A 115,343-nucleotide genomic window follows, 5' to 3' on the forward strand; every position below is an offset into this window, starting at 1 on the left:
CCGGCGGTGTCCTGCCGTGGGTGCTGTCCGCCGCGGACGGGGACGCGTTGCGCGCGCACGCCGCCCAGCTCGCAGACCTGCCCGACGTGTCGGACGCGGACGTGGCCTGGACCCTGGCCTCCTCCCGGGCCGGGCTGCCGCACCGCGCGGTCGTCCTCGGGGCCACGCGCGAGGAGTTCACCGCAGGGCTGCGCGCGCTCGCTGCGGGGGACACCGGCGCCGGGCTCGTCGTCGGTGACGGCACCACGGCCGGGGAGACGGTGTTCGCGTTCTCCGGCCAGGGCGCGCAGCGCGCGGGCATGGGGGTGGTGCTGGCCGCCCGGTTCCCGGTGTTCGCGGACGCGCTCGCGCAGGTCTGCGCCGAGTTCGCCATCCCGGTCGCGGACGCGATGCGCACCGGCGTCGACCTGGCGCAGACCGAGTTCACGCAGGCGGCGCTGTTCGCCCACGAAGTCGCGCTGGTGCGGCTGCTGGAGTCCTGGGGAGTGCGGCCGGACGTGCTGATCGGGCACTCCATCGGGGAGGTCGCCGCCGCGCACGTCGCCGGGGTGTGGTCGCTGGCCGACGCCTGCGCGTTGGTCGCCGCGCGCGGCCGGGTGCTGCAAGCCCTGCCCGAGGGCGGGGCGATGGTGTCGGTCGAGGCCACTGAGGACGAGGTCGTCCCGCTGCTCACCCCCGGTGCCGCCCTCGCGGCGGTGAACGGGCCCCGCGCGGTGGTCGTGTCCGGGGTGCTGGCGGAGGTGGAGGCCGTCGCCGCCGCGTTCGCGGGCAGGCGCACCAAGCGGCTCGACGTTAGCCACGCCTTCCACTCGCCGCTTGTCGAGCCCGCGCTGGCGGAGTTCCGCGCGGTCGCGGAGGGGCTGACCTACCACCGGCCGCGCCTGCCGGTGCTGTCCACGCTCACCGGGCGCCTGGCCACCGCGGAGCTGACCGACCCGAACCACTGGGTCCGCCACCTGCGCGAGCCCGTCCGGTTCGCCGACGGTGTGCGGGCACTGCTGGAGCGCGGTGTGGCGCGGGTGGTGGAGATCGGCCCGGACGCCGTGCTGGCCCAGTCCGTGCACGCCTGCGCGGGCGACCGCCCGCTGCTGGTCACCGCGGCCCAGCGCCGGTCCCGACCCGAGGTCGACGCCCTGCTGGAGGCGACCGCCCGCCTGCACGCCCACGGCGCCGACGTCGACTGGACCGCCGTCGTCAGCGCGGACGGCACGCGCCCGCGGCCAGCCCACCTGCCCACCTACCCCTTCCAGCGCAGCCGGTACTGGCTGGACACGCCGACCGGCGGCCCGCGCACCGATTCGCTGTTCGCCGTGGACTGGGAGCCGGTGGCGCCCGGCACCCCCGAGACCGCGCAGGACATCGGCGTCCTGCGCCCCTCGGGTGACCTCGCCACCACCCTCGCCCGGCTCCAGGACGCCCTCGCGGGCGCGGGCAGGCTGGCCGTCCTCGTCGACGGCGCCGAGTCCGACCCTGCCCAGGCCGCCGTGGTCGGGTTGGTGCGCAGCGCGCAGAACGAGCACCCCGGACGGCTGCTGCTGGTCGACGGGCCGCTGTCTGTCGACCATCTCCCCGCCGCCTTCGCCACCGGTGAGACGCACCTGTCCGTTGTGGATGGTCGTTGGCTCGCCCCGCGACTGGTGCCCTCCTCGGGGAGCGATGCGTCCGCTGACCCGCCGTGGGAGCAGGGCGGAACGGTGCTGATCACCGGCGGGACCGGTGCCGTGGGCGGGCACGTGGCCCGCCACCTCGCAGGCACCCACGGCGTCGCGCGCGTGCTGCTGCTGAGCCGCCGCGGCCCGGACAGCCCGGACGCTTCCCGGCTTGTCGCTGAGTTGGCCGAACTGGGGTGCGCCGCGCAGGTCGTCGCGTGCGACGCGGGGGATCGGGACGCCCTCGCCGCCGTGCTGGCCACCATCCCCGCCGAACACCCGCTCACCGGTGTCGTGCACGCCGCGGGCGTGCTCCGCGACGGCCTGATCACCACCATGACCCCGGACGCCCTCGCCGCTGTCGTCACGGCCAAGGCCGACGCGGCCCGGCACCTCGACGAGCTGACCCGCGACCTGCCGGTGAGCAGGTTCGTGCTCTGCTCGGCGTTCAGCGGCCTGGTCGGTGGGCCCGGCCAGGCCAACTACGCCGCCGCCAACGCCGCGGTCGACGCGGTCGCCGCCCGCCGCCGCGCGGCGGGCCTGCCCGCGGTGTCGCTGGCGTGGGGGCTGTGGGAGTCCGGCATGGCGGACGAGCTGGGCGCGGCCGACCGGCGCAGGCTCGCCGGGTTCGGGGTCGTGGCCATGCCCGCCGCGCAGTGCCTGCGCCTGTTCGACCGCTGCCACGGCTCCGAGCGCGCCCTGCTCGTCCCCGCCGCCCTCGCCCTCACCGGCGACGACCTGCGCCCGCACCCGCTGCTGCGCCGCCTCGCCCCCGCCACCCCGCCCACCGCACAGGCCCCACGGCCCGCGCGGGTGCCGCTCAGCGAGCAGGTCGCCGGGATGGGCGAGGACGAGCGACGCGCCCACCTGCTCGCCGTGGTGCGCACCGAAGCCGCCGCTGTCCTCGGGCACCGCTCGCCCGGCGACGTCGCCCCCCGCACCGGGTTCGCCGAGCAGGGCTTCGACTCGCTGACCGGGGTGGAGTTCCGCAACCGGCTCGACGCCCTGGTCGGCACCCCGCTGACCGCCACGCTGATCTACGACCACCCGACCCCGGAGGCGGTCGCCGACCACCTCGCCACCACGACCGACCCCGGCAGCGGCGCCGGGCCGAGCATCGATGACCTCGAACAGCGGTTGGACGCCCTGGTGCCCTCCGGGGCCGACCGCGACGCGCTCGCCGCCCGGCTGCGCGGCCTGCTCGACCGGTTGGGCCGCGCCGAGCAGGCCGACCCCGCCCCGGCCGAGGCCGAGGAGGCGGTGGGGGAGCTGCTGGCCGAGGCCAGCGACGACGAGATCTTCGCGTTCATCGACAACGAGCTCGGCACGTCCTAGGCCACGACCCCCACCCACCCCGTCCCCACCGGCAGGTGCGCCGCGAACCCCAGGGAAGGACACCCGTGTCGGAAGAGAAGCTGCGGCACTACCTCAAGCGCGTCACCGCCGACCTGCACACCGCCCGCGCCCGCGTGCGGGAGCTGGAGGCGCGCGGCGCCGAGCCGGTCGCCGTGGTCGGCATGTCCTGCCGCTTCCCCGGTGGCGCGACCTCCCCGGAGCGGCTGTGGGACCTGGTCGCGCGCGGCGGCGACGCGGTGACCGCCTTCCCGGCCGACCGCGGCTGGGACACCGCCGAGCTGCTGGGCCTGGGCGCGGCCCCGGTGGGCGGGTTCCTGCCCGACGCCACCGACTTCGACGCCGGGTTCTTCGGCATCTCCCCGCGCGAGGCCCTGGCCGTGGACCCGCAGCAGCGCCTCGCCCTGGAGTGCTCGTGGGAGGCGCTGGAGCGGGCCGGGGTCAACCCCGCCGACCTGCGCGGCAGCGACACCGCGGTGTTCATGGGCACCAACGGGCAGGACTACCCGCAGCTCGTCACGTCCTCCGCCGACGCCGAGGACGTGGTCGGGCACGTGGCCACCGGCAGCGCCGCGAGCGTCCTGTCCGGGCGGGTGTCCTACGCGCTCGGGTTCGAGGGCCCCTCGGTCACCGTCGACACCGCCTGCTCGTCGTCGCTGGTGGCCCTGCACTGGGCGGTGCAGGCCCTGCGCCGGGGGGAGTGCTCGCTGGCGCTGGCGGGCGGGGTCACGGTGATGGCGACGACGGGGGTGTTCACCGAGTTCGCCCACCAGGGCGCGCTGGCCGCCGACGGCCGGTGCAAGGCGTTCTCCGACGACGCCGACGGCACCGGGTGGGGCGAGGGCGCGGGCGTCCTGGTGCTGGAGCGGCTGTCCGACGCCGAACGCCTCGGGCACCGGGTGCTCGCGGTGGTGCGCGGGTCGGCGGTGAACTCCGATGGCGCCAGCAGCAGCCTCACCGCCCCCAACGGGCCGTCGCAGCAGCGGGTCATCCTGCGCGCGCTGGCCGATGCCGGGCTGGGCACCTCCGATGTGGACCTCGTCGAGGCGCACGGCACGGGCACGCGCTTGGGCGACCCGATCGAGGCGCAGGCGTTGCTGGCCACATACGGGCAGAACCGGGCTGAGCCGCTGTGGTTGGGGTCGGTGAAGTCGAACATCGGCCACACGCAGGCCGCGGCGGGTGTCGCCGGGGTGATCAAGGTCGTGGAGGCGATGCGCCACGGGGTGCTGCCCGCGACCCTGCACGTCGGCAAGCCCTCCAGTGAGGTGGACTGGGAGTCCGGCGCGGTGGAGGTCTTGGACGAGGCTCGGGCGTGGGCGGTGGACCGGCCGAGGCGGGCCGGGGTGTCGTCGTTCGGGATCAGCGGCACCAACGCCCACGTCATCCTCGAACAGGGCCCCGACGCCCACCCCGCCGAACCCACCGCGGACACCACCGTCCCCTGGGTGTTCTCGGCCCGCGAGCCCGCGGCGCTCGCCGCCCAAGCCGAACAGCTCGCCCAGACCCCCGGGTCGGCCATCGACATCGGCTGGTCGCTCGCCTCGACCCGCGCCCACTTCGAGGAACGCGCCGTCGTCGTCGGCCAGGACCGCGACGAGGTGCTGGCAGGTCTGGCGGCACCGATGGTGCGCGGGCGCGCGTCGGGCGAAGGCAGGGTCGCGGTCGTCTTCTCCGGCCAGGGCGCCCAGCGCGCGGGCATGGGGGAGCGGCTGTACCAGCGGTTCCCCGTGTTCGCCCGCGCGCTCGACGAGGTGTGCGCGCACTTCGACCTGCCGGTGCGCCACGCCATGACCACCGGCGACGGCCTCGACCGCACCGACCTCACCCAGGCCGCGCTGTTCGCCCACGAGGTGGCCGCCTACCGGCTGCTCCAGTCGTGGGGCCTGCGCCCCACCGCCGTGATGGGGCACTCGATCGGTGAGGTCGTCGCCGCGCACGTGGCGGGCGTGTGGTCGCTGGCGGACGCCTGCACCCTCGTGGCCGCGCGCGGCAAGCTCATGGCGGCCCTGCCCGCGGGCGGGGCGATGGTGGCCGTGGAGGCCACCGAGGACGAGGTCACCCCGCTGCTGACCCCGGGCGTGTCGGTGGCAGCGGTCAACGGGCCGCGCTCGATCGTGCTCTCCGGTGTCGAGGCGGAGGTGCTGGCCGTCGCGGGGCGCCTCACCGGCAGGCGCTCCACCCGGCTCCCGGTCAGCCACGCCTTCCACTCGCCGCTGGTCGACCCCGTGCTGCCGGGGTTCCGCGAGGTCGTCGCCGGGCTGGCGTTCCGGCCGCCGCGACTGCCGGTGCTGTCCAACCTGACCGGTCGACCCGTGACGACGGAACTGGCCGACCCCGACTACTGGGTGCGCCACGTCCGCGCGGCCGTGCGCTTCGCCGACGGGGTGCGCGCGCTGGCCGCGCGCGGGGCCGACGCCGTGCTGGAGATCGGGCCGAAGGCCGTGCTGGCCGGTGCCGTCCGGGAGATCACCGGCCTGCCGGTCGCGGCCGTGGCGCGGCGGGACGTGCCCGAGGACAAGGCCCTGCTGTCCGGCGTCGGCGCGCTGTGGGTCGAGGGCGTGGAGGTCGACTGGCCCGCGGTGTTCGGCGGTCTCTCACCGCAGCGGGTCGACCTGCCCACCTACCCGTTCCAGCGCAGTCGCTACTGGCCCGCGACGGCGGCGGGCACCGGCGATGAGCTGCGGTACGAGGTCGCCTGGGCGCCGGTGGCGATCGCCGCGGGCCCGCTGTCGGGGACGTGGGCGGTCCTGGCGGGCTCTGGTGTGGACACCTCCGCCTGCGTCGAGGCCCTGGCCGCACGCGGTGCGCACGCGGTCGCCTGTGGACCCAACGACCTTGGCTCGGTGCAGCCAGCAGGCGTGGTCGTGCTGGCGGGGGAGGCCGCCGATCCTGTCAAGGACATGTGGACGGTCGCGGACCTGGCTCGCCGCGCGATCGAGTCCGGTGCCCGGGTGTGGGTCGTGACCACTGGTGGCGCCGCGGTGGCCGACGAGCCGGTGTCGCCCACCGCCGCGGGCGTGTGGGGCCTGGGGCGGGTCATCGGGCTGGAGCACCCGGGTTCCTGGGGCGGGCTCGTCGACGTCGCCGAGGGTGCCTGGGACCGCGTGGCCGAGGTGGTCGCGGCGGGGGAGGAGCGCGAGGTCGCCGTCCGCGTCGACGGGGTGTTCGCGCGCCGGGTCGTCCCGCAGGTGCTCGACGGCCCGGCGTCCGCGCCGGACGTGGCGGGCGGCACGGCGCTCATCACCGGCGGCACCGGCGCGCTGGGCCTGCGGGCCGCCCGGTGGCTCGCGGAGCGCGGTGTCGCGAGGGTCGTCCTGGTCGGGCGGACGGGTGCGCGGACGCCCGAGGTGGACGCCCTGGCCGAGGCTCACCCTCGACTAGAGGTTGAGACCCGGGCCTGCGACGTGTCCGACGCGGCTGCCGTGCGGGCGCTCGTCGCCGGGTGCGGGCCGCTGCGCGCGGTGGTGCACGCGGCGGGGGTCGTGGCCGACGTGCCCTTCGCCGAGCTGGGCGAAGAGGCGTTCGACCTGGCGGTGCGGGCCAAGGTGCGCGGTGCCGCGGCCCTGCACGAGGCCACCCTCGACCAGACCCTCGACCTCTACTTGACGTTCTCCTCCATCTCCGCGACCTGGGGTGCGGGCGGTCAAGCCGCCTACGCCGCCGCGAACGCCTTCCTCGACGGCCTCGTCGCCCGGCGCCGGGCGGCCGGGCTGCCCGGCACGTCGGTCGCGTGGGGCCCGTGGGGCGGTGGCGGCATGGTCGCCGCCGAGGGGTCCGCGCAGACCCTCGCCGAGCGCGGGCTGCGGTTGCTGCGCCCGGAGACCGCCATCGCCGCCCTGTCGCGCTCGGTGGACCACGGCCGCGCCCACTCCGTCGTGGCCGATGTCGACTGGGAGCGCCTGGCCGGTGTCTTCGACGCCGTGGGCGCCTCCGGCCTCTTCACCGAGGTGCGCCCGATGACCACCCGCGACACCACCGGCGTGGCCCAGCCCGCGAGCGGGTTGGCCGCCCTCCCGCCCGAGCAGCGCCCGGTGGCCGTCGAGGCCATGGTGCGCGAGCAGGTCGCCGCCGTCTTGGGCCACGCCGGGCCGGGGTCGATCGTCGTCGACCGGCCCTTCCGCGACCTGGGCTTCGACTCGCTGACCGCCGTGGAGTTCCGCGACCGGTTCCGCGCCGCGTCCGGGCTCCCCCTCGGCGCCACCGCCGTCTACGACCACCCGACCCCGCAGCGGCTCGTCGAGCACGTGCTCGACCTGCTCGCCCCCGCCGAGCGCACCGCCGCCGCGGTCACCGCGGCCACCGACGAGCCCATCGCCATCGTCGGCACGGCGTGCAGGCTGCCCGGCGGCATCACCGGCCCGGACCAGCTGTGGGCGCTGGTCGAGGCGGGCGGCGAGGTCGCGGGCCCGTTCCCCACCGACCGCGGCTGGGACCCCGGGCTCACCGGCTCCGGCGGGTTCCTCGACGACGCCGCCGGGTTCGACGCGGCCTTCTTCGGCATCAGCCCCCGCGAGGCCCTGGCCATGGACCCGCAGCAGCGGTTGGTGCTGGAGTGCGCGTGGGAGGCGCTGGAGCGGGCGGGCATCGACCCCACCGGGCTGCGCGGGACCGACTCCGGGGTGTTCCTGGGGCTCAGCCACATCGACTACGGCCCGCGCCTGCACGAGCCCGCCGAGAACACCGAGGGCTACCTGCTGACCGGTTCCGCGCAGGGCGTGGCGTCCGGGCGCGTGGCCTACGTGCTCGGGCTGGAGGGCCCCGCGGTGTCACTGGACACCGCGTGCTCGTCGTCGCTGGTGGCGCTGCACTGGGCGGCGCAGTCCCTGCGCCGCGGCGAGTGCGGGCTGGCCCTGGTCGGCGGCGTGGCCGTCATGTCCACCCCGGGGGCGTTCAGCGAGTTCGAGCGGCAGGGCGGGCTGGCCGCCGACGGCCGCTGCAAGGCCTTCGCCGACGAGGCCGACGGCACCGGCTGGTCCGAGGGCGTCGGCGTGCTGGCGGTCGAGCGGCTCTCCGACGCCCGGCGGCTCGGGCACCCCGTGCTGGCCGTCGTGCGCGGCAGCGCCATCAACTCCGACGGGGCCTCCAACGGGCTCACCGCCCCCAACGGCCCGGCCCAGCAGCGGGTCATCCGCCGCGCCCTGGCCGACGCCGGGCTGCGCCCCGGGGACGTCGACCTGGTGGAGGCGCACGGCACCGGGACCGCGCTCGGTGACCCCATCGAGGCGCAGGCCGTGCTGGCCACCTACGGCCGCGACCGGGACGGCGCCGCGCCGCTGCGGCTGGGCTCGCTCAAGTCGAACCTGGGCCACGCGCAGGCCGCCGCGGGCGTGGTCGGCGTGATCAAGGTGGTCGAGGCGATGCGGCACGGGGTGCTGCCGCGGACCCTGCACGCGGCGAACCCGTCGTCGCACGTGGACTGGTCGGCGGGCGAGGTCGACCTGCTCACCGAGGCCGTCGCGTGGGACACCGGGCGCCCGCGCCGCGCCGGCGTGTCCGCGTTCGGGCTCAGCGGCACCAACGCCCACGTCATCCTCGAACAGGCACCCGAGCCCGCCCCCGAGCCCGAGCCGGGACCGGTCCGCGACGCCGTGGTGCCGTGGGTGCTCTCGGCCCGCGGCGCGGGCGCGCTCGACGAGCAGGCCGCCCGCCTCATGGGGGTCGGTGGCTCGGCGGTGGACGTCGGCTGGTCGCTGGCCACCGGCCGCGCTGTGCTGGACGAGCGCGCCATCGTCGTCGGCGCCCACCACGCCGAGCTGAAGGCCGGGCTGGGCGACCTCGTCGTGCGGGGGCGTGCCGAGGGCGCGGGCCGGGTCGGCGTCGTGTTCTCCGGGCAAGGCGCCCAGCGGCCGGGCATGGGGTTGGCGCTGGCCGCCCGGTTCCCCGTGTTCGCCGAGGCGCTGGCGCAGGTCTGCGGGCACTTCGGCATCCCCGTGGCCGACGCCATGGCCACCGGCGAGGGCCTGGACCACACCGAGATGACCCAGGCGGCGCTGTTCGCCTACGAGGTCGCGCTGTTCCGGCTCATCGAGTCCTGGGGAGTGCGCCCGGCCGTGGTGATGGGGCACTCCATCGGGGAGGTCGCCGCCGCGCACGTGGCGGGCGTGCTGTCCCTGGCGGACGCCTGCGCCCTGGTCGCGGCGCGCGGCAGGCTCATGGGGGCGCTGCCCGCGGGCGGGGTGATGGTGTCGATCACCGCGACCGAGGACGAGGTGGCGCCGCTGCTGACCCGGGGCGTGGCCATCGCGGCGGTGAACGGGCCGCGCTCGGTCGTGGTGTCCGGCGAGCAGTCCGCCGTGGACGCCGTGGTCGGGCACTTCCCCGGGCGCAGGGTCAAGCGGCTCACCGTCAGCCACGCCTTCCACTCGCCGCTGATGGACCCCGTGCTCGACGACTTCCGCCGCGTGGCGGAGACCCTGGACTACCGGCTCCCGGCGATCCCCGTGGTGTCCAACCTGACCGGGGCCCACGCAACCCACGAGCTGACCGACCCGGGCTACTGGGTGCGGCACGTGCGCGGCACGGTTCGGTTCGCCGACGGTGTCGCCGCCGTGGCGGGCGAGGTCGACGCCGTCCTGGAGATCGGGCCGCGCGGGGTCCTGTCCGCCGCGGTGCGCGAGGTCGTGGACGCCACCCGGGCCCCCGAGGACGCGGCCGTCGTCGTCGCACCGCTGTCGCGCGACGCGCTCAGCGAGGACCGGGCGCTGCTGCTCGGCCTCGGGCGCGCCTGGGTGTCCGGGGTGGCGGTGGACTGGGGCGCGGTGTTCGCCGGGTTGGGGGCTCGCCGCACCGACCTGCCCACCTACGCCTTCCAGCACGAGCGGTTCTGGCTCAACCCGGGCCCGGCCGCCGCCCCCGCCGAGGCCGACGGCGAGTTCTGGGACGCGGTGCACCGCCTGGACTCCCGCTCGCTCGCGCAGGAGTTGGGCGTCGACGCCGCTGCCCTGGCGGCGGTGCTCCCGGCCCTGTCGACGTGGCGGCGCCGCGGGGAGGACCACGCGTCGCTGGACCGGCTGCGCTATCGGGCGGAGTGGGTGCCGATCGCACCCCCGCCCGCCGCGGCGGCAGGCAGCCGGTGGCTGGTCGTGGTGGACGACGACAGCCAGTGGCTCGGCTCCCGCGTCACCGCGACCATGGCCGCGCGCGGCATGCGGCACCAGGTGCTCGCGCACAACGGCGGCGACCGGGCCGCGCTGGCGAGCGCGCTGCGGGCGACCGGCGGTGGGTTCGACGGCGTCCTGTCCCTGCTCGGCACCGGCGACGCGCACGACCGCGGACCCGACACCGGGCTGCTCACCGCCGGGCTGACCCTGTTCCAGGCGCTCGGCGACGCCGGTGTGCGCGCGCCCCTGTGGTGCGCCACCCGCGACGCGGTGGGTCCCGAGGACGGCCCCGGCGACCCCGGGCGTTCGGCGCTGTGGGGCCTGGGCCGCTGCGCCGCGCTGGAGGAACCGCGACGGTGGGGCGGGATGGTCGACCTGCCCACGACCCCCGCCGGGTACCACTTGGACCGCCTCTGCGACGTCATCTCCGCGCCCGCCGCCGACGACCAGGTCGTCCTGCGCGCCCACACCACCTATGGCAGGCGGCTCACGGCGGCACCGGCCCGCCCCGCCCCCGCGTGGCGCCCGCGGGGCACCGTCCTGGTGTCCGGCGGCACCGGCGCGGTGGGCGAGCACGTCGCCCGCTGGCTCGCCGGGCGGGGGGCCGAGCACCTGCTGCTGCTCAACCGCACCGGCACCGCGCCCGCCTGGGTCGACGAGCTGGGCGCGGAGGTCACCGTCGCGGCGTGCGATGTGGCCGACGAGACGCGGCTGCGGGAGGTGCTCGCCGCGATCCCCGAGGACCGGCCGCTGCGGGCGGTGTTCCACGCCGCGGGCGTCCTCGACGACGGCGTGCTGGCCGCGATGACGCCGCGCCAGCTCACCACCGCCATGGCGCCCAAGGCGCTGGGGGCGTGGAACCTGCACCGGCTCACCAGCGGGCTCGACCGGTTCGTGGTGTTCTCCTCGGTCGCGGCGACGTGGGGCAACGCCGGGCAGGCCAACTACGCCGCCGCGAACGCCTACCTCGACGGGCTCGTCCGCCACCGCCACGCCCTCGGGCTGCCGGGCAGCAGCGTCGCCTGGGGCCCGTGGGGAGAGGGCGGCATGGCCAACGACGCCGCTGTCGCGCAGCGCATGGCCCGCGCGGGCATGGCCGCGCTGCACCCCCGGCAGGCGCTCGGCGTGCTGGAGCAGGTCGTGGCCTCGGGGGAGCCCGCGCTCACCGCCATCGACGTGGAGTGGGAGCGCTTCGCCGCGCAGCAGACCGCGACCCGGCCCACCCGGTTGTTCGAGCGCTTGGTCGAGGCGGCCCCCCAGGGGGAGAGCGCCTCGCAGCGGGAACTGGGCGCGCTCAAGCCCGCCGAGCTGCGCCGGGTGCTGCTGCACCGGGTGCGGGAAACCGCCGCCGCGGTGCTCGGGCACGGGTCGTCCGGGGTCGTGGCGCCCCGGCAGCGGTTCGCCGACCTCGGCTTCGACTCGCTGACGGCCGTGGAGCTGCGCAACGGGCTCACCGCCGAGACCGGGCTGGAGCTGCCCGCGACGCTGGTGTTCGACTTCCCGACCCCGGTCGACCTCGCCGCCGAGCTGGAGCGGCTGCTGGCCGAGGCGCGCGCGGCCGAGGACGGCCACGGCGGGGACGAGGCAGCTGGCGGGGGCGAGGGGGCGGACGAGGACGGGCTGCGGCTGGACGGCCCGTCGCTGGAGGACGAGTTCGAGTCGATGAGCGCCGACGAGCTGATCCACCTGGCGCTCGGGGACGACCGATGAGGGGGACAGGCGCGATGGACGACTCCGGCAAGCTCGTCGAGGCACTGCGTTCGGCGCTGCGGGAGAACGAGCGGCTGCGCAAGCGAGCGGCCGGGGCGCGGGCGGCGACCCCGCCCGCCGACGAGGCCGTGGCCATCGTCGGCACCGGCTGCCGCTTCGGCGGGGGCATCGCCTCCGCCGAGCAGCTGTGGGACCTCGTGGCCGCCGAGCGCGACGCGGTGGCCGCCCCGCCCGACGACCGGGGCTGGCCCGCGGGCGTGGCCCGGCCGGGGGCGTACCTGGACCGGGCGGGCGGCTTCGACGCCGGGTTCTTCGGCATCTCCCCGCGCGAGGCCACCGCGATGGACCCGCAGCAGCGCCTGGCCCTGGAGTGCTCGTGGGAGGCGCTGGAGCAGGCGGGCATCGACCCGCTGTCGCTGCGCGGGTCGGACACCGCCGTCTACTTCGGGTCCAGCCTGCACGACTACGCCCAGCGGGTGCGCGGCAACCCCGACCTGGCGGGCCTGCTGGCCACCGGCAACGCCGCCGCCGTGCTGTCCGGCCGCATCTCCTACACCCTCGGGCTGGAGGGCCCGGCCGCGACGGTCGACACCGCTTGCTCGTCGTCGCTGGTCGCCCTGCACCTGGCGGTGCGCGCCCTGCGCCGCGGTGAGTGCGCGCTGGCGCTGGTCGGCGGCGCGACGATCATGGCGACCACGGACATGTTCGACGAGTTCGGCAAGCAGGGCGGGCTGGCGGGCGACGGGCGCTGCAAGGCGTTCGGCGCGGGCGCGGACGGCACCGGGTGGGGCGAGGGCGTGGGGGTGCTGCTCGTCGAGCGGCTGTCCGACGCCCAGCGCCTCGGGCACGAGGTGCTGGCCGTCGTGCGCGGCACCGCGGTCAACCAGGACGGGGCGTCCAACGGCCTGACCGCCCCCAACGGCCCGGCGCAGCAGCGGGTGGTGCAGCGCGCCCTCGCCGACGCGGGGCTCACCCCCGGCGAGGTCGACCTGGTGGAGGCGCACGGCACGGGGACGGTGCTCGGTGACCCGATCGAGGCCCAGGCGCTGCTGGCGACCTACGGCCGCGACCGGGCGGGCGAGCCGCTGTGGCTGGGGTCGGTGAAGTCCAACCTCGGGCACACCCAGGCCGCGGCGGGCATCGCCGGGGTGCTGAAGGTGGTGGGGGCGATGCGCCACGGCGTGCTGCCCCGCACCCTGCACGCCGACGAGCCCTCCCCCCACGTCGACTGGTCGCGCGGTGGTGTCCGGGTGCTCACCCGCGCCCAGCCGTGGCCCGCTGACCGGCCGCGCCGCGCGGGCGTGTCCTCCTTCGGCGTCAGTGGCACCAACGCCCACGTGGTCCTGGAGCAGGCGCCCGCCACCGAGCCGGTGGCGCCGTCGGCGGACACCGGCGCCGTGGTGCCGTGGGTGATCTCGGCGCGCGGGCAGGGCGGTGTGCCGCGGCAGGCGCGCAGGCTCGCCACCGTCTCCGGCAGCCCCGCCGACATCGGCTTCTCCCTCGCCACCACCCGGGCGGCGCTGCCCGAGCGGGCCGTGCTGATCGGGAGCGACCCGGCGTCGCTGCTGGACGACCTCGACGACGCCGTCACCGGCACGGCGGGCGACCGCGCCGGCGTGGTGTTCGTCTTCCCCGGGCAGGGCTCGCAGTGGCTCGGGATGGGGCGCGAGCTGTGGGCGGCCAACCCCGTGTTCGCCGCCGCGATGGACGAGTGCGCCGACGTGCTCGACCGGCTGGTGGACTGGTCGCTGCGGGAGGTGGTGCTGGCCGAGCCGGGCACCCCGGAGGCCGCCCTGCTGGACCGGGTCGACGTGGTGCAGCCCGCGCTGTGCGCGGTGATGGTGTGCCTGGCCCGGCTGTGGGCGTCGTTCGGCGTCCGGCCGGACGTGGTGGTGGGGCACTCGCAGGGGGAGGTCGCCGCCGCGTGCGTCGCGGGCATCCTCTCGCTGGAGGAGGCGCTGCGGGTGGTCGTCACCCGCTCGCGGCTGCTCACCCGCCTGGCCGGGTCCGGCGGGATGCTGTCCGTGCAGGCCCCGGTGGCGGCGCTGGCCCCCGTGCTGGGGGAGGTGTCGGTCGCCGCGGTGAACGGGCCCGGCGCGACCATCCTGTCCGGCGCCACCGGCCCGCTGACCGCCGCCGCGGCGTGGTGCGAGGGCGAGGGGCTGCGCGCCCGGTGGGTCCCGGTGGACTACGCCTCGCACTCCCCGCAGGTCGAGCAGGTCCGCGACGACCTGGTGGCCGCGCTGGCCGGGCTCACGCCCAAGTCCGGCGACGTCACCTTCCGCTCCACCGTCACCGGGGGCGTCCTCGACGGCGAACGCCTCGACGCCGACTACTGGTACCGCAACCTGCGCGAGCCCGTGGGCTTCGGCGGCGCCGTCGCGGACCTGGTGGCCGAGGGGCACGACTGCTTCGTCGAGGTCAGCCCGCACCCGGTGCTGACCATGGCGATCACCGGCACCGCCGAGCAGGCCGTGGTCGGGGACACCCTGCGCCGCGACGACGGCGGCGTCGACCGGTTCCTGCGCTCGGCGGCAGCGCTGTGGGTGCGCGGCGTCGAGGTCGACTGGTCGGCCGCGTTCCCCACCGGGCGCCGCGTCCCGCTGCCCACCTACGCCTTCGACCACCGCGACTACTGGGCCGTCCCCGTGCGCGCGCACCACGCCACGCCCGGGGCCGACTGGCGCTACCGGGTGGGGTGGAAGCCCGTCGAGGTCGAACCCGCCCCCAGCACGCCCGCCCACCGCTGCGTCGTCGTCCCCGAGGACGCAGACTCGTGGGCGCTGGACGTCGTCGCCGCGCTGCGCGCCGACGGCGAGATCACCGAGGTCCGCGTGGGCCCGGCGACCGACCGGGTTTCCCTCGCGGCCGCGCTCCCGGGCGACGTGGACGCGGTGGTGTCGCTGCTCGCCGCCGCACCGGGCTGGGCGGGCCCCGGCGTGCCGCGGTCCTGGGCGGCCACGACGACCCTGGCGCAGGCGCTGCACGACAGGGGCATGGATAGTCCACTGTGGTGCGTCACCCGCGGCGCGGTGAAGGTCGCCCCCGAGGACGTGCCGGACCCCGGGCAGGCCGGGTTGTGGGGGTTGTGCCGGGTCATCGGGTTGGAGCACCCGCGTTCCTGGGGCGGGCTGGTCGACCTGGCGGACGACCCGGCGCCGCTGCTGTGGGCGCTGCGCTCGGCGACCGAGGACGAACTGGCCGCCCGGGGCACCCGCGTGCACTCGCGCAGGCTCGTGCGCGCCCCGGAGGCCGCCCCCGCCGCCGAGCGGCCCACCGGCACGGGAGCCGTCCTCGTCACCGGCGGCACCGGGGGCATCGGGCTCCGGCTCGCCCGCTGGCTGGTCGAGCGCGGCGAGCGGGAGGTCGTCCTCGTCGGCCGCACCGCCACCCGATCTGAGCAGGCGGCGGCGCTGGCGGCCGAGGTGGACGCCCGCGTCGAGGTCGTCGACTGCGACGTCACCGACGCCGACGCCGTGGCCGCGCTCCGCACCACCCTCACCGGGCGCGGGCTGGCCGTGCGGTCGGTCTTCCACGCGGCGGGCGTCGTCGAGCGGGGCGCGGTCGTCGGGACCGACACCGCGGACTGGGGCCGGGTGTGCGCGGCCAAGGTGGACGGAGCGCGGATCGTCGATGAGGTGTTCGCCCCCGCCGAGTTCGTCGCCTTCACCTCGAACGCGGGGGTGTGGGGGAGCGCCGGGCAAGCCGCCTACGCCGCCGCGAACGCCTGGGTCGACGGCTTCGCCCACGCCCGGCGCGCCCGCGGCCTGCACGCCCTCGCCGTCGCCTGGGGCGCGTGGGCGGAGGTCGGCATGGCCACCGGCGCCGCGGCCGACGAGCTGGCCAGGGTGGGCGTGCGCCCGATGGACCCGGCCGCCGCGCTGGCGGTGCTGGGCGGGGCGCTCGACGCCGACGAGACGACCCTGGCCGTGGCCGACGTGGACTGGGCGCTGTTCGCCGCGACCTACACCGCGGCCCGGCCCCGACCGCTGCTCGACGAGCTGCCCGAGGCCGCCGCGCCGGTCCCGGCGGGCGTGGTGGGCGCGGACGGCTCGGCGGCGGACCTGGTGCGGGAACTGGGCACCCTAACCCGGGCGGAACGGGGAGAACACCTACTCAGACTGGTGACAACCCAAGCCGCGGCCGTCCTAGGTTACCGGAAGGGCGAGGTCCCGCCCGCGGACAAGGCCTTCCGCGAGCTGGGCTTCGACTCGGTGACCGCCGTGGACCTGCGCAACCGGCTGGGGCGGGCCACCGGGCTCGCCCTGCCCGCGGCGCTGGTGTTCGACCACCCCACGGCGGCGGAGCTGGCCGGGCACCTGCGGCAGGCGCTGTTCCCCGCCGCGACCCCGGACACCCTGCACGCCGACCTCGACGCCCTGGAGGCGGCGGTGGCCGGGCTGGGCGCCGAGCCGGGGCACCGGGACGCGCTGCGCCCGCTGGCCCGGCGGCTGCGCGGGCTGGCCGACCGGCTCGCCGCCGAGCCCGCCCCCGCCGGGGCGGACGGGGCGGACCCGGTCGACCTGGACTCGGCCGACGCCGACGAGCTGCTGTCGCTGCTGCACAGCGAGTTCGGCCGAGGCTGAGCGCGGCGCGACCCCCTGCCCCGAGGTGAGGACGGCGATGGCGAAGCACGAGGAGCTGGTGGCGAGCCTGAAGTGGGCCACCGCCGAGCTGCGCGAGGCGCGCAGGCGGCTGCGCGCGGCCGAGGAGCGCGACGGCGAGCCGATCGCCGTGGTCGGCATGGCGTGCCGGTTCCCCGGCGGCGTCGACTCCCCGGAGGACCTGTGGGAGCTGGTCGCCGCGGGCACCGACGCGGTGGGCCCGTTCCCCACCGACCGCGGCTGGGACCTCGACGCCCTCTACCACCCCGACGCGGGCCACGAGGGCACCTTCCACGCCAGGGCGGGCGGGTTCCTGCGCGACCCCGCCGGGTTCGACGCGGGCTTCTTCGGCATCTCCCCGCGCGAGGCGCTGGCGATGGACCCGCAGCAGCGGGTGCTGCTGGAGATCGCGTGGGAGGCGTTCGAGCGCGCGGGCATCGCCCCGCACTCGCTGCGCGGCAGCGACACCGGCGTGTTCACCGGCGCCCCGTCCTCGCTGTACGGCCTGGGCTCGCCGGACCTGACCCGGGAGCTGGAGGGCTACGCGCTCACCGGGACCGGCATGGGCATGATGTCCGGCCGGGTCGCCTACACCCTGGGCCTGGAGGGGCCCGCGGTGTCGGTGGACACCCAGTGCTCGACCTCGCTGGTCGCCCTGCACCTGGCGTGCCGGGCGCTGGTGGCGGGCGACTGCTCGCTGGCCCTGGCGGGCGGGGTCACGATCATGCCCACGGTCGGGGCGTTCGTGGAGTTCTCCCGGCAGGGCGGGCTGTCGGCGGACGGGCGCTGCCGCGCCTTCGCCGCCGGGGCCGACGGCACCGGGTGGGCCGAGGGCGCGGGCGTGGTGGTGCTGGAGCGGCTGTCGGACGCGCGCAGGCGCGGGCACCGGGTGCTGGCGACCCTGCGCGGCACGGCGATCAACCAGGACGGCGCGTCCAACGGGCTCACCGCCCCCAGCGGCCCGGCGCAGCGCCGGGTGATCCGGCAGGCGCTCGACGCGGCCGGGCTGTCGGTGGCCCAGGTCGACGCGGTGGAGGCGCACGGCACCGGGACCCGGCTGGGCGACCCGATCGAGGCCCAGGCCCTGCTGGCCACCTACGGCGGGCGCGGCGCCGACGCCGAACCGCTGCACCTCGGGTCGGTGAAGTCCAACATCGGCCACGCCCAGGCCGCCTCCGGCATCGCCGGTGTGATCAAGATGGTCATGGCGCTGCGCCGCGGCGTGCTGCCGATGACGCTGCACGCCGAGGACGCGACCCCGCACGTGGACTGGGCGGCCGGGCGGGTGCGGCTGCTCACCGAAGCGCGCCCGTGGCCGCGCCGGGACGAGCCGCGGCGCGCGGCCGTGTCGTCCTTCGGCGGCAGCGGCACCAACGCCCACGTCATCCTGGAGGAGGCGGACGAGCCCGAGCGCGTCGACAGCCCCGACCTGCCCGCGGTCCCCTGGCTGTTCTCCGCCGCCGACCCGGCGGGCCTGCGCGGGCAGGCCGAGCGCTTGGCCGCGTTCGCGCGCGAGGGCGACCACAGCGCCGCCGACATCGGGCGCGCCCTGGTCACCACGCGTTCGCCGCTGCCGCACCGGGCCGTGGCGATCGGCGCAGATCGGGACGAGCTGGCGTCGGCGCTGGGGTCGTTCGACCCGGAGTCGGTCGTCACCGGGCAGGCCGACCTCGCGGGCAAGGTCGTGTTCGTCTTCCCCGGCCAGGGCGCGCAGTGGGCGGGCATGGCCCGCGAGCTGCTCGACACCGCGCCGGTGTTCGCCGCGGCGCTGCGGGCGTGCGCGGACGCGCTGGCCCCGCACGTCGACTGGTCGCTGGAGGCGGTGGTCCGGCAGGAGCCCGGCGCGCCCGGGTTCGACCGGGTGGACGTGGTGCAGCCAGCCCTGTTCGCGGTGATGGTGTCGCTGGCGGAGCTGTGGAAGTCCTACGGCGTCACCCCGGCCGCGGTCGTGGGGCACAGCCAGGGCGAGCTGGCCGCCGCTTACATCGCGGGCGCCCTCAGCCTGGCCGACGCGGCACGGGCGGTCGCGCTGCGCAGCAGGGAGATCACCGCGCTGGCCGGCGCAGGCGGCATGGTGTCCGTCGCGCTGCCCGCCGCCGACGTCGAGCGCGAGCTGGCGGGCTACGCCGGGCGGGTGTCGGTCGCCGCGCACAACGGCCCCGCCACGACCGTGGTCGCGGGCGAGCCCGACGCGCTCGACGAGCTGGTGGCGGCGTGGACCGCGCGGGAGGTGCGTGCGCGGAAGATCCCCGTGGACTACGCCTCGCACTCCCCGCAGGTGGAGAAGCTCCAGGACAGCCTGCCCGCCGCGCTGGCGGGCCTCACCCCGCGCGCGGCGGAGGTCCCGTTCCACTCCACGGTGACCCGGACCGTGCTCGGCGGCACCGAGCTGGACGCGGACTACTGGTACCGCAACCTGCGCCAGACCGTGCACTTCGAGCCGGTCATCGCGTCGCTGGTGGAGTCCGGGCACGACGTGTTCATCGAGGTGAGCCCGCAGCCGGTGCTCACGCTGGCCGTGCAGCAGACCCTGGACGCGACCGAGTCGCGGGCCGTCGTGGTCGGCTCGCTGCGCCGCGACGACGGCGGGTTGCGCCGCTTCCACACCTCCCTCGCGGAGGTCGCCGTGCGCGGGGCGTCCGTCGACTTCACGCCTGCTTTCGGCGCGGGGCCGCACAACCACGTCGACCTGCCCACCTACGCCTTCCAGCGCACCCGGTACTGGCTGTCCACCCCCGGCTTGCCCGGTGCGGGTCGCGCGGTCCCGGGCATCGGTTCGACCGGGCACCCGGTGCTCAACGCCGTGGTCGCCACGGGGGAGGGGCACCTGTTCACCGGCAGGCTCTCCCCGCGCGGCACGCCCTGGCTGGCCGAGCACGTCGTCGGGGGCACGGTCCTGCTGCCGGGGACCGCGTTCGTCGACCTCGCCCTGAGCGCGGGCGCCCACCTGGGCTGCACCACCCTGGCCGAGCTGACCTCCACGAGCCCGCTGGTGCTCGACCTCGACCGCGACACCGCCCTGCGGGTGCTGCTCGGCGCCCCGGACGACGCGGGCGACCGGGCCGTCAGCGTGCACGCCCGCCCGGAAGGCGCCGACGACGACACCCCGTGGACCTGCCACGCCACCGGCGTCCTGACCGACCCGACCGCCGTCACGGGGACTGAGCTGCGTGACTGGCCGCCCGCCAACGCCACACCCGTCGACCTCACAGGCTTCTACGACCGCCTGGCCGACGCGGGCATCGACTACGGCGAGCCTTACCGCGGCCTGCGCGCAGCCTGGCAGCACGACGGCTCGGTGTACGCGGAGATCGACACCGAGGCCGTGGCCGACAGCGGGTCGTTCGCGTTGCACCCCGCGCTGCTGGACGCCGCCTTGCAGTGCCTGGCCTTCGCGGGCAACGCCGCCGAGCAGCGGCGCATGCCGTTCGCGTGGAGCGGCGTGCGGCTGTTCGCGACCGGTGCCACCGCCCTGCGCTGCCGCCTGGACGTCGTTGACGCCGACACGGTCGCCCTGCTGGTGACCGACCCCGAGGGCGGGCCGGTGCTCGACGTGGCGTCGCTGCGCCTGCGGGCCGCCCCGCACCGGATCGCGCCCGCGGCGGACACGGCCCTGCACCGCCTCGACCTCGTGCCGGTGACCCTGCCCGACGCCGACGCGGCGGACGTGGACGTGCTCGACCTGCGCGCCCTCGTCGACGCGGGGGTGCCGGTCGCCGAGCGGGCGCTGCGTTTGACGTCGACGACGGCGGACGGCCTTCGGGAGTGGTTGGCCGCCAACGCGGCTGAGCGCAGGCTCGCGGTCGTCACCGGGATCGCCGCCGAGGACCCGGCCGTCGCCGCCGCGCACGGCCTGGTCCGCTCCGCCCAAGCCGAGCACCCCGAGCGGTTCGTGCTCATCGAGACGGATGAGGCGTCCGAACCCTCGGTGCTGCGCGCGGCGGCGTGCGGCGAACCGCAGCTCAGCCTGCGTGACGGTGCCGCCTGCGCCCCCAGGCTCGTCCGCTGGCGCCCGGAGCCCGCCGAGGACGTGTTCGGCGCGGAGGACACCGTGCTGGTGACCGGAGCGGCCGATGGCCTGGCCGGGCTCGTCGCCCGCCACCTGATCACCGCCCGGGGCGTGGCGGAGGTGCTGCTGCTGAGCCGCCGCGGGCCCGAGGCACCCGGCGCGGCGGAACTGGCCGCGGAGCTGGGCGACCGGCTCACCGTCCTGGCCTGTGACGCCTCGGACCTCGACGCGCTGCGCGCCGCCGTGGGGGAGCGCGGGCTCACCGGCGTCGTGCACACCGCGGCGTCGCTGGCGGACGGCTTGCTGGACTCGCTCGACGACGAGCGGCTGACCCGGGTGTTCCGGTCCAAGGTGGACACCGCCGTCGCGCTCGACGCGCTGGCCGACGACCACGGCGTCCGCGCCTTCGTGCTGTTCTCGTCGGTCGCCGGGCTCCTGGGCGGCGCGGGGCAGGCCGCCTACACGGCCGCCAACTCCTTCCTGGACGCCCTGGCCCGGCAGCGGCGCGCGGCGGGACGGCCCGCGGTGTCGCTGGCCTGGGGCCTGTGGGGGGTGTCCGGCGGCATGGCCGGGCGCCTCGGGGACCGGCTGCTCGACCGTGCGCGCCGCGGTGGGCTCGTGCCGCTGTCGGCCGCGGAGGCGCTGGGGCTGTTCGACAGCGCCTGCGCAGCCGGGGACGCCGTCGTCGCCCCCGTCCGGTTCGACACCTCGGCTTGGCGGTCCGGCGCCACCGCGCCCGGCGTGCTGCGCGGTCTCGTCCGCACCCCGGTCCGCAAGGCCGCCGCCAGGGCCGAGCGCTCGTCCTTCGCCGAGCGCCTGGCCGCGATGTCCCCCGCCGACCAGCGGCACGCGGTGCTGGAGCTGGTCAGCGCCCAAGCCGCCGCCGTGCTCGGCCACGCCGACGGCGACGCGCTCGACCCGGGCCGCGCCTTCCGCGACGTCGGTTTCGACTCGCTGACCGCCGTGGACCTGCGCAACCGGCTCAGCGCCGCCAGCGGTGCCCGCCTGCCTGCCACCGCCGTGTTCGACCACCCCACCCCCAAAGCCCTGGCCGAGCAGCTGCACCGCGCCATCCTCGGCACCACGGCCCCGACCGCCGCGCCCACCACCACCCGGGCCCGGGAGGAGACCGACGCCATCGCCGTCGTCGGCATGGCGTGCCGGTTCGGCGGCGGTGTGGACTCGCCGGAGGCGCTGTGGGAGGTGGTCGCCGGGGGAGTCGATGTCCTCGGACCCGTCCCGTCCAGCCGCGGGTGGCAGCGCGCGGGCGTGGGCGGCTACCTCGACGACCTCGCCGGGTTCGACGCAGGCTTCTTCGGCATCTCGCCGCGCGAGGCGCTGGCGATGGACCCGCAGCAGCGGTTGGTGCTGGAGTGCGCGTGGGAGGCGCTGGAGCGCGCGGGCGTCGACCCGCACACCCTGCGCGACAGCGACACCGGGGTCTACCTCGGCTCCAGCCTGCACGACTACGGCGAGCGGCTGAAGGGCATCCCCGAGCTGGAAGGGCTCCTGGCCACGGGCAACGCCGCGAGCGTGCTGTCCGGCCGGGTGTCCTACGTCCTCGGGCTGCACGGCCCGGCGGTGTCGGTGGACACAGCGTGCTCGTCCTCGTTGGTGGCACTGCACCTGGCCGCCCGAGCGCTGCGCGGCGGCGAGACCGGCATGGTGCTGGCGGGCGGGGTCACGGTGATGGCCACGCCGAGCCTCTTCGGGGAGTTCGAGCGCCAGGGCGGGCTCGCCGCCGACGGGCGCTGCAAGGCCTTCGGCGCGGGCGCGGACGGCACCGGGTGGGGCGAGGGTGTGGGCGTCCTGGTGCTGGAGCGGCTGTCGGACGCCCAGGCCGCGGGCCGCGAGGTGCTGGCGGTGCTGCGCGGCACGGCGGTGAACCAGGACGGCGCGTCCAACGGGCTCACCGCGCCCAGCGGCCCGGCCCAGCAGCGCGTCATCCGCACCGCCCTGGCCGACGCGGGCCTGTCCACCGCCGACGTGGACCTGGTGGAGGCGCACGGCACCGGCACCAGGCTCGGCGACCCCATCGAGGCGGGCGCCCTGCTGGCCACCTACGGCCAGGACCGCGCCGAACCGCTCTACCTGGGCTCGGTGAAGTCCAACCTGGGCCACACCCAGGCCGCGGCGGGCGTGGCCGGGGTCATCAAGTCCGTCGAGGCGCTGCGGCGCGGTGTCGTGCCGCCGACGCTGCACGCCGACGAGCCGTCCCCCGAGGTCGACTGGGACTCCGGTCGCGTCGAGCTGGCGACGGCGGCCCGGCCGTGGCCGGAGGTGGGGCGGCCGCGGCGGGCGGGCGTGTCCGCGTTCGGCGTGAGCGGCACCAACGCGCACGTCATCCTCGAACAGGCCCCCGCCGTGGACGCCCCTGGGCCGGTGGCGGTCACCGGGCCCGTGCCGTGGGTCGTGTCCGGCCGTGGCGCGGGCGGGCTGGCCAACCAGCTGTCCCGGCTTGCCGCCGCACCGGCTGACCTGCCCGTCGCCGACGTCGCGCACACCCTGGCGCTGCGGTCCCGGTTCGAGGACCGGGCCGTGGCGGTGGGGGAGACGCGCGCGGAGTTCGCGGCCGCGCTGGCGGCGGGCGAGCTGATCAGCGGACGCGTCGCCCCCGCGGGCCCGGGTCGGGTCGTGTTCGTCTTCCCCGGTCAGGGCTCGCAGTGGGCTGGCATGGGCCGGGAGCTGTGGGAGACCTCGCCGGTGTTCGCCCGCTCCATGGAACGCTGCGCCGAGGTGCTGTCCGGCCTGGTCGACTGGTCGCTGCGGGACGTGCTGGCCGACGCCGACGCCCTGCTGCGGGTGGACGTGGTGCAGCCCGCCCTCTGCGCGGTGATGATCTCGCTGGCGGAGGTGTGGCGCGCGCACGGCGTGCGGCCGGACGCGGTGCTGGGCCACTCGCAGGGCGAGGTCGCCGCCGCGCACGTGGCGGGCATCCTCACCCTGGCGGACGCGCTGCGGGTGGTGTCCGCCCGCTCGCGGCTGCTGGCCGACCTGCACGGCGGCGGCATGCTCTCGGTGCAGGCCCGGCTGTCCGATGTGGAGGACGTGCTCGACGGCGTGTCCGTGGCCGCGGTGAACGGGCCCGCGTCGCTGGTGCTGTCGGGCCCCGAGGGGGAGCTGGAGCGCATCCGGCTCTGGTGCGAGGAGCGCGACCTGCGGGCCAGGCTCGTCCCCGTCGACTACGCCTCGCACTCCCCGCAGGTGGAGGCCGTGCGCGACGCGCTGGCGGCGGAGTTGGCCGACCTGGCGCCTGCCGCCGGGGACGTCCCGCTGTACTCGACTGTGACGGGCGGGTTCCTCACGGGCGCCGAAGCCGACGCCGCCTACTGGTACCGCAACCTGCGCGAGCAGGTCGGGTTCGCCCCTGCCGTGCGCGCGCTGGCCGAGCAGGGCTACCGCAGCTTCGTCGAGGTCAGCCCGCACCCCGTGCTGACGGCCGCCACCGAGGACACCCTGTCCGCGGAGGGCGTCGCCGGTGTCGTGGCGGGCACGCTGCGCCGGGGAGACGGCGGGGTGCGCCGGGTGCTGACGTCGCTGGCCGAGGTGTGGGTGCGCGGGGTCGAGGTGGACTGGTCGCCGGAGTTGGCGGGGGCGCGCAGGGTCGCGCTGCCGACCTACGGGTTCGACCGGCGGCGGTACTGGCCCGAGCCGGTGGCGCAGACCGCGCCGGGTGTCGACGGGGAGTTCTGGTCGGCCGTCGACCGCGCCGACCTGCCGGGTCTGGCGCGGATGCTCGACGCCGATGACCTGCCCGCGTTGCAGGTGGTGGTGCCGCGCCTGTCGACCTGGTGGCGCGCGCGCCAAACCGAGCAGAGCACCCGCGACTGGCGCTACCGCGTGTCGTGGACGCCGGTGGAGGCACCGGACGCGGAGGTCGACCCGCGCTGGTTGGTCGTCGTCCCGCACGGCGCCCCGGGGTGGTCGAACGCGGTGCTCGACGCGCTGCGCAGCCGAGGCACCATTGTCCCCGTCGACTTCACCCCCAATCGGGAGGACCTCGCTCGCGCGCTCGCGGAACCCGCCACGGCAGTGGTGTCCCTGCTGGCAGCGGACACCTCCATCACCGATGCCGGGGTCGCGAACGCCTGGACGTCCACGGCGCGGCTCGCGCAGGCGCTCAGCGACACGGGCGCGTCCACACCGCTGTGGTGCGTGACCGCCGGGGCCGATGACGCGTGGCAGGACGGTCTCTGGGGACTCGGGCGCGTGCTCGGCCTGGAGAGCACGGGCGGCGGCTGCGGCCTCGTCGACATCGGCTCCACTGTGGAGGACGCCGTCGAGGATGATGCCGCCGACCTGCTCGCCCGCGTGGTGAGCGGCAGGGGTGACGAGGACCAGCTTTCGATCCAGGGGTCCCGCTTGCTCGGCCGCCGCCTGGTCCGCGACGACACCCCCGCGCCCGCCCCGCGAGAGCGCGCGACGGGTTCGGGGGCCGTGCTCGTCACCGGCGGCTCCGGCGGCATCGGGTCCCGGCTGGTGCGCTGGCTCGTCCAACGCGGGGAACAGGTCGTGGTGGTCAGCCGGTCCGGCGGCGACCCCGACCTGCCCGGTGTGGAGGCCGTGGCCTGCGACATCACCGACCGGGAGGCCGTGACCCGGCTGCGCACCGAGCTGACCGGGCGCGGGGTCCGCGTGCGCTCGGTCTTCCACGCCGCGGGCGTCGTGGAGAGCGCGCTGGTCGGCACGAGCGACCTGACGGAGTGGGCCAGGGTGTGCGCGCCCAAGGTCGCGGGTGCCCGCCACGTCGACGAGGTGTTCGAGCCGGAGGAGTTCGTGGCGTTCTCGTCCAACGCCGGGGTGTGGGGCAGCGCCGGGCAGAGCGCCTACGCCGCCGCGAACGCCTGGCTGGACGGGTTCGCCCGGCAGCGGCGGGCCCGCGGCATGCACGCGCTGTCGATCGCCTGGGGCGCGTGGGCGGAGGTCGGCATGGCCGCCGAGCCGGGCGCCGCGGCGGAGCTGGCCCGCCGGGGTGTGCTGGCCATGGACCCGGAGCGGGCGCTGGCCGTGCTCGGGGCCGCCTTGGACGCCGATGAGGTGTTCCTGGCGGTGGCCGACGTCGACTGGGCCCGCTTCGCGGAGACCTTCGCCGCGGCCAGGCGCAGGCCGCTGATCGAGGACATCCCCGAGGTCCGGGCGTTCCTCGCGGCGCGGCCGGAGGTGGCGGGCGGCTTCGCCGACGAGGTGGCGGGGCTGGCGCCGGGCGAGCGCCGGGAGCGGCTGCTGGAGCTGGTGCGCGACCGCGCCTGCCGCGCGCTGGGCTTCGCGGCGGGTGACGAGCTCGACCCGGACCGCGCCTTCCGCGACCTCGGGTTCGACTCGCTCACCGCGGTCGACCTGCGCAACGCGCTGGCCCGCGCCACCGGGCTCACCCTGCCCACCACGCTCGTGTTCGACCACCCGACCGCCGCCGAGCTGGCCGCGCACCTCGACGGCCTGCTGGTGCCCACCCGCGGCGCCGAGTCCCTGCACGCCGACCTCGACCGGGTGCGGGTCGCGGCCCAGGACCTCGACGAGGACGAGCGGGAACTGCTGGTCGACCGGCTGCGCGGGCTCGTCGCCGCGCTCGGCGGTGAGCCCCGGCCCAGCGGCGGCTCGCTGGCCGACGCCCTCGGTGAGGCCTCCGACGACGACCTGTTCGCCTTCATCGACGACCAGGTGGGCCGCCGCTGACCCTGCCCGCACCGCACCGCCCCGGGCCACCGGCCCGGGGCGGTGCGCGCGCGTCTCGGGCAGGGCGGGAGCGCGCAACATACCCGGGCACGTCGAGGTGATCCCCTAACTCGACTGGGGACCTCCCAAGCCGCGCCGACCTACTTTGGCGTGCGCGGTCCGGTGGGACGGGCCGCGCACGCCGTGCCGCACGCGCCGACGCCGGGATCGCCACTCGCCGCAACGGAAGGCCCAGATGCCGACCTCGCAGGAAAACAAGCTCCGGGACTACCTCAAGCGGGTCACCGCCGAGCTGGCCGAGACCCGCGACCGGCTCGACGAGGCGCGCGGCCGGGAGTCCGAACCCATCGCCGTGGTCGGCATGGCCTGCCGCTACCCGGGCGGGGTCAGCTCACCGGACGGGCTGTGGGAGCTGGTCACCGCCGGGGTCGACGCGATCGGCGAGCTGCCCGGCGGGCGCGGCTGGGACCTGGGCGCGCTGGCGGGCCACCAGGGCGGCTTCCTGCGCGGGGCGGACGAGTTCGACCCCGGCTTCTTCGGCATCTCCCCGCGCGAGGCGCTGGCCATGGACCCGCAGCAGCGGGTCCTGCTGGAGGTGGCGTGGGAGGCCGTCGAGCACGCCAGGATCGACGTCACCGGGCTGCGCGGCAGCCGGGCGGGCGTGTTCGTCGGCGCGGGGCCCTCCGGCTACGGCTCCGACGCCGCCGCCGTGCCCGACGGCGCCGAGGGGCACCTGCTCACCGGCGGTTCCGGGGCCGTGCTGTCCGGGCGCATCGCCTACACCCTCGGCTTCACCGGCCCGGCCGTCACCGTCGACACCGCGTGCTCGTCGTCGCTGGTGGCGGTGCACCTCGCCGTCCAGGCGCTGCGCCGCGGCGAGTGCGCGACCGCGCTGGCGGGCGGTGTCACGGTGATGGCGCTGCCCACGGCGTTCCAGGAGTTCGCCAAGCAGGGCGGGCTCGCCGCCGACGGCCGGTGCCGGGCGTTCGGCGCGGGCGCGGACGGCACGGGCTGGGGTGAGGGCGTCGGCGTCCTCGTCCTGGAGCGGCTGTCGCAGGCCCGGGCCGCGGGGCACCGGGTGCTGGCGGTGATCCGCGGCAGCGCCGTCAACTCGGACGGGGCGTCCAACGGGCTCACCGCGCCCAGCGGGGCCGCGCAGCGCCGCGTCATCCACCAGGCGCTCGCCGCCGCGGGCCTGTCCGGCGACCAGGTGGACGCGGTGGAGGCGCACGGCACCGGCACCACGCTGGGCGATCCGATCGAGGCGCACGCGCTGCTGGCCACCTACGGGCGCGGGCGCTCCGGGGACCCGCTGTGGCTGGGGTCGGTGAAGTCCAACATCGGCCACACGCAGGCCGCCGCGGGTGTCGCCGGCATGATCAAGATGATCCAGGCGCTGCGCGTCGGGGTGCTGCCGCGGACACTGCACGCCGACCAGCCCTCCCCGGACGTCGACTGGGCGTCGGGCCGGGTGGAGCTGCTGACGGACAACCGGCCCTGGCCGAGCACGGGTAACCCGCGCCGCGCAGCGGTGTCGGCGTTCGGCGTCGGCGGCACCAACGCCCACGTCGTCCTGGAATCCGCGCCCGAGACCGAGGCCCCCGAGGACACCGGGACAGTTCCCGCGTCGGGGCCCGTCTCGTGGCTGCTCTCCGGCCGCACCGCCGCGTCGCTCCCGCGCCAGGCCGCGGGACTGCTGGCGGGCATCGGCTCCGACGCCGACCCGCTCGCCGTCGCCGCCGCGCTGGCCACCACCCGCGCCGCCCTGCCCCACCGGACCGCCGTCGTCGGTGAGACCGCCGCAGACCTGCTCGACGGCCTGCGCGCGATCGCCGGGGGCGACCCGTCGCCGCTGGTGGTGCCGCCCGCTGTGGCGACCACGGGCAAGCTGGCGTTCTTGTTCTCCGGCCAAGGCGCCCAACGCGCGGGCATGGGCTCCGGCTTGTACGCGACCGAACCCGTCTTCGCCGCGGCGCTGGATGAGCTGTGCGGCCACCTCGACGAGCTGACCGGGCAGGACGTCCGGGCGGCGATGTTCGCCGGGGACGCCGGGGACGCCGAGAACACAGCGGACGCCGAGGAAGGAGCGACGCTGCTCGACCGCACCGACCTGACCCAGGTCGTGCTGTTCGCGTTCGAGGTCGCCGCCTACCGGCTGCTGGTCAGCAAGGGGCTGCGGCCGGACCACCTGCTCGGCCACTCCATCGGCGAACTCGCCGCCGCCCACGTCGCCGGGGTGTTCGACGTCGCGGACGCGTGCAGGCTCGTCGCCGCGCGCGGCGCGCTGATGCGGACCACCGGCCCCGGCGCCATGGTGTCGATCGCCGCCGCCGAGGACGCCGTGCGCGAGCTGCTCGACTCGGACGAGGTCGGGATCGCCGCGGTGAACGGCCCCGCCGCCACCGTCGTCTCCGGCGCGGTGGACGCCGTGGCGGAGGTCGCCCGCCGCGCCGCTGAACTCGGGTACCGGACCAAGCGGCTGCGCGTCGAGCACGCGTTCCACTCCGCGCACATGGACGCCGTGCTGGAGGAGTTCCGCCGGGTCGCGGAGTCCATCACCTACCACCCGGCGCAGCTGCCGATCGTCTCCGGGCTGACCGGCGAGACGGCCACCGACGCCCAGCTCCGCTCCGCGGATTACTGGGTGACCCACATCCGCGACACCGTCCGCTTCGGCGCGGGCGTGCGGCACCTGGCGGACGCGGGGGTGCGGCGCTTCGTCGAGCTGGGACCCTCCGCCGCCCTCGCCAACCTCGTCGACGCGGCCGTGGACGACGCCGTGGTCGTGCCGGTGTCGCGTGTGGACAGCGCGGAGCCGGTGGGCCTGGCCGCCGCCCTCGCCCGCCTGCACGTCGTGGGCACGCGGGTCGACTGGGCCGCCCACTACGCGGGGGTCGCCCCCGCCGACGTCCCGGTGCACTCGTTCTCCCGGGAGCGCTTCTGGCTGCCGTCCGCGCCCGCCCGCCCGGACGCCGGGCTGTGGGACGCGCTGAACGGGCTCGACGCGGCGGAACTGGGCCGCGTGTTGGGCGCCGACGACGACCAGCGCCGCTCCCTCGACACCGCGCTGCCGCTGCTGACCCGGTGGCTCGACACCCGCCGCGAGCAGGCCGCGGTCGCCGAGTGGACCTACCGGCTCACCTGGGAGCACCTGCCCACCCCCGGCGGCAGCCCCACCGGCACGTGGGCCGTCGTCGGGCACGACGACGAGGCCACCGCCCACGTGGAGGCCGCCCTGCGCGGGGCGGGGGCGCACCCCGTCCGCGCCACCGCCGACGACCTGGCAGCGCTCGACGACCTCCACGGCGTCGTCTCCCTGCTCGCGCTCGACGAGACCGCCCACCCGGGCACCCCGTCGCTGCCTGCCGGTCTCGCCGCCAACACCGCACTGGCCCAAGCCGTCACCCAGCTCGACGCCCCCGTGCCGTTGTGGCTGCTGACCAGGGGAGCTGTCGGCACCAGCCGCTCCGACGCCCCCACCGCCGACTCCCAGGCGACCACCTGGGGGCTCGGGCACGTCATCGCCCTCGAAGCGCCCGACCGGTGGGGTGGGCTGATCGACCTGCCCGCCGAGTGGGACGAGCGCACCGGCCGCACCCTGGCCGCCTGCCTCGCCTCCGCCACCGACAGCAGGCTGGCGCTGCGCCCGACCGGCGTCTTCGGCCAGCGCATCACCCGGTTCCGCCCCACCGCGCCGAGCACTGGGTGGACGCGGGGGACCACGCTCATCACCGGCGGGTCCGGCGCGCTGGCCGCCAGCACCGCCCGGTGGCTGGCCGACCACGGCGCCGAACACCTCCTGCTCGCCAGCCGCCGCGGCCCGGATGCCCCCGGCGCCGCGGCGCTGGCCGCCGAGCTGGAGGCCAAGGGCGTCCAGGTCACCACCGCGGCCTGCGACACCGCCGACCGCGACCAGCTCGCCGCCCTGCTGCGCGCGGTCCCGGCCGAGAAGCCGCTCACCGCCGTCGTGCACACCGCCGGTGTCCTGGACGACGGCGTGCTCGGCGCCCTGTCGCCCGAGCGGTTGGCGGCCGTGCTGCGGCCCAAGGTCGACACCGCCCGCCACCTCGACGAGCTGACCCGCGAGCACCCGGTCACCGCGTTCGTGCTGTTCTCCTCCCTGGCCGCGACCGCCGGGTCGGCGGGCCAGGCCAACTACGCCGCCGCCAACGCCGCCCTCGACGCCCTCGCGCAGCGCCGCGCCGCCGAGGGCCTGCCCGCCACCTCCGTGGCGTGGGGGCCGTGGGCGGGTGCGGGCATGGCCGCCGACGACACCGTCGCCGAGCGGCTGCGCAGAGCGGGGACCCCCGCCATGGAGCCGACCGCGGCGTGCACGGCGCTGCACGCCGCGGTCGCCTGCGGTGAGCCGGTGGCCGTCGTGGCCGACATCGACTGGGCGCGCTTCGTCCCGGCGTCGGCGCCTGCCAAGGCCCGCGCGTTCTTCACCCCCCTGGGCAGCGAGCTGCCCGCCGCCGAGCAGGCGACCCCCGGCACCGACTGGGCGGGTCTGCGCGGTGCCGACCGCGTCGCCGCGCTGACGACCCTGGTGCGCGCGCACGCCGCCGCGGTGCTCGGGCACGACGGCCCGGACCGGGTGGAGGCGTCGCTGTCGTTCCGCGAGAACGGGTTCGACTCGCTGACCGCCGTGGAGTTCCGCAACCGGCTCACCGCGGCCACCGGCCTGCGGCTGACGCCCACGCTCGTGTTCGACTTCCCCACCCCCGCCGAACTCGTCGCCCACCTCGACGGCCTGCTCGGCGGGCGGGAGACGCCCGCCGAGGCCGCCCCGGCGGTGGCGGTGGTGGCCGATGACCCCATCGCGATCGTCGGCATCGGCTGCCGCTTCCCCGGTGGCGCGGACACCCCGGAGGCCTTCTGGCGGCTCATCGCGGACGGGGTGGACGCGCTCGGCCCGTTCCCCGCCGACCGCGGCTGGCCCACGACCGGCGGCGACCACGCCCGGGTCGGCGGGTTCCTCGCGGACGCGGCCTCGTTCGACGCCGCGTTCTTCGGCATCTCCCCGCGCGAAGCCCTCGCCATGGACCCGCAGCAACGGCTGCTGCTGCACACCTCCTGGGAGGCGCTGGAGCGCGCGGGCCTGGACCCGGCGGGCCTGCGCGGCGGCCGGGTCGGGGTGTTCATCGGCACCAACGGGCAGGACTACCCGGCGCTGCTGGCCCGCGCGGAGGACGACCTCGGCGGGCACGCCGCCACCGGCAACGCGGCCAGCGTCGTCTCCGGGCGCATCGCCTACGCGCTGGGCCTGCACGGCCCGGCGATCACCGTCGACACCGCCTGCTCGGCGTCGCTGGTGGCCCTGCACCTGGCGGCCGAGTCGCTGCGCCGCGGCGAGTGCGACCTGGCGCTGGCCGGTGGCGCCACGGTCATGTCCACCCCGGCCGCGTTCGTCGAGTTCGCCCGCCAGGGCGGGCTGGCCGCCGACGGCCGGTGCAAGCCCTTCGGGGCCGGGGCGGACGGCACGGGCTGGGGCGAGGGCGCGGGCGTCCTCGCCGTCGAGCGGCTGTCCGACGCGCGCAGGCTGGGCCACCCGGTGCTGGCCGTCGTGCGCGGCAGCGCCATCAACTCCGACGGCGCCTCCAACGGCCTGACCGCGCCCAACGGGCCCGCCCAGCAGCGGGTCATCGCCGACGCCCTGCGGCGGGCCGGGCTCACCCCCGCCGACGTCGACGTCGTGGAGGCGCACGGCACCGGCACCGCGCTCGGTGACCCGATCGAGGCGCAGGCGCTGCTCGCCGCCTACGGCCAGGACCGGGCCGAGCCGCTGTGGATCGGGTCGGTGAAGTCCAACATCGGCCACACCCAGGCCGCCGCGGGCGTCGCGGGCGTGATCAAGCTGGTGCTGGCCATGTCCGCCGGGGTGGCGCCGCGCAGCCTGCACGCCGACGAGGTGAGCCCGCACGTGGACTGGGCGGCAGGCGCGGTGCGCGTGCTGGCCGACAGCCGCCCGTGGCCCGCGGGCGACCGGCCCCGCCGCGGCGCGGTGTCGGCGTTCGGGGTCAGCGGCACCAACGCCCACGTGATCATCGAGGGCGTTGACCCCGACCCCACCCCCGCCGCGGTGGATCGCCCGGCGGTGTGGGTGCTGTCCGGGCGCACGGACGATGCGCTGCGCGCCCAGGCGGGCCGGTTGCTCGACGCGGTCGACGGTTCGTCCACCCAGGACATCGCGTTCTCGTTGGCGACGACGCGCACCGCGTTCCCCAGCAGGGGCGCGGTGGCGGGGTCGAACCGGGAGGAGCTGCTGGCGGGGCTGCGTGCCGTGCGCGACGGCGGTCCCGGCCCGCTGGTGGGCACGGCGTCGCCCGTGGGCAGGCTCGCCGTGGTGTTCCCCGGGCAGGGCGCACAGCGCGTGGACATGGGCAAGCAACTGCACGCCGCCTTCCCGGTGTTCGCTGAGGCTTTCGACGAGGTCGCCGCCCACGTGGACACCCGGCTGCGGCGTCCGCTGCGCGAGGTCATCGCCGGGCCGGACCTGCACGACACCGAGTTCACCCAGCCCGCGCTGTTCGCCGTCGAGGTCGCGCTGCACCGGCTGCTGCTCAGCTGGGGCCTGCGCCCGGACGTGCTCGCGGGTCACTCGATCGGTGAGATCGCCGCCGCCCACGTCGCCGGGGTGCTCGACCTCCCGTCCGCCGCCGAGCTGGTGGTGGCGCGCGGGCGGCTGATGCAGGACCTGCCCACGGGCGGGGCGATGGTGTCGGTGACGGCACCGGAGTCCGAGGTGCTGGCGCTGCTGGACGGCACCGGTGTCGACATCGCGGCCGTGAACGGGCCCAACGCCGTGGTGCTCTCCGGTCCGGACGACGCGGTGGCGCGGGTGGCCGACGCCTTGGCCGCCCGGGGGCACCGCACCAAGCAGCTGCGCGTCAGCCACGCCTTCCACTCCGCGCTGATGGAGCCCGCGCTCGACCGCTTCCGCGCGGTGCTCGACGGCCTGACCTTCGCCGCCCCGACCATCCCGGTGATCTCCGCGGTGACCGGGCGCGAGGCCGCTTTCGACGCCGACTACTGGATCACCCACGCCCGCCACGCGGTGCGCTTCGCCGACGCCCTCACGACCCTCCAGGAGCACGGCGCCACGCACGTCGTCGAGGCGGGGCCCGGGGGAGCGCTCAGCGCCATGGCCGCCGAGGTCGTGCCCGGCGCGGTCGCCGTGCCGCTGCTGCGCGGCACCGACGACGAGCCCGCGCTGGTGCGGACCGCCCTGGCGAAGCTGCACGTCAGCGGTGTGGCCCTGGACTGGCGGGCCGTGTTCGCCGCGGACAACCCGCGCCGGGTCGCCCTGCCCACCTACGCCTTCCAGGGCGAGCGGTTCTGGCCGCGCCTGCGCCCGAGCGCCGAGGACCACGGCCTCGGCTACGGCGTGCACTGGCAGCGGATCACCGGTGAGGCATCCGCGGGCGGGCGCTGGCTGGTGCTGGACCCGGACCTCGCGGAGGCAATGGCCGCTCGCGGCGTAGAGGTCGTGGACGACGGCCAGGACGCCACCGGTGTGCTGTACGCGCCGGGCAGAGCCGCGGACGTGCCGCGCACGCTGGGGGAGCTGGCCCAGGCCGGGGTGAGCGCTCCGCTGTGGTGCGTGACGCGCTCCGCCGTGGCGCTGGGAGGCGAGGACGTCGATCCCGAGCAGGCCGCGGTCTGGGGGCTCGGGCGCGTCGCGGCGCTGGAAGTTGGGGTCCGCTGGGGCGGCCTGATCGACCTGCCTGCCGACACGGACGATATCGACCAGCTCATCGCCGCCCTGGCGGGCACGGAGGACCAGGTCGTCGTCCGCGGCGCCGCCCGCTACGGGCGCCGCATCACCCGCGCCGCCGCCAGCGGTGCGACCTGGACCCCGCGCGGCACCGCGCTCGTCACCGGTGGCACCGGCGGGATCGGCGCCGAGGTCGCGCGGTGGCTCGCGCGCGGCGGGGCCGAGCACGTCGTGCTGGCCAGCCGCTCGGGGCGCGACGCGCCCGGCGCGGAAGCCCTGGTCACCGAGCTGGGCGACCTGGGTGCCCGCGTCACCGTCGTGGCGTGCGACCTGGCCGACCGCGCCGCCGTCGACGCGCTCGTGGCCGAGGCCACCGCGGACGGCGAGCCGATCCGCAGCGTCTTCCACGCCGCCGGGGTCGCCATCGACGCCCCCGTCACCGAACTGGACGCGGACGGCCTGGCCGAGGTGTTCGCGGCGAAGGCGCTCGGCGCCGCCCACCTGGACGCCGCGCTGGGGGACGTGGACGCGTTCGTGCTGTTCTCCTCCGTCGCCGCGGCCTGGGGCAGCGGTGGTCAGGCCGCGTACGCCGCCGCCAACGCCTACCTCGACGGTCTCGCCGCCCGCAGGCGCGCCCGCGGCGCCACCGCCACGAGCGTCGCCTGGGGGCCGTGGGCCGAGGTCGGCATGGCCACCCGCGACGGCGCCGCCGACCGGCTCACCCGCCGCGGCGTGCGGCTGCTGCCCCCGGGCACGGCGCTGGCCGCGCTGGGCTCGGCCCTGGCCGACGACGTGACCGGGCTGGTCGTCGCGGACGTCGACTGGGACCGGTTCGCCCCGGTGTTCACCAGTTCCCGCCCCAGCCCGCTGCTCGCGGAGCTGGTCGAGGCGCCCGAACCCGCCGCCGAGGACACCGGCTTCGCCGCCGGGCTGGCCGCGATGACACCGCCGGAGCGGCTGCGCCACACCCTCGACCTGGTGCGCCGCGAGGCCGCCGCCGTCCTCGGGCACACCGGCACCGGCGCGGTGGGCCGGGACAGCAGCTTCCAGAGCCTGGGCTTCGACTCGCTGCTCGCCGTCGAGTTCCGCACCGCCCTGGCCGCCCGCACGGGCCTGGACCTGCCGGTCAGCCTGGTCTTCGACCACCCCACCCCGGCCGCGCTCGCGGAGCACCTGCTCACCGGGGTCACCGGGCCCGCCGCGGTCGCCACCACGGCCGCCGCGGTGTCGGACGACCCCGTCGTCATCGTCGGCATGTCCTGCCGGTTCCCCGGCGGCGTCGACTCCCCGGAACAGCTGTGGGACCTCGTGGCCGCGGGCGGCGACGCGGTAGGCGGCTTCCCGACCGACCGCGGCTGGGACCTGGCAGGCCTGCACGACCCGAACCCCGACGCCCCGGGCAAGACCACGGCCAGCGCGGGCGGGTTCGTCCTGGGCGCCGCTGAATTCGACGCCCCGTTCTTCGGCATGAGCCCCCGCGAGGCGCTGGCCACCGACCCGCAGCAGCGGCTGGTGCTCGAAACCGCGTGGGAGGCCTTCGAGCGGGCCGGGATCGTGCCCGCCGCGCTGCGCGGAAGCGACACCGCGGTGTTCGTCGGCGCGGGCGCCTCCGGCTACGGCAGCGGCGTCACCGAGGTCCCGGAGGGCGCCGAGGGCTACCTGATGACCGGTGGCGCGGGCAGCGTCCTGTCCGGCCGGGTGGCCTACGCGCTCGGCCTGGAGGGGCCCGCGGTCACGGTGGACACGGCGTGCTCGTCGTCGCTGGTGGCCCTGCACCTGGCGTGCCGGGCGCTGGCCCAGGGGGAGGCGTCGCTGGCCCTGGCCGGTGGCGTCACCGTGATGGCCACCCCGGGGGCGTTCATCGAGTTCTCCCGCCAGCGGGGGTTGGCCGACGACGGCCGCTGCAAGTCCTTCGCCGCCGCGGCGGACGGCACGGGGTGGGCCGAGGGCGCGGGCATGCTGGTGCTCGAACGGCTCTCCGACGCCCGCCGCAACGGCCACGCCGTGCTGGCCGTCGTGCGCGGCAGCGCCATCAACTCCGACGGGGCGTCCAACGGGCTCACCGCTCCCAGCGGCCCGGCCCAGCAGCGGGTGATCCGGCAGGCGCTGGCCAACGCGGGCCTCACCGCCGCGGACGTCGACGTGGTGGAGGCGCACGGCACCGGGACCCGGCTGGGCGACCCGATCGAGGCGCAAGCCCTGCTGGCCACCTACGGGCAGGACCGCGCGGAGCCGCTGTGGCTGGGGTCGGTGAAGTCCAACCTCGGGCACACCCAGGCGGCCGCCGGCGTCGCGGGCATCATCAAGGTCGTCCACGCGATGCGCCACGCGACGCTGCCGCGCACCCTGCACGTCGACGCCCCCACCCCGCACGTCGACTGGTCGTCCGGCGCCATCCGCCTGCTGGAGCAGGCCCGCCCGTGGGACGTCGACCGCCCGCGCCGGGCCGCCGTGTCCGCTTTCGGGGTCAGCGGCACCAACGCCCACGTCATCCTCGAAGAACCGGTCACCCTCGAAGAGGCCGAACCCGCGCCCATGCCGCCGCAGGCCGATCATCCGGCGCTCGTCCCGGTGTCCGGCCGGACTCCGCAGGCGTTGCGGGACAACGCCGCGCGGTTGCTGGACCTGCTCGCGGAGCAGCCCACGACCACCCCGGCAGACCTCGCCGCCCAGCTTGCCGCGACCCGCAGCGTCTTCGAGAACCGGGCCGTCGTGCGCGCGGACGACCGCGCGGGCCTGGGGTCGGGGCTGCGGGCGCTGGTCGAGGGCAGCACGTCGCCGCACGTGGTCACCGGCACGGCCGACGCCGACCGCACGGTCGCGTTCGTCTTCTCCGGGCAGGGCGCCCAGCGGGCGGGCATGGGCGAGCGGCTGCACGCCGCCCACCCGGTGTTCGCCGCGGCGTTCGACGAGGTGTGCGCCGAGCTGGACCGCCACCTGGACCGTCCGCTGCGCGAGGTGGTGTTCGGCGGGGGCGACCTCGTTGACCAGACCGGCTACACCCAGGCCGCGCTGTTCGCCGTCGAGGTCGCCCTGGTGCGGCTGCTGGAGAGCTGGGGGGTGCGACCGGACTACGTCGGCGGCCACTCCATCGGGGAGCTGACCGCCGCCCACGTCGCCGGTGTCCTCGACCTGGCCGACGCCGCCGAGCTGGTCGCCGCCCGCGGCAGGCTGATGCAGGCGCTCCCGGCCGGTGGGGCGATGGTCGCGGTGCGCGCCGACGAGGACGAGGTCGTCCCGCTGCTGGTCGACGGCGTGTCCATCGCGGCTGTGAACGGGCCCGGCGCCGTCGTCGTCTCCGGTGCCGCCGACGCCGTGGCACGGGTGGTGGACCGGGTGCGGGAGCTGGGGCGCAAGACCACCGCCCTGCGCGTCAGCCACGCCTTCCACTCGGCGCTGATGGAGCCGATGCTGGCCGAGTTCCGCGCCGTCGCCGCCCGGCTCACCTACCGCAAGCCGGTGCTGCCGGTCGTCTCCAACCTCACCGGGCGCCTCGTGACCGGCGACGACCTGCGCACCGCCGACTACTGGGTCGACCACGTGCGCGGCACCGTCCGCTTCGCCGACGGCGTGCGGGCGCTGGCCGCGGCGGGGGTCGACTGCTTCCTGGAGGTCGGGCCGGACGCGGTGCTGGCGGCCGCGATCGGCTCGGCCGTCGACGACCGGGACGAGCTGCTGGTGGCCGCGACCCTGCGCCGCGACCGGGACGAGGACGCCGCCCTGTCCGCCACCGTCGCCCGCCTGCACGTTGGCGGTGTCCCGGTGGACCTGGCGGCGCTCACCGGCCCGGCCCGCGGCGGGGTGCGGCTGCCCACATACGCCTTCCAGCGCAAGCACTACTGGCTCGCCGCGACGCCCGCGATCAGCGCCGACCAGGAGCCCACGGGCCGCGAGCTGCTGCCCGGTGCGGTGACGATCGCAGGCGACGGGGGCGCGGTGCTCACCCACCACCTGTCGACCCGCGCCCACCCGTGGCTCACCGGGCACCGGGTGTCCGGCCGGGTCCTGTTCCCCGGCACCGGGTTCCTCGACCTGGCCTTCACGGCGGCGGACCGCGTCGGGGCCGCGCGCATCGAGGAGTTCGTGCTCGCCGCGCCGCTGGTGCTCGACGAGGACGCCCAGCTCCAGGTCTCCGTCGGCGCCCGCGACACCACCGGCGCCCGCACCGCGCAGGTGCACTCCCGCCGCGGCCCGGAGCACCCGTGGGTCCACCACGGCAGCGCCATCCTCACCGACGCGCAGGCCACCCCCGCGTTCGACCTCGCGGAGTGGCCGCCGCCGGGAGCCGAACCGGTGGACACCGCCGACGTCTACGACCGGTTTGCCGCACGTGGGGTCGACTACGCGCCGCCGTTCACCGGGCTGCGCGCGGTGTGGCGGCGCGGGGAGGAGTTGTTCGCCGAGGTCGAGTTGGCGGACACGGCAGGCGTGGACGGGTTCGGCCTGCACCCGGCACTGCTCGACTCCGCCCTGCACGCGCTGGACTTCGCCGCCGGTGACGGGACGCCCGACCGCCGCCTGCCCTACGCCTGGACCGGGGTCGACCTCCACGCCACCGGCGCCACCGGCCTGCGCGTGCGCCTGGCCCCGACCGGCCGCGAGACCACGTTCGCCGTGCAGGCCGCCGACCTCACCGGGCGGCCGGTGTTCGCCGCGGAGTCGCTGGTGCTGCGGGTGGCGCCGGACGAGGTCGAGGTGCCCGCCGCCCCCGCCGAGGCGCAGCAGGCCCCCGCCCGACCCACCGCCTCGGCCCCGGCCGCCGAGCGGGTGGTGCCGGACGAGGAGGCGCTGCTGGCGATCGTGCTGGCCGAGGCGGCCGCGGTGCTCGGCTACGACAGCGCCGAGGAGATCCGCCCCAAGCGCACCTTCTCCGACCTGGGGTTCACCTCGCTGACCGCCGTCGAGCTGCGCAACGCGCTCACCACCGCCGTGGGCATCCGGCTGCCCGCGACGCTGGTCTTCGACCACCCCACCCCGCTCGCCCTGGCCCGCCACCTGCGCGCGGAGCTGCTCGGTGAGGACGACACCCCGCGGGTGAGCGCCCCTGGGCGCGCCTCGACCACCGACGACCCGATCGTCATCGTCGGCATGGGCTGCCGCTACCCCGGCGGCGCCGACTCGCCCGCCGCCCTGTGGGAGCTGGTCGACACCGGCACCGACGCCATCACCACCCTGCCCGCCGACCGCGGCTGGGACCTCGAAGCCCTCTACGACCCGGACCCGGACACCCCCGGCACCTGCTACGCCCGCGAAGGCGGCTTCCTGCACGACGCGAGCCTGTTCGACCCCGGTTTCTTCGGCATCTCCCCGCGCGAGGCCGTCGCCATGGACCCGCAGCAGCGGCTGCTGCTGGAGACCTCCTGGGAGGCGCTGGAGCGGGCGGGCATCGACCCGGAGACCCTGCGCGGCACCCAGACCGGGGTGTTCGCGGGCGTGACCTACCAGGACTACACCACGGTGCTGCTGTCGGCGAAGGACAGCGCGGAGGGCTTCCTGGGCACCGGCAACTCGCCCAGCGTGCTCTCCGGCCGCATCGCCTACACCCTCGGGCTGGAGGGCCCGGCCGTCACCGTCGACACCGCGTGCTCGTCGTCGCTGGTGGCCCTGCACTGGGCCTGCCACTCGCTGCGCCAGGGCGACTGCTCGCTGGCGCTGGCCGGTGGGGTGACGGTGATGGCCACCCCGGGGTCGCTAATCGAGTTCAGCAGGCAGCGCGCGCTGGCCCCGGACGGGCGCAGCAAGGCGTTCTCCGCCGACGCCGACGGCGCCAGCTGGGGCGAGGGCGCGGGCATGGTCGTGCTGGAGCGGCTGTCCGACGCCCGCCGCAACAACCACCCGGTGCTGGCCGTCGTGCGCGGGTCCGCGGTGAACTCCGACGGGGCCTCCAACGGGCTGACCGCCCCCAACGGGCCCTCGCAGCAGCGGGTCATCCGCCGCGCCCTGGCCAACGCCGGGCTCAGCGCCGCCGAGGTCGACCTGGTGGAGGCGCACGGCACCGGCACCACCCTCGGGGACCCGATCGAGGCCCAGGCGCTGCTGGCCACCTACGGCCGCGAGCACCCCGAGGACCGGCCGCTGTGGCTGGGGTCGGTGAAGTCCAACATCGGCCACCCGCAGGCCGCCGCGGGCGTGGCGGGCGTGATCAAGGTCGTGGAGGCCATCCGGCACGCCAGGATGCCCAGGACCCTGCACGCGGGCGAGCCGTCGCCGCACGTGGACTGGACCGCGGGGGCGGTGCGGCTGCTGGCCGACGCGCGCCCCTGGGACAGCGCCGGGCGCCCGCGCCGGGGCGCGGTGTCGTCGTTCGGCATGAGCGGCACCAACGCCCACGTCATCCTGGAGCAGCCCACCGACGAGCCCGTCGACCAGCCCACCGCCGCCGAGCCGGTGCCCCTGGGCGGACCGACGCCGTTCCTGCTCTCGGCCCGCACCGCCGCCGCCCTGCGCGGGCAGGCGGAGCTGCTGGCCGCGGCGGTGGACGGCGCGGGGGAGCTGTCCGACCTCGCCCACTCGCTGCGGAGCACGCGGGCGCTGTTCGAGCACCGCGCGGTCCTCGTCGGCGCCGACGCCGACGAGGTGCGGGCGGGTGCCCGGGTCCTCGCGGCGGGCGAACAGGCCGACTCCGTCGTCACCGGGATGGCCGACCTGGCGGGCAAGACGGTGTTCGTCTTCCCCGGCCAGGGCGCCCAGTGGGCGGGGATGGCGACCGAGCTGCTGGCGACGTCGCCGGTGTTCGCCGAGTCCATCGACGCGTGCGAGCAGGCGCTGAGCGCCTATGTGGACTGGTCGCTGCGCGACGTCCTCGCCCAGGGCGCGGAGCCGTTGGAGCGGCTGGACGTGGTGCAGCCCGTGCTGTTCGCGGTGATGGTGTCCCTGGCGCGGCTGTGGCAGGCGCACGGTGTGCGGCCCGCGGCCGTGTTGGGCCACTCGCAGGGTGAGATCGCCGCCGCGCACGTCGCCGGGGCGCTCTCGCTCGACGACGCCGCCCGGGTGGTGGCCCTGCGCAGCAAGGCGCTGCTGGCGCTGAGCGGGCACGGCGGCATGGTGTCGTTGCAGGTCTCCCGCGCCGACGCGGAAGACCTGATCGGCGGGTGGGGCGAGCGCGTCTCCATCGCCGCGGTGAACGGGCCCGCGGGCACCGTGGTGTCCGGCGACGCCGACGCGCTCGACGAGCTGGTGGCCGAGTGCGAGCGCACCGGCACCCGGGCCCGCCGCGTCCCGGTCGACTACGCCTCGCACTCCGCGCACGTCGAGCGCATCGAGGCGGAACTGCTCGACGTGCTCGACGGGCTGGAGCCCACCGCGCCGACGATCCCGTTCTACTCCACTGTGGACGACGCGTGGGTCGACTCGGCGGTGTTCGACGCGGGCTACTGGTACCGCAACCTGCGCCGGACCGTGCGCTTCGAGGACGGCACGCGGGCGCTGCTCGCCCGCGGGTTCGACGTGTTCGTCGAGGTCAGCCCGCACCCGGTGCTCACGATGGCCGTGCAGCAGACCGCGGAGTCGGTGGACGTGGACGGTGAACCGGCCGTCGTCGGGTCGCTGCGCCGGGACGAGGGCTCACCCGCCCGATTCCTGCGGTCGGTGGCCGAGGCGCACGTGCGCGGCGTGCCGGTCGACTTCACCGCGCTCACCCAGGGGCGCCGCGTGGAGCTGGCGACCTACCCGTTCCAGCGCACCCGGTTCTGGCCCACCCCCGGCACCCCCGCGGACACCACCGCCGTGGTCGACGCCGTGTCCGCCGAGTTCTGGCGGTCCGTCGCGCAGGCCGACGCCGACGACCTCTCGCGCCGGTTGGGCGTCGCCCCGGACACGCCGCTGCACGAGCTGGTGCCCGCGCTCGCCGACTGGCGCCGCCGCCAGGAGGAGCAGCACACCGTCGAGGAGTGGGGTTACCGGGTCCGCTGGCAGCCCGTGCGCGACCAGCGCGCGACCCCTGCGGGCACGTGGCTCGCGGTCGTCCCGGCGGCCTTCGACGGCGACCCGTGGGTCGCGTCCGTGCTGGCGTCGCTGTCCGAGGCCGGTGTGGCGCTCACCCCGCTGGTCGTGGGCAGCCCGGACCGCGCGGCGTTGGCCGATGAGCTGGCCGGGCACGACTTCGACGGCGTGCTGTCGCTGTTGGCCCTGGACGAGAGCCCCGACACCGCCGAACCCGCGCTGCCCGCCGGGCTCGTCGGCACGCTCACCCTCGTGCAGGCGCTCGACGACGCCGGTGCCGCCGCCCCGGTGTGGTGCGTGACCCGCGAGGCCGTGGCGCCGCGCGAGGTCGACCGGGTGGCGTCGGTGGCGCAGGCGCTGGTGTGGGGCTTCGGCCGGGTCGTCGCGCTGGAGAGCCCGGCCCGGTGGGGTGGCCTGCTCGACCTGCCCGCCGAGCCCGACCACCGCGCGGGCGAGCGCGTCGCCGCCGCCCTGGCGGGCTCCGACGAGGACCAGCTCAGCGTGCGCTCCTCGGGCACCTTCGCCCGGCGGCTGGTGCGCGCGCCCGGCCGCACCCTGCGGGCGACGGCGTGGCGGCCCACCGGCACCACGCTGATCACCGGTGGCACCGGTGCCCTCGGCGGCCACCTGGCCCGGCACCTCGCCAGCGCCGGTGCCGAGCACCTGCTGCTGCTCAGCCGCAGCGGCCCGGACGCGGCGGGCGCCGAGGAGTTGGCCGCCGACCTGCGGGCACTGGGGGCCGCGGTGACGATCGCCCGCTGCGACGCCTGCGACCGCGACGCGCTGGCCCGCGTGCTCGCGGAGGTCCCGGAGCGGTTCCCGCTGCGCGCTGTCGTGCACGCCGCCGGTGTCCTCGACGACGGCGTGGTCGAGTCGCTGACCCCCGACCGCCTCGCCGGGGTCGTCGCGCCCAAGTGGACGGCGGCCTGGAACCTGCACGAGCTGACCGGTGACCTCGACGCGTTCGTCCTGTTCGCTTCGACCGCGGGCGTGTGGGGTGGCCCGGGGCAGGCCAACTACGCCGCCGCCAACGCCGCGCTCGACGCGCTGGCCGAGCACCGGGCCGGACTGGGCCTGCCCGCCACCTCGATCGCCTGGGGCCCGTGGGGCGAGGAGGGCATGGCCGGGAACGCGGCCGTGGCCGAGCGCCAGCGCAAGGGCGGCATCCACGCCCTGCCGCGGGCGCTGGCCCTCGACGTCCTGCTCGCCGCGGTCAGCTCCGGGGTGCCGTCGCTGACCGTGGCCGGGGTCGACTGGTCGGTGTACGCGCCCGCCTTCACCGCCCTGCGGCCCAGCCCGCTGCTGGCGGGGCTGCCCGAGGCGGTCGCCGCCGTCGAGGCCGCGGCGGCGCGGCCGGGCGGGGCCCCGACCGGGTTGCGCGAGCGGGTCGCCGGGCTCACCGGGGCCGACCGGGAGCGGGCCGTGCTGGAGGTGGTGCGCGAGCAGGCCGCCGCCGTGCTCGGCCACCCCGGCGCCGACGCCGTCGAGCCCCGCCGGGCGTTCTCCGACCTCGGGTTCGACTCGCTGACCTCGGTGGACCTGCGCAACCGGCTCGCCGCCGCCACCGGGCTGCGGCTGCCCAGCACGCTCGTGTTCGACCACCCCACCGCCACCGCGCTGGCCCGCCACCTGCGCGGCCTCATCGGCGACGAGACCGCGGGCGCCACCGAGGTCGTCGAGACCGCGGGGGCACCGGTGGCCGAGGTGGACGGCGACCCGGTCGTCATCGTCGGCATGGCCTGCCGCTTCCCCGGCGGGGTGTCCTCGCCGGAGGAGCTGTGGGAGCTGGTGCGCACCGGCACCGACGCGATCGGCCCGCTGCCCACCGACCGCGGCTGGCCGCTGGAGGCCCTGGCGGGCGAGGGCGGCAGCGACGCCCGCGAGGGCGGGTTCCTCTCCGACGCGTCCTGGTTCGACGCCGGGTTCTTCGGCATCTCGCCGCGCGAGGCGTTGGCGATGGACCCGCAGCAGCGGTTGGTGCTGGAGTGCGCGTGGGAGGCGCTGGAGCGCGCGGGCATCGACCCGGCCACCCTGCGCGGCACCGACGCGGGCGTGTTCGCGGGCAGCAACGGGCAGGACTACACGTCCCTGCTGGTCGCCTCCCGCGAGGTCGGTGAGGGCCACCTGATGACGGGCAACGCGGCCAGCGTGCTGTCCGGGCGCGTGGCCTACGTCCTGGGCCTGCAAGGCCCGGCCGTCACCGTGGACACGGCGTGCTCGTCGTCGCTGGTGGCACTGCACTGGGCGGTGCGGGCGATCCAGCGCGGGGAGTGCTCGCTGGCGCTGGCGGGCGGTGTCACCGTGATGGCGACGCCGGGGTCGCTGGTCGAGTTCTCCCGCCAGGGTGGGCTGGCCACGGACGGCCGGTGCAAGGCGTTCTCCGACGACGCCGACGGCACCGGGTGGTCCGAGGGCGTCGGCATGCTCGTCGTCGAGCGCCAGTCCGACGCCCAGCGCCTCGGCCACCAGGTGCTCGCGGTGGTGCGCGGGTCCGCGATCAACTCCGACGGCGCCTCCAACGGGCTGACCGCCCCGAACGGGCCGTCGCAGGAGCGGGTCATCCGGCGGGCGCTGGCCGACGCGGGCCTGACCACGTCCGATGTGGACGTCGTGGAGGCGCACGGCACGGGCACGCGCTTGGGCGACCCGATCGAGGCGCAGGCGTTGCTGGCCACCTACGGGCAGAACCGCTCGGAGCCGCTGTGGTTGGGGTCGGTCAAGTCGAACATCGGTCACACGCAGGCTGCCGCGGGTGTCGCCGGGGTGATCAAGGTCGTCCAGGCGATGCGCCACGGCGTGCTGCCCGCTTCGCTGCACGTCAGCAGGCCCACCGGTGAGGTTGACTGGGAGTCCGGCGCCGTCGAGGTGCTGACGGAGTCGCGGACGTGGGCGGTGGACCGGCCGCGCCGGGCCGGGGTGTCGTCGTTCGGGATCAGCGGCACCAACGCCCACGTCATCCTCGAACAGGCCCCCGCCGAGCAGCGCCCCGCCCCGCGGACCGGCACGTCCGACGCCGTGGTGCCCTGGCTCGTCTCCGCGCGGGAACCCGCCGCGGTCGACCTGCTGGCGACGCACCTGCGCGGGGTGCCCGGCTCGGCGGCCGACCTGGGGTGGTCGCTGGCCACCACCCGCGGCGCGCTGGACGAACGCGCCGTCTACCTGGGCGCGGACACCGACGAGCTGCGCGGCGCGCCCGCGGTGCGCGGCCGGGTGTCCGGGGAGGGCCGGGTCGCCGTGCTGTTCTCCGGCCAGGGGGCGCAGCGGCCGGGCATGACCGCCGCGCTGAGCGCCCGGTTCCCGGTGTTCGCCGCCGCGCTCGACGAGGTGTGCGCGCACTTCGACCTCCCGCTGGCCGAGGCCCTGCGCACCGGCGACGGGCTCGACGCCACCGAGGTCACCCAGCCCGCGCTGTTCGCCCACGAGGTCGCCCTGTTCCGGCTCGTGGAGTCGTGGGGGGTCACCCCGGAGGTGCTGCTGGGGCACTCCATCGGCGGCATCACCGCCGCCCACGTCGCCGGGGTCTGGTCGCTGGCGGACGCGTGCGCGCTGGTCGCCGCGCGCGGCAGGCTGATGGGCGCCCTGCCCGCGGGCGGGGCGATGGTGTCGGTGCAGGCCACCGAGGCGGAGGTGGCGCCGCTGCTGACCGGGCGGGTGTCGATCGCCGCGGTGAACGGGCCGCGCTCGGTGGTCGTCTCCGGTGCCGCCGAGGACGTCGAGGCGGTGGCCGCCGAGCTGGCGGGGCAGGGTCGCAAGACGAAGCGGCTGGCGGTGAGCCACGCGTTCCACTCGCCGCTGATGGACCCCGTGCTGGCCGAGTTCCGCGAGGTCGCGGCGGGCCTGACCTACCACGAGCCGACCATCCCGGTGATCTCCGACCACACCGGCGCGCCGGTCACCACCGAGCTGGCGGACCCGGACTACTGGGTGCGGCACCTGCGCCACGCCGTCCGGTTCGCCGACGCGGTCAGCATCGCCCTGAACCGGGGCGTCGACACCTTCGCCGAGGTCGGCCCGCGCCCGGTGCTGTCGTCGGCCGTGCACGAGGTCGTCGAAGCCGCCGGTCGCACGGCCACCGTCGCGCCGTTGGCCCGTGAGGGGGTCAGCGAGGACAGGGCGGTCCTGGCCGGGGTCGGCGCGCTGTGGGTCGCCGGGGTCGAGGTCGACTGGACACCGGTGTTCGACGGCCTCGACGCCCGCCGCGTGGACCTGCCCACGTACCCGTTCCAGCGCGAGCGGTTCTGGCCCACGCCCGCCACCCCCACCGGGGACGTGACGGCGGCGGGCCTGGGCAGCGCGGACCACCCGCTGCTGGGCGCGGTGGTGGCGCTGGCCGACGGCGGGCACGTGCTGTCCGGGCGGTTGTCGGTGCAGGCGCAGCCGTGGCTGGCCGACCACCGGGTGCTGGGGCAGGTGCTGTTCCCGGGCACCGGGTTCGTCGAGCTGGCGCTGCGGGCGGGTGAGCTGTCGGGCGCCGAGGGGCTCGACGAGCTGACCATCACCGCCCCGCTGGTCCTCCCGGACCACGGCGCGGTGCAGGTGCAGGTGGTCGTCGACGGCGACGACGTGCGCGTGCACTCGCGCCGCGACGACTTCGGGGACTGGACCCTGCACGCCACCGGGGTGCTGGCCCGCGACCTGCCCGAGCCCGTCGGGCTCGACCAGTGGCCGCCCGCGGGCGCCGAACCCGTTGACGTGTCCCGCTTCTACGCCGACTACGCCCTGGGCGGGTTCGAGTACGGCCCGGTCTTCCAGGGCCTCACCGCGGCGTGGCGCACGCCCACCGCCGCCTACGTCGAGGTGGAGCTGCCCAGCGGCGACGCGGGCGACTTCGGCGTCCACCCGGCGCTGCTCGACGCCGTCCTGCAGGGGCTGGTGTTCGTCTCCGGTGGTGGCGCCCGCGTCCCGTTCTCCTGGGACCGCGTCGCGCTGCACGCGGTCGGCGCGCGGCACCTGCGGGCCAGGATCGCCGCCACGGCCGAGGACGTCGTCTCCCTCGACGCCGTCGACGCCACGGGCGCGCCGGTGCTGTCGGTGGGCGCGGTGGTGATGCGGGAGGTCTCGCGCGAGCGGCTGTCCACCGCGGACCCGCTGCTGGAGGTGGCGTGGAGGGAGTTCGAGCCGACCGGCGACCCGGCCGCCGAGGTGCGCACGCTGCACGTGTCCGGCGGCGACCCGCTGACCGAGCTGTCCAGGGTGCTCGCCGTCGTGCAGGAGCACCTGGACGGCGACAGCGCGGCCAGGTTGGTCGTGGTGACCCGCGGTGGCGTCGCGGTGGACGACGGGGTCTCGGTGGGCGCGCAACCGGTCGACATCGCCGGAGCCGCCGTGTGGGGCCTGCTGCGCTCGGCGGGCAACGAGCAACCCGGGCGCGTGGCCGTCATCGACACCGACGGCGACGTCCCCGAGGCGCTGCTGACCTGCGGTGAGCCGCAGGCGGCGGTGCGCGGCGGCCGGTGCTTCACCCCGACCCTGACCCGGGTCGTCGAGCAGCCCGCGCTGCCCGAGGGCGGGTGGCGGGCCGTCCACGACGACTCCGGGTCCCTCGACGGCATCTCCACCACCGCGGCCGAGCCCCGCCCGCTGGCGCCGGGTGAGGTGCGGGTGTCGGTGCGGGCCACCGGGCTCAACTTCCGCGACGTGCTCACCGTGCTGGGCATGTACCCCGGGGAGCCCGCCCCGCTGGGGTTGGAGGGCGCGGGCGTGGTGTCCGAGGTGGGCGCGGGTGTCACCGCGTTCGCCGTGGGCGACCGGGTGCTGGGCATGTTCCCGGCGGCCCTGGCCACCACAGCCGTCGCGGACGCCCGCATGCTGGCGCCGATCCCCGAGGGCTGCTCCTTCGCCGACGCGGCCACCGTCCCGATCGCCTACCTGTCGGCGTACTACGCCCTCCACGACCTCGCCGGGTTGACCGCGGGGGAGCGGGTGCTGGTGCACGCCGCCGCGGGCGGGGTGGGCATGGCCGCCGTGCAGCTCGCCCGGCACTGGGGCGCGGAGGTCATCGGGACGGCGAGCCCGGCCAAGCACGACGCCGTGCGGGCGCTGGGCCTGGCCGACGACGCCATCGCCTCCTCCCGCACCACCGAGTTCGCGGACCGCTTCGCCCCGGTCGACGTGGTGCTCAACTCGCTGGCGGGGGAGTTCGTCGACGCCTCGCTGCGGCTGCTCGCGCCCGGCGGTCGGTTCGTCGAGCTGGGCAAGACCGACGTCCGCGACCCCGCGGGCGTCCGCTATCGCGCGTTCGACCTCGTGGAGGCCGGGCCCGAGCGCACCGGCGAGATGCTGGCCGAGGTCATGGGCCTGCTGCGCGACGGGCGGGTGGGCGTCCTGCCCGCGACCACCTGGCACCCGAGGGAGCTGCCCGCGGCATTCCGGTACATGGCCGCCGCCCGGCACACCGGCAAGGTCGTCGTCGGCATCCCGGCGCCGCTGGGCGCCGGGCCCGTCCTCATCACCGGTGGCACCGGCGGCATCGGCTCCCGGCTGGCCCGCCACCTCGTCGACCGCCACGGCGTGCGGGACCTGGTCCTGCTCAGCCGCACCGGCGGGGCCGACGACCTGGTGGCCGAGCTGGCGGTCGCGGGCGCGAGCACCCGGGTGTTCGCCTGCGACGTCACCGACCGCGCCGCGCTGGCCGAGGTCGTGGCGCGGGTCGGTGACCTCACCGCGGTCTTCCACACCGCGGGCGTGGTCGACGACGCCACCACCGGTGGGCTCACCCCCGAGCGGCTGGCCGCGGTGGTGCGGCCCAAGCTCGACGGGGCGCGGTGGCTGCACGAGCTGACCCTGGGCATGGACCTGGGCGCGTTCGTCGTGTTCTCCGGCGCCGCGGGCCTGCTCGGCGGCCCCGGCCAGGGAAACTACGCGGCCGCCAACACCGCCCTGGACGCCCTCGCTCGGCACCGGCACGCCCTCGGCCTGCCCGCCACGGCGCTGGCGTGGGGGCCGTGGACCACCGAGTTCGGCATGACCAGCGCGCTGGGCGACACCGACGTGCGGCGCATGGCCCGCGGCGGTCTGCGCCCGCTGTCGGCGGCCGAGGGCATGGCCATGCTCGACGCGGCCCTGGTCTCCGCCCGCACCGAGCTGGTGCCGATGAAGGTCGACGCCGCCGCGCTGCGCGACCACCCCGACCAGGTGCCCGCGCTGCTGCGCGGGCTGGTGCCCACGGCCAGGGGCCGCACGCGGGCCGTCGCCGCCGCGGGCGCCCCCGCGGTGCCGCTGGCCGACCGGCTCGCCGAGCAGGCGCCCGAGCAGCGCGTGGAGACCCTGCTGGACCTGGTGACGAGCGAGGCCGCCGCGGTGCTCGGGCACGCCTCGGCCGACCGGGTCGACCCCGAGCGCAGCTTCAACGAGCTGGGCTTCGACTCGCTCACGGCGGTGGAGCTGCGCAACCGGCTCGGCGCCGCCACCGGGGTGCGGCTGCCCGCGACGCTCGTCTTCGACCACCCCACGGCGGTGGAGCTGGTCGCGCAGCTGCTGCTGGAGCTGGTGGGCGACCCCGCCGACGCGGCGCCCGAGGCGGGTCCCGGCGTGGTGGACGTGACCGAGGCCGAGATCGAGGCCGCGGACCCCGACGCCCTGTTCGCCCTGCTGGACCGCGAGCTGGAGGCCTGATGCCCGACGACAGCAAGTACCTCGACTACCTCAAGCGCGCGACGATCGACCTCAAGAAGGCGCGCCAGCGGGTCCAGCAGCTCGAGGACGCCGACCGCGAGCCGATCGCGGTGATCGGCATGGCGTGCCGGTTCCCCGGCGGGGTCAGCACCCCCGAGCGGCTGTGGTCGCTGCTGGCCGAGGAGGCCGACGCGATCGGCGGGTTCCCCACCGACCGCGGCTGGCCGCTGGCCGACCTGTACGACCCGGACCCCGACCGGGCGGGCTCGGTCTACGCCCGCGAGGGCGGCTTCCTGCACGACGCGGGCGAGTTCGACCCGGCGTTCTTCGGGATGAGCCCGCGCGAGGCGCTGGCCACCGACCCGCAGCAGCGGATCGTGCTCCAGCTGGCCTGGGAGGCGCTGGAGGGCGCGCGGCTGGACCCCACGTCGGTCAGCGGGCAGGACGTCGGGGTGTTCATCGGCGCGGCCGCCACCGGGTACGGCGCGGTGGCGGTGCTGCCGGAGGGCGTCGAGGGGCACCTGCTCACCGGCACGTCGACGTCGGTGGTCTCGGGCCGGGTGGCGTTCGCGCTCGGGCTGCGCGGCCCGGCCGTCACCGTCGACACGGCGTGCTCGTCGTCGCTGGTGGGCACGCACCTGGCGATGCGGGCGCTGCGCCGCTCGGAGTGCTCGCTGGCCCTGGCCGGTGGGGTGACGGTGATGCCGACGCCGGGGATGTTCCTGGAGTTCAGCCGCCAGCGGGGGTTGGCCCCGGACGGGCGGTGCAAGCCGTTCGCGGAGGCCGCCGACGGCACCGGTTGGTCCGAGGGCGCCGGGTTGCTGCTGCTGGAGCGGTTGTCCGACGCCGAGCGCCTGGGGCACCCGGTGCTGGCCGTGCTGCGCGGGTCCGCGGTCAACTCCGACGGCGCGTCCAACGGTCTCACCGCCCCCAACGGCCCGTCGCAGCGCGCGGTCATCACCAAGGCCCTCGCCGACGCGGGGCTCACCGCGGCCGAGGTCGACGCGGTGGAGGCGCACGGCACCGGCACCACCCTCGGGGACCCGATCGAGGCGCAGGCGCTGCTGGCCACCTACGGCAAGGCGCGCACCGACGCCGACCCGCTCTGGCTGGGCTCGGTGAAGTCGAACCTGGGCCACACCCAGGCCGCGGCCGGGGTGGCGGGCCTGATGAAGGTCATCCTGGCGCTGCGCCACGAACTGCTGCCGCGCAGCCTGCACGTCGACGAGCCCACCCACCACGTCGACTGGGACGCGGGCGCGGTGCGCCTGCTCACCGGGTCGCGCCCGTGGCCGCGGGGGGAGCGGCCGCGCCGGGCCGCGGTGTCCTCGTTCGGCATCAGCGGCACCAACGCCCACGTCATCGTCGAGCAGGCGCCCGCCGTCGCACCCGCGCCCGCCGCCGCCCGCCCCGACGCGCCGCTGCCGTGGGTGCTCTCGGCCAAGTCCGAGGCGGCCCTGGGCGCCCAGGCGACGCGGCTGCTCGCCCACCTGCGGGAGCACCCGGGGCTGGATCCGGCCGACGTCGCCCGTTCGCTGGCCACCACCCGCGCGCACTTCGAGCACCGGGCGGCCCTGGTGGGCGAGGACTCCGCCGAACTCACCGCCGCGCTCACCGACCTCGCCGCGGGCGCGGAGTCCCCGGCGGTGGTGCGGGGGCGCAACACCGGGCGGGGCAAGCTCGCGTTCCTGTTCTCCGGGCAGGGTTCCCAGCACCCCGGGATGGGGAAGGAGCTGCACGCGGCGTTCCCGGTGTTCGCTGCGGCCTTCGACGAGGTGTGCGGGCTGTTCGACCTCGGGCGGCCGCTGCGGGACGTGATCTTCGCCGGGGGCGCGGAACTGGCCGAGACCGAGTGGGCCCAGCCCGCCCTGTTCGCGGTCGAGGTGGCGCTGCACCGGTTGCTGGAGAGCTGGGGGGTGACCCCGGACCTGCTCCTGGGGCACTCCGTCGGCGAGCTAGTGGCCGCGCACGTCGCCGGGGTCATGACGCTGCCCGACGCGGTCACCGTCGTCACCGCGCGCGCCCGGCTGATGCAGTCCGCCGCCGCGGGCGGGGCGATGGTCGCGCTGCGCGCAGGGGAAGCCGAGGTGACGCCGCTGCTGCGCGAGGGGGTGTCGATCGCCGCTGTGAACGGACCCGGCTCCACCGTGGTGTCGGGTGCGAGCGAGGCGGTTGAGGCCATCGCGGCCGAGGTGGCGTCCTGGGGGCGGGAGACCAAGCGGCTGCGGGTCAACCACGCGTTCCACTCGCCGCTGCTGGACGGCGTGCTGGAGGAGTTCACCCGGGTCGTCGCGGGCATCGAGCTGTCCGAGCCGGTGCTGCCGGTGGTGTCGAACGTGACCGGCGCGGTGGCCCGCCCCGGCGAGCTGACCGACCCCGCCTACTGGGCGCGCCACGCCCGCGCGGCGGTCCGCTTCCACAGCGGGGTCGAGGCCCTGCTGGCGGCGGGCGCCACGCGCTTCCTGGAGGTGGGCCCGGACTCCCCGCTCACCGGTCTCGTCGGGGAAGTGGTGCCGCAGGGGCACTTCGTGGCCGGGGCGCAGCGGGCGGGCCAGCCCGAGGCGCGCGCCCTCGTCACGGCTGTGGCGGGCCTGCACGCCCACGGGCGCCACGTGGACTGGCTGCCGCTGACCGGCGGCGCCGTGGTGGACCTGCCCACGTACGCGTTCCAGCAGCGCCGCTACTGGCTCGAATCGGCAGCCACCGGCGGCGACGACCTGACCTACCAGAGCACCTGGGTCCCCGCGTCCCTGGCGCCAGCCACCGCGGGGTCGTCGTGGCTGGTCGTCGTCCCCGAGCGCGGTGTGCCGGACGGGGTCGCGGAGCTGGTCGCCGAACCGCTCGGCGCGGCCGTCGTCCCAGTGTCGGAGGTGGCTTCGCGGTCCGGCTACGACGGCGTGCTGTCCTTGCTGGCACTGGACGAACGCCTCGTCGACGGCGTCCCCGCGGGCCTGTCCGCCACGCTGGACCTGCTCGCGGCCGTGCCGGACGGCGTGCCGCTGTGGCTGGGCACCCAGGGCGCTGTCGCGGTGAACCCCGGCGACGGGCCCACCCACCCCGTCCAGGCGGCGGTCGGTGGACTGGGCCGGTCGCTGGCGGCGGAGTCGCCCGAGCGGTGGGGCGGGCTGGTGGACCTGCCCGAGCACCCCGACCGGCGGGCCCTGCGCGCCCTGGCGGACGTCGTGGTCCACCGGGGCGGCGAGTTCGCCCTGCGCGACACCGGTGTCTTCACCCGCAGGCTGCGCCGCGCCCCCGCCGGGCACGAGCCGGTGCGGGTGAGCGGGCGGGTGCTGATCACCGGCGGCACCGGCGGGCTGGGCGCGCTGGTGGCCCGCCACCTGGTCAGCCAGGGCACCCGCGACCTCGTGCTCATCAGCAGGCGCGGACCGGCTGCCCCCGGCGCCGAGGACCTGGCCGCCGACCTGCGCGCCGCGGGGGCCCAGGTCACCGTCGCCGTCTGCGACGCCGCCGACCGCGACCAGCTCGCGGCGCTGCTCGACGAGGTGGGCGAGCTGGGCGCGGTGGTGCACACCGCGGGGGTCCTGCACGACGGCACGCTCGACGGCCTGACGCCCGACCGGCTCGCCACCGTGCTGCGGCCGAAGCTGCTCGCCGCGCGCAACCTGCACGAGCTGGTCGGGGACGTCGGCGCGTTCGTGCTGTTCTCCTCGCTGGCCGCGGTGCTGGGCTCGGCGGGGCAGGCCAACTACGCCGCCGCCAACGCCTACCTCGACGCCCTGGCCGAGCACCGGGCGTCCCGGGGGCTCGCGGGCCTGTCGATCGCCTGGGGCCCGTGGGCCGGGGCGGGCATGGCCGCGGGTGCCACCACCAGCGGCAGGCTGGCCCGCGGCGGGCTGCCGCCGCTGCGGCCCGAGGCGGCGCTGGCCGCGCTGGACCGGGCGATGGGCGGGCGCACCCCCGCGGTCGTGGTGGCCGACGTGGACTGGGCGGTGTTCGCCGGTGCCGGGTCGCCGCTGCTGGGCGACCTCGTCGAGCGCCGCCCCGCCACCGCGCCGCGCACCGCCGCGGACGTCCTGCGGGAGGTGCCCGAGGCCGAGCGGGGGCACCGGGTGCTGGAGCTGGTCCGGGTGCACGCCGCCGCCGCGCTGGGCCACGACGGGCCCGACGACGTCGAACCCGACCGCGCCTTCGGCGACCTCGGGTTCGACTCGCTGACCGCGCTGGACCTGCGCAACCGGCTCACCGGCGCGACCGGGCTCACCCTGCCCGGCACCCTCGTCTACGACCACCCCACCCCCGCCGCGTTGGCGGCGGCCCTGCTGGCCGGGCTGGACATCGCCCCGGTGGCGCAGCGGCGGCGGACCAGCGACGACCCCATCGCGGTCGTCGGCATCGGCTGCCGCTTCCCCGGCGGGGTCGAGGACGCCGACCAGCTCTGGGACCTGCTCGCCGCGGGCCGCGACGCGATCACCGCAGCCCCCGCCGACCGGGGGTGGCCGGGGTCGGTCACCGCGACCGCGCGCGGCGGGTTCCTCTCCGACGCCACCGGGTTCGACGCCGGGTTCTTCGGCATCTCCCCGCGCGAGGCGCTGGCGATGGACCCGCAGCAGCGCGTCCTGCTGGAGACCGCGTGGGCGGCGGTGGAGCACGCCGGGATCGACCCGCTGTCGCTGCGCGAGACCGACACGGCGGTGTTCGTCGGCACCAACGGCCAGGACTACGGCGCCCTGCTCCAGCACGCGACGGCGGACGTGGAGGGGCACGCGGGCATCGGCAACGCCGCCGCGGTGCTGGCGGGCCGGGTGTCCTACGTGCTCGGCCTGCGCGGGCCCGCCGTCACCGTCGACACCGCCTGCTCGTCGGCCCTGGTCGCGATGCACTCGGCCGGGCAGGCACTGCGCGCGGGGGAGTGCTCGATGGCCCTGGCGGGCGGCATCACCGTGATGTCCACCCCGGGCGCGTTCGCGGAGTTCGGCAGGCAGGGCGGGCTGGCCCCGGACGGGCGCTGCAAGGCCTTCGGCGCGGGCGCGGACGGCACGAGCTGGGCCGAGGGCGTCGGTGTGCTGGTGCTGGAGCGGCTGTCCGACGCGCGGCGCCTCGGGCACCGGGTGCTGGCGGTCGTGCGCGGCAGCGCGGTCAACTCCGACGGCGCCTCCAACGGCCTCACCGCCCCGAACGGACCCGCCCAGCAGCGAGTGATCACGCAGGCGCTCGCCGCCGCCGGGGTCGACGCCGCGGACGTGGACGTGGTGGAGGCGCACGGCACCGGGACCGCGCTGGGCGACCCGATCGAGGCGCAGGCCATCCTCGCCACCTACGGCCGCGAGCGCGCCCGTCCGCTGCTGCTGGGGTCGGTGAAGTCCAACATCGGCCACACCCAGGCCGCCGCGGGCGTCGCCGGGGTGATCAAGGTGATCCAGGCGATGCGGCACGGCCTGGTGCCCAGGACCCTGCACGCCGACGAGCCGACCCCGCACGTGGACTGGTCGGCGGGCACCGTGCGGATCGCCACCGAGCCAACCCCGTGGCAGACCGACCGGCCGCTGCGGGCGGGGGTGTCGGCGTTCGGCGTCAGCGGCACCAACGCCCACCTGATCCTGGAGCAAGCCCCGGACGAGCCCGCCGCCCCGGCGGTGGACCCGGTCGAGGCCCCGCGCGCGTGGGTGCTGTCAGCCCGCGGTGCGGACGCGCTCGCCGCCCAAGCCGCTCGGCTGCACGACGCCCTGGGCACGACCTCGCCCGCTGACCTGGCCGTCTCCCTGGGCACCACACGGGCCGCGCTCACCCACAGGGCGGCTGTGCTCGGCACCACCACCGCCGACTTGCGCCTGGGCTTGGAGGCGATAGCTGCCGGGCGCGGGGCGCCGAACGTACTGCGCGGTGAGGCGGGCAGCGGGCGCTTGGCGTTCCTGTTCCCCGGCCAAGGCGCGCAGCGCGTGGGCATGGGGACGCAACTGCGCCGGGCCTTCCCCGTGTTCGCCGAGGCGTTCGACGAGGTGTGCGGGCATTTCTCCGGCCCTGTCCGGGAGGTGGTCGACGGGGACGAGCGGCGGTTGGAGCGCACCGAGTTCGCCCAGCCCGCGCTGTTCGCCGTCGAGGTCGCCCTGGCGCGGCTGTGGGAGTCGTGGGGGGTGCGACCGGACTTCCTCGTCGGGCACTCGGTCGGTGAGTTCGCCGCCGCCCACCTCGCCGGGGTGTTCGACCTGGCGGGCGCGTGCGCACTGGTGGAGGCGCGCGGGCGGCTCATGGGCGCGCTGCCCGCGGGCGGCGCGATGCTGTCGGTGGCCGCGTCCGAGGCCGAGGTGGTGGCCGCAGCGGCAGGGTCGGTGGACGTCGCGGCCGTCAACGGCCCCGGCTCGACGGTCGTCAGCGGCCCGGAGGACGCCGTTTCCGCAGTGGAGGCGGTGTTCGCCGAGCGCGGCCGCAAGACTAGGCGTTTGCGGGTCTCTCATGCGTTTCACTCGTCCCTGATGGAACCCATGTGCGCCGAGTTCGCCGCGGTGGCCGCGAAGACCGACTTCGCGCCGCCGTCCGCGGCGATGATCTCCACCGCCACCGGCGAACCCGCCGGGGCGGAGGTCGCGACGCCCGCCTACTGGGTCGACCAGGTGCGGTCCGCGGTCCGGTTCGGGGACGCCGTCGGAGCCCTGCTCGACCGGCGTGTCACCGGGTTCCTGGAAGTCGGACCCGGTGCCTCGCTGACCGCCCTGGCCGGTGAACTCGCCCCCGAGCACACCGCCGTGGCCTCGCTGCGCGGCGACGACGACGAGCCCACCCGGCTGGTGCGCGCCGCCGCGGCCCTGCACGTGGGCGGCCACGGCCCCGACTGGGCGCGGGTGTTCCCGGACGGCCGGGTCGTCGACCTGCCCACCTACGCGTTCCGGCACACCCGCTTCTGGCCGCAGCTGCGCCTGCCCGGGCCGGACCGCGACCGGCTGCGCCACCGCGTCGACTGGATCCCCGTCACCGCCCGCACCGCCACCCCCACCGGCACGTGGGTCGTGGTGGGGGCACCGGCTTCCCACCCCGTCGTCGATGCCCTGCTCGGCGGCGGGGTGGAGGTCCACCGCGTCGCCAACGCCGACCGCGCGACCCTAGCCGGGGCGCTGCGCGGCATCGACTGCGCCGGGGTGCTCGCCCTGCCCGCAGGGGTGGAGGACGCGCTGGCCGTGGTGCAGGCGCTCGGTGATGCCGAGTTCGGCGCCCCGCTGTGGCTGGCCACGACCGAGGCCGTCCCGGCGGGCGGCACCACGCCGGACCCCGACGCCCACCAGGTGTGGGGCTTCGGCCTGGTCGCCGGGCTGGAGCACCCCGACCGCTGGGGCGGGTTGCTCGACCTGCCCGCCGAGGTCGACGCGCCCACCGCCCGCAGCGTCCTGGCCGTCCTCGCGGGCGGGTTCGACGACAGGCAGGTGGCCGTGCGCGGGGACGCCGTGCTGGCCCGCAGGCTCGCCCGCGACCCCGCGACCCCCGCCGGGTCCTGGAAGCCCGCGGGCACGGTGCTCGTCACCGGCGGTTCGGGCGCGCTGGGCGGCGCGGTCGCCCGCTGGGCCGCCGACGCCGGGGCCGACCGCGTGCTGCTGCTCAGCCGCAGCGGCACCGGGCTCACCGACGCGCCGGGCGCGGCCGTCGTCCCCGTCGCCTGCGACGTCACCGACCGGGACGCGCTGGCCCGGGTGATCGCGGCCATCCCGGCCGAGCACCCGCTGACCGCGGTCGTGCACGCCGCCGGTGTGCTCGACGACGCCACGATCGGCTCGCTCACCCCGGACCGGCTGCGCACGGTGCTCGCGGCCAAGAAGCTCGGCGCCGAGCACCTCGACGAGCTGACCGCGGACCTGGAGCTGGACGCGTTCGTCGTGTTCTCCTCGCTGGCCGCCACGGTCGGTTCGGCGGGGCAGGCCAACTACGCCGCCGCCAACGCCCACCTCGACGCCTTCGCCCACGCCCGCCGAGCCGCCGGGCGCCCGGTGACCTCGATCGCCTGGGGCCCGTGGGCCGGTGGCGGCATGGCCGCCGACCCGGGCGCCGCCGACCGGTTGCGGCGCAACGGCATGACGCCCCTCGACCCGGCGACCGCGCTGGACTGCCTGCGCGACGCGGTGGAGTCCGGGGACGCGCACGTCGCCGTGGCCGACATCGACTGGGCCGTGTTCGGCGCGGGCTACCGGTCCACCCCGCACGCCGCCCTGGTCACCGGTCTGTCCCCTGTGGACGTCCCGGTGGAGCGGGCGGCGCCCGCGCTGGAGCTGGGCGGGTTGTCCGAGGCGGACCAGGCGCGCGTGCTGCTCACCCTCGTCCAGGAGCACGCCGCCGCCGTCCTGGGCCACCGCGACAGCGCCGCGATCGGCGCCCGGGCCCCGTTCGCCACCCTCGGGTTCGACTCGCTGACCGCGGTGGAGTTCCGCAACGCGCTGGCGGCGGCGACCGGGCTGGCGCTGCCGCCGACGCTGGTGTTCGACCACCCCACCCCGCTGGCCGTGGCCGGGGTGCTGCGCGCCTGGCTCGCCCCGGCGGCCGCCGACCCGGCCGAGCGGCTGGCGGCGGTGCTCGACGAGCTGGAGGCCGGGCTCGCCGCGCTGGCCGACGAACCGGCCCGCGCCGGGGTGCTGGCCCGGCTGCGGCGGCTCGCGGGCGCGGGCGGCACCGGGGCCGCCCCGGCCGCCGGTGGCGCGGCCGAGGCGCTGGCGGCGGCGAGCAAGGACGAGGTGTTCGACTTCATCGAGCGCGAGCTGGGGCTGTCGTGACGCCCGGCGCGCGCACCGCGGCCGGGCACGGGAGGCGGGCATGACCGACGACGAGAAGCTGCTCGGCTACCTCAAGAAGGTGACCGCCGACCTGCACCGGACCCGGCAGGAGCTGGCCGAGGCCGGGGCCAGGGAGCACGAGCCGATCGCCGTGGTGGGCATGGCCTGCCGGTTCCCCGGCGGGGTCAGCGGCCCGGAGGAGTTCTGGGACCTGCTCGCGGGCGGGGTCGACGCGATGACCGGTTTCCCCGCCGACCGCGGCTGGGACGGTGCCGGGGAGCCGGGCGCGGTGGGCGGCTTCCTCAGCGGCGTCGGGGAGTTCGACGCGGACTTCTTCGGCATCTCCCCGCGCGAGGCGCTGGCGATGGACCCGCAGCAGCGGTTGCTGCTGGAGGTGTCGTGGGAGGCGCTGGAGCGGGCCAGGATCGACCCCGAGGGCCTGCGCGGCTCGTCGACCGGGGTGTTCGTCGGCACCAACGGCCAGGACTACCCCGGCCTGCTCACCGGCGCCGTGGAGGGCGCCGAGGTCAGCGGGCACGCGGCGATCGGCAACATCTCCTCGGTGCTCTCCGGCCGCGTCGCCTACGCGCTGGGGCTGGAGGGCCCGGCGGTGTCGGTGGACACCGCGTGCTCGTCGTCGCTGGTGGCCCTGCACTGGGCGGTGCGGGCGCTGCGCGCCGGGGACTGCTCGCTCGCGCTGGTGAGCGGGGTGACGGTGATGTCGACCCCGGCGGTGTTCGCGGAGTTCGCCCGCCAGGGCGGGTTGGCCGCCGACGGCCGCTGCAAGGCGTTCTCCGACGACGCCGACGGCACCGCGTGGGGCGAGGGCATCGGGGTGCTGGTGGTGGAGCGGCTGTCCGAGGCACAGCGGCTCGGGCACCGGGTGCTGGCCGTCGTGCGCGGTTCCGCAGTCAACTCCGATGGCGCGTCCAACGGGCTGACCGCCCCCAACGGGCCCGCCCAGCAGCGGGTGATCACCCACGCCCTCGCCGACGCGGGCCTGGGCGCGGACGAGGTCGACGCGGTGGAGGCGCACGGGACCGGCACGGTGCTCGGGGACCCCATCGAGGCCCAGGCCCTGCTGGCCACCTACGGCCGGGGTCGCGCGCGCGGCCCGCTGCTGCTCGGGTCGGTGAAGTCCAACATCGGCCACACCCAGGCCGCCGCGGGCGTGGCCGGGGTGATCAAGATGATCCAGGCGATGCGGCACCGGGTGCTGCCGCGCACCCTGCACGCCGCCGAGCCCACCACCCGCGTCGACTGGACGGCCGGGTCGGTGGAGCTGCTGACCTCCGCCCGCCCCTGGGACTCCGAGGGGCCCCGGCGCGCGGGCGTGTCGTCGTTCGGCATCAGCGGCACCAACGCGCACGTGATCCTGGAAGAGGTCCCGGAGGACGAGCACGCCGAGCCGGGCCCGGCTGCGGTGGTGCCGTGGGTGCTGTCCGCGCGCGACGAGAGCGGGCTGCGCGCCCAGGCCGAACGGCTCGCCGGCGTGTCCGGCCCCGTGGTGGACGCCGCGTGGTCGCTGGCCACCACCCGGGCGGCGCTGGACGAGCGGGCCGTGGTCGTGGGCGGGGACCTCGACGAGGTGCGGGCTGGCCTCGGGGTGCTGCCGGTGCGCGGCCGGGTCGGTGGCGCGGGCCGGGTCGGCGCGTTGTTCTCCGGCCAAGGTGCCCAGCGCCCGGGTATGGGCGCGCGGCTGCGCGCGCGGTTCCCGGTGTTCGCCAACGCCCTGGCCGAGGTCTGCGCGCACTTCGACCCCGCCGTCGAGCGGGCCATGACCACCGGCGACGGCCTCGACGAGACCCGCTTCACCCAGCCCGCGCTGTTCGCCTACGAGGTGGCGCTGTTCCGGCTGCTGGAGTCCTGGGGCGTGCGCCCGGAGGTGCTGCTGGGGCACTCGGTCGGGGAGATCGCCGCCGCGCACGTGGCGGGGGTGTGGTCGCTGGCCGACGCGTGCGCGCTCGTCGCCGCCCGCGGCAGGCTCATGCAAGCGCTGCCGCCCGGCGGGGCGATGCTCGCCGTGGAGGCCACCGAGGACGAGGTGCGCCCGCTGCTGACCGCCGGCACCTCGCTGGCCGCGGTCAACGGCCCGCGCGCGGTCGTGGTGTCCGGTGTGGACAGCGAGGTCGACGCGCTCGCCGCGCGGTTCGCCGACCGCCGCACCACCCGGCTCGCGGTCAGCCACGCCTTCCACTCCCCGCTCGTCGAACCCGCGCTGGCGGAGTTCGAGCAGGTCGTGCGCGGGCTCACCGCCTCGCCGCCCACGCTGCCGGTGATCTCCAACCTGACCGGGCGCGCCGACGCCGACCTGACCGACCCCCGCTACTGGGTGCGCCACGCCCGCGAGGCCGTGCGCTTCGCCGACGGCTACGCCGAGCTGGTGGCCCGCGGGGTCGACGCCGTCGTCGAGGTCGGACCGCGCGGCGTGCTGACCCCCGCCGCAGGCGCGCTGGCCGAGCTGCCCGTGGTCCCGCTGGGCGGCGAGTCGCCCACCGAGGAGCACGCGCTGCTCACCGGGGTCGGCAAGCTGTGGGTGCGCGGGGTGCCGGTGGACTGGACCGCGGCGTTCGACGGCCTGTCCCCGCGCGTGGTGGACCTGCCCACGTACCCGTTCCAGCGCGAGCGGTTCTGGCCCACACCCGCCGAGCGGGTGGCCGAGGCCGACCGCGGCCCCACCGACCGGCTGTGGGAACTGGTGGCGTGCGAGGACGTCGCCGGGGTGGCCGAGCTGCTGGGGGCCGGGCCGGGCACGCGCGTCGAGGGCGTGGCGGGCGTGGTGTCGGTGCTCGGGTCGTGGCGGCGGCGGGTCGAGGAGCAGTCGATCGTCGAGTCCTGCCGGTACGCGGTGCGCTGGGTGTCGCTGACCCCGACCCGCGCGACGACCGCGGGCCTGTGGGTCCTGCTGGCCGCCGCGGGTGCCGAGGGCGCGGTGGAAGCGCTCGCCGCGTCGCTGCGGGCCTGCGGGGCGCGCACGGCGGTGGTCGGGCTCGGCGTGGGGGTGACGCGCGAGGACGTGGCCGCGCGCATCCGCGACGTGGTGGGCGAGCCGCCCGCCGGGGTGGTGTGCCTGCCCGCCTGGGACGAGCCGGGTGAGGCGGCCGTGGGCGGGTTGTGGGAGCTGGCGGTGGTCGCGCAGAGCCTGGCCGACCTCGACGTCACCGCCCCGCTGTGGTGCGTGACCCGCGGCGGTGTGGCCGTGGGTGTCGGGGAGTCGGTCGGCTCGCCCGTCGCCACGGGGCTGTGGGGCCTGGGCCGGGTGGTGGGGTTGGAGCGCGGCGGCGCCTGGGGCGGTGTCGTGGACGTGCCCGCCGGGCCGGTGGGCACCGGGACGTGGGCGCGGGTGGCGTCGGCGGTGTGCGGTGGTGTGCCGGGGGAGAACGAGATCGCCCTGCGCCCGTCCGGGGTCTTCGGGCGGCGGCTGGTGCCCCACCGCGACTCCGGTGCCGCCGGGCGGGTCCCGTCGCTCAAGGGCGGCACGGTGCTCGTCACCGGGGGCACCGGCGCGCTGGGGCTGCTGGCCGCGGACTGGTTGGCCGGGCACGGGGTGGCGCGGATCGCGCTGCTGAGCCGCCGGGGCGCGGGCGCCGACGGGGTGGCTCGGCTGCGGGAGCGGCTGGCCGAGCGCGGTGTGGCGCTGGAGGTGCACGCCTGCGACGTGGCCGACCGGGTGGGCCTGGCCGCGGTGGTCGACCGCGTCGGCGCGGCCGGGCCGCCGCTGCGCGGGGTGCTGCACGCGGCGGGCGTGGTCGAGAACGACCTGGTGGTGGACCTGTCCTGGGAGCGGTTCGCGGACGTGGTGCGCGCCAAGGTGGTCGGCGGGTGGAACCTGCACGAGGTCACCCGGGACCTGGACCTGGCGCTGTTCGTGGCGTTCTCCTCCGTCGCGGGCGTGTGGGGCTCGGGCGCCCAGGGCGCCTACGCGGCGGGCAACGCCTTCCTCGACGGCCTCGTCGACCACCGGCGCGGGCTCGGCCTGGCCGGGACGTCGGTGGCGTGGGGCCCGTGGGAGGGCGCGGGCATGGCGGGCGACACCGAGGTGGTGCGCGAGCTGCACCGCCGCGGGCTGGCGCGCATCGCCCCCGAGGTCGGCTTCGCCGCGCTGGACCGGGTGGTCGCCGGGGGCGAGGCGTTCGCCGTGGTGGCCGACGCGGACTGGGCGCGGCTGGTGCCGCCCTTCGCCGCCGCGGGCATGGCCGGGCTGTTCACCGAGATCCCCGCCGCGCGCGCCGCCGTCGAGGGGCCGCGCCCGGCCGAGCGGGGCGGCGGGCTGGCCGAGGTGCTCGCGCCGCTGCCCGAGGTCGAGCGCGACCGGGTGCTGGTCGACCTGGTGCGCGAGCACGGCGCTGTGGTGCTCGGCCACCACGACAGCGGTCGCTTCGACGTCGACCGCCCGTTCCGCGACCTCGGGTTCGACTCGCTGACCGCGGTGGAGCTGCGCGACCGGCTCGTCACCGCCACCGGCACGGCGCTGCCCGCCTCCGCCGTCTTCGACTTCCCCACCCCGCGCGCGCTGGCCGCCGACCTGCGCACCCGGCTCACCGGCGCCGCCGCCACCGCCGCGCCGACCACCGGGACCCCGGTGGCGCCCGCGGTCCCGCTCGACGACGACCCGGTGTGCGTGGTGGGCATGGCCTGCCGCCTGCCGGGGGGCATCGCCTCGCCGCAGGACTGCTGGGACCTGGTGGTCGACGGCCGGGAGGGCATCGGCCCGTTCCCCGCCGACCGCGGCTGGGACGTGCGCGCCGAGGGCGGGTTCCTCGACGGCGCCGCCGACTTCGACGCCGCGTTCTTCGGGATCTCCCCGCGCGAGGCGCTGTCGATGGACCCGCAGCAGCGGGTGGTGCTGGAGAACGCGTGGGAGGCGCTGGAGGACGCCGGGATCGACCCGGTGTCGCTGCGCCGCTCGGACACGGGCGTGTTCATGGGCGTGACCTACTCCGGCTACCAGGCCGCGGTGGAGGCCGCCGCGGAGGAGGCAGCGCGCGGCTACGGGCTCACCGGGTCGGCGCCGAGCGTGGTGTCCGGGCGGATCGCCTACGCGCTGGGGCTGGAGGGCCCGGCGGTGTCGGTGGACACCGCGTGCTCGTCGTCGCTGGTGGCGCTGCACTGGGCGGCGCAGGCGCTGCGGCGCGGGGAGTGCTCGCTGGCGCTGGCCGGTGGGGTGACCGTGATGGCCACGCCGGGGGCGTTCGTGGAGTTCGGGCGCCAGGGCGGGCTGGCCTCCGACGGCCGGTGCAAGGCGTTCTCCGACGACGCCGACGGCACCGGGTGGTCCGAGGGCGTCGGCGTCGTGGTCGTGGAGCGGATGTCGGACGCGCGGCGCAACGGGCACCGGGTGCTGGCCGTGCTGCGCGGTTCGGCGGTGAACTCCGATGGCGCATCCAACGGGTTGACCGCGCCGAACGGGCCGTCGCAGGAGCGGGTGATCCGCCGGGCGCTGGCCGACGCCGGGCTCACCGCCGCGGAGGTCGACGTGGTGGAGGCGCACGGCACGGGCACCCGCCTCGGTGACCCGATCGAGGCGCAGGCGGTGCTGGCCACCTACGGCCAGGACCGCGCCGAGCCGCTGTGGCTGGGCTCGATCAAGTCCAACATCGGCCACACCCAGGCCGCCGCCGGTGTCGCCGGGGTGATCAAGGTGGTGCAGGCGATGCGGCACGGGCTGCTGCCCCGCACCCTGCACGCCGAGGTCCCCTCCACCCACGTCGACTGGACCGCGGGCAGCGTGCGGCTGCTGACCGAGCAGCGGGCGTGGCCGCAGACCGGGCGCCCGCGCCGCGCGGGCGTGTCGTCGTTCGGCATCAGCGGCACCAACGCCCACGTCATCCTCGAACAGGCCCCGCCGACCGCCCCGGTGCCTGCGACGGCGGCCGTGGTGCCGTGGGTGCTCTCGGCCCGCGACCCGCGCGCCCTCGCCGCGCAGGCTGGCCGCGTGGCCGCCGCGGACGCGCCCGCGACCGCGGTCGGCGCCGCGCTCGCCCGCTCCCGCACCGGCCTGCCGCTGCGCGCGGTCGTCCTCGGCCCCGGCCCGGACGACCTGCGCGCCGGGCTGCGCGCGCTGTCCGAGGGCGGGCGGGCGCCCGGGTTGACCACCGGCGCGGCCCCCGCCGACCCCGGCCCGCTCGCGGCGGTGTTCGCGGGGCAGGGCGCGCAGCGGCCGGGCATGGGCCGCGACCTGCACGAGCGGCACCCGGTGTTCGCCGCGGCGCTCGACGAGATCTGCGCGCAGTTCGACCTGCTGCTGGACCACCCGCTGCGGGAGGCGATGTTCACCGGCGGCGAGCGGCTCGACCGCACCGCCTGCACCCAGGCCGCGCTGTTCGCCCACGAGGTCGCGCTGTGGCGGCTGGCGGAGTCCTTCGGCGTGCGCGCCGACTACCTCATCGGCCACTCCATCGGCGAGCTGACCGCCGCCCACGTCGCCGGTGTGCTGACCCTGCCCGACGCGTGCGCGCTCATCGCCGCCCGGGGCAGGCTGATGCAGGCCCTGCCCGAGGGCGGGGCGATGGTGGCGGTGGAGGCCACCGAGGACGAGCTGCTGCCGCTGCTGGACGGGCGCACCGGGGAGGTGGGGATCGCCGCGGTGAACTCCCCGCGCTCGGTGGTGCTCTCCGGCGACACCGACGCCGTGCTGGAGATCGCCGCGGCCGTCGCCGCCGACGGGCGCAAGACGCGGCGGTTGCCGGTGAGCCACGCGTTCCACTCGCCGCGGGTCGACGCGATGGTGGCCGACTTCGCCCGCGCGGCGGCCGAGGTGCGCTACCACCCGCCGCGGCTGCCCGTGGTGTCCAACGTGACCGGTGCGCTCGTCGAGCCCGAGCTGCTGTGCTCCCCGCAGTACTGGGTGTCGCACGTGCGCAGGCCGGTGCGCTTCGCCGACGGCATCACCCACCTGATCGGCCGGGGCGTGCGGCGCTTCGTGGAGGTCGGCCCGGACGCGGTGCTGTCCTCGGCCATCCACGAGTGCGGCGACGAGCCGGTCCAGGTGACGGCGCTGCAACGGGCGGGCCGCCCGGGGGCGATCACGGCGATGTCCGGGTTCGCCGCCCTCTACACCCAGGGCACCCCGATCGACTGGACCGCGGCCTTCGACACCGAGCAGCCCCCCGTCACCCTGCCGACCTACCCGTTCCAGCGCGAGCGCTACTGGCTGGCGCCCGCCGCCGCGCGCCACCCCCTGCACGCCAACGGCTACGAGGTCACCTGGCAGCCGCTGGCGCGGGGCGTGGCCGACGCGCCGGGTGAGTGGGTGGTGCTCGCGGCGGAGGACGACGCGGCCGCGGCGCTGCTGGCGGGGGCGCTGCCCGACGCCGAGGTGCGCGCGGTGCCCGAGTGGGACCGGGTCGCGCTGCGCGACGCGGTGAAGGTGCCCGCGGGCGCGGGTGTGCTGGCGCTCCCGGGCTCGGTGGACGACCTGCTCGCCCTGGTGCAGGCCGCGGCCGACGTCGACGTCCAGGGGCCGCTGTGGTGCCTGACCGTCGATGACGAGCAGGCGGCGGGCATCCGAGGCCTCGGCAGGGTCGCCGCGCTGGAGCAGCCCGCGCGCTGGGGCGGGCTGGTGGACGTGTCCGGCCCGCTGACCGCCGAGTCGGTCGACGCCGTCTGCGCGGTGCTGTCCGGCGACTACGCCGACGACCAGGTGCGGGTGCGCGGCTCGCAGGTGTCCGGGCGCCGCGTCGTCCGCCTCAGCGGGTCGCCCGAGGCCGAGTGGACCCCGCGCGGCACGGTGCTGATCACCGGCGGCACCGGCGGTCTCGGCGTGGAGGTCGCCCGCTGGGCCGCCCGCGCGGGCGCCGACCACCTCGTCCTGGTCAGCCGCGCGGGCGAGGCCAAGACCCCCGAGCTGCGCGCGGAACTGGCGGCGCTCGGCGCGGGTGTCACCTTCGCCGCGTGCGACGTCGCCGACCGCGACGCCCTCGCCGCGGTGCTGGCCGCCGTGCCCGCCGAGCACCCGCTCACGGCCGTGGTGCACGCGGCGGGGGTCGGCCAGTCCTGCCCGCTGGGCGAGATGACCACCGCCGAGCTGGACCGGGTCCGCGCGGCGAAGGTCGGCGGCGCCGAGCACCTGCACGAGCTGACCCGCGACCTGGACCTGGACGCGTTCGTGCTGTTCTCCTCCATCGCCGGGGTGTGGGGCAGCGGCGCCCAGGGCGCCTACGCCGCGGCGAACGCCCACCTCGACGGGCTGGCCGAGCGCCGCCGCGCCGCGGGCCTGCCCGCCACCGCGATCGCCTGGGGCCCCTGGGCGGGCGCCGGTCTCGCCGTGGCCGAGGGCGGCGCCGAGCAGCTGGCCCGCCGCGGGCTGCCGCTGATCGACCCGGCCGCGGCCCTGGCGGGCATGGCCCGGCTGGTCGGGTCCGGGGCGACCGCGGCGGTGTTCGCCGAGGTCGACTGGAGCCGCTTCGCCCCCGCCTTCACCGCGCTGCGGCCGAGCGCGCTGTTCGACGGCATCGCGGGCGCCGAGACCACCACCGCGCCGGAGCCCGCGGGCGACGGGCGGTTCCTGCGCGAGCTGTCCGCGCTGGCCGGTGCCGCCCGGCGCACCGCGGTGCTGGACCTGGTGCGCGCCGAGGTCGCGGCCGTGCTCGGGTTCGCCGGGCCCGCCGACGTGCCCGCCGCGCGCGCCTTCCAGGAGATGGGCTTCGACTCGCTGACCGCCGTGGAGCTGCGCAACGCGCTCTCCGGCGCCACCGGTGAGGCGCTGCCCGCGACCCTGGTCTTCGACCACCCCACCCCGGCCGCGCTGGCCGACCACCTGCACCGGCTGCTCGACGACGGCGGGCGCCCGCTGGCGGCGCTGCTCGACGACCTCGACCGGGTGCGCGCCGGGCTGAGCGGGGCGGACCTGTCGGCCACCGAGCGGCTCACCGTGCAGCGGCGGCTCACCGAGCTGGCCCTGGCGGTCACCGGGCGGGCCGCCGAGCCCGAGCCCGCGGCCGAGGACGCCGCCGACCTGACCGACGCGACCGACGACGAGCTCTTCGACGCCCTCGACGGCGAGTTCGGCGCACGCTGACCCACCACCCAAGGAGTGCTCCGGTGAGCGTTGAGCAGAAACTGCGCGACTACCTCAAGCGCGCGACGACCGAGCTGCGCGAGGCGAACCGGCGGGTGCGCGAGCTGGAGGACCAGCGCGTCGAACCGGTGGCGGTGGTGGGCATGGCCTGCCGCTACCCCGGCGGGGTCGGGACGCCCGAGCAGCTGTGGGAACTGGTGGCCGCGGGCACCGACGCGATCCGCGAGGTGCCCGCCGACCGCGGCTGGGACCTGGCGGAGCTGGCCGGGGCCGGGGCGCTGCCGGTGGGCGGGTTCCTCGACGACGTCGGCGGGTTCGACGCGGGCCTGTTCGGCATCTCCCCGCGCGAGGCGCTGGCGATGGACCCCCAGCAGCGGCTGCTGCTGGAGTGCGCGTGGGAGGCGCTGGAGTCGGCCGGGATCGCCCCGACCGCGCTGGCCGGGACGGACACGGGGGTGTTCGTCGGCACCAGCGGGCAGGACTACCCGGCGCTGCTGGCCGCGCTCGGCGGGGTGGAGGAGGTGGCCGGGCACGTCGCGACGGGCACGCTGGCGTCGGTGCTGTCCGGCCGCGTCGCCTACGCCCTGGGCTTGCAAGGGCCCGCCCTGTCGGTGGACACCGCGTGCTCGTCGTCGCTGGTGGCCCTGCACCAGGCGGTGCTGTCGCTGCGGCGCGGGGAGTGCTCGTCGGCGTTGGTCGGCGGGGTGACGGTGATGACGACGCCTGGGGCGTTCGTCGAGTTCGCCCGGCAGGGCACGTTGTCGGCGGACGGGCGGTGCAAGGCGTTCGCGGAGGGCGCGGACGGCATCGCGTGGGCCGAGGGCGTGGGCGTGGTCGTGGTGGAGCGGCTGTCCGACGCACGCCGCAACAACCACCCGGTGCTCGCGGTGATCCGGGGTTCGGCGGTGAACTCCGACGGCGCCTCCAACGGCCTGACCGCCCCCAACGGTCCGTCGCAGCAGGCGGTGATCACCCGGGCGCTGGCCGACGCGGGCCTGTCGTCGTCCGATGTGGACGTCGTGGAGGCGCACGGCACGGGGACCGCGCTGGGTGACCCGATCGAGGCCCAGGCCCTGCTGGCCACCTACGGGCAGGACCGGCCCGCGGACGAGCCGCTGCTGCTGGGGTCGCTCAAGTCCAACATCGGCCACACCCAGGCCGCCGCGGGCCTGGCGGGTGTGATCAAGGTGGTGCAGGCGATGCGGCACGGGCTGTTGCCGCGCACCCTGCACGTCACCCGCCCCACGACGCGCGTGGACTGGGCCGCGGGCGCGGTGCGGGTCGTGCAGGAGGACTGCGCGTGGCCGGAGTCGGACCGCCCGCGCCGCGCGGCGGTGTCGTCGTTCGGCGTGAGCGGCACCAACGCCCACGTCGTCCTCGAACAGGGCGACCCGCTGCCCACCCCGGAGCCGACGACCACCAGTCACGCCCTGCCGTGGCTGCTCTCCGCCGCCGACACCGACGCCCTGCGCGCCCAGGCGGCGCTGTTGGGCGAGGTGGACGCCGCCCCCGCCGACGTGGCGCACTCGCTGCTGCGCACACGCGCCACCCTGGGCCGCCGCGCCGTCGTCGTCGGCACCGAGCCCGCCGACTTCACCACCGCCCTGCGCGCGCTCGCCGCGGGCACCCCGACCGCCACCGCCGTCGAGGGCACCGCCGACCTCGACGGGCGGGTGGTGTTCGTCTTCCCCGGGCAGGGCGCCCAGTGGGCGGGGATGGGCCGCGAGCTGCTGGCGACCTCGCCGGTGTTCGCCGAGCGCATCCGCGCCTGCGAGGCCGCGCTGGCCCCGCACGTCGACTGGTCGCTGACCGCGGTGCTGCGCGACGAGCCCGGCGCCGCGTCGCTGGACCGGGTGGACGTGGTGCAACCGGCCCTGTTCGCGGTGATGGTGTCGCTGGCGGCGCTGTGGCGGGCGCACGGCGTCGAGCCCGCCGCGGTCATCGGGCACTCCCAGGGGGAGATCGCCGCCGCGCACGTGGCGGGCGCGCTCTCGCTGGCGGAGGCCGCCCGGGTCGTGGCCGTGCGCAGCCGGGCGCTGGCCGCGCTGCGCGGCACCGGCGGGATGCTGTCGGTGCGGTTGCCGCACGCCGAGGTCGAGGCCGAGCTGGCGGACGTGCCGGGTGCCGCCGTCGCCGCGGTCAACGGGCCCGCCGCGGTGGTGGTGGCGGGGGAGGTCGGCGCGCTCGACGAGCTGGAACGCCGGTGGGCCGCCCAGCAGGTGCGCACGCGGCGGATTCCGGTGGACTACGCCTCCCACACCGCCCACGTCGAACGCATCCACGCCGAGCTGACCGCGGCCCTGGGCGTGGTGGAGCCGGGGCGGTGCTCGGTGCCGTTCTTCTCCACCGTCACCGGTTCCCCGGTCGAGGGCGGCGAGCTGGACGCGGACTACTGGTACCGCAACCTGCGCCAGGTGGTGCGGTTCGAGCCGGTCGTGGGCGCGTTGATCGACTCCGGGCACGACGTGTTCGTGGAGCTGAGCCCGCAGCCGGTGCTGACCATGGCGGTGCAGGAGTCCGTGGAAGCGCGCGGTTCCCGGGGCATTGCCGTCGGGTCGCTGCGCCGCGAGGAGGGCGGGCTGACCCGGTTCCTGACCTCGCTTGCCGAGGCACACGTGCGCGGCGCGCACGTGGACTGGGCCGCCGCCGTGCCGCCCGCCTCGGTGGTGCCGCTGCCCACCTACCCGTTCCAGCACAAGCGGTTCTGGCCCACGGCGACCCGGCAGCGCCGGGACGTGGGCGCGCTGGGCCTGACCGGGGTCACCGACCACGCGTTCCTCGGGGCGGCGACCGCCCTGGCCGGGGGTGGGTCGGTGCTGTCCGGCCGGGTCGGCACCGGGGAGCACCCGTGGTTGGGCGATCACGCCGTGGGCGGGTCGGTCGTGTTCCCCGGCACCGGTTTCGTGGACCTGGCGCTGCGCGCGGGCGACGTGCTCGGCTGCGACACCCTCGACGACCTGACGCTGGTGGCCCCGCTGGTGCTGCCCGCGACCGGGGCCGTGCGGGTGCAGGTGGTGCTGGACGGCACCACCGTCGGCATCCACTCCCGCCCGGAGGGGGCGGCCGAGGACGCGCCGTGGACGCTGCACGCCACCGGAACGCTGTCCGCCGATGCCGATGCCGATGCCGATGCCGACGCCGCCGACACCGCCTTCGCCGCGCAGTGGCCCCCGGAGGGCGCTAAGCCGGTGGACCTGGGCGGGTTCCACGACGACCTGGCCGCGGCGGGCATCGCCTACGGGCCGGTGTTCCGCGGCCTGGAGCGGGCGTGGCGGCGCGGCACTGAGGTGTTCCTCGACGTGCACCTGCCCGAGCCCGCCTCTGCCGCCGAGCACGTGGTGCACCCGGCGCTGCTCGACGCCGCCCTGCAGGGGGTCGCGCTGGTGTCGGAGGGCGCAGCCAAGGTCCCGTTCTCCTGGGACGGGGTCACCCTGGGCGCGGTGGGCGCCGAGCGGGTGCGCGTCCGGCTGGCCCCGGCCGGTGCCGATGCGGTGTCGCTGGTCGCGGTGGACGACGCGGGTGACCTCGTGGTCGCCGCGCAGGCGGTGACCCTGCGTCCGGTCGACCCGACCGCGTTCGCCGCCACCACCGCCGCCGAGCCGCTGCTGGAGCTGCGGTGGACCCCGGTGGACCTGCCCGCCGCCGAGCCGGGCCCGGACACGTGGCAGGTCGTGGGCGAGGACGTCTTCGGCGTCGTCGGGCTGCCCGGTGCCGCGCGGGCGTTGTGCGTGGCAGGGGGTGAGCCGCGCGAGCAGACCCACCGGGTGCTCGCTGCGTTGCAGGACGCCTTGGCGGGCGAGGACCGGTTGGTGGTCCTCACCCGGGGTGCCATGGGCGAGGACGACGACGCGGTGGACTTGGCGGGGGCGGCGGTGTGGGGCCTGGTGCGCTCGGCCACCACCGAGCACCCGGACCGGTTCGCCGTGGTGGACACCGACGAGGCGTCCGTGCCGCTGCTGCCCGCCGTCCTCGCGGCCGGGCTGGGCGAGGCCGTGCTGCGCGGCGGGGAGTGCCGGGTGCTGGGCCTGGCCAAGCCACGCGGACCGCGGGGGCCGGCGCGGCCGGTGGCCGAGGGCACGGCGGTGATCACCGGCGGCACCGGCGACATCGGCGCCGAGGTCGCCCGGCACCTGGCGACCCACCACGGGGTGCGCGACCTGCTGCTGCTCAGCCGCACGGGCTCGGCCCCGGAGCTGGCGGCGGAGCTGACGGCCCTGGGCGCGACGGCCCGCGTCCGCGCCTGCGACGTGGCCGACCGCGCCGCGCTGGCCGCCGCCCTCGACGAGGTCGAGCGGGTGGGGTCGGTGTTCCACGCCGCCGGGGTCGTCGACGACGCCGTGCTGACCGGCCTGACCCCCGGTCACCTCGACCGCACGCTCGCGGCCAAGCTGGACGGCGCGCGGTGGCTGCACGAGCTGACCGAGGACCACCAGCTCAGCCACTTCGTGCTGTTCTCCTCGATCGCGGGCCTGCTCGGCAGCGCGGGGCAGGGCAACCACGCCGCCGCCAACGCTGCCCTCGACGCCTTCGCCCGCCACCGCCACACCCTCGGCCTGCCCGCCACGTCGCTGGCGTGGGGGCCGTGGGAGGGCGGCACGGTGGGCAGGCTGTCGGCCGCCGACACCGCCCGCATGGCCCGCGGCGGGCTGCGGATGCTCGACGCCGCCAGCGGGATGGCCCTGCTGGACGCGGCCCTGGACTCGCCGGAGGCGGTGCTCGCGCCCGTCCTCGTCGGCGGACCGGCGACCGTGGCCGACCAGGTGCCGCCGCTGCTGCGCGGGGTCGTCGGCCCCGCCCGCCGCCGCACCGCCCGCACCGGCGCGGCCACGGGTGGGCTGGCCGCCGCCCTGGCCGGGGTCGCGGCCGGGCAGCGGCACGAGCTTGTGGTGGACGTGGTGCGCCGGGAGGTCGCCGGGGTGCTGGGCCACGCCAGCGCGCGCGACGTCGACCCGCACCGCACGTTCAAGGACCTCGGGTTCGACTCGCTGACCGCGGTCGACCTGCGCAACCGGCTCTCGGCCGCGACCGGGCTGCGGTTGCAGGCCTCGCTGGTCTTCGACTACCCGGACGCCACCGCGCTGGCCGGGTTCCTGCTCGACTCGCTGGCGGGCACCACCCCGGCACCGGCCACGACCGCGCCACGCGCCTCGGCGGACGAGCCGATCGCGATCGTCGGCATGGCCTGCCGGTTCCCCGGCGGCGCGGACTCGCCCGCCGCGCTGTGGGAGCTGGTGGCCGCGGGCACCGACGCCATCGGCCCGTTCCCGGTCGACCGCGGCTGGACGGCCACCGGCGGGGTCGGCGGGTTCGTGCACACCGCCACCGAGTTCGACGCGGAGTTCTTCGGCATCTCCCCGCGCGAGGCGCTGGGCATGGACCCGCAGCAGCGGTTGACCCTGGAGTGCGCCTGGGAGGCGCTGGAGCGCGCCGGGATCGACCCGCACGGCCTGCGCCGCAGCGACACCGGGGTGTTCATCGGCCTGTCGCACTCGGTGTACCAGGACGCGGGGGGCGGGCTGGACGAGGCGAAGGGCTTCGCCGTCACCGGTACCTCCCCGAGCGTGGCGTCCGGGCGCATCGCCTACGTGCTGGGCCTGGAGGGGCCGACGCTGTCGGTGGACACGGCGTGCTCGTCGTCGCTGGTCGCGGTGCACCTGGCGGTGCAGGCGCTGCGCCGCGGCGAGTGCGGGCTGGCGCTGGTCGGCGGGGTCAGCGTGATGGCCACCGAGGGCCTGTTCGCGGAGTTCGAGCTGCAGGGCGGGTTGGCCGCCGACGGCCGGTGCAAGGCCTTCGCCGACGCCGCCGACGGCACCAGTTGGGGCGAGGGCGCCGGGGTCGTGGTGGTGGAGCGGCTGTCGGACGCCCGCCGGGCCGGGCACCACGTGCTCGCGGTCGTGCGCGGCAGCGCGGTGAACTCCGACGGCGCCTCCAACGGGCTGACCGCCCCCAACGGGCCCTCCCAGCAGCGGGTGATCACCCGGGCGCTGGCCGACGCCGGGCTGGCGCCGTCCGAGGTGGACGTGGTGGAGGCGCACGGCACCGGCACCACGCTGGGCGACCCGATCGAGGCGCAAGCCCTGCTGGCCACTTACGGGCAGGACCGCGCTGAGCCGCTGTGGTTGGGGTCGGTGAAGTCCAACCTCGGCCACACCCAGGCCGCGGCGGGCATGGCCGGGCTGATCAAGCTGGTGGAGTCGATGCGGCACGGCACGCTGCCGCGCACCCTGCACGTCGACGCCCCGTCCACCCACGTCGACTGGACCGCGGGCGCGGTGGAGCTGATCACCGAGAACCGGCCGTGGCCCCAGGTGGACCGCCCCCGCCGGGGCGCGGTGTCGGCGTTCGGGATCGGGGGCACCAACGCCCACGTCGTCCTGGAGCACGACCCCGCCCCGGACCCGGTGCCCGCCGCCGAGGACGGCCCCCGGGTGCCGCTGGTGCTCTCGGCCCGCACGACGACCTCCCTGGCCGACCAGGCCGCGGCGCTGCGGGCGACCCTGGCGGCCGACGCCGACTGGCACCCCGCCGCCGTGGCCCACCGGCTGACCACCACCCGCGGCCGGTTCGACCACCGCGCCGCCGTCCTGGCCGAAGACCGCGCCGGGCTGCTGGCCGGGCTCGACGCCGTGGCCACCGGCGCCGAGGACGAGCGCGTGGTGCGCGGCAGCGCGGCGGTCGCCGGCAAGCCGGTGTTCGTCTTCCCCGGCCAGGGCGCGCAGTGGGCGGGCATGGGCGCGGAGCTGTTCGAGTCGGCGCCGGTGTTCCGCGCCGCGGTGCTGGACTGCGAGCGCGCCTTCGCCGAGCACGTCGACTGGTCGCTGGTCGAGGTGCTGACCGGCGCCGCGGGGGCGCCCGGCCTGGACCGGATCGACGTGGTGCAACCGGCGCTGTTCGCGGTGATGGTCGCGTTGTCACGGCTGTGGCGCGCGCACGGGGTGGAGCCCGCGGCCGTGCTGGGCCACTCCCAGGGCGAGATCGCCGCCGCGCACATCGCCGGTGGGCTGTCGCTCGCCGACGCCGCGCGGGTGGTGACCCTGCGCAGCAAGGCGCTGCGCGCGCTGAGCGGGTTGGGCGGCATGGTGTCGGTGGGGTTGCCCGCCGAGCAGGCGTCCGTGCTGGCCCACGCGAACGGGCTCGCCGTGGCCGCGCGCAACGGGTCGCGCTCGACCACCGTCTCCGGTGACGCTGGCGCCATCCCCGCGTTCCTGGCCGACTGCGAGGCCCGGGGCGTGCGCGCCAAGCAGGTGCCGGTGGACTACGCCTCGCACTCCGAGCACGTCGAGCGCATCCGCGACGACCTGCTCACCGCCCTGGCGGGCATCGCCCCCGTCAGCGGGGACGTGGCGTTCCACTCGACCGTGCGCGGGCGCGTGGTCGACACCGCCGAGCTGACCGCCGAGTACTGGTACGACAACCTGCGCGAGCAGGTGCGCTTCGACGACGGGGTGCGCGCCCTGCTCGACCGCGAGCACGGGGTGTTCCTGGAGATGAGCCCGCACCCGGTGCTGGTGCTGGGCATCGAGGGCACCATCGATGAACTGGCCGCCCCCGCGGTCGCCCTCGGGTCGCTGCGCCGCGGCCACGGTGGTCCGGGGGAGTTCCTGACCGCGTTGGCCCGCGCCCACGCCCACGGCGTCGACCCAGACTGGGACGCGGTGTTCGCCGAGGTCCCCGAGCCGCTGCGGCGCGTCCCCACCGAGCTGGCCACGCGCCTGCCCACCTACCGGTTCCAGCGCCGCCACCACTGGCCGCGCGGGTCGGCCGCCGACACCGCCGGGGCGCTGGCGGCGGGGCTGGGTGCCACCGGGCACCCGTTCCTGGGCGCGGTGGTGGACCTGCCCGGCACCGGCGGGTTCGCGATGCTCGGCCGGGTCTCCACCACCACCCACCCCTGGCTGGCAGACCACGCCGTCGCGGGCACCGTCCTGCTGCCGGGCACGGCGTTCGTGGAGTTGGCCCTGACCGCGGCCACCCGGGCGGGGTGCGCGCACCTGGACGAGCTGACCCTGGCCACGCCGCTGGTGCTGCCGCCGGGGGCGGCGCTGCGGCTCCAGGTCGCGGTGGGCGCCGCGCAGGACGGCCGCCGCCCGGTCGAGGTGTTCTCGCTGCGCGAAGACGCCACCGAGGGCGAACCGTGGACCAAGCACGCCACCGGCTTCGCCTCCGACACCCCCGCCGCCACGCCCGCCGGGTCCGCCCAGTGGCCGCCCGCGGGGGCCACCGAGATCGACGTGACCGCCCTCTACGCCTCCGCCGAGGCGGCCGGGTTGCACTACGGGCCCACCTTCGCGGGGCTGCGGCGGGCGTGGCGCCACGGCGACGAGCTGTTCGCCGAGATCGCCCTGGCGCCCGAGGACGAGCAGGCCGCGGACAGGTTCCGCCTGCACCCCGCGCTGTTCGACGCCGGTCTGCACGTGCTCAACGCCCCCGCCGACGGTCCGAGCACCGGCGAGGCCCGGGTGGAGCTGCCGTTCTCCTGGACGGGGGTGCGGCTGGCCGACAGCGGTAGCACTGCGGCCCGTGTGCGGATCACCCCGGGTGCGGACGGGGTCGCGATGACCCTGTCCGACGAGCACGGCGCTGTTCTCGGCTCGGTCGGTGGGCTGCTGCTGCGCCCGTTCACCCCCGAGCAGTTGGCGGCGGGCAAGCGGGCCGCGGGCGGCGGAGTGCTGGGCGTGGACTGGGTGCCGGTGGACCTGCCGCCCGCGGGCGCCCCGGTGGCGGCGGTGTTCGCGGACATCACCGGCGAGTCGCCGCTCGACGCCGCCGCGCACGCCTTGGAGCTGGTGCAGTCGGCGGGTCCAGACCACCTGGTGCTGGTGACCCGGGGTGCGGTGGCGGTGGACGGCACCGAGCGCCCCGACCCGGCCCTGGCGGCCGCGTGGGGGCTGGTGCGCTCGGCGCAGACCGAGGCGCCGGGCCGGTTCCTGCTCGTCGACACCGACAGCGCCGCCGAGGTCCCCGCCGACCTCGTGGCTCGGGCCGTGCGGGCGGGGGAGACCCAGGTGGCCCTGCGCGGCGGCAAGCCCCGCGTGCCGAGGCTGGCCCCCGCCCCCGCCGGGGACGCCACCGGGCTGGACCCGGCGCGCGCGGTGCTGATCACCGGTGGCACCGGTGGTCTGGGCGCGCTGCTGGCCCGCCACCTCGTCGCGGCGCACGGCGTCCGCTCGCTGGTGCTGCTGAGCAGGCAGGGCCCCGACGCCCCGGGCGCCGCCGCGCTGCGCGAGGAGCTGGCGGCGGCGGGCGCCGAGGTCACCATCACCGCCTGCGACGTCGCCGACCGCGACCAGCTCGCCCGCGCGCTGCGGGGGCACGAGCTGGGGGCGGTCGTGCACACCGCGGGTGTGCTCGACGACGGTGTGGTGGCCTCGCTCGACCGCGACCGGCTCGCGGCGGTGTTCGGCGCCAAGGTCGACGGCGCCCGGCACCTGCACGAGCTGACCGCGGGGATGGACCTGGACGCGTTCGTGCTGTTCTCCTCCGCCGCCGGTGTGCTCGGTGGGGCGGGGCAGGCCAACTACGCCGCCGCGAACGCCGCGGTGGACGCGCTGGCCGAGCGCAGGCGCGCCGAGGGGCTGCCCGGGGTGTCGCTGGCGTGGGGCCCGTGGGCGACGGCGACCGGGCTCACCGGCGACCTGGGCGAGGCGGGGCGGGCCCGGTTGGCCAGGGCGGGCACCGTCGCGCTGCGCGACGACGAGGGCCTGGAGCTGTTCGACCGGGCGCTGGGCGGGTCGCGGGCGCTGGTGTTCGCCGCCCGCCTGGACCTGGCCGCGCTGCGGGCCAGGGGCAGCGCGCTGCCCGCGGTGCTGCGCGGACTGGTGCCCGCTGCCGCCGCCACCGCCGCCCCGGAGGCGCCGGTGGCCGACCAGCTGCGCGGGCTCGGGCCCGAGGAGCGCGCCGAGGCGCTGGGGGCGCAGCTGCGCCGCCAGGTCGCGGGCGTGCTGGGGTTCGCCTCAGCGGACGACATCGAGGAGCTGCGCCCGTTCAAGGAGCTGGGCTTCGACTCGCTGACCGCGGTGGAGCTGCGCAACCGGCTCAGCGCGGCCACCGGGCTGCGGCTGCCCCCGACCCTGGTGTTCGACCACCCGACGCCGCGGGCGCTGGCCGCGCACCTGCTGGCGGAGCTGGCCCCGGACGGCGACACCCCGTCGGTGCTCGACGAGCTGGAGCGGGTGGAGGCCGCACTGGCCGGGTTGGGCGCCGACGACCTGCTGCGCACCACCGCGATGGCGCGGATGGCCGAGCTGGTGCGCCGCTGGGGGCCGGGCGCCCCCGAGCCGGTGGGCACCGGGGACGAGCCGTCGCCCGCGGCCGACGACGACCTGTTCGAGATGCTGGGACAGCGCTACGGAGGCGTCAATGCCGAGTGACGAGCCGAGTGACCGGGCGAACGACGGCAAGCAGCCCAGCGACCAGCAGCTGCGCTACTACCTCAAGCGGGTCGTCGGTGACCTCGACGCCGCGACGGCCCGGGTCAAGGAGCTGGAGGCCCGCGAGGGCGACCCGGTCGCGGTGGTGGGGATGGCGTGCCGCTTCCCCGGCGGCATCCGCACCCCGGAGCAGCTGTGGCGGCTGGTGGCCGAGGGCCGCGACGCGATCTCGCCCTTCCCCGCCGACCGGGGCTGGGACCTGGAGGGCCTCTACCACCCCGATCCCGACCACCCCGGCACCGCCTACACCCGCGAGGGCGGGTTCCTGCACGACGCGGGCGGGTTCGACGCGGGGTTCTTCGGCATCTCCCCGGCCGAGGCGCGGGCGATGGACCCGCAGCAGCGGCTGGTGCTGGAGGTCTCGTGGGAGGCGGTGGAGAGCGCGGGCATCGACCCCGCCGGGCTGCGCGGCAGCCGCACGGGGGTCTTCGCCGGGGTGATGCACCACGACTACGCGGTGCTGGCCGCCGCGGACGAGGCGGCGCAGGACCACGCGGGCACCGGCAACGCCGCCAGCGTGCTGTCCGGGCGGGTGGCCTACGCGCTGGGGCTGGAGGGCCCGGCGGTCACGATCGACACCGCGTGCTCGTCGTCGCTGGTGGCCATGCACCTGGCCGCGCAGAGCCTGCGCGCCGGGGACGCGACCCTGGCGCTGGCGGGCGGGGTGTCGGTGATGGCGACCCCGGGGCTGTTCGTCGCGTTCACCAAGCAGCGCGGCCTGGCCCGCGACGGCCGGTGCAAGCCGTTCTCCGACGACGCCGACGGCACCAGCTTCGCCGAGGGCGTGGGCGTGGTCGTGCTGGAGCGGTTGTCCGACGCGCGCCGCAACGGCCACCCCGTGCTGGCCGTCCTGCGCGGCAGCGCGGTGAACTCCGACGGCGCCTCCAACGGCCTGTCCGCCCCCAACGGCCCCTCCCAGCAGCGGGTGATCGCCCAGGCGCTGGCCGCGGCCAAGCTCGACCCCGGCGCGGTGGACCTGGTCGAGGCGCACGGCACGGGCACGACCCTGGGCGACCCCATCGAGGCCCAGGCGCTGCTGGCCACCTACGGCAGGCACCGCGGCCAGGCCGCCCCGCTGGCGCTGGGGTCGGTGAAGTCCAACCTCGGGCACACCCAGGCGGCGGCGGGGGTGGCCGGGGTCATCAAGGTCATCGAGGCGATGCGCCACGGTGTGCTGCCCCGGTCGCTGCACGCCGAGCGACCGTCGAGCAAGGTGGACTGGGCGGCGGGCGAGGTGCGGCTGCTGGCCCAGGCCCAGCCGTGGCCGGACACCGGCCGCCCGCGCCGCGCGGCGGTGTCGTCGTTCGGGATCAGCGGCACCAACGCGCACCTGGTCTTGGAGCACGCCGAGCCCCGCGCCGCGCGGCCCGCGGGCGTGCAGGTCACCGGCACGCCGGTGGGGCACGTGCCGGTGGTGCTGTCGGCCAAGTCCGCCGAGGGCGTGCGCGCGCAGGCCGAGGCCCTGCGCGCGCACCTGGTCGAGCACCCGGACCTGCCGCTGGCGGACGTCGGCCGCACGCTCGCGCTGCACCGGGGCCTGCACGAGCACCGGGCCGGGACGGCGGTGGGCTCCCGCGAGCAGCTGATGGGCTGGTTGGGCTCGATCGAGGAAGTCAGCCGAGCGCGCACCGGCGGCAAGCTGCTGTTCGTCTTCCCCGGGCAGGGCGCGCAGTGGACGGGCATGGCCGCCGCTTTGATGGACTCCAGCCCGGTGTTCGACGCGGCGGTGCGCGAGTGCGCCGCGGCGCTGGGCGAGTTCGTCGACTGGCCGGTGCTCGACGTGCTGCGCGGGGTCGACGGGGCGCCGTCGCTGGGGCGCATCGACGTGGTGCAGCCCGCGCTGTGGGCGGTGATGGTGGCGCTGGCCGAGGTGTGGCGCGCCCACGGGGTCGTCCCCGACGCGGTGACCGGGCACTCCCAGGGGGAGATCGCCGCCGCCTGCTTCACCGGGGCGCTGTCGCTGCGGGACGGGGCCAGGGTGGTGGCCACCCGCAGCCGCCTGTGGCAGGAGCTGGCCGGGTTGGGCGGGATGCACGCGGTGTCGCTGCCCGCCGACGAGGTCCAGCGCCTGCTCGAACCGTGGGGCGGGGTGCTCGCGGTGGCCTCGGACAACAGCCCCCGCGCCACCACCGTCTCCGGTGAGCTGGGCGCGCTGGACGAGCTGGCCGAGGAGCTGAGCGCGGCGGGCGTGGGCCACCGGCGCATCAAGGGCATCGGCATCGCCGCGCACTCCCGGCAGATCGACCGCTTCCGCGAGCCGCTGCTAGCCGAGCTGGCCCCGGTCGCCCCCCGCGCCGGGCGCATCCCCCTGTACTCCACGGTCACCGGCGACGTGCTCGACACGACGCGGATGGACGCGGCGTACTGGTGGGACAACACCCGCGACCCGGTGCTGTTCCACCAGGTCGTGCGCAAGGCCCTGGCGGCGGGGGTGACCGGGGCGGTGGAGATCAGCGCGCACCCGACGCTGCTGCCGTCGCTGGAGGAGGTCGCCCAGGACACCGGCGCCCGGCTGGCCACCGCGGCCACGCTGCGCCGCGGCGACGGCGGCCCGGACCGGGTGCTGGCGGCGTTCGCGGAGGCGCACGCCCAGGGCATCGAGGTCGACTGGCGCACGGTGTTCACCGGCGACCCGGACCCGGTGCGGTTGCCGCCGCACGCCTTCCAGCACCGCCGCTACTGGCCAGAACCCGCCCCCGCCCAATCCTCTGCTCGCCCGGCCGCCCCCGCCGACGGGTGGCGCTACCGGGTGCGCTGGCGTCTGGTGCCGGACTCGCCGGGGGCGGGCGGCCGGTGGGTGGTGCTCACCCCCGGCACGCCGGCGGACGAGCCGGTGGCCGAGGCGCTGCGCCGCCGGGGCGCCGAGGTCGCCGTGCGCGGGCCCGCCGAGGCGGCGCAGGCGCTGCGCGAGGCGGACGCGGTGGTGTCCCTGCTGGCGCTGGGCGACGAGCACACCCTGCTGGACACCGTCGCCCTGGTGCGTCTGCTGGAGGAGCCCGGCACCGCGCGCCTGTGGTGCCTGACCAGGCAGGCGGTGTCCACAGCGGACACCGACACCGCCCCGGACCCGGGGGCGGCGCAGCTGTGGGGCTTCGGCCGCGTGGCCGCGCTGGAGCACCCGGCCCGCTGGGGCGGGGTGGTGGACCTGCCCGCCGCTACCGGCGGCCGGACGTGGGACCTGCTGGCCACCGCGCTGGGCCGCGCCGACGGCGAGGACCAACTCGCGGTGCGCGAGCCCGGCCTGCTCGCCCGGCGCCTGGTGCGCGCCGCGCCGCGCCCGGCCGACGCCCCCGGGTGGGCCCCGACCGGCACGACCCTGGTCACCGGGGGCACCAGCGGGATCGGCGCCCTCATCGCCACCCGCCTGGCGGAGTCCGGCGCCGAGCACCTGGTGCTCACCAGCCGCCGCGGCCCGGACGCCCCCGGCGCTGACGACTTGGCGGCCGCCCTGCGCGCCACGGGCACCCGGGTCGACGTGGTGGCGTGCGACGTGGCGGACCGCTCCGCGGTCGCGGGGCTGCTCGCCGCGCACCCGGTGGACGCGGTGTTCCACGCCGCGGGGGCGCTGACGTCCGCGGCCACCACCGCCATCGACGCCACCCACCTCACCGAGACGATGGCGGCCAAGGTCGACGGCGCCCGCAACCTGCACGACCTGGCCGGGGACGTGCGCGCGTTCGTGCTGATCTCCTCCGGCGCGGGGGTGTGGGGCGGCGCGGGCCAGGGCGCCTACGCCGCCGCGAACGCCCACCTCGACGCGCTCGCGGAACTCCGGCGCGCCCAGGGCTTGCCCGCCACCGCGGTCGCCTGGGGCGCGTGGGGCGGAGGGGGGACCCTGGCCCGCGACGCGGCCGCCGCCGAGGGGCTGCGCCGCCGGGGCAACCGCCTGATGGACCCCGCCACCGCGCTGGACACCCTGGTGGCCGCGCTGGCCGACGACGAGACCACGCTGGTGGTGGCCGACCTGGACTGGGCGGACTTCGCGCCGACGTTCACCATCGGCCGCCCCTCGCCGCTGCTGTCGGACATCCCCGAGGCCGCCCCGCGCACCCCGGTGGCCGCCGGGGCTCCGGAGCTCGACCCCGCCGACCTGCCGGGGTTGGTGCGCGCGCTGGCCGCGTCCGTGCTCGGGCACGCCGACGCCGCCGACCTCGACCCCGAGCAGCGGTTGGCCGAGGCCGGGTTCGACTCGCTGATGTCGATCCGGCTGCGCAACGCGCTGGCCGAGGCCACCGGGCACCGGTTGCAGGCCGACGTGGCCTTCGCCTATCCGACGGTCACCGCCATCGCGGACCTGCTGGCCGGGCTGCTGGCCCCGGCGGGGCGGCCCGCCGAGGCCGAGCCGGAGCAGGACTCGCTGTACGGGTTCTTCCGCGCGTCCTGGGAGCAGGGCCGCATCGGCGACGGGTACAAGCTGCTCACCGCCGCCGCCGACCTGCGCCCGACCTTCACCGGCACCGGCGGCCGGGTCGCCCCGGAACGCCTGTCGCGGGGCGCGGCCGACCCGGTCGTCATCCTGTTCAGCTCCCACGTGGCCATCGGCGGCGTGCACGAGTACGTGCGGCTGGCCGCGCGCTTCCGCGGCGAGCGGGAGGTGGCCGTGCTGCGACCGCCGGGGTTCGAGCGCGGCGAGCCGCTGCCCCACGACCTCGACACCCACCTCGACGCGCACGCCGCGGCGGTGCTGGAGTGCGCGGCCGGGCGCCCGTTCGTGCTGGCGGGCCTGTCCTCCGGCGGCACCACCGCGCACGCCGTCGCGTCCCGGTTGGAGCAGCAGGGCCACGCCCCCGCCGGGGTGGCGCTGCTGGACGTCTACTACGAGCCCGGCGACATCCTGGCGCTGTTCACCGGCGACCTGGACGCGGGCATGTTCGCCCGGGAGGGCACCTGGACGCGGATGACCACGGCCCGGCTGACCGCCAGCGCCTGGTACCTGCGCCTGTTCGGCGGCTGGGTGCCCCCGCGCATCGACGCTCCCACCCTGCTGCTGCGCGCCTCCGAGCCGCACAGCGAACCCAAGGACGACCAGGACTGGCAGGCCCGGTGGGCGCTGCCGCACACGGCGGTGGACGTGCCGGGCACCCACTTCACCCTCGTCGAGGAGCACGCCGCCGCCACCGCCGCCGCGCTCGACGGCTGGGTGCGGGCCCTCTGAACGCGCTGAACGCCCCGCCTCCCCGGACACACCGGGGGAGGCGGGGCGTTCGGCGTCACCGGGTCCGATGGGTCAGACGGGGGTGATGGCGTCGAGCCGCTTGTACTGCTCGTCGGACAGCTCCAGCTCGGCCGCGGCGTGGTTCTCCTCCAGGTGGGCCACCGAGGAGGTGCCGGGGATGAGCAGGATCGCGGGGGAGCGGTGCAGCAGCCACGCCAGGGCCACCTGGGAGGCGGTGGCGCCCAGCTCGGCGGCGATCTCCGGGATCACCCCGGCCTCGCGCGCCAGCGACCCCTTGCCCACCGGGTGCCAGGGGATGAACGCGATGCCCTCCCGCTCGCACAGCTCCAGCACGGCCTCGTGCTTGCGGTCGGTGAGGTTGTACCGGTTCTGCACGCTGGCGACGGGCACGTGCTCGCGGGCCAGCTCCAGCTCCTCGACGGTGACCTCGGAGAGCCCGACGTGGCGGACCCGGCCGTCGGCGCGCAGCCCGGCCAGGGCGCGGAACTGCTCGACCGCGGGGACGGTCGGGTCGAGGCGGTGCAGCTGGTAGAGGTCGATGCGGTCGACCCCGAGGCGGCGCAGGCTCAGCTCGGCCTGCTGGCGCAGGTACTCCGGGCGCCCGAGGGGCACGTAGGAGAACGGCCCGGGGCGGCACTGCCCGCCCTTGGTGGCGATGACCAGGTCCTCGGGGTAGGGGTGCAGGGTCTCGCGGATCAGCTCCTCGTTGGTGCCGGGCCCGTAGGCGTCGGCGGTGTCGATGAGCCGCACGCCCAGCTCCACCGCCCGGCGCAGCACCGCCCGCGCGCCGTCGGGGTCGGCCGGTGGTCCCCACCCGCCGTCGCCGGTCAGCCGCAGCGCGCCGAACCCGCTGCGGCCGACGACGAGGTCCCCACCGAGGGCGAAGGTCCCCGGCACTGCCATGTGCGCTCCCTGCTGGTGCTCGGGTCCGAGGACAGGCCCTAGGTCAGTTGCCGCCGGAGACGGGGCGGCGGGCGTGCACGAGGAACATGTCCTGGTCCTCGGGGATCAGCGGCGCCCGGTCGGGGGAGACGGCGTAGCCGTGCTCGGTCAGCAGCGAGCACACGTCGTCGAGCAGGCCGTTGACGTCGTGCACCTCGATGACGAACGCCTCGATCCGCGCCCAGTCCTGTTCGGACAGCCCGCGCAGCACCTCCAGCTCGGCGCCCTCGACGTCGATCTTGACCAGGTCGATGGTGCCGCGCTCGGGCCGCCGCGCCAGCACCGACGACAGCGTCGTCACCGGCACCTCCAGCCGCATGGCGGTCTCCAGCAGCGGGATGAGCAGGGTCTTCTGCTCGGGGTAGCGGGTGGAGTTGGCCGGGGCCTGCGGGTAGAAGGTGAAGGTGGCCGAGGAGTCCTCCTCGGTGCCCAGCGCCGTCGGGTACACCGTGACGTCCTCGGCGCCGTGCAGCTCCAGGTTCTTCTCCAGCGCCAGCAGGGTGCGCGGCATGGGCTCGAAGGCCAGCACCGTCGCGCCGGGGCGGGCGGCCTTGACCCCCAGGGAGAACATGCCGACGTTGGCGCCGATGTCGAGCACCAGCGCGTCCTCGGGCAGCCGGTCGATCTCCTGGGCGTAGGTGTCGCCGTCGAGGATCTCCGAGTACACGAAGCGCAGTTCGATGTAGTAGCCGTCCGGGTCGGTCGGGGCGTAGCACTTGAACTCGCGGGACAGCTCTACCAGGCTGATGTCGCTCACCGGTCCTCCAGGACTCGTTCGTTGGCCACTCGTTCGATGACGTCCGCCGCGGCCGGTGCCCCGCCGGATCTGTGGATGTGCTCGCGCATCGCGCCCAGCCGCCGCGCCGCGGCCGGGTCGTCGGCCACCGCCTCCACCGCGCGGCGCACGGCCGCCCCGGTGACCTCGGCGGCCGGGAGGGTGGTGCCCAGGCCCAGCTCGGCCAGGCGCGCGCCGTTGGCGATGGCCTCGGGGTGGCTGGGCACGGCCACGACCGGGACGGCGTGCGCCAGCGCCTCCATGACGCTGCCCATGCCCGCCTGGCAGACGAACGCCGCGGCGTGCGCGAGGACCTGCGGGTGCCGCACCCAGCTGTGCGCCTCGACGTTGGGCGGCAGCGGGCCCAGGTCGTCGGGGGTGAACCGGCCGCCGAGGGTGATCACCACGTGCCAGTCGGAGTCGGTGAAGGCGCGCACGCAGTCGGTGAACAGCCCGAGCCGGTCGTTGGAGGTGGTGCCCAGCGACAGCAGCAGGACGCGGCCCGCGCCCGCGGGGGGCTGCCAGGCGCCGTCGCCGGGCTGGGCGGGCAGGCACGGGCCCGCGAAGGTGTAGCGGTCGTCGAAGCGGTCGGCGTCGGGCTGGAACCCGCGCGGCACGTAGGCCACGACCCGCTCGTCGGGGTGGGCGGCGAAGGCGTCGGTGGTCGCCCCGGGCAGCCCGTGCGCGGCGAACAGCGACACCAGCGCGGCGCCGAAGGAGGCCAGCCGCTGGGCCTCGGCGGCGTCGTCGCGCTCGCCGATGCGGACGCTGCCGGGGGTGAACGGCTCGCGGTCGATGGTGGTGGGCACCAGCTGCACGGCGGGGATGCCCGCCCGCGCGGTGACCAGCCGGGCCGGGGCCCACAGGGCGGAGTCGAAGGCGAGCAGGTCCGGCCGGTCGGCGGCGACGAGGTCGGCGATGGCGCGCGAGGCCTTGATCACGTCGAGGAAGACGTCCTTGCTCGCCTCGGCCCAGTCGTCCTCGGTGAGCCCGGCCAGCGACGGCAGCTCCGCCAGCGGCGGGTCGAACGGCAGCGGGTCGCCGCCCGCGGCGACCACGGCGGGGGCGAAGCGCTCGGCGACGACCACGCGCACCCGGTGCCCGCGCCCGGCCAGCTCGGCCACGACCGCCAGGTTCGGGGTGACGTGGCCGGGGGTCGGGTACAGCAGGAAGAGGACGTCGCGGCCGGCCTGCTCGGTGTCCCGGGGCATAGCACGGACCGTAGCGGCGACCGCCGGGCCCGCGGCGCTACCGGGGAGAAGACTAGTGGGACTTCCACAGTGTTCCCGCCGCGCGCCCCCGGACCGCCGCGCGCCCGCTGTGATGGGGGACCGCAGGCGCGCGGGGGACGACCCGGGCGCGGTGTCGACGGCCTTGGAGGTGCCGGTGCACGCGGTGTTCTTCACCTTCCCCCTGCACGGCCACGTGAACCCGACGCTGGGGCTGGTGGCGGAGCTGGTCCGCCGCGGCCACCGCGTCACCTACGCCACCACCCCGGAGTTCGCGGGCGCGGTGGCCGGGGCGGGGGCGCGGCCGCTGATCTACGACAACGTCATGCCCCGCTCGCTGGACCTTGTGATCAAGCCGCCGGGGGAGGTCTCGCACGAGGAGTTCCACGCCTCGATCCTGACCATCACCGACGAGGGCTTCGCCCCGCTGGACCAAGCCCACGACGCACTCGACGGCGACCGCCCGGACGTGGTGCTGCACGACCTGACCGCCTTCCACACCGGACGGGCGCTGGCGCTGCGCTGGGGCGTGCCCGCGGTGCAGCTGTGCACGACGATCGTGTTCAACGAGGCGTTCAACCCGTACCTGCGCTTCACCGGGCTGCACCCGGAGATCGATCCGGCGCACCCGGCGATCACCGGTGAGCGGGAGGTGGTGGTGAAGGCGTTGGCGGGGCAGGGGTTGGACATGACCCCCGAGCAGTTCCGCGCCGACCAGTCCGCGGTGCGCGCGAGCCTGGTGTTCCTGCCGCGCGAGCTCCAGGTGGGGCAGGAGCACTTCGGGCCGGAGTACGCGTTCGTGGGTCCGTGCCTGTCCGAGCGGGCGTTCCAGGGCGAGTGGGTGCCCACCACCCCGCGGGACCCGCAGCGGCCGCTGGTGGTCGTCGCGTTCGGCACCTTCGGCTACACCAGCCAGGGGCGGCTGTTCGCCGAGTGCGTGCGCGAGTTCGCCGACAAGCCGTGGCAGGTGGTGCTGGTGGTGGGCAACCGGGTGGACCCCGCGGAGCTGGAACCGCTGCCGGACAACGTCGAGGTGCACCGGTGGGTGCCGCAGCTGGCGCTGCTGGCCGAGACCGACGTGTTCGTCTCGCACGCGGGGATGGGCAGCGTGGTCGAGGCGCTGTGGACGCGCACGCCGGTGGTGCTGCTGCCGCAGCTGACCGAGCAGGACCTGGTGGCCGAGCAGGTGGCGGAGCTGGGGGTGGGCCGGGTGGTGCCGCGCGAGGAATTGGGTGGCGCGGCGGTGGCGGCGGCGGTGGAGTCGCTGCTGGCCGACGACGGGATCGGTGAGCGCCTGGACCGCCTGCGCGCGGCCATGGTCGACGCCGGTGGCGCCGTGGCGGCGGCCGACGTGGTGGAGGGCGTCGCCCAAGCCGGGTGAGCGAGAGGGGGAGGCCGCCGGGTGGTGGCCTCCCCCTCTCGCGTCAGCCGACCCAGGGGATCTGCGGTGACCGGTAGTAGTTCACCCCCCAGGCGTCCCAGCGCTGCGCCTGGGCGGGCAGCCGCGTGCGGAGCCGGTCCCAGCTCTGCCCGGACAGCGGCGTCCACGCGACCTCGGCCAGCTCGGGCAGCCGCGGGTAGAGCATGAACTGCACCGACTTCTCGTCCGGGGTGATCTGGGTGAACAGGGTCGCCTCGACCCCGAGCACCGCGGACGCGGGCACGCCGTTGACCGTGGTGTCGGGGTTCCACTCGTAGGCGTTGCGCGCCTCGACGTACCCGGCCCACGCCTGCCCGTAGAGCGGCTCGGTCGCGGTGTACTTCATGTCCAGGTAGGCCCGGTGCGCGGGCGACATGATCAACTTCGCGCCGCGCGCGGTGGCGTCGCGGGCGGTGGCGTCGTCGGGCCAGGGGTACCAGTACTGTGCCACGGCACCGGCGCCAAAGGGCGACCCGCTCGCCAGCGCGCTGTTCCAGCCGATGACCTTCTTGCCGTACTTGGCCGCGGTGGCCGTCGCCATCGCCATGAACGCGGTGTAGTCGGCCTCCGGGGTGGTCGCGGCGGCCTCGTCCCCGCCGATGTGGATGTACTCGCCGGGGGTCAGCGCGGCGACCTCGCGCAGCACGTCGTCGACGAAGCGGGCGGTGGTGGGGGTGCCCAGGCACAGCGAGCTGAAGCCGACGTCGTAGCCGGTGTAGAGCGGGGGCGCGACACCGTCGCAGGTCAGCTCGCCGTAGGAGGACAGGGCCGCGGTGGTGTGCCCGGGCATGTCCACCTCGGGGACGACGGTGATGCCGCGCTCGCGGGCGTGCTCGACGATGGCCGCGTACTCGGCCTTGGTGTAGTAGCCGCCGGGGCCGCCGCCGGTCTGGGTGCTGCCGCCGTGGGTGGCCAACCGGGGCCAGCTGTCGACCTGCAACCGCCAGCCCTGGTCGTCGGTCAGGTGCAGGTGCAGGCGGTTGACCTTGTAGGAGCCGAGCTGGTCGATGAACCGGTGCACCACGTCGGGCGGGAAGTAGTAGCGGGCCACGTCGAGCATCGCGCCGCGGTAGGCGTAGCGGGGCTGGTCGACGATGTGCGCGCCGGGCACCGTCCACGCCACGTCCTGCCTGCTCTCGGCCTCGATGGCGGGCGGGAGCAGCTGGCGCAGGGTCTGGGTGGCGTTGCGCAGCCCGGCCGCGCCGGTGGCCTCCAGGGTGACCCCGGAGCGCGCCACGTCGAGCCGGTAGCCCTCGGCGCCGATGCCGCGGGCGTCGCGGGTCAGGCGCAGGGTGATGGTGTTGCCGCGGCGGCCGCTGTCGGTGGCCACCGACAGCGGGAACCCGGTGGCGGGCCGCAGGTCCGCGGCGAGCAGGTCGGCCACCTCGCGCACTTCGTGCACTTCGCCCGCCCCGCCCGCCCCGCGGGGGACGACGATGGCGGTGCCGGGGGTGAGCCGGAAGTCCTGGCCCGGCTCGGCCCGCGCGCTCACCGGGGCGGGCACCAGGGTGTCGAGTGTGGACACCGCGGCGAGCGCGGTGGGGGTGGGGGTGGCGGCGCCCGCCGCGGCGGGGGCGGACACGACCAGCAGGCAGGACGCGACCACCGCCGCCAGCCGCCGCCCGCCCCGCCTGGATAAGTTGCCCATCGGTCGTCCTCCGGTGTCGGTGATCGGCTGCTCCGATCGGGTCGTGCGCAGTGAAACCGATCTCCCCCGCCCGGTGCGCCACCCCGGGGATGTCTGGGGAAAGTGCTAGCGCCGCCGCCCGCCCACCGGGGTGCCCGCGCGGGCGCCGGTAGCGTGCCCGCCATGGCCAGCAGCGCGTCGCAGCACGTCGTGGTCGTCGCCCTCAGCTCGGTGAGCCACATCTACCCGTGGTTGGCGCTGGTGGAGGAGTTGGCGCGGCGCGGGCACCGGGTCACCGCCGCGGCGGGGGAGCCGGTGCGCGGTCTGTTCGCGGAGTCCGGTGTGGACTTCGTCGGGCACGAGACGCTGCTGCCGGACCCGGCGACCGGCCGCGCGGGCGGGTTGACCAGCATCCCCGCCGACGCGGGCGAGGTGATGCAGCTGTTCCTGCGCGAGGCCCAGGCCCAGTACCCGCACCTGGCGCGGGCCTTCGCCGAGGACCCCCCGGACCTGGTGCTGCACGACCCCGGCGCGATGGCCGGGCAGGTGCTCGCCCGCGCCCACGGCGTGCCCGCGGTGGGCCTGGCGATCATGCCGATGGCGTGGCCGGACCCCGACGCCGAACCCGACCCGCGGCTGCTGGCGGCGCTGGGCTCGGCGGACTCGGCGTCCCGGTTCTACGAGCTGGCCGACGCGTGGCTGGCCGACAACGGCGTCCCCGAGGGCGCCCACGCCCTCCAGACCTACCCGCACGCCACGCTGTCGCTGGTGCCCAGGGTGATGCAGCCCGGCGCCGAGCGCGCACCGGAGAACGTGCGGTTCGTCGGACCGTGCCTGTCCCCGCAGCGGCTGGCCGACCGCAGCTGGGCTCCCCCCGCCGACGGCAGGCGGGTGGTGCTGGTGTCGCTGGGCAACTCCTTCAACGACCGCCCCGACTTCTACCGCGCGTGCCTGGACGCCTTCGGCGGCACCGACTGGCACCTGGTGCTGGTGGCGGGCAAGTACGCGGGCACCGACGAGTTGGGCCCCATCCCGGACGGGGTGGAGGTGCTGGCGCGCGTGCCGCAGCTGGCGGTGCTGGAGTCCGCGGCCGCGTTCGTCACCCACGCCGGGATGGGCGGGTGCGTGGAGGCGCTGTGGTACGCGGTGCCGACGGTGGCCGTGCCGCAGGGCATCGACCAGCACGGCAACGCCGCGCGCATGGTGGAGCTGGGCGTGGGCGCGCACCTGCCCGCGGAGGAGATCACCCCGGAGTCGCTGCGGCGCGCGGTGGAGGCGGTCAGCGCCGACCCGGCGATCGCGGAGCGGTTGGCGCGGGTGCGCGCGGAGCTGCGCGCAGGCGGCGGGGTCGACCTGGCCGCCAACGCCGTGGAGTCCTTCCTGGTCGGGTAGCGCCCGCACTACCGGTCCGCGGCGCCGCGCGCCACCCGCCGCACCCTCCCGGGTCGATGCTCTAGGTGTTCCCCTAGTCCGGCGCGCCGAGCCCCGGACCGGGAGTGCGCCCTTCCCTACGCTCGGTCGCGGGGTGACCGCCAAGATCACCCGCACCGACCACCCACACACCACCCGCACACCACCGGAGGGATCCAGCACCGTGGCGAACAAGAAGGGCAACGCGGGCGCGGCCCTGATCTTCCTCGTCCTCATCGTGATCCTGCTGCTGTCGCGCAACAAGTCCGAGGGCGCCACGCTCAACTCCCCGGCCCCGCAGCAGGGCCCGTCGGTGGGCTGGCAGTCCTACCGCCAGCTCGACGGCCTGGAGCGGCTGCGGGTGGGCGAGCAGTCCCGGCAGGTCTCCAGCTTCGACCGCACCGGCGCCAACGACGACGGGGGGTTCGGCACCTACTCGTGCCTGTCGTCCTCGGCCGCCGGGTGCGTGGTGGCCGAGGACACCGGCGCGGGCGAGCTGACCTCGCTGTGGTTCGTCGGGGACGTGCCCGCCGCCGAACGCGGTGATCCGGCGCTGGCGGCCAGGGTGGCCGCCCTGCCCGCCGACCAGCGCGCGGCGGTGCGGGCGGGCGCCCTGGCCGACAACACCCTGACCGTGGAGCTCGACGGGCGCACCGTCCTGTCGGGCCGCATCGGCGACATCGTGGACGGCAGGGTCGGTGCGCCGTTCGTGTGGCCGCTGGTGGCGGGCACGCTGGAGTCACGGGGCGGCATGAGCATCAAGGTGCCCATGCCGTACCGCGACTCCATGCGCGTCAGCACCGGGGCCAACCCGCTGTACTTCCACGTCGACCACCGCGAGTTCGCCGACACCACCGGCATCACCACCTTCGACCCGGCGGACCGGGCGCTGGACGTGGTGGCCCGATTACAGGCCTACGGCACCGCCGACCCCAAGCCCGCCGCGCCCGGTGCCACCACCACCGACCGCACCGCGGACCTGGCACCGGGGCAGGCGAGCAGGCTGGTGTCGTTACCCGGGCCTGGGCGGGTGACCCAGCTGCGGCTGTCGCTCCCCCAGGTCGTGCAGAGCCCCCGCCGCAACGACTTCGGCCGGGAACTGGGTCCCGGTGGGAGCAGCACCTTCCAGGTGCGGGTGGACCCGAACAACACGAGCGTCCGGCTGAGCCGGGCGCTCGACGCGTCTGTGGGGGGACAGCGCGCCGCGATCCTCGTCGACGGCCGCCCGGCGGGCGAGTGGCCCGCGACCACCGCGCTGGGCGCGGGCCTGTGGGACACCCAGACCGTGCTGCTGCCCGCCGCGCTGACCGCGGGCAAGTCGACCATCACCGTGACCAACCAGGTCAGCTCCGCGTTCACCGAGTTCCGCTACGACGCGCACAGCCTCGTCGGCGGTGACTGGACCCGCACCGACGTGCTGGACACCGGTGCCTGGCAGCCCGGTACCGAGCAGGCCCACCACTACTCCGCCACCGGCGTGACCTGGTCGGGCAACCACGACTTCCGCTTCCCGGTCGACCCGGCCGAGCTGACCCGCTCCGACGCGGTGCTCGACGGGCTGCGGCTGCGGATCAGCTTCGACGGCCGCACCGGTGTCGACGCCCCGGTGGGCGAGTTCTTCGGCTCGGGCCTGGGGGAGTTCGACAGCCGCTCGCTGCTGTCGTCGATCGATGCCACCCCCGGCGGCTGGTACACCGCGTGGTGGCCGATGCCCTACGCCTCCGGCGCCACCGTCGAGCTGGTCAACGGCTCCGGGGTGCCGGTGCGCGGGGCGCGCGTGCAGGTCAGCTCCGCCCCCGACCGCACCGTCCCGGCGGCGCTGGCCTCCGGGGCGACCGGGTACTTCCACGCCACCCACGGCTCGACCGGCCCGGTGGCCGACAAGCAGGACGTGCCGCTGCTCGACGCCCCGGGCCGCGGGGTGTTCCGCGGGGTGACCCAGGTGCTGCGCGGCACCTCCGGCGGGGCGAACCCGTACGACTTCGAGGAGGGCGACGAGCGCGTGCACGTCGACGGGTCGCCCTCACCGGCCTGGCACGGCACCGGGACCGAGGACTTCTACGAGGCGGGCTGGTACTTCCTGGGCGGCTACACCGCGTCGGGGCCGTGGACGGGCAGCCCGGCGTTCGAGGCCGTCGGCGACGGGTGCGCGGTGATCTGCGTGAGCATGGGCCGGGTGATGGTGCCCGACGCGGTCCCGTTCTCCGGGTCGCTGCGGGTGGGCATGGAGCACGGCTCGGTCAACGACGACCCGGTCTCGGAGAGCTGGACGGCGTTCTGGTACGGCCAGGACGCGGTGGGGGTGCGCCAGACCGACGTGGTGGACCTGGGCGACCCCGGCAGCCGCGACGCGCACGGCTACCAGGCGGAGCAGGAGGAGAAGGCGAGCCTGGACAGCACCGTGGAGGGCGTGGGGTTCCAGGCGCCGATGGAGCACCCGGCGCTGTCGACGACCGCGCCGGTGTCGTTCTCGGTGGCGGTGGACCCGGCGAACCGCGGTGCGCGCCTGCACCGGTTGGGCGACCAGGCGCGGCCGGGGCAGACCGCCCGGGTGCTCGTCGACGGGCGCCCGGTGGGGGTGTGGCGGCAGCCGCTGGGCAACGAGCGCGCCCGGTGGTTGGAGGACTCCTTCGCGCTGCCGCCCTCGGCGACGGCGGGCAAGCAGCGGGTGGCGGTGCGGTTGGAGCCGCTGGCGGGGTCGGCGCCGTGGTCGGCGGCCCGCTACCGGGTGGTCAGCGAGGTGGCGCCGTTCACCGACACGACCGCGCCCACCGCCGTCACCGGCGTGCGCGCCAGGCCCGACACCACGACCGCGGTGGACCTGAGCTGGGCCCCGGCGGCCGATGACGGGGTGGTGGCCCGCTACGAGGTCTACGCCTCCCGCTCGACGCAGGTGCCGCTGACCCCGGCGGCGCTGGTGGGCACGACGACGGGCTACGCCTTCCAGCACCGGGGGTTGGTGCCGGGGGAGGCCTGGCACTACCGGGTGCGGGCGGTGGACGCGGCGGGCAACCCCGGCCAGCCCTCGCCGGTGGTTGACGGGGTGGCCGGGCGCACGGTGGCGGTGGAGGCCGAGTCGCTGTGGCCGGTGGCCCAGGCGACCACCGGTGTGCTGGTGCCGGTCGACCGCTCGGCCTCCGACACCGCCTACCTGCTGCTGGCCTCCACCGCCCCCGGGGACGCGATGACCGTGGTCGTGCGCGTGCCGGTCACCGGCGACTACGACCTGGGCACGGTGTGGATCACCGACCCCAACCGCGGGATCGCCGCGGTGGCGGTCGACGGGGTCGCGGTGGGCGCGCCGTTCGACACCTTCCGCGCCGACGGCGTCCGGGTGACCACCGCGCCCACCGGCCGCGTGCGGCTGACCGCGGGCGAACACCGGGTGACGGTGACCGCGACCGGCAGGAATGCGTCGTCGACCGGTTTCCTGATCGGGGTCGATCAATTCTTGCTCACCCTGAGGTGACACCGGCGAATGCGCGTGATTTCATGGTGACCCGACCTCATCGTCGGTTCTGCCGGTGCCACGCGAATTGCGCGGTCCCGTCGCTTGCGTCGAGTTCCCGAGCCCGAGGAGATCCCCATGGCATCGAAGTCCAAGAGCACCCGGATCATCGCGCTGGTCGTGGGCGTGTTCCTGCTGATCGGCGGCATCGCGGGCCTGGTGGCCCAGGACGCGCTGGCGGCGAGCAAGGTCGGCGCCGCCATCGCGGTCCTGGCCGGGCTGGTCTTCCTGCGCATCAGCGCGAAGGCCAACGCCTGAGCGCGGCGCCGCCCCGCCGCGGGCGGCTCAGGCGAGCCCGGCGCTCTTGAGCGCGTCCTCCACGGAGCGCCGGGCCTTCCTGAACTCGCCGCTGACCTGCATGGCCGTCAGCGGGCCCAGGCCCGCGGCGAAGCCGCCGCCACCGTGGCTGCCCTGGCCGAGGACCAGGTCGTCACCGTCGACGCGCAGGTCAAGCAGCAGCTTGTTCTGGTGCTTCTTGGTGATCTCCTTGCCGCCCTCGTGCGCCTGGGCGCTGGCGGCACCGGTGGACACCCACAGGTAGCCCTTGCCCTCCAGGGCCGAGCGCGCGGTGTCGAGGACCGCGGCCGGGGTCGCGCCGCTGTTCAGGGAAATCTTCTTGGAACCCACGATTTCTTCTCCTCTTTCGATGCGCCCGAGTTCGGGCACACTATTCCTCGTTGATCATAAGGGCACCGGGGTGGGTCCGCAGCGGCAGAAAGTTGTCACCGGTTGGCCGATGGTTGTCCCCGGGGCGTCGACCTGCGTTGACGTGCGGCAATGCGCCGAGGTCGAACCGGTGGGGTGAATACGAATGTTGTCCGCGCTCGACCGGGGGTCGACCGAGGTTGAGCGCGGTGGCGACCGGCGGGCGTTTCGGGCCACCCCCGGCGCCCGCTGTACTGGGTCCATGGCAACCGCGCGCGTCCACGAGAGCCCCCCGACCGCACCCCCGAGCACCCCGGCGGTGGCCCGCCTGCCGCTGGCGGTGGTGGCGGCGGTGACCGCGGCGCTGATGCTGGTGGCCAGCGCCAACTACGGCTACTTCTTCGACGAGGCCTACTTCGTGGTGGCGGGCGCGGACCACCTGTCCTGGGGGTACTTCGACCAGCCCGCGCTGGTGCCCGCGCTGGCCGGGCTGGCCCACCACCTCGCCCCCGGGTCGCTGGTGGTGCTGCGGTTGCCCGCGACGCTGGCCGCGGTGGGCGGGGTGGTGCTCACCGGGCTGATCGCCAGGGAGCTGGGCGGGGGTCGCCTCGCCCAGACCACGGCGGCGGCGGTGTTCGCCCTGTCCGGGTCGGTGCGGGTGGCGCACTGGCTGGCCACCTACTCCATCGACCCGTTCTTCTGGACGCTGATCGCGTGGTTGCTGGTGCGCTGGACCCGCCTGCACCAGCAGGGCCGCGCCGCCGACGGGCTGCTGTTCTGGGCCGGGGTCGCCACCGCGCTGTCGTTGCAGACGAAGTTCCTGGTGCCCGCCCTGTGGGCCGCGGTGCTGCTGGGCGCGCTGGTGTTCGGCCCCCGCGCGCTGCCGACCCGGCCCGCGCTGTGGTGGGGGGCGCTGGTGGCCGTGGCGGCCACGGTGCCCAACCTGGTGTGGCAGGTGCGCCATGACTGGCCCTACACCCGCATGTCGGAGGTGGTGGCCCTGGAGTACCCGGGCACCGGGTCGTTCCTGTGGCAGGGCCTGGCGGGCGCCGGGCTGCTGGCGGGGGCGCTGCTGCTGCTGGTGGGCCTGGCCCGGCTGGTGGTGGCCCGCGAGCTGGCGCCGTGGCGCTACCTGGGCGTGGCGACGATCGCGCTGGTGGTGGCGTTCATCGTGCTGCAGGGCCGCCCCTACTACCTGTTCAGCCTCTACGCGGTGCCGTTCGCGGCCGGGGCGGTGGCCCTGGAGCGGGTGCGCTGGCCCGCGGCGGCGCGGTGGGCGGGCGCGGCGGTGGCGCTGGTGTCGGTGGCGGTGTCGCTGGTGAGCCTGCCCGTCTACCCCAAGCGGGTCGCCGAGGCGCTGCCCGACATCCCGCTGGTGGCCACCGCCAAGCAGTACGCCGAGACCGAGGACCAGCTCAAGCCGCTGGTGCAGACGGTGGCGTCGGTGTACCTGGCGCTGCCGCCCGAGCAGCGCGGGCACACCGCGATCATGACCGACAGCTACGTGTTCGCCTCGGCGGTCGACCTCTACGGCCCGGCCCAGGGGTTGCCGCGCGCCTACAGCGGCCACCGCGGGTACTTCTACTTCGGGCACCCGCCGGAGGTCTTCGACAGCGTGCTGTTCATCGGCACCCCGTCCCCGGCGGTGGGCGCGGCGTTCGCGGCGACGACCCCGGTGGCCGAGGGGTTCGCGACCCTCTACTCCGGCCGCAAGGGCCCGTGGGAGCGGTTGTGGCCGGGGTTGCGGAGCCAGTGACCGGCCCCGCGACCCCGGTCGGTCAGCCGCGCTTGAGCGGTTCCCACCACGCCCGGTTGTCCAGGTACCACCGCACCGTGTCGCGCAGGCCCTCCTCGATGCCCACCCGCGGCGCGTACCCGAGCTCGGTGGAGATCTTGGTGATGTCGACGGAGTAGCGGCGGTCGTGGGCCAACCGGTCGGCGACCGGGCGCACCGCCGACCAGTCGCGGCCGGTGATCCCCAGCAGCCGGGTGGTCAGCTCCCGGTTGGTCAGCTCGGTGCCGCCGCCGATGTTGTAGACCTCCCCGGCGCGGCCGCGGGTGGCGACCAGGGCGATCCCGGCGCAGTGGTCGTCGACGTGCAGCCAGTCGCGCACGTTGAGCCCGTCGCCGTAGAGGGGCACCTGCTCGCCGTCGACGAGGTTGGTCACGAACAGCGGGATGACCTTCTCCGGGAACTGGTGCGGCCCGTAGTTGTTGGAGCAGCGGGTGATCCGCACGTCGAGCCCGTGGGTGGTGTGGAACGCCCTGGCGATCAGGTCCGAGGACGCCTTGGACGCCGCGTAGGGGGAGTTCGGGGCGAGCGGGTGCTCCTCGGGCCAGGAGCCCTCGTCGATGGAGCCGTAGACCTCGTCGGTGGACACGTGCACGAACCGGTCCACCCCGGCCTCCAGCGCCCCCTGCAGCAGGGTCTGGGTGCCCACGACGTTGGTCATGACGAACTCGGCCGCCCCGGCGATGGAGCGGTCCACGTGCGACTCCGCGGCGAAGTGCACCACCAGGTCGGTGCCCGCCATCTCCTGCTTGACCACGGCGGGGTCGCAGATGTCGCCGCGCACCACCCGCAGCCGCGGGTCGGCGGCGACGGGGTCGAGGTTGGCGGGGTTGCCCGCGTAGGTGAACTTGTCCAGCACGACCAGCTCGTCGGGGTCGAGCCCGGGCAGCCACCCGGTGAGGGCGCGGCGGACGAAGTTGGACCCGATGAACCCGGCGCCGCCGGTGACCAGCACGCGCATCAGGCACCGCCCCCGGCGGCGCGGGCGATCTCCATGACGTACTGGCCGTAGCCGGACTTGGCGATGCGCTCGCCCAGGGCGAAGCACTGCTCGGCGGTGATGAAGCCCATCCGCAGCGCGATCTCCTCCAGGCACGCGATGCGGGTGCCCTGCCGCTTCTCCAGGGTCTGCACGTACTGCCCGGCCTCCAGCAGCGAGTCGTGGGTGCCGGTGTCGAGCCAGGCGAACCCGCGGCCGAGGTTGACCATCCTGGCCCGCCCCCGTTCGAGGTAGGCGTTGTTGACGTCGGTGATCTCCAGCTCCCCGCGCGCGGAGGGGGTCAGGCCGCGGGCGATCTCGACGACGTCGTTGTCGTAGAAGTACAGCCCGGTCACGGCCTGGTTCGAGCGCGGGTGGGCGGGCTTCTCCTCGATGGAGACCAGCCTGCCCTCGGCGTCGACCTCGCCGATGCCGTGCCGGTGCGGGTCGGAGACGGTGTAGCCGAAGAGCACCGCGCCCTTGAGGTCGGCGGTCTCGGCGCGCAGCAGCTGGGAGAACCCGGGGCCGTGGAAGATGTTGTCGCCCAGGATCAGCGAGCAGCAGTCGTCCCCGACGTGGTCGGCGCCGATGAGGAACGCCTCGGCCAGGCCGTTGGGCTCGGGCTGCTCGGCGTAGCTCAGCCTCAGCCCGAGGTCGCCGCCGTCGCCGAGCAGGCGCTGGAAGGCGGGCAGGTCCACCGGGGTGCTGATGATGAGGATGTCGCGGATGTCGGCGAGCATCAGCACCGACAGCGGGTAGTAGACCATCGGCTTGTTGTAGACGGGCACGAGCTGCTTGGAGACCCCGAGGGTGGCCGGGTGCAGGCGGGTGCCGCTGCCCCCGGCGAGGATGATGCCCTTCACCGCGCTCCCTCCTGGTCGGTGCCCGCGGCGGCGGGGACGAGCCCCAGTTGGGCGCGGGCGTCGTCGGCCAGCTCGTCGAAGTGGCGGTCGAGCAGGGTGTCGAGGTAGCCGGGGCCGAAGCCGAGGTCGTCGTACTCGGGCACCAGCCAGCGCAGCTTGGACACGTCGACGGTGGTGCGCTTGGTGGGCATGTCGACGAGCTTGCGCTCGGCGCGGGTGCCCAGCCGCTGTTCGAGCCGGTCGACGACGGTCTCGATGGTGTCCGGGCGCCCGGAGGCGAGGTTGACGACCTCGCCGTGGACGTCGCGGGCGCGCAGGGTGTCGAGCATGCGCATCATGTCGTGCACGCCGAGCAGGTCGCGGGTGACCCCGGCGTGCACGGTGATCGACCCGGTGAGCAGCTGGCGGATCAGCGAGGGCAGCAGCTGGTGCTGCTGCTGGCCGCCGCCGACGATGTGGGCCAGGCGCAGCACCAGGAACCGGGCGCCGGAGGTGGCGCAGACGTTCTCCAGGCACAGCTTGTGCCTGCCGTAGGGGGTCAGCGGGAACACCGGCCCGGTCTCGGTGCCCGGGGAGTCGGGCGCGCCGTACATGCCCGAGCTGGCCGTGGACAGGAAGATGACGGTGCGGCCCTCGGCCCGGCAGCGGCGCAGGGTGTCGTAGACGAGGGTGGCCTCGCGCTCGAAGGCGGAGACGTCGGTGATCAGGACGCTGGACACCCCGGCGGCGATGAGGGTGGTGTCGGGGTAGCGGTCGCCGAAGTGGCGCCGGGAGTGCCCCGCGATGAAGCCCTTTCCGATGATCTCCATGTCAGCGTCGCAGCTCCTCGTGGTCGGGGACGCGGACCGCGGTCGCCAGCACCTCGTCGACCAGCCGCGCGGTGTCGGTGCACGGGGCCGCGGTCGCGGCCCCCGTGGGGTCGGGGCCCGCCAGCGCCGCGGTGGTGAACGCGGCGACGGCCAGCGCGAACTGGTCGGCGGCGGGCAGGGTGTGCTCCTCGGTGTGGTCCTGCTCCTCGACCCGCAGCACCGGCTGCCAGGTCGCGGGCGGGGTGAAGGCCTTGTCGGCGGTGAGGGTCCCGGTGGCGCCGTGCACCGCGTAGCGGGAGCGGTAGCCGTGCTGGAAGCCGAACCCGAGGGAGGCGAAGACCCCGTCGGGGGAGACCAGCAGGACAAGGCCCGCGACGTCGACGTCGCGGGCCTTGTCCACGCGCAGGGTGGCCCCGGCCACGGCCAGGCCGGGGCCCAGCAGCAGCCGGGCCAGCCGCAGCGGGTACACCCCGGCGTCGAGCAGCGCCCCGCCGCCGAGGTCGGCCCGGTAGCGGATGTCGGTGCCCGGCAGCGGGGGGATGCAGAACTCGGCGGTGAGGGTGCGCGGGGCCCCGATGCGCCCGTCGGCCAGCAGCCGCTGGACGCGGGCGTGCTGGGGGTGGTGCAGGAAGGTGAAGTTCTCCCGCAGCACCAGCCCGCGCTCGGCGGCGAGCCGGGTGAGGGCGGTGGTGGCCGCGGCGGTGGTGGTCATCGGCTTCTCGCACAGCACGTGCTTGCCCGCCAGCAGCGCGGCCTCGGCCCACCGGTGGTGCTCGGAGTTGGGCAGGGACACGTAGACGGCGTCGACGTCGTCGGCGGCGAGCAGCTGCTCGTAGGTCAGCGCGGCGGCCCCGGTGCCGGACTCGGCGGCGAACGCCTCGGCGCGGCGGGGGTCGCGGGCGGCGACGGCGGTGACCGCCGCGGCGGGGGTGGCGCGCAGGGCGGGCAGGGTGCGGCGGCGGGCGATCGAGGAGCACCCGAGCAGCCCCACCCGCAGCACCGGGGTCACCGCAGGCCCCGCAGGCAGGCGAGCAGGCTGCGGGCCTGGACGTTGACGTAGTGGCTGTGGCGCAGCAGCTCGTTGAGCTGGTGCACGGTCAGCCACCGGAAGTCGGCCAGGCCCGCGTCGGGGAAGTCGGGGGCGACCTCGATGATCTGGTATTCGCTGTGGGCGTGGTAGAACCGGCCGCCCTCCTCGGACAGCTGGGTGGAGAACAGCACCTGCTCGGGGGTGCTGGCGCGGACCACGTCGAGGAACGGCGGGTGGTCGCCCGGGGGCAGGTGGTCGTAGTTCTCCGGGGTGCACTGCACGGTGGGGGCCAGTTCCACCACGTCGAGGTAGCCGGGTTCGACGCGGGCGTTGACCAGGGCGTGCAGCACCCCCTCGACGCGCTTGACCAGCAGGGCGACCACCCCGGTGCCGAAGGGCCGCACGAGCGGCTGGCTCCAGGAGGCGACCTCGCGGCCGTTGGTGGTGATGTCGACGGCGACGATGCTGAAGTACAGGCCGAGCTCGTGGCTGATCTCGGCGTCGGTGCGCCGCCAGCCCCGCACCTCGTGCAGCGGCACCGCGGTGGTGTCGACGTAGTGGGCGGCCTGGCGGGAGGTGATCCAGCTCATCACCTCGGTGGTGGTGTGCAGCCCGCCCGCGGTCGGCTGGGCGGAGCGGGCGACCGCGTCGGCGAGGTCGGTGCTCGGCTCGCCGAAGGGCGCGGGCGCCGGGGCGGGCATGCACGACAGGACGGTGCGCGCGTCCATGTTGACCAGGTTGTCCACCCGCAGCAGCGCGTGCAGCTGGCCCAGGGTCAGCCACCGGAAGTCCTCGGGCAGCTCGGCGCCGTCGTCGAAGCGGGGGTCGTCGGTGACCTCCACGACCATGTTGCGGTTGCGCTTGCGGTAGAACCACGACCCCTGCTCGGACTGGAGCACGTCGGCGAGCACCTGCTCGGGCGGCGGGTCGCGGAAGAAGTCCAGGTACGGCACGGGTTTGCCGCCGTGCACCCGGGTGTAGTTGCTCTTGGTGGCCTGCACGGTGGGCGAGAGCTGGACGCCGTTGACGTTGCCGGGCTCGGACTTGGCCTGCATCAGGCAGTGCAGGACCCCGTCGACCTCGCGCACGAGGATGCCGAGGATGCCGATCTCGGGCTGGTTGATGATGGGCTGGGTCCAGTGCCGGACGTGGCCGTAGTCGGTGCGCACCGACAGGCCCTGCACGCGGAAGAACCGGCCGCTGTCGTGGCGCAGGTCCCCGCCCGCGGGGTCGAAGTGCCACTGGCGCAGCTGGTCGAAGCGGATGCGGGTGACCTCGTGGCGGTGCGCGGCGTTGCGCTCGGCGATCCAGTCGGCCAGCTCGGAGTTGGGGGTGGCGCCGTCGAGGGTCGCCGCGGATCGTGCGAGCCGGTGCGGCAGGGTCCCGTCCGGCTTGCGGAGCAGGCCTGTCGCGGCGTGGCGCTCCATGTCGTCCTCCAGGGACAGGGGGGTGTGTTCCCCATTGGTAGCAAGGCGGAACTAGGCAGAACCCTCGTCTGCGGGCGGGGTGGGCGGGGATGTCTAGGGAATGCCCCGGATCCCGGGCGCTAGCGGCGGTGGCCCGCGGGCGGCGGCGGGCAGGGTCGGTGGCGTGACCTGGTCGGCAGAGCGTCAGCGGCACTACGCGTTCCTCAGCTTCCCCGGGCACGGCCACGTGCGCCCGGTGCTGCCGGTGACCGCGGAGCTCGTGCGCCGGGGCCACCGGGTGACCCACCTGGTCGCCGAGCGGCTGGCCGCGTCCGCGGCGGTGCCGGGGGTGCGGGTGGTGGCCTACCGGTCGAGCTTCCCGGAGCCGTTCGGGCGGGCGGCGACCGCGGGGGAGGCCGCGGGGATGCTCGCGGAGCTGGTGCGCGAGGGGTTCGCCCCGCTGGCCGAGGCGGTGCGCGTGCTCGACGGCGACCGCCCGGACCTGCTGCTGCACGACGACATCGGCGCGCACACCGCGCGGCTGCTGTCGCGGGTGTGGGGTGTGCCGCTGATCCGCCTCTACGCCCACTTCGCCGACCACGTCCACACCGGACGGACCGACCAGCCCGGGACCGGTGGCGGGGAGGCGATCTCCCCGGCGGAGGTGATGGCCCACCCCGTGCTGGCCGCGGCATGGCAGGAGGCGATGGACCTGGTGGCCGGGTACGGCCACGAGCCCGACGCGGTGATCGAGGCGCTGCGGTGCGAGGACGCTGTGGGGGAGTTGGTGTTCGTCCCCCGCGAGTTCCACCCGGACAGTCCCCCCGACCCCGTGGTCGCGGGCAGGCGGGTGTTCGTCGGCTCCACCGCCGACCTCGACGCCGCCGCGGGCGGGTGGTCACCGCCGGGGACCGGCCCGGTGGCGCTGGTGTCGCTGGGCACCGCGCAGGCCGGGGACCCCGCGTTCTTCTCCCGGTGCGCGGCGGCGTTCGCGGGCACCGGCTGGCACGTGGTGATGACCCTGGGGTCACGGGTCACCCCGGACATGGTGGGCCCGGTGCCGCCGAACGTGGAGCTGCACCAGTGGTTGCCGCACCTGGCCGTGCTGCCGCACGCGTCGGTGTACGTGGGCGCGGCGGGCATGGGCAGCGTGCTGGAGGCGCTGGCGTGCGCCACCCCGGTGCTGGCGCTGCCGCACACCGACGAGCAGCGCGCCAACGCCGACCGGCTGGCCGAGCTGGGCCTGGGCGCGGCGCTGACCCCGGACGACCTGACCCCCGCCGCGCTGCGGGAGCTGGTGCTGGCCACCGCCGCCGACGAGGCCACCGGCCGCCGGGTGCGGGAGATGGCCGCGCACCTGGCCCGCGCCGGTGGTGCCCGCCGCGCCGCCGACGAGGTCGAGGCCCGCACCCCGCCCCGGCGCGCCGCCGGTGGCGGTCGGGCGCTGCGCGTGGCGGTGTTCAGCTTCCCCGGGTGGGGCCACCTGCGCCCGCTGCTGCCGCTGGTGCGCGAGCTGCTCGACCGCGGCCACGAGGTGTCGGTGGTGGTCGCTGAGCGCTTCGCGGCCGCCGCTGCGGACACCGGCGCCCGGGTGCTCACCTACCCCTCGCGGTTCCCCGCCCCGGTGCCCGAGGTGCGCACCGCCGAGGACCTGGCGCAGGTGGTGGTGGCCTACTACGAGGAGGCCTTCGCCGCGCTGCCCGCGGCGTGGGCCGCCTTCGCCGACGACCCACCGGACCTGGTGGTGGAGGACGCTTTGAGCACGGCGGCCAGCGGGTTGGTCGCTGACCGGGCCGGGTGCCCGGTGGTGCGCGCCTTCCCCGGGTTCGCGGGCAACGACGAGGTGCCGCTCAACGGGTCGGAGCCGGAGCCGGGCAGCCCGGACCTCGACGCCGAGCACCCGGCGATCGCGGCGTTCGTGCGCGGCCTGCCCGACCGGCTGGCCCGGCTCGGGGTGGGCGAGGACGCCGTGGCGCGGGTGCGCGCCCGCCCGCCGCGGGCGAACCTGGTGTTCGTGCCCGCGGCGTTCCAGCCGCGGGTGGAGTGCTTCGACGGCTCGTTCGCCTTCGTCGGCCCGCAACCCCCCGCCGACCCGCCGCCCACCGGGTGGTCCCCGCCCGCCGACGGGTCGCCGGTGGTGCTGGTGTCGCTGGGCACCTCCTCCAACGACAACCCCGGGTTCTTCCTGGCGTGCGGGGAGGCGTTCGCGGGCACCGGGTGGCGGGTGGTGATGACCACCGCCGGTCACCTCGACGGTGCCACCGCCGCGGCGATGCCGCCGGAGGTGGAGCTGCACGCCTGGTTGGACCACCACGCGGTGCTGCCGCACGCGGCGGTGGTGGTGTGCCAGGCGGGGGCGGGGTCGTTGATGGACGCCTTCGGGCACGGGGTGCCGGTGGTGGTCGTGCCGCAGCAGCCCGACGCCCGGGTGATGGCGCGGCACGTGGCCGCGCTGGGCCTGGGCCGGTGCCTGGAGGGGCCGGTGTCGGGCGCGGACGTGCGGGACGCGGTGCTGGCCGTGGCGGCCGACGCCGGGGTGGCCGCGGCGGTGGCGGCGCTGCGCTCGGCCATCGGGTCGGCGGGCGGGGCCGCGCGCGCGGCGGACGTGGTCGAGCGGGTCGCCGCGGCGACACCGACGGACGGAGGGAGCCAGTCAGCATGGAGATAGTCGAGATGGCGGTGAAGGACGCGTTCCGGATCACCCCTCGGCACCTGCCGGACCGCAGGGGCAGCTTCTTCGAGGCGTGGCGGCACAGCGCGCTGTCGGAGGCCATGGGCAGGCCGTTCCGGGTCGAGCAGGTGAACTACTCGATCTCGGCGAAGAACACCCTGCGCGGCATCCACGGCACGAAGATCCCCCCGGGGCAGACCAAGCTGGTGACCTGCGTGCAGGGCGCGGCGCTGGACGTGGTGGTCGACCTGCGGGTGGGGTCGCCCACGTTCGGCGCGTTCGACACCACGCTGCAGGTGGCGGGCTCGGGCATCGGGGTGTGCATCGCCGAGGGGCTGGGGCACGCGTTCCTGGCCCTGGAGCCCGACACGGTGATGAACTACCTGTGCGGTGCGGAGTACGTGCCCGGCACGATGATCGACATCCAGGCGCTGGACCCGGCGCTGGGCATCCCGTGGGACCTCTCGGCGCCGCCGATCATGTCCGACAAGGACGCGGTGGCCCCGACGCTGGCCGAGGCCGCCGCCCGGGGGCTGCTGCCCAGCTACGAGCACGCGCTGACCGCGCCCGCGGTCGGCTAGTCGGTGGTCGGCCGGTCAGTGGTCCCCGCATCCGCCGCCCACCCCGACGTCCCCACCCGGCACGACGACGGGTGAGCCGACGCCGCCCCGCCGGGGGAGCGTGCCCGGGCCCGGGCTCAGCCGACCAGGCCCGCCTCGTGGGCGAGCAGCCCGGCCTGGGTGCGGTTGGCGCAGCCGAGCTTGCTGAGCATGCGCGAGACGTAGCTCTTCACGGTGGCCTCGGACAGGTGCAGCTTCGCGGCGATGGCGGCGTTGGACATGCCCTCGCCGAGGCAGCGGAGCATGTCGGCCTCGCGGTCGGTGAGCCCGGCGATGCGCGCGCGGGCGCGGTCGGCGCGCTGCTGCTCGCCGGTGGAGGCGGCGACGAGCCTGCGCATCGCCTCGGGGGAGAGCACGGTGTGCCCGCCCGCGGCGGCGCGCACCAGGCTGATGAGGTCCTCGGCGGGGGTGGCCTTGAGCAGGAACCCCGACGCCCCGGCCTGCAGGGCGCGCAGGACGTAGGTGTCGGCGTCGAAGGTGGTGAGCGCGACCATCGACGGCGGGCTGGGCAGCCGGGCGATCCTGGCGATGGCGGTGAGCCCGTCGACCCCGGGCATCCGCAGGTCCATGAGCATGACGTCCGGGGTGTGCAGGGTGGCGGCCTCGACGGCCTCCGCGCCGTCCTGGGCCTGGCCGACGACGGTGATGTCGCCCGCGGACTCCAGGACGGTGCGCAGGTGGGTGAGCACCATCGGCTCGTCATCGACGAGGACCAGGCGGATCATGGGGCCGACTTTCCGGTGTTGGGACGTATGCGGGGAGTATCGCATCGAGGCGGAACCCGCCGGAGTCGGTGGGGCCCGCCTCCAGCTTGCCGCCGATGACCTCGATGCGGTGGCGCAGCCCGGTGAGCCCGGCGCCGGACCCGCTGCCGGAGAGCACCGGGTCGGGCTCGGCGGTGGGCGCGGTGTTGGTCACCCGCACCCGCACGTCCTGGTTCTGGTAGCGCAGGGTGATCTTCACCCGGGAGCCGGGGGAGTGCTTGCGGGCGTTGGTCAGCGCCTCCTGCACGACCCGGTGGGCGGTGCGCGCCACGGCCGGGGTGAGCGCGGTGACCGCGCCGATGACCTCGACCTCGGTGGGCATGCCCACGGCGTTGGACTCCGCGACGAGGGTGTCGAGGTCGGCGGCGATCGGGCCCGCGGTGGCCGGTTCGGCGGCCCCGGCGACGAGGGGTTCGTCGGCGTTGGGGCTGCGCAGCACGCCGATGAGGTCGTGCAGCTCCTTCATGGCCTGGCTGCCGGAGGCGCGGATGTCGTCGGCGGCGGCGCGCACGGCCTCGTCGGTGGAGCTGACCCGCAGCGCCCCGGCGTGCAGGACGATGAGGCTGAGCCGGTGGGTGACCACGTCGTGCATCTCCGAGGCCAGCCGCCGCCGCTCCTCGAAGCGGGCCCGCTCGGCCAGCAGCAGCTGCTCGCGCTCGGCGCGCTCGGCCCGGTCGCGCAGCGACCGCACCAGCTGCCTGCGGGCGTCGAAGTACAGCGCGCCGAGGGCGGGGCCCAGGGTGCTGAGCAACCCGAACGGGGTGATCGACCAGTCCGGCGCCCACAACCTGCCCGCGAACACCGCGAACAGCGCGGTCAGGGCCAGGGCGTAGCGGCGGTCCTGGTGCAGCGCGACGAGGATGACCACCACCGGGGTCGCCCGCGGCACGGTGACGGGGCTGAGCTGGTGCGGGGGCAGCAGCAGCCCGGGGGCCAGCTGGCTGGAGATGGCCATCGCCGCGCCGACGAGCAGCACGAACGCGCCCACCGCGCGGGGGAAGCGGGCGGCCAGCAGCAGGGAGGCGTCGGCGAGCAGCTGGGCGGTGAGCCCGGCGTGCGGGCCGAGGAACCCGGTGGTGGGGGCGTCACCGAGGCCCAGCGACAGGTCGAGGGCGGCCAGCAGCGCGGCGACGACCGCGATCCGGGCGGCCTCGCGCCGGTGCGCCTCGGGGGCCTGGTCGCGGGGCGGGCTGAGCATGGCTTGCCACACACGGGCACCGTAGCGACCCGGGGGCCGGTCGGGGGAGTGCGGGGCGGCATTCGCGGGGGACACCCACCCCGGCGGGGTGGGCGATTCCCGAAACCATCAACTTTCGTTGTTCCCAGTTCATTCTTTCGTTGTGATCGCGGTTTCCGGCGGTGCCACTCGCGAACCGCTCGCGGTTGCGGACAGATTCCCGCGAACCCCCCGTGAGCTGTCTCACGAGGCGAATCCCGAGGTCGTGAGGACTCGGTAGCGTCACCCGGGGGCGACCGCGGGGGTTGCGGTCGATCGCTACGATGCCCACGGGAAGCCCAGCACAAGCGCACTGTCGACGCGACGGGGGTGGCGATGGCAATGGGGGGCCGCGACGCGCGAACAGCTTTACCGGGGGCGCAATTCCACACCGCAGACGACCACGTCGCCGAAATGGTCGACCTGGTGACCCGGATGGCGCACCCGGTGTTCTCCGGCGCCTCGCGGGCGGCCATTGTCGAGGGCCCCACCCGGTCGGGCAAGAGCGCGTTGATCGCCGCGGCGCACAACGCGCTGGTGGCCGAAAAGGGCACTTCCGCTTCCCGTTCCACCCGCCTGCCCCGCCCCACCCCCGGCCACCACCGCCCCGCCGGGGCCTCCCCGGTCGAACGCGGCCTGTTCGGCCCCGCGGGCGCCACCGCCCACCGCGGCCCGCTCGCCCTGCTGGTCGACGACGCCCACTGGGCCGACACCGCGGGCCTGGCCCTGCTCAGCGCCCTGCTGCGCGGCCCCCACCCGGTGCTGCTCGTGCTCACCCGCGACAGCACCCGCACCTGGCCCGCCGACGCAGGCCTGGCCGCCATCGCCGCCGACCCCCGCACCCGCCTGCTCGCCCTGCCCCACGGCCACCACACCCCCCGCCGCGACCCGGTCACCACCGCCGTGCGCACCGCCGCGGCCGTGCTCGGCTCCGCCGACCCGCTGCTGCTGGCCGCCCTGACCGGCCTCGCGCTGCCCACCGTGCGCTCCGCGGTGCGCGCGGGCGCCGCCGCCCACGCCACCGCGCCCGCCGCCGAACGCGCGGCCCTGCTCGCCACCATCCCCCGCCCCCGCCTGGACCACCTGCGCGCGGGCGCCGCCCGGGTCCTCAACGACACCGGCCGCCCCGCCCGCCAGGTCGCCGACCAACTCCTCGCCCTGCCCGACGCCCGCGAACCGTGGATGGCCCCGGTGCTGGCCGAGGCCGCCGCCGACGCCACCGCGGCCGGGGACACCGGCACCGCCGCGGCCTACCTGCGCCGCGCCCGCACCGCCGACCCCACCGACCCCGCACCCCGCCTGGCCCTGGCCAGGGTGCTGCTGCCCACCGACCCCGACGCCGCCCGCGCCGAACTCGACGCACCGGCCCTCGACACCCACCCCGCCGCCGCGGTGCTGCGCGCGGCCGCCACCGGCCTGGGCACCCCACCGCGGCAGGTGGCCGACGCCATCCGGCGCCACCACGCCGACCCCACCACACCTCTGCCCCCCGGCACCCTGGCCGCCCTCTGCGGCAACCGCCCCGACGCCCGCGCCGCCCTGGCCGCCGACCTCGGCCGCACCACCACCGCCCCGGACACCGCCGCCGCGGCCGTGCACCGGCTCGCCACCCTCGCCCTCGCCGGACGCGCCCCCGCCGCCGTCGCCGCCAGCGCCCGCGGCCTGCTCGCCGCCACCGGACCCACCGCCACCGGACCCACCGCCACGACCGCCGCCGCACCCGCCACCGCGACGACCCTGCTGCGCCTGGGCGGGGTGCTGTGCCTGGCCGAGGAACCCCAGCACGGCCTGCGCGCGCTCGACCTCGCCGCCGCCCGCGCCGCCACCGCCGACGACCCCACCCTGACCGGCCGGGTGCTGGCCGCCCGCTCCCTGGCCCTGCGCGACTCCGGCGACCACGACACCGCCGTCGCCGACGCCGAGGCCGCCACCCTGGCCCACGCCGCCCACCGCGGCGCCCCCAGCACCCTCGCCGCCGTCGCCGACGCCGTCGGCCTGTTCCACACCGGCGACCACCCCGCCGCCGCCCGCGCCCTCGCCGCCGCCGCGCACGTCCCCGGCGCCCGACCCAGCGAACAGCACCTGCACCTGTTCTGGACCGCCCGCACCGCCGCGGCCACCGGGGACACCACCACCGCCCTGCGCCTGCTCCACCGCTGCGCGCACGCCCAAGCCGACGACGGCATCGCCCACCCCGCCTTCGCCCCCTGGTGGTGCGAGGCCGCGCTGCTCACCGCCGCCCTCGGCCGCCCCGCCGAGGCCGCCGCCCACGCCGAGCGCGGCGCCGACCTCACCCGCACCTGGCCCACCGCCAAGGCCACCGGCCTGGTCCTGCTCGCCCGCGGGGTGTCCACACCCGACACCACCGGGGTGGACCTGCTCACCGAGGCCGCCCGCGTGCTGGCCACCACCCACGCCCGCCCCGAGCACGCCCGCGCCGAACACCTGCTCGGCCGCGCCCTGCTCCGCCGCGACGACCGCACCACCGCCCGCGCCCACCTGCGCCGCGCCGCACTGCTCGCCGAAGCCTGCGGCTGGCGGGACCTGGCCACCGCCGCCCGCCGCGAACTCGCCGTCGCAGGCGGGCGGATGCGCTCCGGACCCCGCCGCACCGGGCTGCTGACCACCCGCGAACGCGAGGTCGCCGACCTCGTCGCCCGCGGCGCCAGCAACCGCGAGGCCGCCGCGGCCCTGTTCGTCTCCGCCAGCACCGTCGAACTGCACCTGACCAAGGTCTACCGCAAGCTCGCCGTGAGCAGCCGCGCCGACCTGGCCGCCGCCCTGCGCGACGACCCCACCCCACCCCCGGGCACCCGCGCGCGGGAGGCGTCCTGAACACCCCACCCGCGGCCACCGTCCTGCTCGAACGCGACGACACCCTCGCCGCCTTGGCCCACCACGTCCACCGGCTCACCCTCGGCACCGGCGGCCACGTCCGCATCACCGGCGCCCCAGGCTCCGGGCGCACCGCCGTGCTCACCGCCGCCGCCGACCTGGCCGCCGCCGCGGGCCTGCCCGTCGCCTGGACCCGCTGCTACCCGACCGGCCCCCCGGACACCACCCACCCCACCACCGCAGGCCCGCACGTGCACCTGGTCGACGACGCCCACTGGGCACCCCCCACCACCGACCGCACCGCCGCAGGCCCGGTGCTGCTCATCACCGCCGAGACCCCCGAACTGCGCCACACCCCTCCGTCCACACCGGACACCGAACTGCACCTGCCACCCCTGACCCCCGGTGCCGCCGCCGAACTGCTGCGCCGCCACGGCCACCACCACCCCGGCACCGCCCACGCCGCCGCGGGCAACCCCGGCCTGCTCACCACCACCGCCACCCGCCACCACCCCGACGACCCCACACCTGACCAGCGCCCCACCCCGGAACAGCTCTGCGCCACCGCCCGCACCGAACGCGCCGAACGCCTCCTGCCCGGACTACCCCCACACCTGCGCGCGGCACTCCAAGCCATCGCCGTCGGCGCGGGCCACTTCGACACCCCCGCACTCGCCACCCTCTGCGACACCACACCCCAGGCCACCACCCGAGCCGTGCACCACCTGCGCGCACTCGACCTGCTCCACCCCACCGACACCCGCACACCCCTGGCCCACCAGGTCCTCGCCCACATGGACCCCACCGACCGCGCCACCCTGCTCCACCGCGCCGCCACCCACTGCCACCACACCGGCGCACCCGCGGCCACCACCGCCGACCTCCTGCTCGGCGCACCCCCCACCGGCACCCCCTGGGCCGCGGCCACCCTCACCACCGCCGCCACCCACGCCCGCGCCGCCGGCGACCACCACCGCGCCACCACCCTGCTCACCCGCGCCCTGCGCGAACCCCTCGACCCCGACGCCCGCGCCCGCCTCCTGCTCGACCTCGCCGCCACCGAACTCGCCGCCCACCACCACGCAGGCCACCGGCACCTCACCCAAGTCCTGCGCGGCACCCCCGGCGAGCACACCGGCACCCACCGCGCCCACGCCGCCGACCTGCTCCTGGCCACCGGCGCCACCAGGACCGTGCGCCGCGAGGTCCCCACCGCCTTCGCCGCCCCCACCCTGTCCCTGGTCGACCGCAACCGCCTCCTCGCCACCTACTGGCTGGCCGACACCCTCGACCACGACCACCTCGGCTACCGCGCCACCACCACCCCACCCCTGCCCGAACGCCCCGCCGACCCCGACCTCGCCGCCACCGCCGCCCTGCGCCTGGCCCTGCGCGGCACCCGCCCCTCCCGCGTGCGCGGCCTCGCCCGCGCCGCCCTCGCCCACCCCGTCACCGACACCCTCATCAGCACCCAACTCGCCGCCGTCACCGCCCTGCACCTGACCGACGACCTCACCGACGCCGCCCGCCGCGCCGACCAGCTCATCACCGAAGCCCACCGCCGCGGCACCCCCGCCCTGCTGCCCCGCGCCCTGCTCACCCGCGCCCGCACCGCCCTGGCCACCGGCGACCTGCGCACCGCCGAAGACCACCTCACCCACCTCGACACCCTCCTGCCACCCGGCACCGCCCACCCCGACCTGCACGCCGCCACCGCCACCACCCGCGCCGAACTGCACCTGCTGCGCGGCCACACCGACCCCGCCCACACCGCACTGGCCACCGCCACCCCCACCGGCGGCACCCTCGCCGCCGCCGAACTCACCCACACCCGCGGCCTGCTCGCCGCCGCCCTCGGCCACCACCACGACGCCGTGGCCCACTTCCGCGAAGCGGGCAGGCACCTGGCCGCCGCGGGCTGGCACAACCCCCAGGTCCTCGCCTGGCGCGGCCACGCCGCCGCCAGCCTCACCGCACTCGGCCACCACGACGACGCCGCCGCCCTCACCGCCGACGAACTCGCCGCCGCCGCCCACTGGGGCACCCCCACCGCCATCGGCACCGCCCACCTGCGCGCCGCCACCGCCCACCCCGACCCCGACACCGCCCGCGCCCACCTGCGCCACGCGGTCACCCTGCTCTCCCGCGGCGGCGCCCACCCCCCGCTGGCCACCGCCCTGCTCACCCTCGCCGAACTCGACCCCGACCCCCACCTCATCGACCGCGCCGCCACCCTCCTGCACCACCACAACCTCACCCACCTGACCCCCCGCCTGCACGCCCTCACCCAGCGCACCGGCCACACCCCCGCCCCCGACCGCCTCTCCCGCTCCCAGCGCACCGTCGCCGAACTCGCCGCCACCGGCGCCTCCAACGCCACCATCGCCGACCGGCTCGCCGTCACCAAGCGCACCGTCGAACTGCACCTCACCCAGGTCTACCGCAAGCTCGACATCCGGGGCAGGCACCAACTCCCCGGCGCCCTCGACGCCCACGGGGCCCGCGGATGACCACCGTGCCCGCCGAACGCGACGCCGAAGCGGCCGCCCTGCGCGCCGCGCTGCGCGCCGCCCACGCGGGCACCGGCTCCCTCACCCTGGTCACCGGCCCCCTCGGCGCGGGCAAGTCCGCCCTGCTCGACCTCGCCGCCGACCTCGCCGACCACGACGGCGCCGACCTGCTCACCACCGCCGCCACCCCCACTGACCGCACCACCGCGCTCACCACCGCCCGCCGCCTCCTCGGCCACCCCCACCACCCGGACCACCGGCCGACCGGCCACACCCCCGACCTCGCCGACCGCGCCACCGGCGACCGCCCCGTCGTCGTCCTCGTCGACGACCTGCAATGGGCCGACCGCCCCTCCCTCGGCTGGCTGCGCCGCAGCACCGGCCACCGCCTCACCACCCTCCCCCTGGCCCTGGTCTGCGCCATCCGCGACGGCGACCCCGGCACCACCGACCCCGCCCTGCGCGACCTCACCGCCACCGCCACCACCCGACTGCGCCCCGCCCCCCTCAGCGAACCCGCCGTCGCCCGCCTCCTCGGCGTCCACGGCGACCTCGCCACCGCCTGCCACCACGCCACCGCGGGCAACCCCCTGCTCGTGCGCGCCCTCGCCCACGACCTCGCCCTGCACGGCACCCCCACCGACCCCCACCACCTCACCCACGGCCTCGCGGGCCGCAGCTGGTGGCTGCGCGAACGCGTCGCGGGCGCCCTGGCCACCCTCCCCGAGCACATGACCGCCTGCGTCCGCGCCCTCGCCGCCCTCGGCGACGACGCCACCACCGACCTGCTCGGCGAACTCACCACCACCGACCCCGTCGCCACCACCGACACCCTCCACCAGCTCACCCGCCTCGGCCTGCTCGCCCCCGGCGACCCACCCCGCTTCACCGCCCCCCTCCTGCGCGCCGTCGTCGACGAACTCATGAGCGCCGACGACCACACCCGCTACCGCCTGCGCGCCGCCCACGCCCTGCACGACGCGGGCAGCCCACCCACCACCGTCGCCGAACACCTGCTCGCCACCACCCCCGACACCGACCCACCGTGGACAGCGGGGGAGCTGCGCGCCGCCGCCGACACCGCCCTGCACCACGGCCACCCCCACCACGCCACCCGCTACCTGCGCCGCGCCCTGCACGCCGCCACCACCCCCACCGACCGCGCCCGCGCCCTGGTCGACCTCGCCGCCGCCGAAACCCGCCACGACACCACCGCCGCCCACCGCCACCTCGCCCAAGCCCTCCCCGGCCTGCGCACCTGGCGCGACCGCGCCGAAGCACTCGCCCTGCTCCCGCTCACCGGCCTGCCCACCACCCCCGGCTCCCGCGCCGCCACCACCCTCACCGCCACCCACACCACCGCGACCACCACCGGCACCACCCGCACCGACCCCGCCCGCCGCGTCGAGGCCCGCCACTGGATCACCACCTCCGAGGACCCGACCACCACCACCGCCGCCCGCACCCGCCTCGACACCCTCGGCCCCGAACCCCCCGCCACCACCACCGCCGACCGCGAACTGCTCACCGCCCTGCTCCACCGCTCCACCCTCGCCGCCCTGCACCCCGCCCCCACCCTCGCCACCCACGCCGAACGCGTCCTGCACCACGAACCCACCCAACGCCGCGACCCCACCGGCACCACCACCCTCGCCCTCACCACCCTGCTCGCCGCAGGGGCCCCCACCCCCGCGACCACCTGGCTCGACAGCGCCCTGCGCACCACCGACCACGATCACACCACCCCCACCGACCGCGCCGCCCTGCTCTGCCACCACGCCGCCGCCCTCGCCCAAGCAGGCATGCACACCCCCGCCCGCGCCGCCGCCTGGCACGCCCTCGACCTCGCCCCCGACGGCCTGCGCACCCTCTCCGCGTTCCCCCTCGCCGCACTCGCCCCGGTCGCCATCACCACCCACGACCACCGCCTCGCCACCCACGTCCTCACCCTCTGCACCCACCACACCGACCACACCGCGGGCCTGCACCTGCGCGCCACCACCCTCATGCTGCGCGCCACCACCGCCGCCCGCACCGACCCCCGCACCGCCCTGGAACACCTCACCACCTGCGGCGCCCTGCTCACCGCCGCGGGCTGGGACAACCCCGTCCTGTTCCCCTGGCGCCCCTGGGCCGCCCGCCAGCACCACGCCCTCGGCGACCCCGGCTCCGCCCGCGCCCTCGCCGACGACGACCTCGACCGCGCCCGCCACTGGGCCGCCCCCACCGCCCTCGGCCGCGCCCTGCGCGTCCGCGCCGCCCTCGCACCCCCCACCGAGGCCACCGACCTGCTCGACGAGGCCATCACCACCCTGCGCCCCGCCCACGACCCCCTCGGCCTGGCCCTCGCCCTGCTCGACCGCGCCAGGGCAGCGGGGGAGGGGCCCACCACCGGCGACCACACCCGCGAAGCCCTCACCCTCGCCCAGGCCTGCGGCGCCGACTGGCTCGCCGCCCGCGCCCGCCGCCTCGGCGCCCCCGCCGACCACCCCCCACCCCGCCCCGCCACCGCGCTCAGCGACACCGAGCGACGAGTGGCCGAATTCGCCGTGAACGGCCTGTCCAACGAACGCATCGCCGCAGAACTAGGTGTTTCCCGGAGAACGGTGGAAAAGCACTTGACCAGCTGTTACCGCAAACTCGGCGTATCCCGGCGCACGGAACTGGTTTCAGCACCGGGGCTGGGTGAGCCAGGACACCCCGACGGTCGGTGACCACCGATGTCCACACCAGACACCCGAGTTCCCGCGAACGGACCCCCGCCCGTCGCAGCCCGTGACCACCCCGCCCCCAACCCTGCGGCCACACCGCCCCCGCACCACCGATCCACCGGCATCACCGCAGGCAAACCCCCCTTTCCGCCGCCCACCGGTACGGGTACCGAAGCCCGCCCCACCGCACTCCGCACCTCGACCGCACCTACCCCAGTGTTAGGCACCGCCCCCCGGAATTCGTTGACCACAAAAAGGCAAATGACTACGTTCAGTTCAGTTGGTTCGTTATTGACCCACCTTCCCGGGCCGGCGAAGTCCCCAGGGAGGACCAGTCCACGCCTGGTGCGGACACCACGCGGCCACAAGCGAAGCGAGTGGGGGAGGCATTCTTCATGAGTGCGGTCATGGACACGACTTCCGCGCAGATCGAACGCCACAACGTCGAACGCCACAGCACCGAACGCCACACACCGGACCGGCCCGGCACCGAGCGCAAACCCGGCCACGAACGCAGGCCCACCGCCGACATGGCCGACGTCTGCATCGCCAACCTCGACCGCGACCTGCGCGTCATCGAGGCCAACGGCGGCTTCCTCTACCAGTTCGGCCGCAGCGCCGCCGAGGTCTGCGGCCGCGACTTCCGCGACCTGGTCCACCCCAGCGTCGAACAGGTCGTCGTCCAGCAGCTCACCCGGCTCGGCGAGAACCGCCACGACCGCTTCTCCGCCCGCCTGGTCGGCCTGCGCCCCGACGACGGCGTCTTCTTCGGCGACCTCACCGGCATGGCCGTGCGCGCCGACAACGGCCAGGTCAGCAAGATCGTCCTGCTCATGCGCCCCGACCGCGGCGGCGAACCCCAACGCCAGAGCACCACC

30 protein-coding genes and 2 pseudogenes (2 of these 32 cut by a window edge) are annotated in these 115,343 nt (G+C 76.5%); 20 read left to right on the plus strand and 12 right to left on the minus strand.

The features are described 5' to 3' along the window. From BJP25_RS35340 to BJP25_RS36120, 9 genes and pseudogenes are all read left to right on the plus strand, one after another. Nucleotides 1-2,984, plus strand: partial view of a type I polyketide synthase gene (locus BJP25_RS35340; protein ID WP_075974672.1) — the 3' portion only. It extends 8,272 nt beyond the left edge of the window; only the last 2,984 of its 11,256 coding nucleotides appear in the window; its start codon lies off the left edge, out of view; it ends in the stop codon at nt 2,982-2,984. Between the two features lie 35 nt (nt 2,985-3,019). Next, nucleotides 3,020-11,815: a type I polyketide synthase gene (locus BJP25_RS35345; RefSeq protein WP_456318642.1), complete on the plus strand. Its 8,796-nt coding sequence runs from the start codon at nt 3,020-3,022 to the stop codon at nt 11,813-11,815. A 32-nt stretch (nt 11,816-11,847) separates the two neighbouring features. After that, nucleotides 11,848-16,401 (plus strand): annotated as a pseudogene (locus BJP25_RS10805) (type I polyketide synthase); the annotation flags it as partial. Between the two features lie 37 nt (nt 16,402-16,438). Further along, on the plus strand, nt 16,439-26,101 hold the full coding sequence (locus BJP25_RS10810; protein WP_075974675.1) for a type I polyketide synthase: 9,663 nt from the start codon (nt 16,439-16,441) through the stop codon (nt 26,099-26,101). 235 nt (nt 26,102-26,336) lie between these two features. Then, nucleotides 26,337-49,370 (plus strand): type I polyketide synthase, encoded by a 23,034-nt coding sequence (locus BJP25_RS35350; RefSeq protein ID WP_075974676.1) that lies wholly within the window; start codon nt 26,337-26,339, stop codon nt 49,368-49,370. Continuing rightward, nucleotides 49,370-58,078 carry a type I polyketide synthase gene (locus BJP25_RS10820; RefSeq protein ID WP_075974677.1) on the plus strand — a complete coding sequence of 2,903 codons (8,709 nt, stop codon included), beginning with the start codon at nt 49,370-49,372 and terminating at the stop codon, nt 58,076-58,078. The genes BJP25_RS35350 and BJP25_RS10820 overlap by 1 nt, the downstream gene beginning before the upstream one ends. A gap of 40 nt (nt 58,079-58,118) precedes the next feature. After that, the gene (locus tag BJP25_RS34815; RefSeq protein WP_075974678.1) at nt 58,119-67,097 is read left to right on the plus strand and encodes a type I polyketide synthase; all 8,979 of its coding nucleotides are present in this window, start codon (nt 58,119-58,121) and stop codon (nt 67,095-67,097) included. Nucleotides 67,098-67,120: 23 nt separating this feature from the next. Next, entirely contained in the window at nt 67,121-77,467 is a 10,347-nt protein-coding gene (locus tag BJP25_RS10830; RefSeq protein WP_075974679.1) for a type I polyketide synthase, read from the plus strand. Nucleotides 77,468-77,501: 34 nt separating this feature from the next. Continuing rightward, nucleotides 77,502-82,682 (plus strand): annotated as a pseudogene (locus BJP25_RS36120) (SDR family NAD(P)-dependent oxidoreductase); the annotation flags it as partial. 72 nt (nt 82,683-82,754) lie between these two features. On the opposite strand, the gene BJP25_RS10840 reads toward BJP25_RS36120, so the two are convergent. Genes BJP25_RS10840 through BJP25_RS10850 form a run of 3 tightly spaced genes read right to left on the minus strand, consistent with a single transcriptional unit; the run spans nt 82,755 to nt 85,631 of the window. Next, a complete protein-coding gene (locus tag BJP25_RS10840) occupies nt 82,755-83,606 on the minus strand; it encodes an aldo/keto reductase (protein WP_075974681.1) in 852 nt (283 codons plus the stop codon). 43 nt (nt 83,607-83,649) lie between these two features. Beyond that, on the minus strand, nt 83,650-84,402 hold the full coding sequence (locus BJP25_RS10845; protein WP_075974682.1) for an FkbM family methyltransferase: 753 nt from the start codon (nt 84,400-84,402) through the stop codon (nt 83,650-83,652). Next, nucleotides 84,399-85,631 (minus strand): macrolide family glycosyltransferase, encoded by a 1,233-nt coding sequence (locus BJP25_RS10850; RefSeq protein ID WP_075974683.1) that lies wholly within the window; start codon nt 85,629-85,631, stop codon nt 84,399-84,401. The genes BJP25_RS10845 and BJP25_RS10850 overlap by 4 nt, the downstream gene beginning before the upstream one ends. Before the next feature lie 151 nt (nt 85,632-85,782). On the opposite strand from BJP25_RS10850, the gene BJP25_RS10855 reads away from it, so the two are divergent. Continuing rightward, nucleotides 85,783-87,030, plus strand: coding sequence for a macrolide family glycosyltransferase (locus BJP25_RS10855; RefSeq protein ID WP_158075629.1), 1,248 nt, complete (start codon nt 85,783-85,785; stop codon nt 87,028-87,030). Between the two features lie 43 nt (nt 87,031-87,073). Here the strand turns inward: BJP25_RS10855 and BJP25_RS10860 are convergent, their stop codons facing one another. Beyond that, nucleotides 87,074-88,717 carry a beta-N-acetylhexosaminidase gene (locus tag BJP25_RS10860; RefSeq protein ID WP_075974684.1) on the minus strand — a complete coding sequence of 548 codons (1,644 nt, stop codon included), beginning with the start codon at nt 88,715-88,717 and terminating at the stop codon, nt 87,074-87,076. A 162-nt stretch (nt 88,718-88,879) separates the two neighbouring features. Between BJP25_RS10860 and BJP25_RS10865 the strand changes: the two genes are divergently transcribed. The 3 genes from BJP25_RS10865 to BJP25_RS10875 all read left to right on the plus strand — a co-directional run bounded on the left by BJP25_RS10865 (nt 88,880) and on the right by BJP25_RS10875 (nt 93,872). Continuing rightward, nucleotides 88,880-90,088: a macrolide family glycosyltransferase gene (locus tag BJP25_RS10865; RefSeq protein WP_075974685.1), complete on the plus strand. Its 1,209-nt coding sequence runs from the start codon at nt 88,880-88,882 to the stop codon at nt 90,086-90,088. A 202-nt stretch (nt 90,089-90,290) separates the two neighbouring features. Further along, on the plus strand, nt 90,291-93,575 hold the full coding sequence (locus tag BJP25_RS10870) for a DUF2961 domain-containing protein (RefSeq protein ID WP_143218979.1): 3,285 nt from the start codon (nt 90,291-90,293) through the stop codon (nt 93,573-93,575). A gap of 117 nt (nt 93,576-93,692) precedes the next feature. After that, nucleotides 93,693-93,872 (plus strand): hypothetical protein, encoded by a 180-nt coding sequence (locus BJP25_RS10875; protein ID WP_075974687.1) that lies wholly within the window; start codon nt 93,693-93,695, stop codon nt 93,870-93,872. A gap of 27 nt (nt 93,873-93,899) precedes the next feature. Here the strand turns inward: BJP25_RS10875 and BJP25_RS10880 are convergent, their stop codons facing one another. Further along, nucleotides 93,900-94,241 (minus strand): hypothetical protein, encoded by a 342-nt coding sequence (locus BJP25_RS10880; RefSeq protein ID WP_075974688.1) that lies wholly within the window; start codon nt 94,239-94,241, stop codon nt 93,900-93,902. A gap of 280 nt (nt 94,242-94,521) precedes the next feature. On the opposite strand from BJP25_RS10880, the gene BJP25_RS10885 reads away from it, so the two are divergent. Then, nucleotides 94,522-96,015 carry an ArnT family glycosyltransferase gene (locus BJP25_RS10885; RefSeq protein WP_075974689.1) on the plus strand — a complete coding sequence of 498 codons (1,494 nt, stop codon included), beginning with the start codon at nt 94,522-94,524 and terminating at the stop codon, nt 96,013-96,015. 22 nt (nt 96,016-96,037) lie between these two features. Here the strand turns inward: BJP25_RS10885 and rfbB are convergent, their stop codons facing one another. Genes rfbB through BJP25_RS10910 form a run of 5 tightly spaced genes read right to left on the minus strand, consistent with a single transcriptional unit; the run spans nt 96,038 to nt 101,159 of the window. After that, the gene (gene rfbB, locus BJP25_RS10890; protein WP_075974690.1) at nt 96,038-97,012 is read right to left on the minus strand and encodes a dTDP-glucose 4,6-dehydratase; all 975 of its coding nucleotides are present in this window, start codon (nt 97,010-97,012) and stop codon (nt 96,038-96,040) included. Further along, on the minus strand, nt 97,012-97,893 hold the full coding sequence (rfbA, locus tag BJP25_RS10895; RefSeq protein WP_075974691.1) for a glucose-1-phosphate thymidylyltransferase RfbA: 882 nt from the start codon (nt 97,891-97,893) through the stop codon (nt 97,012-97,014). The genes rfbB and rfbA overlap by 1 nt, the downstream gene beginning before the upstream one ends. Next, entirely contained in the window at nt 97,890-98,702 is an 813-nt protein-coding gene (locus BJP25_RS10900) for an NAD-dependent epimerase/dehydratase family protein (RefSeq protein ID WP_075974692.1), read from the minus strand. The genes rfbA and BJP25_RS10900 overlap by 4 nt, the downstream gene beginning before the upstream one ends. Before the next feature lies 1 nt (nt 98,703). Next, nucleotides 98,704-99,711: a Gfo/Idh/MocA family protein gene (locus BJP25_RS10905; protein WP_198943420.1), complete on the minus strand. Its 1,008-nt coding sequence runs from the start codon at nt 99,709-99,711 to the stop codon at nt 98,704-98,706. Further along, nucleotides 99,708-101,159, minus strand: coding sequence for an NDP-hexose 2,3-dehydratase family protein (locus tag BJP25_RS10910; protein WP_075974693.1), 1,452 nt, complete (start codon nt 101,157-101,159; stop codon nt 99,708-99,710). The genes BJP25_RS10905 and BJP25_RS10910 overlap by 4 nt, the downstream gene beginning before the upstream one ends. A 163-nt stretch (nt 101,160-101,322) precedes the next feature. Between BJP25_RS10910 and BJP25_RS32310 the strand changes: the two genes are divergently transcribed. Both BJP25_RS32310 and BJP25_RS10925 read left to right on the plus strand, forming a co-directional pair. Next, entirely contained in the window at nt 101,323-103,806 is a 2,484-nt protein-coding gene (locus BJP25_RS32310) for a macrolide family glycosyltransferase (RefSeq protein ID WP_158075630.1), read from the plus strand. Beyond that, nucleotides 103,797-104,390, plus strand: coding sequence for a dTDP-4-dehydrorhamnose 3,5-epimerase family protein (locus BJP25_RS10925; RefSeq protein ID WP_075974694.1), 594 nt, complete (start codon nt 103,797-103,799; stop codon nt 104,388-104,390). Before BJP25_RS32310 ends, BJP25_RS10925 begins: the two co-directional genes overlap by 10 nt. Nucleotides 104,391-104,506: 116 nt before the next feature. On the opposite strand, the gene BJP25_RS10930 is transcribed toward BJP25_RS10925, so the two are convergent. Beyond that, the gene (locus tag BJP25_RS10930; protein ID WP_075974695.1) at nt 104,507-105,154 is read right to left on the minus strand and encodes a response regulator; all 648 of its coding nucleotides are present in this window, start codon (nt 105,152-105,154) and stop codon (nt 104,507-104,509) included. Further along, nucleotides 105,129-106,403: a sensor histidine kinase gene (locus BJP25_RS10935; RefSeq protein ID WP_143218980.1), complete on the minus strand. Its 1,275-nt coding sequence runs from the start codon at nt 106,401-106,403 to the stop codon at nt 105,129-105,131. The genes BJP25_RS10930 and BJP25_RS10935 overlap by 26 nt, the downstream gene beginning before the upstream one ends. A 420-nt stretch (nt 106,404-106,823) precedes the next feature. On the opposite strand from BJP25_RS10935, the gene BJP25_RS36125 reads away from it, so the two are divergent. The 4 genes from BJP25_RS36125 to BJP25_RS10965 all read left to right on the plus strand — a co-directional run. Then, complete coding sequence (locus BJP25_RS36125; protein ID WP_075974697.1) at nt 106,824-109,244, plus strand: response regulator transcription factor; 2,421 nt, start codon at nt 106,824-106,826, stop codon at nt 109,242-109,244. Between the two features lie 53 nt (nt 109,245-109,297). Next, nucleotides 109,298-111,754 (plus strand): helix-turn-helix transcriptional regulator, encoded by a 2,457-nt coding sequence (locus BJP25_RS36130; RefSeq protein WP_075974698.1) that lies wholly within the window; start codon nt 109,298-109,300, stop codon nt 111,752-111,754. Beyond that, nucleotides 111,751-114,468, plus strand: coding sequence for a LuxR C-terminal-related transcriptional regulator (locus BJP25_RS36135; protein WP_084793869.1), 2,718 nt, complete (start codon nt 111,751-111,753; stop codon nt 114,466-114,468). The genes BJP25_RS36130 and BJP25_RS36135 overlap by 4 nt, the downstream gene beginning before the upstream one ends. A gap of 404 nt (nt 114,469-114,872) precedes the next feature. After that, nucleotides 114,873-115,343, plus strand: the 5' portion of a protein-coding gene (locus BJP25_RS10965; protein ID WP_233157997.1) for a PAS domain-containing protein. The gene runs 243 nt beyond the window's last position; the window shows 471 of its 714 coding nt (coding positions 1-471); the start codon lies at nt 114,873-114,875; the stop codon falls past the right edge of the window.

The organism is Actinokineospora bangkokensis, from assembly GCF_001940455.1.
In the GTDB taxonomy this organism is placed as follows: domain Bacteria; phylum Actinomycetota; class Actinomycetes; order Mycobacteriales; family Pseudonocardiaceae; genus Actinokineospora; species Actinokineospora bangkokensis.

Coding starts and splice junctions, on each gene's coding strand:
- BJP25_RS10925 (WP_075974694.1), top strand. CDS start 103,797: ATGGAGATAGTCGAGATGGCGGTGAAGGACGCGTTCCGGATCACCCCT.
- rfbB (WP_075974690.1), bottom strand. CDS start 97,012: ATGCGCGTGCTGGTCACCGGCGGCGCCGGGTTCATCGGGTCCAACTTC.
- BJP25_RS36135 (WP_084793869.1), top strand. CDS start 111,751: ATGACCACCGTGCCCGCCGAACGCGACGCCGAAGCGGCCGCCCTGCGC.
- BJP25_RS10900 (WP_075974692.1), bottom strand. CDS start 98,702: ATGGAGATCATCGGAAAGGGCTTCATCGCGGGGCACTCCCGGCGCCAC.
- BJP25_RS10840 (WP_075974681.1), bottom strand. CDS start 83,606: ATGGCAGTGCCGGGGACCTTCGCCCTCGGTGGGGACCTCGTCGTCGGC.
- BJP25_RS36125 (WP_075974697.1), top strand. CDS start 106,824: ATGGTCGACCTGGTGACCCGGATGGCGCACCCGGTGTTCTCCGGCGCC.
- BJP25_RS34815 (WP_075974678.1), top strand. CDS start 58,119: ATGACCGACGACGAGAAGCTGCTCGGCTACCTCAAGAAGGTGACCGCC.
- BJP25_RS10850 (WP_075974683.1), bottom strand. CDS start 85,631: ATGCCCCGGGACACCGAGCAGGCCGGCCGCGACGTCCTCTTCCTGCTG.
- BJP25_RS10860 (WP_075974684.1), bottom strand. CDS start 88,717: ATGGGCAACTTATCCAGGCGGGGCGGGCGGCGGCTGGCGGCGGTGGTC.
- BJP25_RS10910 (WP_075974693.1), bottom strand. CDS start 101,159: ATGGAGCGCCACGCCGCGACAGGCCTGCTCCGCAAGCCGGACGGGACC.
- BJP25_RS35350 (WP_075974676.1), top strand. CDS start 26,337: ATGCCGACCTCGCAGGAAAACAAGCTCCGGGACTACCTCAAGCGGGTC.
- BJP25_RS10810 (WP_075974675.1), top strand. CDS start 16,439: ATGGCGAAGCACGAGGAGCTGGTGGCGAGCCTGAAGTGGGCCACCGCC.
- BJP25_RS10875 (WP_075974687.1), top strand. CDS start 93,693: ATGGCATCGAAGTCCAAGAGCACCCGGATCATCGCGCTGGTCGTGGGC.
- BJP25_RS10865 (WP_075974685.1), top strand. CDS start 88,880: ATGGCCAGCAGCGCGTCGCAGCACGTCGTGGTCGTCGCCCTCAGCTCG.
- BJP25_RS10930 (WP_075974695.1), bottom strand. CDS start 105,154: ATGATCCGCCTGGTCCTCGTCGATGACGAGCCGATGGTGCTCACCCAC.
- BJP25_RS10820 (WP_075974677.1), top strand. CDS start 49,370: ATGCCCGACGACAGCAAGTACCTCGACTACCTCAAGCGCGCGACGATC.
- BJP25_RS10885 (WP_075974689.1), top strand. CDS start 94,522: ATGGCAACCGCGCGCGTCCACGAGAGCCCCCCGACCGCACCCCCGAGC.